We start from the raw sequence: 94,963 nt of genomic DNA on the forward strand, positions 1-94,963 counted from the left end.
GGCAATGACAAAAGGACGAAGCCGGGCTTTTTCCTCCTGTTACGAGTGGGCTATCCTCAATTAGGTTCTTTTTATCTACTTGGATACTGGCCCTTTATCTTTTTCACAAAGAGGGTGCCGCACTAATTTCTTGGTGCGGCACCCTCTTTGTTTATCGTTTAACATTACGGCGTTTGGCAGCGCCTTGTTTTTTTGAAGCAGTACTGGCTGAATTGGTTTCCTCCTTAGGTTTACGGCGGCTGCGCAGATTACTGCCGCCATGACGGAGGTTCTTTTTGTCTATGTTTTTTTTTGTCGGAGCTGCTTTGGGACGGGAACCTTCTGCAGGCGGGGGAGTTTCTTTTTTATTGGCGTTTTTAACGACTTTCTTACCACTGGCGGTGTACTTTTCCAGGGTAGAGCGGATGCCCTGCTCAATCATGCGAAGGTAGACTCGTTCCTCCGGCACAACAAACGTGATGGCCATACCGGTTTCACCAGCCCGCCCAGTGCGGCCGATCCGATGAATATAGCTTTCTACATCATGAGGAATGTCATAGTTGAAGACATGAGTAATGCCTTCGATATCAAGTCCCCTGGCAGCAATATCGGTGGCTACCAGTACTTGCAGTTTAGCGCTACTGAAACGTTTCATTACCTGGGTTCGTTTCGCCTGGGACAAATCGCCGTGCAGTTCATCAGCATTTACACCACGCTGAATAAGTGCTGCTGTTAGTTCACTGGCCCGCTGCCTGGTGTGGCAGAATACAATTGCCAGATAGGGCTGGTATTCTTCAATCATCCGGCAAAGCTTATCCAGTTTACCTTGCTCGGGAGTTTCAACAATGGTTTGTTTGATTTCATCGAGCGTCACATTCTGCGTCTGAATACGAATATCGGCCGGCTTTTCCATGTAGCGGATAGCAAGTGAGCGAACTTTTGGCGGCATAGTTGCGGAGAATAACATAGTCTGACGTTTGCTCGAGGTGTGCCTGATGATTTCTTCCACTTCATCCAAAAAGCCCATATGCAGCATTTGATCTGCCTCATCCAGTACAAGCTTGGATACTCGTGCAATGTCCAACGTTTTGCGCCGCATATGATCAAGGATACGGCCGGGCGTACCAATAACCAGCTGCGGATGCCCCTGTAGTTTCCTTAACTGCGGTTCCAGGGCTTGTCCGCCGTACACGGCGAGGACCTCGATACGCAATAGGGCTGCCAGTTTTTGAGCTTCGGACGTAATTTGTGCCGCCAGTTCTCTGGTAGGTGTAATGATAAGAGTCTGCGTATAGGAACCATGCGGTTTCATCGTTTCTAAAATAGGCAGTAAAAAAGCCAGCGTTTTCCCAGTTCCGGTTTGTGCCTGAGCTACGACGTCTTTGCCGGTGAGTAAGACCGGAATTGCTTGTATTTGTATGGGAGTAGGCTCGACAATGCCGGATTGTTTTAAGTATTCATTAATTTCGGGCCTAATGCCAAGAGAAGAAAAATTTATAGTCATGAGAGCACCTTTCTTTTCCATTTAATCGACTATCCGTCATTATACCAGTTTGTGCAAGGAATGAATAGCCTATACTGCGGAATAGACGGGATGGAGAGGATTGCTGTTATTAATCGGTACCAAAAGAGACTCCACCGGCAGGGGAGTCTCTTTTGGCGGCTAGTTTTTATTGCCGAAATCGGTCAGGCCAAAGCTTTTGCTGGGAAAAGCACAGTTTTCGTCAGCAGTCGTTACGTTATCCGTGCGGGCAAAGCCTTTACCGGCCGTACTGCAATTAACAGTGGCAGCCTGTTTTTTTGCTTCAATCTCTTCTGTTTCATGGAAATCGGTTACACCAAACCCTCGTGGTGGCAGGCCGCAGCTTTCAGAAGCAGTATGGGTGTTTGCTGTGCGGGCAAAACCTGTACCTGCTGTGCTGCAATCCGGGATAGGCTCTTCTTCATTTGCGATGAACATCCTTCTAGTCCTCCCTTGTTGTAAGCTAAGCCGCTCTGTTCGGTAGAATTTCGTTTATTTTTTTCAGAATAAGAATTATTTATTCAATGCTTCATGTTGGTAATGGCAAGGATATTAAATCGAACGTTGAGCAGGGATATCTCCGAGCAGCAAGAAATAAGAAATACCAGTATTTGTTAGGAGGGTTAAAATTATGCTGTTTACTCCTTTTTCTATACGGGATATGAAGCTGAAGAACCGCATTGTCATGCCGCCCATGTGCATGTATTCGGCAGGTGATGACGGACAGGCAACCGACTGGCATTTTGTTCATTACGTAACACGGGCGGTTGGACAGGCTGGTTTGATTATTGTTGAGGCGACAGGTGTTGAAGAGGCGGGCAGGATATCTGCTAATGATCTGGGCTTATGGAATGACAATCAGATGGAGAGTTTAAAGCGAATTGTTGCTGCAGTTCACCAAGCTGGCAGTAAAATTGCGATTCAACTCAATCATGCCGGACGCAAGTGTGAAGTACCCGGTTTGGAAATTGTAGCGCCTTCCGCTATTGCTTTCAGCAAAGACAGTCGCCAGCCAAAGGAATTATCGATTGAAGAAATTCACGGGATTGTAGAGCGATTTCGATTAGCTGCCCAGCGGGCGGTACAAGCCGGTTTTGATGCTATTGAAATTCATGGTGCGCATGGATACTTGCTTAATCAGTTTTTATCACCGTTAGCAAACCGGCGTAAGGATCAATACGGCGGTTCGCCGGGTAACCAGGCAAGAATGCTCGGGCAGGTCGTAGAGGCTGTACGCAGTGTGATGCCTGACGGGATGCCTTTGTTTGTCAGGGTATCGGCTCACGATTATGAAGCGGGTGGTAATACGCCGGAATCAGTAGCTGAAATGCTGAATTTGATCAAAAATAAAGGGATTGATATGATTCATGTTAGTTCAGGCGCTGTGACTCCGGCAATCCCCAGGGCTTATCCCGGCTATCAGATTGGATTTGCTATTACAGTTAAGGAATTAACCGGCCTGCCTGTTATCGGCGGCGGGTTGATTACGGAGCCGTTGCAGGCCGAGCGCATTGTCAAAGCCGATGTGGATATGGTGTTTCTAGCGCGGGAGCTACTGCGTAATCCCTATTGGCCTTTGCAGGCGGCAAACGAGCTTGGTGTTGCGGCTGCCTGGCCGGTGCCGTATGAACGGGCAAAATAAGTAGAAAACAAAGAAAAACGGTTGGATGCCTTGTAAAGGACATCTAACCGTTTTTCTTTGTTAAGATAATGTTCTTTCCAGGTCTTGTGCATCCAGATATAAGCCGCTTATTGTTCGTGGTGTTGTTGAGGGAGCTGCGCTGGTGACCGTGTTCTCCTCTACCGATACTGCCGATTGGGCGGAGTCAGAGGGGAGCTCATTTTTCTCAGGCATACCATTACCTCCTAGCGATCTTCTAGAACTAGTGTATCCCAGGCAAGAGCGAATCGATACCTTTTTTATGATAATAACAAGAAAATCCGCAAAGAATATAGCCGGAAAGAAAATGCAGCATACCCGGAATAAGGAGGTCTTATTAATGCCGAAATATAATGCGGTAACAGATTCAGTACGGAAAGAATTGCAAGAGATCGTGGGGGCAAAGTATGTACTAAGCGATGCAGAGCGAATGGAGCCTTACTCACATGATGAGGTCACAGACCCGAAGTATGTGAAATTGCCGGAAGTGGTGGTTTTTCCCGAGAATGCAAAGGAGATAGCGGCAATTGTTACATTAGCTAACCGGGAAATGATACCGATTGTACCCCGTGGTGCCGGAACAGGCTTAGCAAGCGGTGCTGTTCCTTTCAAGGGCGGAATTGTGGTGTCGTTGGAGCGGATGAATAAGATTTTGGAAATTGATACGGAAACGATGTTTATGGTGGTTGAACCTGGTGTAACAACCGCTGAGGTACAAAAGGCAGCGAATGAGCGGGGATTTTTATATGCAGGAGACCCGTGCAGCGGCGACAGCTCTTTTATCGGCGGCAATGTGGCAACAAATGCGGGTGGCAACAAAGCGATCCGCTATGGTACGACGCGCCAGCAGGTAAATGGTGTAGAGCTTGTCACTCCTGAAGGAGATATTGTCACATTTGGCGGTAAATGCAAGAAAGATGCTACCGGTTACAGTCTGCTGAATCTGGTGATTGGTTCGGAAGGTACCTTGGGCATTATTACGAAAGCTTATTTGAAACTGGTTGCATTGCCGGAAAATGCAATGGATTTGCTGGCTGTATTTCCTGATTTAAAGTCAGCAATTGATATTGTTCCGAAAATAAATGCGGCTGGCATTACACCTACAACCATTGAGTTTATGGATAATGAGGCCATTAAAACGGTAGAGGTCTTTTTGAGTGAGAAGCTGCCGCACAGCGATAAAGGTTATTATATTATCGTTACCGTCGAAGGAGACAATGAAGAGACGCTGGAAGACCAATGCGGCTTAATTGACGATCTCTGTACACAAAATGGTGCCTTGGAAGTTTTAGTAGCCGATCCCGTAAAAATATGGAAAGCGAGAAAGGCCTATGCTGAGGCTGATCGTGCCCGGAGTCTCATTTTCTCCATGGAGGATATCGTTGTACCTGTTAATCAAATTCCGCAAGCTGTTGAAAAAATTGCCGAGCTAGGCAAGAAGTACGGCAATATCGCTATTCATTGCGCCGGTCATGCCGGTGATGGCAATATACATGCAAATATACTAAAGGATCATATGAGCGAAGACGAATGGCATCAGAAGCTCCCGGCTCTCCAGGGAGAAATTTACCAGATGGTATATGAACTTGGCGGTAAGCTCTCCGGTGAGCATGGCATTGGTTATAAACGAGTAAAACTACTGGAAGAATATGCTGACCCAACCGAGATAAAACTGATGCGCAACATTAAAAAAGCATTTGATCCTAATCTGATAATGAATCCCGGCAAGGTGATCGAGGTTTAAGACAGGGGGAATTTTTATGGGAATGTACATGTCGGCCGTTATTGCCTTCCTCCCCCTGCTATGGCTTCTTGTCAGTTTGGGCGTGCTGAAAATGCCTGCACACAAAGCTACCGTTATCGGGCTGGCAGCTAGTGCAATTGTTGCCGTTTTGATCTGGAGCATGCCTGTCAATTTGATGCTGCAAGCTGCATTGGAAGGAATTGTTATGGCGGTTTGGCCTATTTTATGGGTTATACTGGCAGCAATTTTCACCTATAATGTTTCGGTCGAAACTGGAGCCATGGACAAAATGCGGGATCAGATTGCCTCTTTATCAGACGACCGCAGAATTCAGGCGCTGCTTATCGCGTGGGGATTCGGAGCTTTTCTTGAAGCCGCTGCAGGATTTGGAACGGCGGTGGCTATTCCGGCGGCAATTCTTATTGGACTGGGATTTGAGCCGCTGGCCGCTGCCGTACTCTGCCTGATTGCCAATACGGTTCCGGTTGCTTTTGGAGCAGTGGGAATTCCAGTTACTACCTTAGCGCAAGTTGCCGATTTGCCGGTTATGGAGCTGACGTATGCTATTGCCCTGCAGTTAACGCCTTTTGTTATCATTATCCCTGCCGGACTCATTCTCATGATGACGAGAAATGTGGCCGGGTTAAAAGGTGTAATGGGGGCAGCGCTTGTTGCCGGTATATCCTTTGCCATACCCCAGTTGTTAATTGCAAAGTTTGTTGGCCCTCAGCTGACCGCAATTGGTGCATCGATTGTATCCATGGCAGCAACGGCCTTATGGGCAAAATATTTTCCGCCTTCTACCGTCTGGCACTTTCCCCATGAAGGGACAAAAACCGTTGACAAAGCAAAGGCAGTCCTTCGGGCCGCCGATAATCAGAAGTTTTCTGACCAGGCAGCGGCCTGGGCACCTTATTTGCTGATTCTGCTGCTGATTCTGGCAACAAGTCCGCTGGTACCAGCTGTTAATAAGACTTTCGCGCACATTAAATCGTATATTCTCATTTATAACGGGCCGGGTGGTAAGCCGTTGGCGATTGACTGGCTGCTAACGCCTGGAACCCTGATTGTGATTGCTGCGATTATCGGCGGCTTTATACAAGGGGCTTCTGCAGCCGGTTTGCTGCGAATTTTTTACAAGACACTCATTAACTTAAAAAAGACTTCTGTTACCATTATATCCATCGTGGCACTGGCAAAGGTTATGTCCTACAGCGGCATGGTTGCCGCTATTGCCCTTGCTTTAGCAAAAGTAACCGGATCGGCATACCCGATACTGGCTCCGGCTCTGGGAGCTCTCGGTACCTTTGTGACAGGCAGTGATACAAGTGCTAATGTACTTTTCGGCCCCTTACAAAAACAAACCGCCTTACAGATTGGCGCTGATCCGACCTGGATTGCAGCCTCTAATACTACCGGAGCAACGGCAGGAAAAATGATTTCGCCCCAAAGCATTGCTATTGCAACCACAGCTACCGGGCAGAGCGGTAAAGAAGGGGATATACTGGCTATAACATTTAAGTATTGTCTGGGATATGTAATTGTCGCTGGTTTGCTAGTCTATTTTTGGGGATAGCAGAAGCTGGCAGAGTGGTCACTGTAGGCAGAGGGGTTGTTCCCTCTGCCTATTTTATGTATAGTCCGTTTAGGTGAAAATTTCTAAAAAAATTAAGTAGGATTTTAAATTTTTTTGTAGAAAATATCATGCCGGAGCGTTATAATATGCTATGGAAAAGTCGGTATCGAATGTTGAACTGAACTGGTAGACTAGAATGATTAAAAAAATACGACTTATATCCTTTAAGGAATAAGAGCGGAGGGGAAAAAATGGCAAGCAAAGATTCAACGCGGCAATTATTTCGGACAAGACAGCTCACGGTAGTAGGCATGCTGTCATCAATCAGTATTATCCTCGGACTTACGGGTTATGGCTTTATACCCCTGCCAATGGCCAAAGCTACGGTGATGCATATTCCTGTTGTTATTGGTGCTATCTTGGAAGGACCTGCAGTTGGGGTAATGGTAGGCTTGTTATTCGGGCTATTCAGTATGTTTCAGAATATGGTAGCTCCTAATATTTTGTCTTTTGCTTTTTTAAATCCACTTGTTTCGGTTTTGCCAAGAGTATTAATTGGATTGGTGGCTTATTACTGTTATAAAATGGTACCGGTAAAAAATGAGGCTGTTAAGATCGGTACCGGAGCAGCGCTGGGGTCACTCGTAAACACGTTGGGTGTCCTTGGTATGATTTATGTTTTGTATGCAGCAGATTTTGCTGCAGCCCGCGGTATTAATCCCGATACTGTTCTTGCGGTTGTGGGAGGAATTGCCATGACGAATGGTATTCCAGAAGCTGTTATTTCAGCGATCATCACGATTCCTGTCATTCTCATGGTCAAAAAAGCCCGCCGCATGAATTGAGGCAGCTAATAAATGAAGAGGTCTGAATCCGGTAACGGATTCAGACCTTTTTTCTTTCATGGCAAATTCCGACAAGGAAAGACGTTTATTTTATAGAATTTACTAATAACTAGGAGTACGAAGTAGTTAACAGGGTGGCGACTATTTGACAGGAAGCTGTCCGAGGATGTGAGGTGGCCGATGAGGAACGATACTAGGTTTTCCAGGTTTCGCTTTCTTTTGCTGTTGGCCGAAAGGCTGCCGCTGCGGCTGGTGTTTTCACTGCCTTTTTTACTGCAGTTTTTTCTGGCGGTAATGTTTACCGGATTGCTGCTCTTTCAGAGTGGGCAGGACTCGGTGCAGGCCGTACTAAAAGAATTGCGCCAGGAAATTCTGGAGAGGGTAGAGGAGCAGGTAAGCCGGCATATGCGTGAGCCGCTGAGGCTAAATGCGTTAAATGCCGACGCCTGGCGGGCAGAACTACTAAGCATAACGAACCCTGTGGTGCGCGACCGTTATTTTGCTAGTCATATTCGTGCCTTTCCAGATGCGGCGATGACTTTTATCGGTCTTGCAGACGGATCTTTCTATGGGGCCAGGCGGAAATCCAACGGCGAAATTCAGGTAGTACATAATAATCAGGCTACCGGAGGGGCCTCTTGGTATTTTCGCGTTTCCGATGTGGGGGATGCACTGGAGCGGCAAGAGGTTTATCCGGATTTCGATCCGCGCAAAAGACCTTGGTTTGAAGCAGCGAAGTTGGCAGGCAGACCAGTTTTTAGCGAAGTATACCGGCATTTTGTTTTTCAGGAGCCTACCGTCACGGCAGTACAGCCAATTTATGATGCAAGCGGCAAGTTAATCGGAGTGTTTGGGGTTGATTATTTGCTGTCCTGGCTGGGCACCGTGCTAAGTGATTTGCCGCTTGGTGCATCGGGCCAAGTATTTGTTACCGATAGTGAAGGGCTGCTTGTTGCTTCCTCTGTCGGCAAAAGCCCGTTTGAAGAACGCAATGGCAGGATGGAACGGATTAGGGCGGCGGACAGCAATAACGAGGTACTGCGAATGGCCGTTCATACAGTGGCTGCCACAGTGCCCGCAGTTAGTCAGGCTGGAGCTTATGAGTTCAAACTGGCAGATCAGTCTTATTTTGTTGATGTCCGTAACTATCAACAAAATGGTATTAATTGGAACATCTATGTTGTGCTGGCTGCAGATGATTTTCTCAGCGACCTTAGAAAGGTGGCAAACCATACTGCTGGCATGATATCCTTGCTTATTGTAGTCATTTTTCTGCTGGCTATATGGACGGCTGGCTGGGTTACCAAACCAATTCAAAGGCTAAATACCGCCGCGCGGGAACTAGCCGAAGGACGCCTGAAGCTACTGCCTGATACTGAACGGCGGGATGAACTCGGGCAGCTGAGCCGGTCTTTTAATACCATGGCTTGTCAGGTCACCGATCTGGTTACAAATTTAGAAACCCGTGTTGCCGAGCGGACGCAGGATTTGACTGTCAAGACGGAACAGGAAGAGCGACTGCGAAAAACGTTTTATGCCGAATTATCCAAGGCTGGAAAAGTGCAGCGTACCATGATTCCTGCCGATATCTGCGATGAGCGCCTTAAATTGCAGATCCTCTACGAACCGTGCCTGTTGGTCAGCGGCGATACCTGCGGATATCGCTGGTTGAAGGAGGATGTGCTGTTTGGTTATTTAATTGACGTTAATGGGCATGGCGCGTCAACTGCGTTGCAAACAGCAGCTATGAATGTTATCATGCAGGAAACACTGCAATCTTTCTCTACCTTGTCGGCCTGCATAGCCGACTTGAATAAACGGGTGGCCGGTTATTTCGGTGACGATATTATTATTGCCGCATTTTGTTTTGAAGTGGATTTTAGGCAGCATGAACTTCGTTATGTAGCAGCAGGAATTACGGAATTTTTTGCAGATACAGCAAAAGTCAAAGGACGGATGAAAACAGCGGGACTCTTTCTGGGGGTAAGCAATGCTGCAAACTTTGACGTACAGGCGATACCTCTGTTAGCAGGAGACCGGTTTTGCTTTTACAGTGACGGTATCGCCGATGAATTGGATAGGGGAATGCAATTAACTTCTAATGGGACTTTTATCGAGATGGTAAACAGTGTGGGCATGGTGGCTGCCGAAGGTGTAAGCCGTGATGATGTTACGGCAATATGTATTGAGCTGAGCGATAAATGGAGCGTGTAGCAATCAAAAAGGATGAACGGAAACTCTCCGGTTTCCGTTCATCCTTTTGTAGAATACTAAATTTCGTTTTCACGGCTTGTTTGTATTGCAGTCAGCTTTTCTGCAATGGGTAAGTCTGATGACCAGGCAGCTTGAAAAGCCTGGGAGTTTTTAAACGTAGCACTCCATTCGTAAGAGCCTTCGGGGGAATAACAGGCCAGAATGACGGCTTGTTTAAGTGAATCAGGGATAGCTCCGTCTTCGTCGGTGATTAGCACATAACTGCCATCGGCATCGGTTTCCTGAAAGAGGGCCGTCAAGCCATCGTCAACCTCAGCTTCTTCAAAGCCTAGCTGTTCATAGAAATCAAAAAGGGTGTCATTACTCATTCCATCATCTCCTGTTTGTTTCTGCATGTTGTTTATTGTACCCTACTTTTGACAGGTAAACAACAGGATGCTTTAGAAACACAAATAATGCAATTCCGGGTAGGATATACAGAATTTCAGGCGAAAGAGTATAATATAGTAGAAATAAGGAAGTTTTCTCTCATGAAAATAGTAGTGGATGCCGACGCCTGTCCGAAAAACGTTTTGCTCTTATGTCAAAAGCTGGCCGCCCAATATCATGTCCCTGTCTGGACGGTAGCAAGCTTTAATCATTCCATTGTTTCCGGCTATCACCTTGTAGTTGGCAGCGCATCGCAGGAAGCGGATATAAAAATTGTCAATATAACCGAACCGGGAGATCTCGTTGTAACCCAGGACTGGGGGCTCGCGGCAATGGTGCTTGGTAAACAGGCCCGTGTCGTAAGCCCGGCTGGCCGTGAATATAATCCGGATAGAATCGATTTTTTACTGGAAGAGCGGGAAACTAAGGCCAAGCTCCGCCGGGGCGGCGGCAGGACCAAAGGACCGAAAAAAAGGACTGCTGAGGATGACCAGCGTTTTGCAGAGTGTTTGCAAAAAATGCTCATTATAAAGGAAGGTGGAAAAACTATGTCATTAGCTTTACGTGTCTATTTTGATTTCTGTTGTCCGTATTGCTATTTAGCCTGGGGGTTCATGAAAAAAGTCAAGGAAACAACCGATGTTGCAGATGAGTGGATTACCTGGGAAATTCACCCTGACGTTCGAGCTGCAGGTGATTACATTCAGAGCGTTGTATCCAATGTAAATTTGGCAGAACGAAGACAGAATCTGAACAGGCTTGGCGAGCCTGTTGGGCTCACTCCCGGTGACCACACGTTTGTACCCAATACGCGTCTGGCACTGGAGGCCGTCCAGTTTGCTACGGAAGCAGGCAAAATGCATGAATGGATTGATGCTGTATACCGTGCCAACTTTGTCGAAGGAAAAAATATTGGTGATCAGACCGTACTTATTGCAATTGCCCAAAAACTGGGTCTGGATGCTGAGGGATTGACTACAGCTCTGAATACCGGACGTTATACGCAGGTCCTCTTGGATCATGACCGCGAATGCATGGAGAAAAAGCTGGAATGGGTGCCGACAATTTACGCCGGTGAACAGAGGGTGCTGGAAGGCGCTCTTACGTATTCTGTCTTTCACGACACTCTTCAGTCATTAAAATAGGAAAAGCCGGTTTTTCACAAAGAAAAGGAGGATACCGTACTGCGCTTTCAAAGAGCGGTTACGGCATCCTTTTTATGTTTATATAATGGACGACTCAGCCAGAAATTCGAGGAGCAAGCAGCCGAAGCACTACAAAAATATTGGCTTTTTCGAGAAAAAGGGTATAATGATAGCAGGCAAAAATTGCTGCACTCTAGTGAAAGCAGGCAGCGTGACAGGAGAGAACGACATGAACGGATCATTTTCTAATCTGGGGATAGATGCTGCACTGGTGCAAGCTCTGCACAAGGAAGGACTAACAGTGCCGACGGCGATTCAGGCTGAGGTGATACCTGCAGTCCTGGCAGGCAGGGATGTCATTGCCCAGTCACCAACAGGAACAGGGAAAACACTTGCCTATTTACTGCCGTTGTTTGCCAAGATTGATGTGGCAAAACGGGAAAATCAGGCGATCATTCTGGCTCCGACCCATGAATTGGCAATTCAAATTCAGCGCCAAATTGAGATGCTGGCCAAAAATGCAGAGCTGGCAGTTACCTCAGCACCGCTGATCGGAAACGCCAATATTGCCAGGCAGATAGATAAACTAAAGGATCGGCCTCATATTGTCGTCGGGTCCAGCGGCAGAATACTGGAATTAATTCAAAAGAAAAAAATAAACGCGCAGACGATCAAAACAATTATTCTTGATGAGGCTGACCGTTTATTGGATGATCATAACCAGGAAACAGTTAAGGCCGTAATCAAGACTACATTAAAGGAGCGGCAAATCCTGCTGTTTTCTGCGACTATTACACAAGTGACCCATGACCGGTCAGCAAGCTTTCTGCGGATGCCGGCAGCCATTACTGTCAAGGAACAGGCAGCAGGGACTGGCGGCACTGTTGAACATATGTATTTTATGTGCGAACGGCGTGACAAGGTCGAGATGCTGCGCAAGCTGGTGCATAGTACCGGCTTAAAACAAGCATTGGTCTTTGTTAATCGCAGTGAAGATCTTGAGCTTACTGCTGCGAAACTGAATTACCACGGCTTGAAGGCCGCTTCCCTGCACGGGACCTTTGTACAGGCGGACCGTAAAAAAGCACTTGAAGATTTTCGCAGCGGCAGGGTTCAACTGCTGGTTGCTTCCGACCTTGCTGCCCGTGGACTGGACATTGCCGGGATAGAGTATATTTTTAATCTGGATTTGCCGGAGGAACCTGCCTTATATTTACACCGGGCAGGCAGAACGGGAAGGGCCGGCAGGAGCGGGACAGTTATTTCCATTGTAGCCAAGCGGGAGACTGGCTTACTACAACACTACGAGAAGACTTTAAAAATTGCTATTAAGGCTAAACAAATTGCGTATGGAAAGATTAGTGACCTGCGCAAAGCATAGGAGCGTCTGCAGGAAATGAATGTATTGTCAATTGAGAATTTGACGAAAAGTTATGGTGAGAGGGTTCTGTTTGCTGATGTTACCTTCGGTGTTGACGAAGGGGATAAAATCGGTCTCATTGGAGTAAATGGTGCAGGAAAATCGACTTTTCTTAAACTGGTTGCCGGAGTAGAGCAAGCGGATGCCGGGAAAGTTACCAAAGGGAGCAGCGTAGAAGTGCGATATTTGCCGCAGAATCCTGAGTTTGACGAAGCTGCCACCGTACTGGAGCAGGTATTCAATGGCTACTCACCGGTTATGAAAGTAATCCGCGATTATGAACTGGCGCTAGCTGAGGCCCAGAGTCAGCCACAAAACAGGGCTGCCGAACAGCAACTGATCCGTTTGAGCCAGCAAATGGATAGTCATGATGCCTGGCAGCTGGAAAGTGAAGCAAAGGCCATTTTAATGCAGTTAGGTATTGCGGAATTCAGCGCACCAGTAGGAACTCTTTCCGGGGGACAGCGCAAACGGGTAGCGCTGGCAAGTGCCCTGATTAATCCTTGTGAGCTGCTGATTTTAGATGAGCCTACTAATCATATTGATAATGATACGGTAGCCTGGCTGGAGCAGTATTTGGCAAATCGCAAGGGAGCCTTGTTAATGATTACGCATGACCGGTATTTTCTTGACAGGGTCACAAACCGGATTATCGAAATCGACAAGGGAAAGCTGTATACTTACAGCGGTAATTACAGCAAGTTTCTCGAAGCGAAGGCCGAACGGGAAGAACAACAGGAAGCAAGCGAACGTAAGCGGCAAAATTTGCTGAGAAATGAATTGGCCTGGATGAGACGCGGGGCGAGGGCCCGCAGCACGAAGCAAAAGGCCAGGATTGAGCGTTTTGAAGAGCTTAACTCACAAAGTACTGACTTAAACGAGGCGAAACTGGAAATATCCGTTGCTTCCAGCCGGCTGGGACGAAAAATTATTGAATTGGAAAATATCAGCCATCAGTTTGCCGCGAAAACCGTAATTGCCGACTTTAACTACATTGTTTTAAAAGATGACCGAGTGGGGATTATTGGCCTCAATGGCAGCGGCAAGACTACACTGCTGAACATTATTGCGGGCAGGCTGGTACCGGACAACGGAGTAGTCACTACGGGTCAGACGGTAAAGGTTGGTTACTTTTCCCAGGAAAATGCCCAAATGGATGAGACTATGCGAGTGATCGAGTATATTCGCGAAGAGGCCAACAGCATCGCAACCGCTGACGGGGAAACAATCAGTGCTGCTCAAATGCTGGAGCGTTTTCTTTTTCCTCCCCAGCTGCAATGGATGCCGATTGCTAAATTATCAGGCGGGGAAAAACGCCGCTTGTATTTATTGCGGATCTTAATGAGTGCACCTAATGTGCTGCTTCTGGATGAACCCACGAATGATCTCGATATTCAAACCCTAACAATCCTGGAAGATTATTTAGACCACTTTGCGGGGGCCGTTATTACCGTTTCGCATGACCGCTATTTTCTTGATCGTGTTGTTGATAAATTATTTGTTTTTACAGGAAATGGCCAGATAACGCAAATCCCCGGCGGATACTCCGATTATCTGGCGGCAAAGAAGCCGGATACAGCGCCGGTAGCTGCAGTAGAGAAGAAAAAGAGTTCGTATGAGAAGCCGAAAGAACAGCTGCGCAAGTTTACCTTTAAAGAACAGCGCGAGTTCGAGCAGATCGATGAAACGATTGCCGAAGTCGAACAAGCTTTGCAGCAGGTTTCCAATGCAATTAACAGTGCCGGCAGTAATTTTGAACTTCTGGAGCAGCTTGTCAAGCAGCAGCAGGAACTGGAACGCAGCCTGGAAGAACTGTTGGACAGATGGACGTATTTAAATGAAATTGCTGAAGAAATGAAATAGACAATAAAAAATCCCCTGCCATATGGCAGGGGATTGTAGTATCCTAGTAGCGTCTGCTGTTGTTTTGGCTGTAGCAGTCTCTGCAATATACAGGACGGTCGCCGCTTGGACGGAAAGGAACTTGAGTTTGAACGCCGCAGGATGCACAGGTTGCATCATGCATTTCGCGTTGTTGGTAGCTGCCGCCACCACGGTTGAATCCGCCACCGTTTTGTTGTTTGCGAGCAGCGCGGCAGTCAGGGCAACGGCCTGGCTCGTTGGTGAAACCTTTTTGAGCGAAGAAATCTTGCTCAGAAGCAGTGAAAACGAATTGTGCGCCACAATCGCGGCAGGAAAGATTTTTGTCTTGGAACATTATATAGCCTCCTCAAATCTATTACCCAAATAGCGAATGGAGAATACTCATCGGGACTTCCCTTACCAACTACCTAATAGTTTGAGAAGGACAATGACAAATTCACTGGTACTATTTTTTCTGGGTAACTATATTGTACCTTTTAATTTAGCAAATGTAAAGCGAATTGCCCTAAGAGGACAAAAAAACTTGCAATTATTTTCTAATTATTGTGCGAATTCACAGGAGGATAGGCGGTGCGGCTATTGACAGTATGCGCTGCAGCTTGCAATACTTAAGACAGTTACTTCGTATGGGAGGAGGGGTGATTGTGGAAATACATCAGTTACAATATGTAGTTGAACTGGCCAAGCAGCGTAATTTTACTAGAGCAGCTGACGAAATTTGTGTAACCCAGTCAACCTTATCGCACCAGATCGCTAAACTGGAAGATGAATTGGATATTAAGTTATTTGACCGCAATTCACGGATTGTTTTTCCGACGGAGGCGGGCGAAGAGTTTATTCATCATGCCAGAGAGGTCTTAGCTACGCTGGAAGTTGCCCGGCAAAGCGTTTTGGCTTACCGCAAATTACTGAAAGGAACGCTGCGTATTGGCGTTATTGCCTCTTTAGGATCGATCGACTATGCTAATATGCTAGCTAAATTTCATCAAGAGCACCAGGGACTTAACTTTGAAATTGTACAGGAGGGCACCTACAGCTTATTAGAAAAGATTCGTGCCCGTGATTTAGATGTTGCTTTTGTCGCTGTGGGTCCACAGGAAGAGGATGAGGATATCGCGTTTTATCATCTTGCCTATGATGACTATGTACTGGCGGTTCCACCGGGTCATGTGTTCGCCGAGCGGGAATATATCGATCTGGTTGAAGCGGCTGAGGAAAAATTTATATTTCAGCCCACCTCGGACCGAATGCATTATACTTGTATGGAAGCATGTGCACAAGCGGGCTTTAAGCCGCAGATTGTCTGTCAGAGCAATCATGCGCCGACTTGTTTGGCACTAATTAGTGCGGGGATGGGGATTGGATTTTTTCCGCGTGAGAAAATAAGCGGACAAAAGCATGCCGTCACTATTGTGAAATTAAAACAGCCTGTGCAAAAAAATATTGTGCTAGCTGTGGGCAGGAATTTTTCTCTTTCGCCTGCTGTGGTAACTTTCAACCGGTTTGTAATGAACTGGGTTGAGGGACTTGGCTCCGGAGAAGAATAAAATAGGCGTTAAGGCTTTTTTGAAATCATGTAAGATTTCGAAAAAGCCTTTTTTATTTGGTTATCGACAGCTATTGATAAAAGCGATGGCTGGTATGCAGAAGAGGATTTGCGGTAGGTAGCGTAATGGCATAAAATTCAGATAAAGAGCGCACCGGCTTGCTGGCTGTTCAGGTAGCCGGGAGATTATGCGGTTAAAAAGAGGATTTGGAGGAGATCAAAATGGGTGAAGTGAAGGTACGGGTTATCACAGAAGAGCAAAAAGCGGAACTTGCTGCGGCAATCGAGAGAGCGAAAGCGGCATTAGCTATTATCGAGACATATGATCAGCAGCGTGTTGACCGGTTATGCCAGGCAGTAGCCTGGGCTGTTGCTAACAAGCAAACTTTTCAGAGACTGGTTGATATGGGCATAGCAGAAAGCGGACTGGGCGATCCGGTAAGCCGAATGGGTAAACGAATGAAGATCCGCGGCGTTCTTAGAGATGCCTTACGGCAGAAAAGTGTGGGCATTATTGAAGAAATGCCGGAGAAGGGAATTGTCAAATATGCCAAGCCTGTTGGCATTATTGCCGGCATTGTGCCAACGACCAATCCTGATCTGACGCCTGCCGGTATTGGTATTTATGCCATTAAGGCCCGTGATGTGGCCATCTTTTCTGCTCATCCCCGCGCTAAAAATACGACGATGGAAACAGTGCGCATTATGCGGGAGGCCTTAGAAAAAGAAGGCGCACCTGCGGATATTTTTCAGTGTCTTACCACTGCCAGCATACCGATGGCCAGCGCTTTAATGTCAGCTGCCGACTTAGTTATTGCTACCGGTGGTAAGGATATGGTCCGTTCCGCCTATAGTTCCGGCACTCCTGCCTATGGAGTCGGGGCCGGCAATGCCACCATGGTCATTGATGAAACTGCCAATATCGAAGAAGCAGCTCGTAATACTATGCTGAGCAAGACCTCCGACTATGGGTCGGGCTGTTCAGCAGATGGCAATATCATTTTGTCTGATAAAATCTATGATCAATTTATTGGCCAATTGGTAAAAGAAGGCGGCTATTTGGCGAATGAGGAAGAAAAGCAAAAGCTGAAGAGCGTAATGTGGGATGAAGAAGGACACCGCCTGTCCCATACGGTTGCCATCAAGCCGCAGAAATTGGCCGAAATAGCTGGCTTTGAGATCCCTGCAGACCGGAAATTTATTATTGTTATTGGTGACGGTATCGGCAAGCAGCATTTGTTCTCCGGTGAAAAGCTGACAACTCTGCTGGCTGTTCATCGGTATAGCGGTAATTTTGACAATGCCCTCAAAGCGGTAAAAGCAATCTATGAAGTTGGCGGTAAAGGTCATTCGGTGGGGATTTATTCCTTTAATGAAGAGCATATTCATAAGCTGGCCCTGATGGCTCCTGTTAGCCGGATTATGGTACGTCAGCCTCAATCTAAAGCTAATGCAGGTTCGTTTACTAACGGTATGCCGATGACCTCCAGTCTGGGCTGCGGTACCTGGGGAGGCAACATTGTTTCCGAAAATGTTCATTTAAAACATTATCTCAATACTACGTGGGTATCCAGTCCGATCCCGGAAGACAAACCAAGTGATGCTGAATTATTTGGTGAGTTTTATAATCCCGAGCTGGAGAAATAACGCGCATGGTACAGGAAGTGCGTCACTTGTATGATCCCGAGTGGCCCCGACGGATTCGCATTTGTGAAGTCGGTTTGCGTGATGGGCTGCAAAATGAAAAACGCTTATTCAGCCTGGAAGAAAAGTTGCTTTTGCTAAATAAAGTAGTAGACTCAGGCGTCAAGATTATTGAGATCGGTTCCTTTGTTAACCCGAAGGCTGTGCCTGCTATGGCACAGACGGAGGAACTATGCCGGCTAATGCCGAAACTGGCAGGCGTAGAGTATCGGGCTCTTGTCGCTAATCTCAAAGGTGTCGAGCGGGCTTACTCGGCAGGAATTGCCAAAGTTAAGCTGACAGTCTCGGCAAGTGAGGCGCATTGCCGCAGCAACTTAAATAAAACCCCTGCAGAGATTATTGACGGGTTTACAAGCTGTGCTGCTTATGCTGCGGAACATAATATGAATGTATCCGGTGCCATATCAACAGCATTTGGATGCCCTTTTGAAGGCAGAGTCAAGCTGGAGCAGGTAGACAGGGTAGTACGCGATTTTTTACGGTTAGGGATAACGGAACTCTCCTTATCTGATACTACCGGCATGGCCAATCCCCGGCAGGTTTATGAACTGGGGAAATATATGACAACTGCTTTTCCATCAGTTCGTTGGGTCATGCACTTTCACAATACCCGCGGTATGGCTCTGGCGAACATTATTGCCGGTATACAAGCGGGCATTACAACCTTTGACGGAGCGTTTGCCGGATTAGGCGGCTGTCCCTTTGCACCGGGCGCTTCCGGCAATGTAGCAACCGAAGATGTTGTTCATATGCTTCATGAGATGGGGATTGCCACAGGAATTGATTTAGAGGGTGCCATGTCGACTGCCCGTCTGGCACAGGAAATGGCAGGACACACAACAGACAGCTTTGTTCTAAAAGCCGGAAGATGTGAAGATCTGGCAAAATAAAAAGTAACTAAGACTTGAAGAGGCCTCCTGTAATCATTACAGCAGGTCTCTTACTTTTGGGAAGATAATTTATTCGCCGGTGGATTTGTGTTAATATAGTAATGATTACCTCAAATGGTAATAATAAGCCCAGCCGGATAATTGACTGCTAAGGGGGTTCCGTTGTGTTTAAACAAAGCGATACGCCATTACTTACGGCAATGCAGACCTATGTGAAAGACAATGTCATTCCTTTTCATACGCCTGGACATAAGCAGGGTAAGGGTATCCATCCGAGTTTGGGGAATGTTCTTGATCATAAGGCGCTTGAATTGGATTTGGCGCTGATGTCGGAGCTGGATGACCTGCATGAGCCGCATGGCTGCATAAAAGACGCGCAGGATCTGGCGGCTGAACTCTATGGCGCTGATCATAGCTTTTTTGTTATTAATGGTACAACCGGCGGGATATATGCAATGATCCTTGCAATAGCCGGACCGGGTGATAAAATAATCGTGCCCCGTAATTCTCATCGATCCATCATCGGTGGTATCATTTTAGGCGGAGCAGTACCTATCTTTATGCAGCCCGAAATTGATATGGAGCTGGGACTGGCTATGGGGGTAACACCGGAAACGGTAGAAAAAGCGATACTTCTCCATCCTGATGCCAAAGGTGTATTAATTATTAATCCCACCTATTACGGGGTTGCCACAGATTTGAAAAAGATCGTCGAGATTGTGCACAACAATAATATGTGTGTAATCGTAGATGAAGCTCATGGTCCTCATTTGAAGTTCGGTGACCGTCTGCCTATTCAGGCACTGGATGCAGGTGCCGATATCGTTGCCCAAAGTACGCATAAAATTATTGGCGCCATGACACAGTGCTCAATGGTTCACTGCCGGGAAGGCCGTATCAACGTGCCGCGCTTAAAAGCTATGCTGCAGCTGGTACAGTCAACAAGTCCAAACTATCTTTTGCTCGCGTCGTTGGATGTGGCCCGGATGCAAATGGCTACCGAAGGCCGTGAACTCATAAACCGCTCAATTGAGTTAGCCCGCTGGACACGGGCAGAGATTAATAAAATCCCTGGCCTGTATTCCTTTGGAGAGGATAAAATCGGTAATGCCGGTATATACAGCCTTGATCCCACCAAAATTACGGTTACCGTTAAAGGGTTGGGCCTGAAGGGCTCTGATGCCGAACGGATTTTACGTTATCAATATAAAATACAAGCCGAATTATCCGACATGTATAACTTGCTTTTCCTCATTACTTTGGGCGATAATGAACAGGATGTACAGAATTTGGTGAATGCCCTCCGGGCTATGGCCGGCAACCATATGAAAGATGGCTTTATTCCCGTAGCAGAAGATATCTATGCAGTGCATGGCTATCCTGCTCAGCCGGAGCAGGTTATTTCACCGCGGGAGGCCTTGTTCGGACGAACGAAGCAAGTTCCCTTTGAGGAGGCAGGCGGTAAAATCTGCGCAGAAATTGTTACCTTTTATCCCCCTGGTATTCCGATTCTGTGTCCAGGAGAGCGCATTTCAGAAGAAAATATTGAATATTGCCGTCGTTTACAGGCAGCTTCGCTGCACATATCCGGTCCTGAAGATTATACGCTGACTACAATAAAAGTTGTTGAATAAGACCGGAATGGAACATTGTTTTTGACGATTAGGAGTAGGTGGAACCAATGAAGTCAGTTGATTTTAAAGCCGTTGTTGTATGTAAGGAACTTAATTTAGGCAATATTGCCCAGCACTTTGGCATTTATCGTAAGTTTCGCTGGGAAGATTCCCTGAAGCTTACGGAAAATGAATTAAAAGGTATTATAAAAGTTCCGGAAAATAAAGTTGTGTATATCTTTCATTTTGGCAGCCTCGTTTTCATCAATTGTGAGCATCATGACATGATGGATATTCTGGAATACTTGAAGAGGCTTGAAAAAAATGTTTCAACAACTAACCTGCGTGATTACTCTGATGATTATAAACTGGAAATTAATCCTGAAGCCATTCCAGCGCTGAATAATGACTTTATGGTCGTGGCCAAGCTGAATGATCATCATATGGAAATCGTTTCAACAGTATTAGCTAAATCAGTAGCTCTCGAAAAAACAGAGATTGCGATTGATTTATTGCTGGATGAAATCGAAGATGTTATTTCATATTTGAACCTTGGTCAGCTAACAACCTCTGATTCGCAGCTGGCAAAGCTTTCAGCACGCATATTAAGTTTTAAGCTGAATACCCTTTCCTATATCATGTTGCTCGACAAGCCTGATATTACGTGGACGAACGAAGAAGCTGAGTATACCTTTACCGAATTGAGTGCTATTTTCGAATTGGAAGACCGATATGGGAAGATCCGTCAAAAATCGGATACACTGCTGGATATTACGCAGGTTTTTTCCACATTAGCTCATGCTGAACGCGGTAATCGCCTGGAATGGGCTATTATTATTCTCATTGCGATTGAGATTGTATTAACTTTATATGAAATGTTTGTGATGAAGTAGAGAAAAGGAGAGCCGCACAATGGCAGGAAAACTAATTATTATTGAAGCCGGTGACGGCTGCGGCAAGGCAACGCAAACGGCAAAACTCTATAACCGGCTGGCTGCAGAAGGCTATCCTGTACGCAAAGTGGAGTTTCCCAATTATGCTAGTCCTTCCTCTGCTTTGATTAAGATGTATCTTGGTGGAGAATTCGGTACACAGCCCGATGCGGTCAATGCTTACGCAGCATCAGCTTTTTTTGCCGTTGACCGTTTTGCGTCCTATAAGGCTTCCTGGGGAGACTGGTATCACCAGGGAGGAATCATTCTGGCCGATCGCTATACAACGTCCAATATGGTTCATCAGGCTGTCAAAATTGCTGATGGAGAGGAAAGGAACCGTTTTTTAGACTGGCTGTGGGATTTGGAATTTGTCAAATTTGCACTGCCTGTCCCCGATCAGGTGCTGTTCCTTGATGTACCACCCCAATTAAGCGGCAGACTGCTGGCGGAGCGCGCTGCCCAGGCCGAGGCTAAGCCCGATATTCATGAGCGGGATCAGGATTATCTGGTGCGCTGTTACCATAGTTACCGTATGCTGGCAGAGCGCTATCAGTGGCAGTCTATTGAATGTGTAAATGCTCATGAGTTAAAAAGTATTGAGCAAATCCATCAGGAAATTTATCAATCAGTGAAGAAGATTCTGTAAGTATGACAAGGGGGAGCACCCCCTTTTTTTATTGCTATTTTCGTATTGAGTACTAATGTACGCAGTGTGGAAATAATATTGTAAAACGGGGGAGGAGTTTTGGGGAGGCAGGAGAAGTAAGGGGAAAAGAGGATCACAAGTGACAATACTCAGGAGGTACTTATGGAACGGAAAATTCAGCAGTTAGCTGCAGAGTATCATCAATATGTTATTGCGATGCGCAGGCATTTTAGAATGCATCCCGAACTTGGCGGGGAAGAGGTCGCCACCCAGAAAAAAATTATTGCCGAACTGGAAGCGCTGGGATTACAGCCCCGGGCTGCTGCCGGCACCGGTGTTATCGTAGAAGTACAGGGCCCTTTGCCGGGAAAAACGGTGGCAATCCGGGCCGATATCGATGCCTTGCCGGTACAGGATGAGATTGCGCAGCCTTACCGCTCGCAAAACGAGGGACTATGCCATGCCTGCGGACATGATGGGCATATGGCAATGCTGCTGGGGCTGGTTAAAATATTTACCGCATTGTCTGAAGAAGTTAAGGGCACAATACGCTTTTTATTTCAGCCCAGTGAAGAAAAATTTCCCGGTGGGGCAGAAGCGATGATTGCCGATGGGGCAATGGAAGGTGTTGACGCCGTGATTGGCGCTCATTTGTGGCAGCCGCTCCAAGTAGGGACAATCGGCATTACCTATGGCCCGATGATGGCTTCGCCGGATGAATTCAGTATCTCCATTCAGGGCAAGGGCGGGCACGGCTCAATGCCCCATCAGACGATTGATCCTATCAGTGTGGGCGCTCAAATTGCGCTGGCGCTAAAAGCGATTACCGGCAACGATATCAAACGAAACGAACTGGCCGTATTATCGCTCGGCGTATTCAAAGCAGGCAGTGTATTTAATATTATTCCCGATACAGCGCTGTTGCAGGGGACGGTTCGCAGCTTCTCCCAGGAAGTGCGGGAGAATGTATTTGCCCGTATCGAGCAGATATGCGGCGGCATTTGCAGTGCCCATGGAGCGACATTCAGCTTTGAACCCGTGTATGGTTACCCGCCGGTAATCAATCATCCTGAGGTGTCCGCTATGGTAGCAGCGGCTGGCAGGGAAGTGCTGAAGGAAGAAGGGGTCATTGAATTACAACCGGCCATGGTGGGGGAAGATTTTTCGTTCTATCAGCAGCAGGCTCCGGGGGCGTTTATTTTTGTCGGTATTGGCAATCCCGAGAAGGGACTGGTGTACCCCCATCATCATCCGAAGTTTGACATGGACGAGGAAGGCTTACGAATTGGTATGGAAGTAATGGCACGTACCGCTGTAAAACTATTAAGATAGGGGGCAGATGACATGAATGCTGTAAGAGTACTGTTGACACTTATCCCGTTTATCTGGTCAATCGGCTTATTGCCTTTTGCCAATCGGGTGAAGCCTTTGGTAATGGGCTTGCCGTTTCTCGCATTTTGGCTGGTGGCCGGTATTATTATCGCATTTTTGTGTATTAAAGCCCTTTATACGCTTGATTCCAAGAACAAAGAGGCAAATGACGCTTAAGCACCAAACAATCCGAAAGGAGCTAAATAACAATGACCAATGAAAGTATGTCGTTAGCGGTTATTTTTATTTTTGTTGTCGGTGTTACAGTTGCAGGCATGCTGCCGGGACTAAAGCGAAAGATGAATTTGGAAGAATGGGCGGTAGGCGGACGGAACTTTGGCCGCTGGCTGAACTGGTTTGTTATGGCCGGGGAGATTTATACGGCTTTTGCCTTTTTGGGAGCCAGCGGCTGGGCTTACGCCCGTGGCGGTCCTACTTTTTATATTTTAGGTTATGGTGCTTTGGCTTATATGGTGGGCTATTATCTTCTGCCGGTTATGTCCGCAGTTGGCCGCAAGTACAATCTCATGACCCAGTCCGACTTGGTTGAACACATGTATGGCAGCCGTACGCTGGGTATAGTAACCGCTTGCATCGGTGTCGCCTTTTTACTTCCTTATTTGCAGCTGCAATTAACCGGGCTGGGCTTGATCATTGAAACCTGTTCATACGGGCAGATTGCCCGCGTGCCGGCAATGCTGATTGCTTTTACGATGGTGGCCGCTTTCGTGTATCTAAGCGGTCTGAAGGGAGTGGCATCAACCGCTGTAATTAAAGATATCGTGATGATGGCGGCGGTTATTTTCTTTGGCCTGTATTTACCTATCCATTATTTTGGCAGTCTGGGGGGAATGTTTGAGGCTTTGGAAACGGCAAAGCCAGGTTTTCTTGCTTTGCCAGGCGGCACGAAGAATTTGGATGTAAGCTGGGCGATGTCCACTCTGGTTGTAACAAGCTTAGGTTTTTATATGTGGCCGCATTTTGCCGCCAACAGCTTCAGTGCCAAAAATCCGGATGTATTGCGTCATAATGCTGTTTATCTGCCTTTATATCAATTCTGCCTAATTTTTCCGATGTTTATTGGCTTTACAGCGCTGCTCGTGCTTGTACCTGTGTTGAAAACACCGGACATGGCTTTTATGACTATTGTACAGCACTTGTTTCCCGGCTGGGCACTCGGCCTCGTCGGCGGGGCAGGAGCGCTGGCATGCATGATACCTGCAGCCGATTTGCTGCTTTCTACTTCGATGCTGGTTACCCGCAATATTTATGGGCGTACTGTAGGGCAAAATACTACACCGGAACAGGCAGGGCGTATTGCGCGACTGGTGGTGCTGGCATTAACGGCCGTAGCACTGGCACTGGCAATCTTCCTGCCTAACATGCTGGTCAATCTCCTGCTAACCGGCTATTCCGGCGTGACACAGTTTTTTCCTATGATCATGGCAGGCCTGTTCTGGAAAAGGGCCACTTGCTTAGCTGCTTATGCCGGACTCATTGTGGGAGAAGTAGTAGTGTTTGCCTTGATTTTAGGCAAACTTGATCCGCTGCCTTTTGCCGGGTTGAACTTAAATGCCGGATTTGTTGCTTTGGCAGCCAACCTTGCTGTTTTTATCGCTGTCAGCTTTATGACGCGCAGTGTAAGGGCTGGTGAGAGCAGCAAGGCAGCAGTGAATAAATGATGATAACAGCCTCAACTGCCGGTTTGGGTAGAACCCTTTGAGTATCCGGTCAGTTGGGGTTTTATCACTGTCATTTATTTGCTTATTTTTTGTAAAGGAATTATAATGAATAGTAATCTGTATATTATCATGGACTAACATCCAGCAGGAGGTCGGCAGTGAAGATTAATAAGATGGGCACATCGAATCCCCCTCTGCCTGTCGAGCGTGACAACAACGCTAAGACAGAAAAAAGCGGTGATCCTTTTGCGCTTAATCTGGCAAAATCCCAGGACAGCCAGATTAAGGAACGGCTTACTGAGCTTCTAGATGCCATAACCGAACAGGGAAAACGATTATCGACTGCACCGACGTTTGTGGAATTAAAAAGCTACCGTGAACTGGTGCGGGAATTTCTCGGTGAAGCAGTGGGGCGTATGTATACTCTGCAAACAAATGCCGGTTGGGATCGCCAGGGACGGAAGAAAATGTTTTCAACCATCAAGCAAATTGATGATACACTCGCCGGCTTGACTGAAGATGTACGCATCGGCCAGGAGCGGCAGCTGAAAATAATGAATAAGCTTGATGCAATACGTGGGATGTTAGTCGATCTATATATGTAATTATCTACCGGAATTCGTTATATACTGAGGGTACTATGTGGGAGACGATCATTGGACATTATTCCAATACAACTATGCTGCAAAAAATGCTGGCAGGCAAACGCCTGCCTCACGCACTGCTGTTCGTCGGGCCGCCGGGGATTGGCAAGGTGCTTGTTGCTAAAAGCTTAGCAGCCAGTTTGCTCTGCGGTGGGACAAGCCCCTGCGGGTATTGTTCATCGTGCCTGGCATTGGCTCATCAGAATCATGCTAATCTGCTAGTCATTACTCCTGATGGTGCAAGTATTAAAATTGATCAAATCCGGGCAATTCAGCATGAAATTGCCATGCGCTCCTCATCAGGGCAGGCGAGAGTGTGTATTATCGAGGATGCCGGTAAGATGACAAAAGAGGCGGCCAACAGTCTGTTAAAAATGCTGGAAGAGCCGCCCGAGCATTTTTATTTTATTTTAACGGCGGCTTCCATTCATGCAGTATTAAATACAATTTTGTCACGCTGTCTGGTGATGAAGTTTTTGCCTCTGCTTCCGGAACAGATGATAGCAGCGCTGCAGCATAAAGGCTTTTCGCAGGAACAGGCAGCAGTTGCCGCGCGGTTAAGCGGTGGGCGTTTAGGAAAAGCTCTTGAACTACTTGCTCCAGAGGGACTGCGGCTGCGAGATGAGGCAATGCGGCTGGCAGCAGTAATAACCGAGCAAAGCGGTGTATGGCTTTTTCGTGTCGTTAGCACTTTGGATAAGCGGGAGAATACAGAACTGGGGCATTTGTTAGGTTTTTTGTCGGGGATTTTTCGTGATTTAACAGTAATAAGGATTACTGGCAATTACGAATTGGTTTTTAATGCTGATAAGGTGGCGCAATTGCGGGAACTGGCAGTGAACTGGCACGAAAAAGCTTTGGTTGCGGCGGTGAAACGGATTTACTCAGCAGAACGGGCTATTGCTGCTAATGCCAATATGCGTCTTACCTGGGAAGCATTGTTGATTGAATTAGCTGACTTGGCAAAGGAGGGAAGGGAATCATGATGCATACGGTGGTGGGAATCCGGTTTAAACGTGCCGGTAAAATATATTATTTTGATCCGGGTGAACTGACGATTACGAAAGGTGATTTTGCAATCGTCGAAACTGCCCGGGGGCTGGAATTCGGTGAAGTTGTTATTGGCCCCAGACAGGTTGCAGAGGAAGAACTGGTTTCTCCGCTGAAACCGGTGCTGCGTAAGGCCACTCAGCAAGACCAGGACAAAGTAAATGACAATAAAGAAAAAGAAAAAGAAGCTTTTCGCGTTTGTGAACAGAAAATTTTGCTGCATTCGCTGCCGATGAATTTGGTGGATGTAGAGTATACCTTTGATGTTAATAAGATTATTTTTTATTTTACGGCAGAAGGGCGAATTGATTTTCGCGATTTAGTCAAGGATTTGGCGGCTGTTTTTAGGACACGCATTGAGTTGCGGCAGATCGGGGTTCGCGATGAGGCCAAAATGATGAACGGTATTGGCTGCTGCGGACGGCCTCTGTGCTGCGCAACTTTTCTCGGTGATTTTGAGCCTGTATCGATTCGGATGGCTAAAGATCAGCATTTATCATTGAATCCAACGAAGATTTCCGGCATTTGCGGCCGCTTAATGTGCTGCCTGAAATATGAAAATGACTCCTACAGTAATCTTCCTGAAACAGTGAAAAAAGTATCCGTTGCTCCGGCAATTGGCCGCGAAGTGATTACAATTGAGGGAGAAGGCCGCGTATTAACAGTTAATCACCGTAATAAGACGGCGAAGATTCAATTGGCCGAAGGCAAGAATATTGATATATCATGGGATGAAGTGGTGGAAAAGTAGGACATGACTGATGCGGTGCTTGAACCAGGAGATCGCCTTGATGATCTTATTATCAACGGCTTAAAAATTATTCAGCGGGATGATCAGTTCCGTTTTTCTCTTGACGCGATTTTATTAGCTCATTTTGCAACTGTGCGGCCTAATGCGGCTGTCGTTGATTTGGGAACAGGTACAGGTGTCATTGCAATGCTGCTTGCTGTGAGGGGCGCCGCGCAGGTGACCGGTGTGGAAATCAGCCCGGTTATGGCTGAAATGGCTGCGCGGAGCGTGAAACTTAATCAATTAGCTGGCCGTATTTCCATTCAGAATGCTGACTTGCGTAATCTGAGGGGACAATTACCGGCCGGCGTTTTTGATTTAGTTGTGTCTAACCCGCCCTACCGGCCGGTGGGAAATGGCTTTTTAAATCCGAATGATAAAGTTGCTATGGCCCGTCATGAAGTGACCGCTACTTTAGGTGATGTAGTGGCTGCGGCCCGGTATCTGGTTAAATACCGGGGCCGGTTTGCCATGGTTCATTTACCGGAGCGAATCCCCGAAATTTTGGAGGCTTTGCGATTTGCTGGCATAGAGCCCAAACGGCTTAGGCTGGTTCACTCGACAATCGGAAAAAAACCGAATATGGTCCTCGTCGAAGGGATACGGGGAGCCAGTTCCGGTTTAGAAGTATTGCCGCCTCTGATTGTATACGATAATGCGGGCAATTACTGTTCTGAAATTTTAGCATGGTATCAGGGGGATCAATCAATATGAATGCCCTACAGGGTGTACTTTATTTGTGTGCTACGCCGATCGGCAATCTGGAGGATATTACCTTCCGGGCTATCCGCGTACTGAAAGAAGCGAATTTAATTGCAGCTGAAGATACCCGTCACACCCGAAAGCTGCTAAATCACTATGAAATACATACAGCAACTGTTTCTTATCATGAACATAATAAGCTGGAACGGGGCCCGGAACTAATCAACCGCCTGCTCCAGGGCCAGACAATAGCTCTGGTTAGTGATGCCGGTATGCCGGGGATTTCCGACCCTGGCACTCATTTAACTCAGCTGGCAATAGAAGCCGGTATCACTGTTATTCCCGTACCTGGCGCGAATGCCGCATTATCTGCATTGGTTGCATCAGGACTGGACACAACCAACTTCACTTTTGTCGGGTTCTTGCCCAAAACGAAAAAGAAGCGGCGCGAATTACTGGAGCAGCTCGTAAAACAGCCCTATACGCTGCTGTTCTATGAGTCTCCTCATCGGATTAAGGAAACACTGAAAGAACTGGAAACGGCCTTTGGTGACCGCCCGGCAGCAGCCTGCCGTGAACTCACGAAAAAGTTTGAAGAATTTAACCGGTCTACGCTTTTAGGCCTGCAGCAGCATTTTGCCGCAGTAGAACCAAGAGGGGAGTTTACTCTTGTTGTACAAGGGGCAGGAGCAGGGCCGGAGCCGGATCTAGGTAGTAAAGACGAAGTTTCTTTGCCGGAAGCGGTAGCCTTGCTTATGGCCAAGGGGGCAGCAAAAAAAGATGCCCTGCGGCAGGTGGCAGTCGACCGGGGCATATCCAGACGGGATGTCTATCAGGCGGTTCTCGAGGCTGAAAAATAAAAAAACAGAGGCTGTAACCTCTGTTGAAACAAAACATTGCTTAAATTGCTTTACCTACCATGGAAGACAAGCAGTCTTTGCACACATTTTTATTTTTAAAATTAGTTACTCCGTCAGCGTTGCCGCAGAATACGCAAGCTGGCTCATATTTGCGGAGAACAATCCGGTCACTGTCAACATAAATTTCGAGAGCATCTTTTTCTTCGATATCTAGAGTGCGACGCAGTTCAATAGGAATTACTACGCGGCCCAATTCGTCAACTTTACGAACAATACCAGTAGATTTCATAATTGTAAACCCCTCTCAAATTACAATATTCGACAAAACTTGTCTAACTAAATAGTACCAAATCTTACAAAGGTTGTCAACCTAATTTTTTCCAGATAAGGTGTATTTTTTCAAAAAAGTAGACATATTACAGAAGAATATTGCTGTTTGTGTCGAATACATGTTATTTGTGTCGAGAGTGGCAGGTTTTTTACTTGTCGATGGTTGTTACTTGCAAGAGGGAAATGAACCTCTTGTCGAAATAAAGGAGGAACTCTTACTATGGATAAAAAAACATTCTATATTACAACACCGATTTACTATCCCAGCGACCGGCTGCATATTGGTCATGCTTACTGCACCACGGTTGCCGACTCAATTGCCCGCTACAAGCGGCTGGCTGATTATGAAGTGCTGTTCTTGACCGGCTCTGATGAGCATGGACAAAAAATTGAACGCAAGGCTAAAGAAAATGGGGTAACACCCATTCAGTATGTGGATAAAATTGTTGACGGCTTTAAAAATCTCTGGGAGAAACTCAATATTTCTCACGACGATTTTATTCGTACGACAGAAACCCGCCATCGTGAAGTGGTGCAAAGCATTTTTCAAAAGATTTTTGATCAAGGTGATATTTATAAGGCTGCATACGAAGGGTGGTATTGCACTCCGTGTGAAACTTTCTGGCTGGAAACGAAGCTGGAGAACGGGAATTGTCCCGACTGCGGCCGTCCGGTAGAGCTGCTCAAAGAAGAAAGCTATTTCTTTAAAATGTCCAAATATCAAGAACGCCTGTTGCAATATATTGAACAAAATCCTGACTTTATTCAACCTACGTCCCGCCGGAATGAAATGATTAATTTCATCAAAGGGGGTCTCGAAGATCTCTGCGTATCACGCACTACTTTTGATTGGGGAATTCCGGTTCCCTTTGATACCAAGCATGTGGTATATGTTTGGTTTGATGCATTGACCAACTATATTACTGCTGCCGGCTATCTTCATGACCGCGACAAATTTGCCAAATTCTGGCCTGCCGATATTCACTTGGTAGGCAAGGAGATCGTTCGGTTCCATTCCATTATCTGGCCGATCATTTTGATGGCCCTTGGCGCTGAGCTGCCTAAAATGGTATATGGTCATGGCTGGCTGGTAGTTGAAGGGGATAAAATGTCCAAGTCTAAAGGCAATGTTATTGACCCGGTAGCATTAATTGATGAATTCGGACCGGATGCTATCCGGTATTTCCTTTTGAAAGAAATAACATTAGGTCAGGATGGAAACTTTTCACGTGACGCCCTCATTAACCGCATAAACGCGGACTTAGCAAATGATTTAGGTAATTTGCTCCATCGTACGCTCAGCATGATTGGCCGTTTTAACGGCGGTGTAATTCAAGCTGCCGGTGAGAAGGAAGCAATAGATGCCGAATTAGCGCAATTAGCCCACAATACGGCAGCTAATTACGAAAAGAATATGGAGAGCATGGAAATTAATGCTGCTTTAAAAGAAATATGGGCACTTGTCAGCCGCAGCAATAAATACATTGACGAGACTGCGCCCTGGGCATTGGCTAAAGATCCGGTAAAACGGGCCCGCCTGGATACGGTTATGTATAATTTGGCGGAAGTTCTGCGCATTGTTACAATTCTGGTTTCTCCGTTTATGCCGACTACTGCTCCGAAAATCTGGGCCCAACTGGGGATTGAAACGGCCTTTGCCGATGTGCGGCTCCATGATGCGCAAAGCTGGGGCCTGCTGGCAGCGGGAACAAAAGTTGCCAAACCTGAGCCCATTTTCCCCCGTATTGAGATCAAGCCTGAAGCTGAAGTGCAAAGCGCAGCAGCGCCTGCAGCTAAAGTGCAGCCTGCTCCAGCGGCTGACAGCAGCCAGGAGGAAATAACAATTGATGATTTCGGTAAAATGGATTTGCGGGTAGCAAAAGTACTGACGTGTGAAAAAGTAAAAGGAGCGGACAAACTGCTTCAATTCACGGTTGATCTTGGAACTGAGACCCGTACCGTTATTTCCGGCATTGCCAAACACTATCAGCCGGAGGAATTAGTAGGGCGTAACGTTGTTATGGTTGCCAACTTAAAACCGGCAAAAATTCGCGGGATTGAATCACGCGGAATGTTATTATCCGCTTCCTGTGAGGATAAGCTGATTTTAGTTGATGCACCGGACATGCCGGCAGGCAGTCGGGTTAAATAATAAAATCAACAAATTAGCCTTGAAGTGCTGTCACTGTAGGGAGCGGCAGTTTTAAGGGAGGGACTTGAACATGTTATTTGATTCGCATGCTCATATTGACGACAACCGGTTCGATTCCGACCGGCTGGAGACGATTGAAAGGGCAAGAGAAAATGGCGTCACCGGTATTATTAATATTGGTGCCGATATGGCTTCTTCGGCACGGTCGGTAGCGCTTGCCCAGGCTCACGAAGGTATCTATGCGGCGGTAGGCATCCACCCCCATGATGCAAAAGCGGCTGTTAACGCTGATTATGACCGGATGGCTGAATGGGTTGAACAGGAGAAAAAAGTGGTTGCCATTGGCGAAATTGGGTTGGATTACTACTACGATTTATCGCCCCGCGAAGTTCAGCAGGAGGTTTTTATCCGTCACATTGATTTGGCGCGGCAGCTGAGAAAACCGATCATTATTCATGACCGGGATGCCCACGGCGATGTGATGAATATTGTAAAAAAAGAGGCGAAGGGAATTATTGGCGTTTTTCACTGCTATTCAGGCAGTCTGGAAATGGCTAAAGAAGTTCTTAAACTGGGATTTTACGTTTCTTTTGCCGGCCCGGTTACTTTTGCCAAATCGACGAAGTTAAAAGAAATAGCGGCAGCTGTACCCTTAGAACGCCTGCTGGTGGAAACAGATTCGCCGTATCTTACACCTCATCCCCACCGCGGACGCCGCAATGAACCGGCTCATGTGCGCCTGGTTGCTGAAGAAGTAGCCCGCTTGAGAGGTCTTTCACTTGAAGAGGTGGCCGAAGCTACAACTCAGAATGTCAAGCAGCTTTTCCATATTGTCTAATCAATAAGATCTCTCCGGCCAGTTGGCTGGAGAGATCTTTTATTTGGGTTACCGCGGCTGTCGGCATAATTTACACTTGTCATTCAAAAACTAACAGTGTTTTGGCTTGCCAATCCAGCGGAAGTGCTGTATTGGCGAGCTGGCTGGTTTGCGGGGATATTTGGCAGGTATACACAGGAGGGAGGCTGCTAATGGAGTTAGAAAAAAGAGAGTTTCAGCGAAGCTTTATCGAGATGGTCCAAGCACTACATGGAAGGGACATTGCCGACACCACCGCACGGGAACAATTTTTGGCGCTCGCCATGGTGGTGCGTGAATATACAGGCCGCAAGTGGGCTGCTGCGGTACACCCTGCCGTCAGTCAAAAACAGGTATGGTATTTTTCGATTGAATTTTTGCCTGGCCGCCTGCTAAGGGGGTATTTGTTCAACCTGGGAATCTATGAGCTTTGTGTGCAGGCATTAGCAGAATTAGGAATTGCAATTGCTGCGCTTGAAGCGGAGGAAGAGGATGCAGGAACCGGCAATGGCGGTTTGGGAAGGCTGGCGGCATGTTATCTTGACTCAATGGCTGCCTTGGGGCTAGGCGGGCATGGTTGTGGTCTCAGGTACCGCTACGGCTTGTTTGAGCAACGGGTGTGTGAAGGGTATCAACAGGAATTGCCTGATGACTGGCTAAAAGATGGCTATTATGTTTGGGAGACCCGCCGACCGGACGAAGCGGTAATTATCCGGTATGGTACAGATGAGCAAGTTCTGGCTGTTCCCTATGATATTCCGGTTACCGGATATCATAATGAAACGGTTAATACCTTACGTTTATGGAGCAGTGAAGCGGTTCCCTCCCAAGGCTGCAGCGCAACCTGCCAGGAGGCAATAGCGCAGAAACGGCGGTGCCAGTCTATTACGGACAGCCTGTATCCCGACGACTCCACCTCAGAGGGGAAAACATTGCGTTTAAAACAGCAGTATCTACTGGTGTCGGCCGGATTGCAAAGCTTAATTAAGAATCATCTGCGGCATAATTGTCTGGAGCTATTGCCCCAAAGGGTTGCTGTACACATTAATGACACTCATCCTGCCTTGGCAATTCCGGAATTAATGCGCCTGCTGCTGGATGAATACGGCTGGGGATGGCAGCAGGCCTGGGAAGTGACAACAGCAACAATATCGTATACCAATCATACTATTTTGCCCGAGGCGCTGGAAACGTGGCCGGTTGACTTATTTAGCAGTTTATTGCCGCGTATTTATGAGATTGTACATGAAATCAATGAACGCTTTTGCCGTCTGCTATGGCAGGCTTATCCGGGTGATTGGGCAAAAATAGCCCAGATGGCTGTAATAGCCGATAATCAGATTAAAATGGCACATCTTGCAATAGTCGGCTGTTACAGCATCAATGGTGTGGCAAAGCTGCATACGGATATTCTGAAGCACCAGGTCATGGCTGATTTCTATCACTATACGCCGGAAAAGTTCAATAATAAAACAAACGGAGTGACTCACCGGCGCTGGCTGATGGCGGCAAATCCCGGCTTGGCAAAATTATTGTCGGAAACGATCGGCACCGGCTGGATCGAGCGGCCTGAGCGGTTGGAAGAACTTTTGCAGTTTCGATCAGATGCTGCTTTTCAGGAGAAGCTGGCCGCTGTTAAGCAGCTGAATAAGCAGCGTCTGGCAAGCTATATTTACGGTAAGTATGGCTGGAAGATTGATGAGCATTCCCTCTTTGATATGCAGGTCAAGCGAATACATGCATACAAGCGGCAATCAATGAATGCCCTGCATATTTTGGATCTTTATAACCGACTAAGAGAAAACCCGTCCCTTGACATCCCGGCGAGAACGTATATTTTTGGCGGTAAGGCGGCTTCCGGCTATTATAAAGCCAAAAAGACAATTAAGCTGATTGATACGCTGGCACAGCTGATCAATAGGGATCAAACCATTCAGGATAAATTAAAGGTGGTATTCCTGGAAAATTATAATGTATCACTGGCAGAGCTGATTATACCGGCTGCCGATATTAGTGAGCAAATTCCCACAGCGAGCTTTGAAGCAAGCGGGACAGCAAATATGAAGTTCATGATGAACGGCGCCGTAACAATTGGAACTCAGGATGGGGCAAATATTGAAATAGGCCGCCTGGTTGGTACAGACAACATTATTACCTTCGGGCTGTCGGCAAATGACGTGCTTCAGTATTACCGGCAGGGAGGCTATAATCCGTGGTCTGTATACCAAAGCGATCACCGGGTTGCCACCGTGATGGAGCAGTTAGTAAACGGCTTTTTGCCGGTACCTCCTGATGAATTTAAAACACATTATCAGTCATTTCTGCAGGAGGGCGACTATTATTTCGTATTGAAAGATTTTGCCGCCTATGCAGATGCCCAGCAGCAGGCCGGAGAGCTGTACCGTAACCGCTGCCGCTGGTTGAGTATGTCGGCGGCCAATATTGCTCATTCTGGGTATTTTGCCAGCGACCGTACCTTTGCCGAGTATGCTGCACAAATTTGGCAGGCTGCGACTGGCCAGAACAGCGCGGAACTTTATTCAGGCAAGACAATCACACAGATGAAGGCCTGCTCTTCATCAGGAGCGGCTTATCTATGACAAAGCCGCCAGGCTGTATCAGCGCCTGGCGGCTTTTGGGTTAGCTTATTCGATAGATAAATCGAACGGGAACTCTTTTTTGAACCATTTGCGGTGCTTTTCTACAGCTTTGCGCTCTATAGAGGCATCTTCATCGGTAATGAGCCGCAAATGAGCCCGTTTATTTTGGGCGAACGCTTCAACTTGCGGGATGAGGCGCATTTGCGTTGTATCCAGACATTCAGCCAGGCCTAAAATCAAGGCCAGCTTGCGAGCCATATCCCAGTCATTTGCATCGAGGAACTCAGTGTATAAACGATTGCGGGTGAATTTTGCCGAGGGGCCATTGTGCCAGCCGGCAATAATGGCGCAGAGCATCTGCTCGCGGTGTGTCAGCCCGAAGAGGCGGGCGTTTTCGACTAAATAAGAGCTGTGGCGGGCATGGTCATAATAATTAATTGTAATGCCGATGTCATGCAGCAGCGCTGCCACCTGCAGCAGTATTTTTTCCCGTTCGCCTAAATTGTGCAGTTGCTGCCAGCCCTCAAACATGGCAACGGCAAGCTGAGTTACATGTTCGGCATGATTGATATCCCCTTTATAAAACATCAGCATATTGCGGGCACTGTGCAGCAAAATATCAGGGATAATTTCCTCCTGATGCTGTAAGTGGCGGTAATATTGAAAAAAAAGTCCTTCACGCAAACCGCAGCCGCTGGCAATAAGCTGGGTTCCTTTTGTTACGTTTAGCAGGCATTTAATAATAGTTGAGCCGGCAATAATAATGTCTGCCCGTTCGCTGGAAAGTCCGGGAATCTTGCGCCGCTGATCCGCTGTTTTTTCTACCAGCATGCGCCAGAGCTCCGAAAAAGACAACGGACCTACTTTATAATTATGAACTTTGGAAAAGGGGTAGTTTCTAACCCGTTGATCCATCTTGGCAACATTGCGCATTGTACCGCCAATGCCGATAAGCGGGATATTCAGCCTGTCCAGCCAGGGAACCTGTTCCAGCTGGCGCATTATGAAATTGTACAAGTCGGTCAGCTCTTCTTCACTGACTTTGTTTTGCGTACCGAAACGTTCGGTCATCGTAACTGCACCGAAAGGCATACTGATTGAGTGTTCGATTTTTCGGTTGCGGACGAGTGTCAGTTCTGTACTGCCGCCTCCCAGGTCAAAGATAAGTGCATCAGGAACGTCTAATGTATTGAGAACACCGATATATCCTAGGCGGGCTTCTTCCTCGCCGCTGATAACCTGTAAGGGAATCCGGGTATTGCGGTGAACCATTCGCAAGAAATCCGTTCCGTTTTCTGAAGTACGGACAGCTGCAGTCGTTACTGCGAGAATTTTGTTTACTTCGAAGAGTTCGCACATGTGAGTGAACATGCGCAGGGTTGCAATTGCTCGATTCATGGCTGCTTGCTCGAGGCGATTGGTGCCGGTCATGCCTTCACTTAACCGAATGGCTTCTTTTTGGTGATAAACCAAATTATACGAACCATTGTGATAAATATGCATAACAATTAAGCGAGCTGAGTTAGAGCCCAAATCAATAATCGCGACTCGTTCTGTCATTAGATGCACCTCAATTAATGAACTTATGGAATACTATATTTCGCTACATTTTTTAAAATCCTTTTAAATTGTTTGTTACATTTTTTACATAAACTTAACAAAACATAAAAAGAAAAACAGGGAAAATTCAATTTTTATGTCGAATTAGAATGTAAATAACAACCTATCCGGCCGGAGGTAATCACATGGGGAAAGCGACTAGTCCTGAAATATTTGGCGCTATCCATTTAGGATCAGAGCAGGCAGGCATTCAAATTGTTCAATATAAGACGCTGGCTGACGTCAAAGTAATCGATAAGGCCTTCCGGGAAGTGACGCTAGGGGAAGAGATTTTTAAAACCGGTAAAATCAGCTTTGGTACGCTGAATGAAATTTGCGATTTGCTGAAAGGCTACCGGCGCATGCTTTGTGAATACGGTGTACGGGATTACCGGTTATTTGCAACAACAGCTGTCCGTGAGGCCAGCAATCAGCGGTATATTGTTGATCAAATACGGGTCAAAACCGGTTTCGACGTGGAGGTTGTCGATATGCCGCGCGAAATCTTCTATAAATACTTTGCGCTGTTTAAAACGTTACAGGAACAGCAGCTGATCGGGCAAAAGGATGCAGTGCTTTTTGTCGACATCTCATCCGGTGGATTGGGTTTTACCTTGTATAAGGGGGGCTGTATTCACTATCAGCAGAATATTCATATTGGTGCTTTGCGCATAAAAGAAAGTTTTGACAAAAATCAACGGGAATCCGTGCAGTTTCCCCAGGCATTGGCTGAATATATATACAGCACAATTGAACCGGTAAAAACAGAACTGAGACGGCATAAGATTAAATATCTTGTGCTGGCCGGCAATGAAACAAAACTCGTCCTCAAGATATTGGGCCGCAGCGGGAATGATAAGCTGACAGTAATCGATCCGCAGGAGTTTACAGCCTGTGCGGAACAACACCGATTTTTTAATATTGCCCATCTGATGAATGCTTATGATTTCAATGAACACCGGGCAGAAATTGTTTTGCCTACTATTATTTTGTATCAGCAGATTTTGTCAGTTACAGAAGCTGGCAAAATTATTGTTCCGAATACAACATTTACTGACGGCGTTACGCTCCATCATGTAGCGGAGCAGACACATGACAGTTTTGTCGATGTAGTAGAAGAGCAGATTCTCAGTCTGGCGTACACGCTGGGGAAAAAATATAGCTTTGATGCCGATCACGCTATTATGGTAAGCAATGTAGCATTAAAAATATTTGATAGTATGGTTAAGGCCCATGGACTCGGAAAAAGGGAGCGGTTTTTACTGAAAATCGCAGGAATACTGCACGATATTGGTAAATTCGTCAGTTTGCGCCGCCATTATTTTTATTCGTACCGGCTCCTGGTATCTTCTGATATATTTGGCTTTTCTGATGAGGAAAAGCATATTATGGCCAATGTGGCATATTACCATTCAAAAGGAACGCCAAGTGATGCTGAAGACAATTTTCGGTTTTTGCCGGAAAAGCATAAGACAATTGTTTCTAAGCTTGTCGCTATGATGCGTCTGGCCGATGCGATTGACCGCAGTTACCGCCAAAAAATTACTGACTGCGTGGTGAGCCTGAAAGGGGACGAATTAATCATCTCCTACAACAGTCTAGAAGATACATCACTGGAAGAATGGACCTTTGCCGACAAGGCTGATTTCTTTGAAGAGGTTTTTGGCTTTCGAGCCCTATTGAAACGACAGGGGTAGGTGAATACGTTGTTTGATCAACACGAATTCTTTTTAAATCGTGAACTTAGCTGGCTGAAATTTAACAGCCGGGTTTTGCAGGAGGCCGATGACCCCAATAAACCGCTTTTGGATCGGCTGCGGTTTATCGCGATTGTCAGCTCCAATTTAGATGAGTTTTTTATGATCCGCGTTGCTGGTCTAAAGCACCAGAAAGAAAGCGGTATTAATAAAATGGACAATTCGGGCCTGACAGTGCTGGAGCAGTTAGAGCGGATCGCCGGTTTCAGCCATCAGCAGGTAAAGGTTCAATACAAGTACCTGCAAAAGATTTTATCCCTGCTGGAGGAACAGGATATTCACTTCTTAGACGTTCAGGATTTGACGGATAAAAACCGTGAGTGGCTGTATGATTATTTCTTAAATACTATTTACCCCGTTACTACTCCTATGGCGGTGGATGCCAGTCACCCCTTTCCCTTTTTAGCCAGCCGCGGTCTGAATCTCGCTGTTTTGCTGGAAAAGGATAAAGGCGAAGTAAAGACAGCAGTTGTGCCCGTACCGACCGTATTACCCCGCATAGTGGAGATTCCAGGTCAGGAGGGCAAGAAACACTTTGTCTTTTTAGAAAACATTATGCAGGAATATTGCCATCACTTATTTCATGGTTACCGGATCAAAGAGGTAGCTCCTTTTCGCATTACCCGCAATGCCGATTTATCCATTGCCGAGGAAGAAGCAGTCGATTTACTGGCCGAAGTGGAAAAGTCTCTGCAGCAGCGGCGTAAGGGGCAGCCGGTACGCCTTGAAATAGGGAAGAGAACCAATAAAGCCATACGAGATTTTGTTGTAGGAGCACTGAAATTAGAAGAGCAGGATATCTATGAAATTATGGGTCCTCTTGACAATGCGATATTTGCTAAGTTTGCCGATTTGCCAGGGTATGATCATTTGCGCTATCAGCCTATTAATCCGCAAATTCCGCCGAGACTCAAGAACAGCGAAGAAATATTTGCCGCCATCCGGGAAAAGGATATACTTATCCATCATCCCTATGAAGCCTTTGATCCGGTAGTCAACTTCGTCATGCAGGGAGCAACGGACCCTAAAGTATTGGCTATTAAGCAGACACTGTACCGTGTTGGCGGAAATTCGGCGATCGTCGGGGCACTGGCAGAAGCGGCGAAAAATGGCAAGCAGGTTACCGTTCTCGTAGAGTTAAAAGCCCGCTTTGATGAAGAAAACAATATCATTTGGGCTCGCCGCCTGGAAGAGGCCGGCTGTCATGTTATTTATGGATTGGTGGGACTTAAAACTCATGCCAAATGTACACTGGTGGTACGCCGCGAAAGCTATGGCATTAAGCGGTATGTCCATGTTGGTACAGGGAACTATAATGATTTCACGGCAAAAATCTATACGGATATCGGCTTGTTCACCGCTAATGATCAGATTGGAGCTGATGCATCGGCCTTTTTTAATCTATTATCCGGTTACTCCGATCCACCTATTTGGAATAAATTTATTGTTGCTCCTCTTGGTCTTAGAGAAAAATTGATTCAATTAATTGATCAAGAAATTCAAGCTGTCGACGCAGGACGGCCCGGCCGGATTATTGCGAAGATGAATTCCCTTTTAGACCGGGAGATTATCATTAAGCTGTATGAAGCGTCGGCTAAGGGTGTAAAAATTGATTTAATTGTACGCGGCATATGTGTGCTAAGGCCAGGACTTCCGGGAGTAAGTGACAATATTACGGTCCGCAGCATTGTAGGAAGATTTCTGGAGCACAGCCGGATTTTTTATTTTGCTAATGGTGGAGACAGCAGTGTTTTCCTGTCTAGCGCCGATTGGATGCCCCGCAATTTAAACGAGCGGGTGGAATTGATGGTTCCCATACAGGATAACGATCATAAAGACCGTATCAAGGAAATTTTGGAGCTGATTTTAAAAGATAATCTAAAAGCGCATGTTATGAAAAAAGACGGCTCTTACCGTAAGGTTGAGAAGCGTTCTAAAGCAATCAACAGCCAGGAAAAACTGTACGAACAGGCTGTATCGAGAAGCGAAGTGAAGGAACTGACGATTGAACAGCGGTTAAGGCCGAGTTACCGGCATTAGTGCCGCTGGCGGAAATTAACAAAAGGTAATATTCTGTAAAACGGCGAATATCCTGTTGGTATGGGGTATTTGCCGTTTTGTATATTTGGAATCATTTCTGGATATACTAGCTTTCACTAGGGATATCTTACCAAATTTGACAATCACCTGCCATTTATGGTATAATCCTAAAGCTTGAAAGGGGGAACCACATGAGTAATGACAAATCCAGGCGGCAAGGTCGCTTAAGCGTGATAATTGCCGTACTAATTGTCGTGTCTCTGGTGGCATCCGGCTTTGTTTGGGCCCACAAAAAAGTACACATTACTGCAGATGGACGCAATTTAGACATACGAACTCTACATAGTAAACCTGAAGACGTGTTGGCTCAAGCGGGAATCCAAATGGGAGACCGCGACGAATACCGGTTGTCGACTGCGAAGCTGCAAAGCGGTACCACAATTTCTGTTCACCGGGCAATTCCGGTATCAGTGATGTACCAGGGCAAGACTGAAACAGTAACAACAGCAAAGCTTACCGCCGGGGAAGTGGCGGCAGCCATGGGAATTGCCAACCCAAATGTAAAACTTATTCCTGGTGAAGATACCCCAGTAACTGCTGATATGCTTATTAAAGTGGTTGCGATTACAGAATCCCTTGTGGATAGAGAGCTCCCTGTACTTTATCCTGTAATGCGCCAGCCTGATCCGACACTGGAGAAAGGCGAGGAACGGGTTATAGAAGAGGGGCAGGACGGTCAGAAAAGAGCAAAAATCAAATTAATATTTGAAGATGGCGTGCAAACTTCAGAACAGATTGTCGAAGAGCACGTCACGGCAGAGCCGAAAGCCAAAGTTATTCAAGTGGGCACACGGGATATGGTGGAAACTTCCCGTGGTGATCTGCGCTTCCGCCGGATTGAGCGGATGGAAGCAACGGCGTATTTACCGACTGATGGCGGCGGACATGGAATTACGGCTTCCGGTGTTCCAGCCCGTAATGGAGTTGTTGCCGTTGATCCCCGGGTCATTCCACTGGGCAGCCGGTTGTTTATTCCCGGATATGGTCTAGCGTTGGCGGCTGATACAGGCGGCGATATTATCGGACACAGAATCGATCTTTGTATGGAAGACGAAAGTGCCGCTTGGCGTTTTGGTCGCAGACCAGTTAAAGTTTATGTGCTGGATTAATGTTAGAGGTTGTTGAAGGCTTGTCTTCAACAACCTTTAACTTATATTGCAAAAGCATATTGCAGTATTTTTGCAGGTGAGGGAAAAGCATGATACAAGAAGTGATAGTTGTTGAAGGAAAACAAGATATTGCCCGGGTCAAGCAGGCTGTAGAAGCGGAAATAATTGCTACCGGCGGATTTACGCTGGCTCCGTATACGCTGAAGAAAATTGAACAAGCCTATACGAAACGGGGGATTATTGTTCTTACTGATCCTGATCATGCGGGCGAACGCATCCGTAAGTATTTGAGCCAGCGCTTTCCCTTGGCTAAGCATGCTTTTGTTCCACGGGAGCAGGCTTATGCAAACGATGATATTGGGATTGAGCAGGCCTCACCTGAAGCGATCAGGGCAGCTTTAAGCAAAGTTCGCTGCCATCATTTCACACCGCAGCAGGAGTTTACGCTTGCCGATATTCTCCGGGGAAATTTAAGCGGTGCTGCCGAGGCGGCTGAACGGCGGGCGCTCTTAGGGGCATCGTTAGGGATTGGCTACGCTAATGCCAAACAGTTTTTATATCGTCTTAACCATTACGGTGTAAGGCGCGACGAATTTGAGAAAGCGCTAAGCACGCTGGAGGAGCAGTTATGATTCAGCCTACTATTGCCAATAAGGATGTAACCCTGCACATCGTTAAGACTTTTGGTATTCATATTACCAAAAAACTAGGCCAAAACTTTCTAATTCGAAAAGAGGTTGTTGATGGCATTGTTGCAGCAGGCTCGGTAAAAGAAGGGGATACGGTTCTGGAAATCGGTCCGGGTATCGGCACACTGACCCAGGGCTTGGCTGAAACCGGTGCGGATGTGGTTGCGGTCGAGGTAGACAAGCAGCTCATTAGTGTGCTGGCTAAAACCTTACAGGGATATGAAAATGTGAGAGTTGTCCATGGTGACATTTTGAAACTCGACATTTCCCGGGAAATAATGGCAGAAAAGTATAAGGTTATTGCCAATTTGCCGTATTATATTACGACGCCGATCATTATGATGCTGCTCGAACAGCGGTTTCCTGTCGAAGTATTGGTAACGATGGTTCAAAAAGAAGTTGCTGAGCGTATGGTGGCCAAACCAGGAGGCAAAGAATATGGTTCTTTGTCGGTTGCTGTCCAGTATTATACGGAAGCTGATATTATGTTCACGGTGCCTCCGGCCTCTTTTTATCCCTCTCCTGCGGTTGAGTCGGCAGTTATTCGCTGCAAAGTACGCGAGAAACCGCCAGTGGATGTTGCAGATGAAAAGGCATTTTTCCGGATAGTCAAAGCTGCTTTTTCACAGCGGCGGAAGACGTTCAGCAATACGCTGAAAGCGGCAGGCATTGAGCCCGAATTAATTGCTAGAATGCTGGATAAAGCCGGAATAGATGGCGTCAGGCGGGGAGAAACATTATCTCTGGCTGAATTTGCCGCTGTTGCCAATGCCTGGGTGGAACTCAGATAATTATTCGAAAAGATACAAAGAGTGTGTCGCAAATCGCTTTTTTGAAAAGCAAATGCGACACACTTTTTTTGCAGATAAAAAACCCTGCTCTTTTGTGAGCAGGGTTTTGTATTCAGCTTTCTTGCTTGTTTTCCATGAATGTATCCAGCAAATCGAAGCGACGATCACTGTGATAGCCTAAATGGGTTTTATTCTGATGTTGTCGTGTACGGGGCTGGGATTGGAAAACAGATATGGCTTCCAGACAGTCTCCAACAATTGTATCAATGATCCGGTTGGTATGAATTTGATTTTTAATGGAGGAACCTAACCGGTAATGAGGGATGGTAGTTGCTACATCTATTTTTAATTTGTGCATTCGCGCCAGGGCAAGCGGAACCGGCGGAATAGCCAGTTCACGGATGGGGATTGTTTCTAACAACCGGCGGGAAACGGCATGAGGCCCATGGGCGGGGGTGGCGAGGCCGATTTTTTTATCAAGCCCCAGTTCTTTGTTTAGATTATGACGCCATTGAAAGGTAGGGTTATAGCGTTCAATGTGGCGGGGAGGTGACGGATAGCAGTTAGTGAGAGCAATATCCAGGTGCTTTAACAGCACTCCGTCAACTAATTCCATTAAGTTCTCATTAAAAGTACCTACCATATCGCCATCTACGAAAGCGATAACATCGCTGCCCAGAGCCATAGCCACTTTAGCGCCAATTGCCCGTGGAACGTCGATTCCGAGACAGTCGTGAAAATAAATGATTTGAAGTTTTGGCAGCCGCATTTGCAGAACTTCCTGCATAGTCGTATCTTTGGACCCGTTGGCTACAAGAATGATGTGATCAACTGGCAGTGTGCCGAGATTTTGCAGTACTGTAGGAACGCGGCCGGCCTCATTTCTTGCTGGAACGACGACGGAGATCATTTCCATCACCTCAATAGCAATAGAGTACGGCGCTAACTATGACCTCAAGGTGGCCCTACTAGCTCAGTATAAGATATGGAGCGTCCAGGCTGTTGGTCACAAGAGAATTCAATAAAATATAAAATCCCTTCGCAAAACGGGCATTGTATCGTCTAACAGATCATTTAGCATAAACCGTTCTGCTTCGTAATTGCGAGTGAAAACGATGCAAATCCCCCTCGTATCTTTTGCCGTAAAGCTAAGATCGTTCAAATGGCATCAGATGCTAGGCGCGACGAGTACTGCAGCGGAGGCGTACTGGAAGTCCGCACCCTCATTGAAGGTGTGACTGCCAGATCACAAAACTTGTGAGAACGGGTGAGCAGCACAACGGAGGAGCAAATGCGAAGTCCTTGGCACTTTAGAGCCTTAGTACTTCGGCTTACCCTTTACGGGTACAACGCAGATGATGTCATTTCAACGGTCTCTATCATAGTATGTTGTAGTGGTTATTCGGGTGTAGAGGGAGGATGCAATTATGTCTGGTATCTCTGTGGGGGATCTCGTTGTTCGCAGGTCTCACGGCGGCGACATCGTCTTTAAAGTTACTGATATATTTCGCAATGAGGCATCACAAAAGGAACATTGTTACTTAAAGGGACTTCATCTGCGTTTGATGGCAGATGCACCTATTGATGATGTGGAAAAGATAAATGCAGAAGATTTACGCAATGAAATTGTTCGTATGGAAAGCATGCACAATGACACATTAAAACGAGTAATGCTGCGCCGCAGCATGGATCGTGAGAAAGTGGAGTTAAATCGCAGTGAGCAAAGCAAAAAATATAGTTTTTTTGATATTCCCGGACGGGTATTGCACTTAGATGGCGATGAAGAGTATTTAAGAATGTGTCTCAAAACGTATGGTCAGTTAAATATTGAAGCAGTTGGCCGGCATATTGACGAATCGAAACAGCCGGAGGCAGTGCCTGAGTTACTAAAAGAATTCCGGCCAGATATTCTTGTGGTGACAGGGCATGATGCACTAACCGGCAGCAGTAAGGATATAAAAGATCTTAACAACTATCGCAATTCTAAATATTACATTCAATCTGTAATCAATGCCCGCTTATTTGAACCGTCCCGCGATGATTTGGTGATTTTCGCCGGTGCCTGCCAGTCTTATTTCGAGGCCATTTTGGCTGCAGGTGCGAACTTTGCCAGTTCGCCGACCCGGATTTTTATTCATGCCTATGATCCGGTTTTTATTGCTGAAAAGGTAGCGTTTACCCCGATAAATAAAATCGTTGATATTAATGACGCCATCACTGCATCTGTTACTGGAATTGAAGGGGTTGGCGGGGTGGAGACCAGAGGAAAGTTCCGGCTGGGGATGCCGAAAACTGCGAATCGCTAACATAAATGGTTACAGCTGCCTAATTTGGCAGCTTTATTTTCTTGACAAATAATAATCAATAATATTAATATGTAAACGTATCTTAACTATCTCTTTATTTAATGCTGAAAACCTCAAAGAAAACATTACCAAATGCGGAAAAAGAGGATTTTTACATTAAAAGGAGAATCTTATACCGAGTGACCGAGTGTACCAGAAGTGCATATCACATTCACAATCTAGGAAGAGGAAAAACTATGCAATGCACAAAATTGAGTAAATTGGTACTTTCCGGACTGTTAAGTTTCGCAGTATTAACAACATCATTTGGAGGAGCTTTCGCTACTGCTGTTCATGCCGCTGAAGCTACTGAAGCCCAACAAGAAATACAGCAGGATGTAAAAGCTGAAGATTCCGGAAAAAGTAACAATTTGCTTGTTGGATTGGCAGCCGTTGCTGCTATTGCAATGCTGAGTAATCATCATGGCTCTTCAACAAACGAAGCTTATAAAGCTACGACTAACTCTAACTCCACATCTGGTACTGTTTCCTCAGCAAATTTAGCTGCTGAAGAAAAAGAAGCTCTCAACCAGCTGAATGCCGACCGCAAGGCCAATGGCCTGTCAGCGCTGAAGTCAAATTCCCAGCTGAACGGCTTAGCCCAGACTTATGCGCAGGACATGATTAACCGAGGTTTTTTCTCCCACTATAATCCGGAAGGCAAATCACCGTTTGACCGCATGCAGGCAGCGGGGATCAGCTATAATACTGCCGGTGAGAACCTGGCAATTAACAAAGATGTAACAGCTGCTGAAAAAGCATTTATGGCTAGCTCAGGCCATCGGGCAAATATCCTGAATACCACTTATACCGATGTAGGCATTGGCGTACGTCATGCTTCAGATGGATCTGTATATGTAGTGCAAGAATTTATTGGAAAATAAATAGATAAAGATAATGTTAAATAGAACAAGTCATGCAGAGTTAGCATCTGCATGACTTGTTTTCTATTTTACGGAGAAAAAGTAATAATATATAAATGTTTATGAAAAGCTTGTGTATTGGTTACTGGCTGTAGTGTTAATACTGGCGGCACTTCGGACACATCGGATGGCGTCCGTGATCATATTCGTGGTTGCAGCGAGGGCAGACTTTGACAACCTTATACATGCAAAGCTTATAGAGTTTATAGCTGCAGGTGAAGGTCTTGATGCATTTTTTTTCGGTTTTGCATTTCATCTTCGGCATACAACAGTCCATATCGTAGGCCGGGTAATCATAGTCATCACATTTGTCTTCGCATTTGTCGTAATATTTAGGGGGGCATTTTTCATCACATTTGTAATAATCTTTGTAGTCATAGTCGCAGTCGCAATCATCATGACACTTGCCGTACTTATAGTCCCACTTGGGATAATACATCTTTTGATAACTCATTTGCGCAATCCTCCTTATAATAAGAGACCTTCGGCATAAGCTCAACAGGCCTTTTGTTATATACTATGAAGTTGCGCAGTAAAGTGTTATGTTGACGGAAAAATATTTTGTAAAAAGGCGCTTGCTAAGGCTGTCTGACTCCGGGCAGCGTGAAGCCTCTGCCCATAACCTCGGCTGCATCGCTGACAATCATAAAGGCTTGTGGGTCTATGTCCTGAACTACCATCTTAATCTGTGAAATCTGGGTGAGGCTGACAACAACAAAAATGACCCGTTTATCCTGCCGGGTGAAAGCTCCTTCGCCATGAAGGATAGTAGCTCCACGGCCAACTTCTTTTAGAATGGAAGCGGCAATTTCATCCCATTTGTAGGAGACAATGAAAATAGTCTTCTTATGGTTGAAGCCTGCTACAACCTTATCGGTAAGGTTAGCGCTGACAAACATGGAGATAAGCGTCAGAATCGCTAGTTTGAGGCCAAACAGCATGGCAGAAACAAGCATGATCACGCAATTTACTGCAAAGCCGACAACACCGAGATTGAAGGAGTAATATTTTTTTATGATACCAGCCACGATATCGAGTCCACCGCCGCTGCCGTTGACGCGAAAGATAAGCCCTGCGCCTATGCCGGAAACAATACCGCCTGTTATGGCCGACAGCAAAGGATCATCAATCGGCGCCATTGTGGAAAGAAACTTTAAGGCATCTACGGCAAAGGAAAAAACCAGTGTCCCATAGATCGTTATAATGGTATATTCCTTGCCGAGCAGCCGATAAGCCGCATAAAGGAGCGGAATATTCATCACAAATATTTGTAAGCCAATTGGAAATTTAAAGAGGTAGTAAAAGATAATGGCTAAGCCGCTGACCCCACCGCTGAGCAGGTGATGGGGAACAAGAAATAAGTTGATTGCTGCACTGCTGAGCACGCAGCCGAGGGCAACGATAACATACTGGAATATTTTTCTCTTCATTAGTCTCCTCCTAAAATTAAGCGTCACCCAAACTAACTTTATCTTATCAGAAAGGTTAACTTTCTGATTGACGAAATAAGAACGGCATAGGCTTTTCTAATCAATATTGTAGTAAGCACTGACTATTATTAACCATTATTTCCTTCCTTTCCTGCCGGAAACAGGCGGTTTTCAAATTTTGTCGTAAAAACTTAGCGACATTTTTGGGGAACTCTTATATTTTTTGCACATCAAACAGGACTGGCGCATATATATGAGTTAGAACATCACAAAGGGGGGAATTTGTGTGGATGATAAAGATATGCGCCCGATTAAAACTCTTCCGGATTGCACGCTAGGAGCTTCAACAGGTCCACAAACGATAGTTGTTCGCCAGGTTGTGGCGGAAAAGGAAAAACAAAAATCTCTGGATATTCATGTGGTTGTTCCAGACAGTAAGCCAGCAATTGAGCAAATCGTTGACGTTTTCATTAAGGACGTAGAGATTAACAGTGTAGATGTTATCACGGATAAGGTAATTGTCCGGGGCGAGTTCGAAATTAAAGCAATTTATGTAGCTTGCCTGCCTGATCGTCCGGTTCATGCGATGGAAGTAAAGCATTACAAATGGACAGTTGATATTGATATGCCGGGCGCACGCCGGGGCATGGATGCTGAAGCAACTGTTGACATCGAGTATGTCGATTATGACTTTGACGAGCACCATCATCACCACCACCATCATCGCGCCAAGAAATATACCAACTATGACAATAGCGATAATTTCTGCGACGATGACGATGATTGCCACCACCATCACCATGACCATGACTGCGATGAAAATTGCGATGATGAAGATGATGATCGCAACCGCTGCAGAGAATTTGATGTTTCTGTTGTATTGCGGGTTAATGCGAAAGTCATGGCTGACCGCGAAGTTTTAATCAATAGCGGTACTCTTCCTACCAAACCAAAAGGGTAAGGAGAGACCCAGGGAAGAGGAGGGGAGAAAATGGGTAATATTAGGTACAAAGGCGTTGCCCGTACGATTGCCAGTACACCGCCCAAGGCACCGCGAGCTGATTTGATCGCGGAAGAGTGCGCGTGCTTTGAACCGGGGATGGAAAAAATTCAGGTTGAGGAAGTACTGGGGGCGGAAAGTGCCCAGCGCGTAATCGAAATCGATCTTACCATACCTGATAATAAACCGCCAATTGGTCAAGTAATTGATGTGTATATCAAAGAATTATGCATTAAGGATATTGATGTCATACCCAATAAGGTTATTGTTCGCGGTGAGTTTGAAGTTAAAGTCATGTATGTTGCCGACTTGCCCAATGAGCCGGTGCATGCTTATGAAAAACACCATATCCGCTGGACCCGCGACATTGAAGTCATGGGTGTTGACAAAGATATGCCTGCTACTGCCGATGTGGTAGTTGAATTTGTTGATTATGATGATTGTCATCATCATCATGACCGCCGCAAAATTCATGTGACGGTCGTGCTAAAGGTATGGACCCGTGTTACCAGCACGACGGAAATGGATGCTTACGTAATGACGCCAGTTGAAGAAGGCTATACATTAGGTGCCAGTACTACGAACAGCGCTGTTTCCGCATCGGAAGGCCTGACTGATAATGTATCAGCTTCGCAGCTGGGCGGTGGCGACATCTATGGCTATGGTGAATATAATACTTTTATTACCGGCCCTGTTGAAACGATAGCCGGAACACCGACAATTACTTCCGTAGCCGGTACGGTTAACGCAAGCAACGTTAACGTTCGTTCCGGTCCTGGCACGACTTTCCCATCGATTCAAAAGGTTGGCAAAGGGACGGCAGTAACGATCAAGGAACAGGCATTCGGCTGGTATAACGTAGTACTTCCCGACGGTTCGACAACCGGCTGGATTGCCAGCTGGCTAGTTGATACTACCGGTAATTTCTAGAATTAGACGAAAAACGCCGGGATATTCGATCTAAAACACCGCGTAGCCATTCGGTCTGCGGTGTTTCTTTATTGGCTGCTAAGAAAGAAGTAGGAGCGAACACAGTGAATAGAGAGCTTACTGCAATCGCATACCTGGGCTCCATGAAGTTAGGGGCAACTTCACCTCAGCTTTTCCGGGGCAGTGATCAACAATTGTATGTTGTTAAGCTGCTTGGCAACAGAGTTGGTCCTAAAGCGCTTGCTAACGAGTTTTTGGCAGCAGAATTGGGTGAGCAGCTAGGACTATGTTTTCCTGCCAGTGGTGTTATTTCAATCGATAAGCAGTTACTTGCGAAAAACCGCCGGTTACGGAGAGCGGGTGTGGTAGCTGGACCGCACTTTGCCTGCAAATACATCAGTAAGACCTTTTATGTGGATCGTACGTCGCTTAACCGGGTCGTCAATAAGTCTGAAATGGCCGGAGTCATGTTATTTGATCATTTGGTACATAATGTTGACCGTACGGTGAATCGCAAGAATCTTATCATCAGGCGCGAAGCAACAGGGTATCACATGTATGCAATTGACCATTCCCATCTTTTTAAGCGAGGGCGCTGGACAACAGCGCAGCTTGCTGCTCTGGAGAAGGACTTGTCCGTCAATACGCGGCGTACTTATGGCTTATTGCTTAAACATTTTCTGCAGCCGGATGATTTTAGTCCCTATGCGCAAGCAATTCGCCAGTGGTCTGATGAATACCTGACCCAAACGGTAGCTGCCATCCCTGAGCAGTGGTTAACCGATCAAGCGGAACGGCAGGCGCTGCTTAACCACTTACTCTGCCGGCGTAATCAAATTGATGAGATCATGGCCAGCCTGACCAGATTGATTCCTCAAGCCCATCATAAGACGCAACCTGAGCCAGTACTGATCGAAGTTCAGGAGCCGGACGAAACAGTAACGCAGTCCGAGGAACCATTCCTTGCCGAATAGGGCAGAGGAAAAACTCTGGCAAAGCAAGAGCTGCCGATGGAGCAGAAACTAGACTAAAAAAAACCTGTGGAAAATCCACAGGTTTTTTTTAGTCTAAGGGCTTTTTACTGTTCTCAGTAAGCTGCTGCCCACCTTGGATACGGAACAGTTAATCTCTGATGTAAATCGGTGTGCCAATACTGACTAAGCTGAAGAGTTCTTCCGCGTTGGCATTGTGCATGCGAATACAGCCATTAGAGACCATTTGGCCAATTAGCCAGGGCTTATTTGTTCCGTGTATACCATAGGCATCATAGTTTAAACCCATCCAGCGGGTTCCTAAAACACCTCCGGGATTAGGAATTTTAGTAGCGATGGCATAGTTGCCGAGCGGAGTCGGTGTCGAGGGTTTGCCGATAGCGACAGGATACTGCCGGGCCGGTGTATTGCCGTCAAAAAGGGTAAGCTGACGGCGCGATTTTGTAATTAAGATATTGGCGCGTGCCAGGCCGGTTGCGGCGCGTATTTTTGCTTTTACCGGTTCAATTGCGCGCGAGGGAGTTTCCGAAAGCCGGCAATAGGTTTTAGGGTCAAGTATACCTGTTACAGCCAGTTTTTCCGCATGTTGAAAGCAAGCGATTGCTTCCTGTGTCTCTATATCCAAGATTGTGCTGGAGGAGCCTGTGTAAAAACCGCGCTCGGTAAGTAGGTTTTGTACGATCGGTACCAGAGGACTGGACTGGCCTTCATAAACATGAGCCAAACGGTACGGGGGGTAATAGAAACGGATGTTCATGGTGTTGGCCTCCTTGGGGAATTGATTGTGTTGCATCATTATATGCAGAGGCAATATATTTGGTCAGTATTGCAATGTATAAAACAATGGGAAAAATGGCTAGAATAGTCAAGGAAGCACCAAAGCAGACTGGGACCTTTTTTGCCTAAGAGAAAGCGGAGGAAAGCGAGACGGAGGATTCATGACAACAGAGAAAACAGGAAGCCTGGTCATTATTGGCGGAAACGAAGATAAAACCAACGAGTGTACCATATTGCGCAAGTTTATCGAATTGGCAGGCGGCCGGCAGGCACGAATTGCTATTTTAACGACAGCTACGGAACTGCCGCGCGAAGTAGGCGATGAGTACCGCTCGTTATTTACTGAGCTGGGAGCGGCTTCAGCGGGCATTCTGTATATTGCCAACCGGGAAGCGGCCAATGATTTTCATCAAGTTAGTGAAATAGAACAAGCTACAGGTATTTTTTTTACCGGCGGTGATCAGCTCAGGCTGACGAGTATCCTTGGCGGATCCAGAGTGGACAAGGCTATTCGCCGGGCATACGGGAAAGGGGCTATTATTGCCGGGACCAGTGCCGGTGCGTCGGTAATGAGCGATACGATGATCGTTGGCGGTGATTCCAGTGATACGCCTAAGAAGTCAACGATCAGCATGGCGCATGGGATGGATTTGCTGGAGGATGTTGTCATTGATCAGCATTTTGCCCAGCGGGGGAGAATAAACCGGCTGCTGGGAGCAGTGGCCCAAAATCCATACGTATTGGGTGTAGGTGTGGATGAAGATACGGCTGTGATTGTTGCTCCTGACGGAAAGATGGAAGTTATTGGATCGCAAACGGTAACGGTGGTTGATGGCAAGAATATTATTCACTCCAATATTTCCGAATCCAAGCCAAATGAGTCGCTGGCTATTACGAATGTTATGCTCCATATACTCCCGGTTGGATTTGGTTTTGATATACGGCGTCGTATTCCCTATCTAATTAAGGAAGATGGAAAATGAAAACTTAGTATCAGCGAGCTCAGATTTTTAAGATAGAATCGTTTTGGCAAGGAGGGCTTTACCATGAATATTTTATCGACACGAATTATTGAAGGGCCGAATGTTCACAGTTATCATCCTATTGTTCGTGTTAAGCTGGATATCGGCAAGTATGAGGATATTCCAACGAATGAAATTGCCGGGTTTACCGAACGTATAACGGACCTGCTGCCGGGGCTGAAGGAGCACCAATGTTCCCGAGGCTATCCGGGAGGTTTTTTAGAACGTCTGATTGAAGGTACGTATTTGGCACATGTCTTTGAACACGTTGCGATCGAACTGCAATGCATGGCAGGCTATGAAGTCAGTTTCGGCAAAGCGCGGGGCAGCGGCAGTCCTGGTGTTTATGATGTGGTAATCAGCTTTCGGAATAAAGGGGCGGCTCAGCAGGCTGTTTTACAAGCCGATCAGGTACTCAAGGCTGTTTTGGATAAGCAGCCTATCGATATTAAGGCAGTAATTACGGCGATTAAGCAAGCCGGTGATCAAAATGAGCTTGGGCCGAGTACCGCAGCTATTTACCGGGCCGCCAAAGAAAAGGGCATCCCGGTTATGCGTGTTGGTGATGAGAATTTGCTGATTTTAGGCTACGGCTCCAAACAAAAGCGGATTTGGGCGACCACGACAAGCCAGACCGGGGCATTAGCCACAGATCTGGCCTGTGATAAAGGATTGACGAATAAAATATTAACAGATGGCTGTATTCCCGTCCCCTATGGCATGGTGGTCACCTCGGCGGAACAAGCAAAAGAAGCGCTGCGGGAAATAAGTAAACCGGTTGCTGTTAAACCGCTTACAGGCAATCAGGGCAAGGGCGTAACCCTGGAAATCACATCGGCAGTTCAAGCGGAACGGGCTTATCAGGTTGCCAGTGAATATGATAAAAATGTAATTGTTGAGCAGTTTATCACCGGACGTCAATACCGCTTTTGTGTGGTGAATGGCAAAGTGGAGGCAGTTGCAGAGCGAATACCTGCCTACGTTGTCGGTGACGGCAAGCGAACGGTGAAGGAACTGGTAGATATCGTGAATTCCGACCCGAACAGAGGAGTAGGCCATGAAAAACCACTGACGCGTATCACCATTGATGCGGTAGCAATTACCGTACTGGCTAAACAAGATTGCCACCCTCAATCCATTCCGGAAGCAGGGAAAGTCGTTTATATCCGGGAGAATGCAAATCTTAGCACAGGTGGCACGGCAGTGGATGTTACCGATATTGTTCATCCCGCTAACAAACAGCTGATTGAGAGGGCCACCAGGCTTATTGGACTGGATGTGGCGGGAGTTGATGTTGTAGCCGAAGATATTACACAGCCTATCCGGGAGGGAACAGGTGCGGTTATTGAAATTAATGCAGCTCCCGGTATTCGCATGCATCATTATCCTTCAGCCGGCAAGCCGCGCAATGTTGCCGGTGCAATTATTGACTCACTTTTTCCTGATGACAGCACGGGACGGATTCCGCTTGTAGCAATTACAGGTACCAACGGGAAAACAACGGTCACGCGGATGATCGGTCATATTTGGCAGACTGCAGGACGTAGAGTTGGCATGACAACAACTGACGGCATCTATATAGACGGCTGCTGTGTACGCGAAGGCGATACAACCGGCCCTGCCAGCGCACGTACTGTTTTGACCGATCCGGCAGTGGAGGTTGCTGTGCTGGAGACGGCACGCGGGGGGATTGTACGGGCGGGCTTAGCCTTTGATAAATGCGATGTAGGTATTGTGACGAATATTACGGAAGATCATCTGGGGCAAGATGGAATTGAGGATTTAGAGGGACTGGCCCGTGTAAAATCATTAATTATTGAGACTGTCCGCCCAGATGGCTTCTCTCTGCTTAATGCCGACGACCGTTATGTAACAGCTTTAGCATCAAGAGCGCGAGGGGAAATTGTTTATTTTAGCATCGAGCCTGACAATATTATTATCAGACGTCATTTGGGAGTAGGCGGCAGAGCATTCTTTGTCCGGGATAATGTAATTTATACTGCTAAAGGAAGAGAAGCGCAGGTTATTGCCGCAGTTGACGATATCCCGATCACCTTAGGCGGTATCGCCCAGCATAATTTGCAAAATGCGATGATTGCTGCAGCGGCTTGTTATTGTATGAAAGTGCCTCCTGCGTTTATTTACCGGGGTCTGTCAACTTTTGCCGAAAACCCGGGACGGCTTACTGTACTGCCTGTGCGGGATTTTAGAGTCTGCATCGATTACGGGCACAATCCCGCCGGCTATCAGGCGCTTGTTAACACAGTGAAACGAATGGGCGCATCCCGGTTAGTGGGGGTAATTGCTGCTCCCGGAGACCGTCGTGATGATGTGGTCGTCAATGTGGGGCGCATTGCCGGCCGCGGCTTTGATCATATCTACGTGAAAGAGGATGATGATTTGCGGGGTAGGAAACCGGGAGAAGTCTCGAAGTTGCTGTATAAGGGAGTTTTGGAGGCCGGTCTTGCTTCCGAGCGAATTCAAATGGTATTGCCGGAGAAAGAAGCGGTATATGCCGCTCTTGCCAATGCACATGCGGGTGATCTAATTGTTGTTTTCTATGAGAAATACGGCGATGTTTTTCAAACGATTCAGCAATTTTGCCAGCAGTGTCAGGAACAAGCTATTGAAACAATACCGGCAGCAGCGGTAGGAACAGGCGAACTGCTCGTTGGTGGCGTAAATGCTGTATAAAGCCGATTTTCCGATCAATTACGCCTTATTCTAAGAAATTGTTTTGAAGGGGATTGCAGGTAAATCCTATTGCGCGTACAATAACTATATGGAATTACCATAGCTTATCTGTGGAGGTGCAATATGGAAACTGTTCAATCCACTCAAGAACTCCAATTGGTTGTCTTCCGGCTTGCTAAAGAAGAATATGGCCTGCCGATAACCAAAGTCCAGGAAATTAATCGTCTAGTTCCTATTACCAAGCTCCCCCAAACCCCTTCTTTTATGGAAGGAATTATTAACTTACGGGGACGGATTATCCCTGTAATTGATTTGCGAAAACGTTTTTCACTTGCCGTATCGGAGCACAATGATGATACCCGTATTATTATTGTGGAAGTGAGCGGGCAAACGGTGGGAATCATTGTCGATGCCGTAACAGAGGTAGTCAGGCTGCCTGTCGCCAGCGTTGAACCGCCGCCGCCGACCTTTATTCTGGAAGCGCAATATATTTATGGTGTGGGAAAAATCGATGGCAGGCTGTTAATTCTGCTGGAGATAGACAATATCCTGACCAGTCAGGAAGAAATTGCCCTGAAGCAAATGAATGGGTAAGGACTGTAGTGCGGTGCTTAAGATTGAAGCTCATGCTAAAATTAATTTAGCGCTTGATGTGCTTGGCAAGCGTTCTGATGGTTATCATCAAGTGGAGATGATTATGCAGTCGGTTAGTTTAGCTGATACAGTGACGCTGACCGAAGTGCCCGGGGATATCAAAGTAACGGCAAGCGAAGCCCGCCTGCCCTGCAATAGTGACAATTTAGCCTATCGCGCGGCGGCGCTGCTGCGCGATACTTTGCATATTGACAAAGGTGTCGCGATTCATCTGGAGAAGCGCATTCCAATAGCAGCCGGGCTAGCCGGTGGCAGCAGTGATGCTGCGGCTGTGCTGAAGGGCTTAAACCAGCTTTGGCAGCTGGGGCTGTCAATGGACGAACTAATGCGGCTGGGCGCGAAACTGGGATCAGATGTACCTTTTTGTGTCAGTGGCGGCACAATGCGTGCTTATGGCCGGGGCGAATTGCTGGAACCACTTCCTGCTATGCCGAAGGCTTTTGTCGTATTGGCTAAGCCGTTTGTTGGCGTTTCGACTGCGTGGGTATACCGTAATTACAGGCCCGCTCAAGTCAAGCAGAGGCCCGACATACCAGCAATGATCGCCAGTCTCGGCAAAGGCGAATATGATGGTATTGCCTCACGGTTGTGTAATGTATTAGAAAGTGTTACCATACCGGCTTATCCGGCAGTGGCACAAATAAAAAAACTGATGTCTGACTACGGGGCGGCTTCGCTGATGTCTGGCAGCGGTCCTACTGTTTTTGGTCTTGTTGCCGATAGAGTGCAGGCTGAAAAAATAGCGGTTCAGCTGAAGCAGGAAGTAAAAGCTCAGGTATACGTAGCAGAAACAGTGACTAAGGTGGGGGAAGAAGATGGAGAGGCGCTTATTGCCGATTAAATTGGACAGCTATAAGCCTTTGCGTGAAGTGGTGAGTGAAACTCTGCGGGATGCTATATCTTCCGGTGTTTTGCAGCCGGGTGAGAGGCTGATGGAAATTCAGCTTGCTGAGGAACTCGGGGTTAGCCGGACACCGGTACGCGAGGCTATCCGCAAATTGGAGCTTGAAGGCTTTGTGGTCATGGTGCCACGGCGGGGTACATATGTAGCGGACTTATCGTTAAAAGATATTAATGAGGTCTTTGAAATTCGTACGGCACTTGATGTGCTGGCGGCAGGTCTTGCGGCGGAGCGAATTACTGATGAAGAATTAGAACTCTTAGAGCGTCTGCTCGTGCATATCGGTGAATATATTGATAATGGCGATATGGAAAAAATTGTTGAAGCTGACAGTCAGTTTCATGACATATTATATAAAGCAAGCCGAAACGACCGCTTGGTCGGTATCATTAACAATCTGCGGGAACAGTTTACCCGGTTTCGTACGATTTCCATTGCCTATCCAGGAAGACTGAAAGATACCTGGGAGGAGCACCGCCGTCAGGTGGAAGCTATTGCCCAGCGCAATGTGGATGTTGCCATGCAGCTGGCCCGGGAGCATATGGAAAACGCAGAGCAGACATTGCTTTTAGATATGAATGAACGCAGAGGCTATACGACCGCTAAAGATAAATAAAAGGCAAGGTAAACCTTTAGTTCGGGGGAGATTACAGCATGTATGATGCCATTATTTTGGCGGGCGGGGAAACTACCAAACATCTTAGTCCGTTTTCGGTACAGCCATTCGAGGCACTGATTGAAATCGCAGGGAAACCAATGGTTACTTTTGTTGCTGATGCTCTTGCCAAAAGCGGCCAGGTTGAGCGCATTTTTGTTGTCGGTCCTGCCCAGGCTCTACATTCCTGTCAGTTTCCCAAGAACACGGTTATTCTTGAAGGTGGCCGGACAATAATGGAAACAATCAGCCTCGGGGTGGGCGCGCTGGGACACCATAACAAAACGCTGGTGGCCACGGCAGATATACCTTTGCTGACACCTGAGTCGGTTAGTCACTTCCTGGCGCAATGCAGCCAGACAGAGGTGGACTTATATTATCCAATTGTTACGGAAGAAATAAACGAACGGGCTTATCCCGGTACAAAACGGACCTATGTGCGGTTCCGTGAGGGGACATTTACCGGCGGCAATCTGTTTCTGGTGAACCCTGCGATTGTTCCGCAATGCATGGAAGTCGCTGAGCGTATTGTGAGCAACCGGAAAAATCCATTAAAGCTATGTCATATATTAGGCTGGTCTTTTGTTCTTCGCTTTGTGATAGGTCTGTTAAGCCTGCCTCAAGTGGAAAACAGGGTTTCCCAGCTGCTTAATATACGGGGTGCAGTTATTCAATCGCCTTATGCCGAACTGGGGATTGATGTAGATAAACCCAGTGATTATCGACTAGTGCAGTCCGCTTTTTCAGCGAAGCTGTGAGTGAGTAAGAAATGAGATTGCCGCTTATTCTACAAGAATTTGGCTGTAGAATACTGCGTCTGGTGATCTCATTTTTTCATAGATTCGTTTTGGTAAAGAAGGATTTGCCTTATTTGCAGAGAATCTGAATAAAAATGTTTTTTTGAGGGAAAATGTTCGGGATTCCCAGTTTGTGCGGGAGGATTACTATGGAAAAAATTCGTCGTGTTGAGCGGGTGGTTGCACTTACAAAGTTGTTGGTGGACAGACCGTATTATTTATTCCCCTTAGGGCACTTTAGTGATTTATTTGGCATTGCCAAATCAACATTAAGTGAAGATCTTTTATCGGTGAAAAATGCCTTAAAGCAGTTTGGCCTGGGCGCACTGGAGACTGTTGCCGGAGCAGCTGGTGGAGTGCGTTTTATTCCTTTTCGTGAAGGCTTGCAGGCAAACGGCATTCTTGAAGAAATTTCAACTCGCCTGGCTACACCGGACCGGATTATTGCAGGCGGCTTTTTATATATGTCCGATATTTTGTTTGATTGGCATTTAGTAGTCCAGTTAGGTGAAATTTTTATGACCCGCTTTGCTCATGCGGAGCCGGATTATATTATGACTGTGGAAACAAAAGGAATACCGCTGGCGATGATGGTTGCCAGAGCCTTCAACAAGCCGCTGGTCATTGTGCGACGGGGCAGCAAGGTAACGGAGGGGTCGGCAGTCAGTATTAATTACGTTACGGGCTCATCCAAACGCATTCAGACCATGTCTTTGCCCAAACGGGCCATACATCCGGGATCAAAAGTACTGGTTATTGATGATTTTATGAAAGCTGGCGGAACTGCCCGCGGCATGATTGATCTAGCTAATGAAGTAGGCGGTATTGTGGTTGGGACAGGCGTACTGGTAGCAACTGCGCAGCCGCAGCCCAAATTAGTGGATGATTTTATGACATTATTAATCTTGGATGAGGTAGATGAGCATACTAAGAAAGTCACAATCCGTCCGGTGTTAGACGGCCTCCGATAAGGCCCCATCTGAGGGGCGGCCATCGATAAGGCTCCATCTGTGTTGTACCCGTAAAGGGTAAGCCGAAGTTCTAAGGCACTAAAGTGCCAAGAACTTCGCATTTGCCGGGGGCTCCGCGATCCTCACCGTACGCCCATGTACGCCTCCGGTCGCGAAGCCCCCGGTGCCTAGCATCTGGAGCCTTCTCGAAGGCCTGGGCTTGACGGCATAGGGATAACGGGGAACGAGGGCTTGTGGCAGTTTACGATGGATGGCTCCCCTGCGGGGTGCACAGCAAGACGTGGCTGGTAGTACTTCGGCTTACTTGTCATAGCGACGCGGCAATCTCATCTTTAGCCTCGTGCAATTGGGTTAGCTTAGTAGAAGCAAGAGAATAGATCTTTTGCTTCTTTTCTGTATATCGGATTATTTGCCGCAAGGCGAGGGATATTAGAATAATTGTAAACGTTTTGGAGGGCATTTTAGGTGAAAACTACTGTTACGCTGGCCGATGTAAAAGATGCGCGGGAAGCACTTAGCAAGATCGTACACAATACCCCGTTAGACCGCAGTCATACCTTTAGCGCGATGACTGGTAAGGAAGTCTATCTTAAGCTGGAGAATCTACAAAAAACAGGTTCGTTCAAAATCCGCGGAGCTTATAATAAAATTCGGTTATTGACAGCTGAGGAAAAGGCAAAGGGCGTAATCGCTGCTTCAGCGGGTAATCACGCACAGGGAGTGGCTTATGCAGCAACTGCAGCCGGCATTAAAGCCACTATTGTTATGCCTGAGGCGGCGCCGCTGGCAAAGATAATGGCTACCCGGGGTTATGGAGCGGAAGTTGCGCTGGCAGGCAGTATTTATGATGAAGCTTATCAAAGAGCTGTTCAGATTCAGGAAGACTCAGGACAAACCTTTATTCATGCGTTTAATGATTTATCCGTTATTGCCGGACAGGGAACGATAGGTCTGGAGATTCTCGAGGCTCTTCCTGATGTGTCGGCAATAGTCGTGCCGATTGGCGGCGGCGGATTAATAGCCGGGGTTGCCGCAGCCGTCAAAGAAGCTGCGCCGCATGTCAAAGTGTATGGGGTACAGGCGGCAGGTGCGCCTGCAATGTATATTTCTAAGCAGGCTCATACGGTAAAGGCTACTCCCGATGCGGTGACCATGGCCGATGGAATTGCGGTAAAAGTGCCGGGAGATTTAACATTTCCTGTTATCGATAAATATGTCGATGATATTGTTGTCGTAGATGATGAAAATACTGCCAGCACCATTCTTATGCTGCTGGAGAGAGCTAAATTGATGGTTGAGGGTGCAGGAGCGGTTAGTCTGGCAGCCGTACTCCAGAATCTTATCCCTGTTACCGGCAAGGTAGTAAGTGTCATTTCCGGTGGTAATATTGATGTTAACTTTATATCGAGGATTATCGAACGGGGCTTGGTGAAAGCAGGCCGGAGAATTAAAATCAGTACCCATGTTTTGGACCGTCCCGGCTCTCTGCAGCGCTTATTAGCCGTTATTGCTAAGCTTAACGCCAATGTAATTAATATCTACCATGACCGCATAGAACGTAATGTGCCATTGGGGCAGTCTGTAGTGGAAATCAGCCTGGAGACCCGGGATGCCTTGCATTCGGATGAGATTATTATGGGGTTGAGGCGGGAAGGATACCACGTCGACATGATTTAGAGGGACGGCCGCCGATAAGGCACCATCTGCGTTGTACCCGTAAAGGGTAAGCCGAAGTTCTAAGGCACTGAAGTGCCAAGAACTTCGCATTTGGGGGCAAGGGCGCGAGCTTGCCGTACCCCATGTACTGTCTTCGCTCGCTTCCTCGGCCTTCCTAGCAGCTGAACCTTTCTCACCAGCCTAAGCTTGTCGGCGGGGGAGACGGGGAACGCGGGCTTGTGGCAGTTAGCGATGTATGGCTCCCCTGCGGGGTGCACAGTGATTCGGTGTACTTTGTCATTGCGAGGAGCATAGCGACGCGGCAATCTCATCTTTAGCCTCGTGGCTAGAACCTATTGGACAACTTTGGTTTAAAATTGGCGTAATTCCGGCTGTTTCGACAGGATGGAAAAATTTGTAGGCAATTATTTTAAAATAAACAAAGGAAATTACTATATTATGTCGAAACAAATTGTTTTGTGTATACAAGCTTTGTTAGACAGGAGGTACAGTCATGGCAGATGTCGTTTCGCTTGTTTTGGCGGCGGGAAAAGGCACGCGCATGAAATCATCATTGCCCAAGGTGCTTCACCGTGTCGGTGGAAAGCCTATGGTGCAGCATGTGCTGGATGCGGCTGAAATTGCCGGAGCAACAAGAAATATTGTGGTAATAGGGTTTGGCGCCGAACGTGTTCGTGAAGAAGTTGGCGGTCAGGCCGATTTTGTCGTTCAGGCTGAGCAGCTTGGCACCGGACATGCTGTAATGCAGGCAAAAGAACTGTTAGCTGGTTACAGCGGTACAGTAATGGTACTGTGCGGTGACACGCCATTACTGGAAGGTTCGATGCTGGGCAAACTGATTGATGCCCACCGGGAAAAACAGGCGGTCGCCACGGTGCTTACAGCTCATATGCCTGATCCGCAGGGATACGGGCGGGTTATTCGCGATGAGCAAGGTCAAGTCGTGAAAATCGTTGAGCAAAAAGACGCTTCTGCTGAAGAACTGCTGGTAGCTGAAGTGAATACCGGCATTTATTGTTTTGAATGCCAGGACTTGTTTGCGGCATTAGCAGGAATCACCTGCACCAATGCGCAGGGTGAATATTACCTGACGGATGTTATTGGCCTCTTGGTGAAAGAAGGCTCCCCGGTCTGGGCGACTGCAGCTGCCAATTACCAGCAAACGCTGGGAATTAATTCGCGGGTGCAATTAGCAGAAGCAGAAAAAATACTGCGTCACCGTAAATTGACCGAGCTAATGGATAACGGCGTCACCATTATGGATACAGCCAGTACGTTTGTAGACCGTGATGTGGTGATCGGTGCCGATACAGTCATTTATCCGTTTACCTGGCTGGAGGGTGCTACGACTATTGGCAGCAATTGCTCAATTGGGCCCAATACACGTGTTGCCGATACGACCATTGGCGACAATGTAAACCTCCAATTTACTTATGCTCATGAATGCACGATCGCCGATGACGTTACAGTCGGACCTTATGTTCATTTGCGACCGAAAACAGTCCTTTCCCAGGGTGTTAAAGTGGGTAATTTTGTTGAAGTTAAAAACACAATTGTCGGGGAAAAGAGCAAGATTCCCCATTTAAGCTATATTGGCGACACCGATATGGGGTCGGGAGTCAATATTGGCTCAGGTACGATTACGGTCAACTATGACGGTAAAAAGAAGTACCGCACAACCATTGAGGATAATGCCTTTATTGGTTGCAATACGAATTTAGTGGCACCGGTAACGGTAGGCAAGAATGCGTATGTTGCTGCCGGTTCGACCATTACCAAGCATGTGCCGCCCGAATCGCTGGGCGTCGCCCGGGCCCGCCAGGCTAATCTTGAAGGCTGGGTCAAACGACAAAAGAAGGAATAGGGAGGCATTAACCAAATGACATTTGAAGACGGCAAGAAATTAAGAATATTTACCGGCAACGCCCATCCGGCGCTTGCTGAAGAGATAGCAGCTTATCTGGGCCTTAAAGTCGGCAACGCTTTTGTTGGCCGCTTTAATAATGGTGAAGCTCAGGTTATGATTGATGAAAGCGTTCGCGGTAAGGATGTTTTTGTCATTCAGCCAACCAGTAATCCCGTAAATGATAATATTATGGAATTGCTCATTATGGTAGATGCGCTGAAGCGCGCTTCTGCCCGTCATATAACAGCAGTTATTCCTTACTATGGATATGCCCGCCAGGACCGCAAAACCCGTGGCCGTGAACCGATTTCGGCAAAGCTGGTGGCAGATTTATTGAGTACTGCCGGAGTAACCCGGGTAGTAACAATGGATCTTCACGCCGGGCAGATTCAGGGCTTCTTTGACGTGCCTGTGGATCATCTGTTTGGTGTTCCTATCCTGGCCGAGTACATCGCCTCGAAAAAAATGGAAGATATTATTGTCGTATCCCCTGATCTGGGCGGGGTAACCCGTGCCAGACAATTAGCCGACAGGCTGGAAGCTCCGATCGCGATTATTGAGAAACGCCGTCCTCAGCCTGGTGTAGCTGAAGTCATGAATTTGATCGGCAGCGTTGAAGGCAAAACCGCTATTTTAATTGATGATATTGTTGATACGGCAGGATCACTGGTAGAGGGTGCCAAGGCTCTTGAGCGCTTCGGTGCGAAACAGGTTTTTGCGTGCTGTACGCATGCAGTGCTTAGCAATCCTGCTATAGAACGCATTGAGAAATCAAATATCGCGGAAATTATCGTTACGAATACAATTCCTGTTCCGCCTGAAAAGCGTACTCCCAAGATGAAAGTATTGTCTGTAGCGCCGCTGTTTGGCGAGGCTATTATCCGGATTTATACGGATGTATCTGTAAGCAAACTCTTCGACGATTAAGAGGGACGGCCGCCGATAAGGCACCATCTGCGTTGTACCCGTAAAGGGTAAGCCGAAGTTCTAAGGCACTAAAGTGCCAAGAACTTCGCATTTGGGGGCAAAGAGATGAGCTTGCCGTACCGTCGCTGTACTGTCTTCACTCACCTCTTTGCCCCCGCCTAGCAGCTGGAACCTTCTCGACGGCCTGAGCTTGGCGTCAGGGGTGACGGGGAACGAAACCTCTGGCGTTTGGTGTGGTAGTCTCCCCTGAGGGGTGCACAATTATTTTATGCCCTTTGCGGCTGCTGCTTAGTCCGGTAGGGCTTGGCAGCAGCTTTTTGGCATATGCTGGTGTATACTATAGGTATGTGATGCTCTTTTTTAAGGGAGGATACGCTAATGTACATTGGCCGTGCAGTGGAAGCTGATGTGAAAGCGATTGCCGCTTTGTTTACGGTATGCTTTTATGACAGTGTTATTCATCATTGCGGCAGGCTGCCCAGGCCTCAGGCGATGGAAGATGTTTTTTCACTGGTGTTCCAGGCCGAACCGGAGGCGGCTTTTGTCGCTAAAAATGCTGAAGGCACGATCATGGGGTATTGTTTTGCGCCGACGCGGCTTTCGAGACTGTGGCGGCTGGCCATTACCGGCGGGCATGTGGTTAAGTGGGCTTGGCGCTGGCTTAGCGGTCAGTATGGTTTTGGCTTTCGGCCAGTGACGGTTATTATCCTCAATAAAGCGGCTTTTTTGCATTCCAGCCTAATACCAGCCCAGGCGGCGGATGCCCGTATTTTATCGATTGCGGTTCAGCCTGACGCCCGAGGTCAGGGCGCAGCTCAGGCTTTGCTTGATCAAGCACTTGTCTATTTTCAGTCCCGCCAGGTAAAGCGGGTGCGGCTCGAGGTACGTCCTGATAACCTGCCTGCAGTTCGTATTTATGAAAAGGCGGGATTTTACCCCGGTGGAACAACAACTGATTCACAAGGAGACTGGCTTATCATGTATAGAGAAATGAGGCAATGCTGATGGGGGATCTCAGCCTGCGGCTTATTACGATGCTGGGCTTGCTGACGGCTTTGGTGATTACCGGCCTGGTTTTGGATTATCTGCATATCCTGCGGCGGCCTGTACGGATTGGTTTTTGGGGTGCCCTGGTCGGTATCGGCATAGGATCAATCCTGACTTATAATGCGCTTTTACCGGATAATCACTTTTATGGTAAGGTTTTTACCGGTATTAAAACAGATCAAAAAGTAGTTGCCCTTACTTTCGATGATGGCCCTTATCCGCCGTATACCAATCAGATTCTGGATATTTTGCGGGAATATCAAATTCCAGCGACATTTTTTCTCATCGGCCAAAATGCGGAGAAACATCCGGAACTGGTGAGGCAGATTGCAGCTGAAGGGCATCAATTAGGCAATCATACTTATCAGCATGTTGATCTGCTGACGGTCGGCCGGAAGAAAAGTGAAGAAGAGATTGACCGCACCAATCGTATCGTGGAGGATATTACCGGTATTAAAATGTCGATTATCCGCCCTCCCCACGGATTCCGCGATCCTTTGGTAATGGAAGTCATGGCAGAAAAACAGCTGGAAGTGGTTGAGTGGTCAGTTATGGCTCGTGACTGGACGAATCCGGGAGTCGATACCATTGTTAACCGGGTTGTCAGCAGGGTACAAAACGGCTCGATTATCTTACTGCACGATGGTGATGGTATTGCCTCGCAAGCATCGCGGGCTCAGACCGTGGAGGCGACCCGGCATATTATTCTGGCCCTGGCAGCTAAGGGGTATAAATTTGTTACGGTGAGCGAGATTGTCAAGAAACAGGAGGATTAAATGAAATTGATTGTCGGCCTGGGGAATCCGGGCAGAGAATATAGCGCTACCCGGCACAATGCCGGATTTCTGGTTGTAGATGAGCTGGCGCGCCGCTGGAATTGTCAGAACTGGAAAAACAAAAGCAATGCGCAGATCGTTGAATTTCGCGGCGAGGAGCAGATCTTGCTTGTTAAGCCGCAGACATACATGAATTTAAGCGGTACTTCCGTTGGCGAACTTGCCCGGTGGTACAAAGTGGACTGTGAAGATATTATTGTTGTGTTTGATGACCTTGACTTGCCGGTGGGCCGGTTGAGACTGCGTATGAAGGGTGGGTCAGGCGGGCACCGCGGCATTCAATCCCTGCTTACCCATCTAAGTAAGGATACCTTTGCCCGTGTGCGCTTAGGTATCGGCCGCCCTCCTGCCGGCTGGGAAGTGGCTGATTATGTACTTAGCCGGTTTACAGTAGAAGAAGAACCGCTTGTCGAGCAAGCAATATCGCAAGCGGCTGACGCAGTAGAAAGTATTATTAAGGTAGGCCTTACAAAAACCATGAATATGTTCAACAAGTAGGGCTATTCGGTGAGGATGTGAATGAATGTTAACAGCTTTATATGCCGATTCCCAGGGAGAGATCTATGATGCTCCCGGCTATCGGGCCATTGGTAAGGTTGGTGAAACCATTGTTTCGCTAAAGCCAGAGGACATGATTCCGCTGCCTGAAGGTGCCGAACTGATGTATTTGCCTGGACGTACGGCACTTATGGAGAAAAAGGGAAAAATGGAACCGCTGGCTTCTTCCTTGCTGGCGGTGGCGGCAATGCTGCCGGTTGGCTTCACCCGCACGCATCTTCCGGCATTTCAGCAGCAGCAGGATGCACCGCTGCTGCCGCTTTTCGGCTATACGGCAGCGGCCCTTTATAAAGATCAGATTATGGTGGCTGCTGTGCCGACCAGTGATAATGCCAAATGGCATCCCCACAGGTACAATACGCCAGGATTGGCAAAAAAAATCGAACAGGTGAAACGCGATTTAGGGGCAAATCGTCTGGTGGATCATTTGGCCAATTGTTCGCTTAACTGGCATTGCTGCACTGCCCAGAATTTGTTTTACCGGCGCTGGGAATGCGGTATCCCAACTTCACCGGCTTGTAATGCCAATTGCCTGGGCTGCATATCCCTCCAACCCGCCGAATGCTGTCCTTCCCCACAGAGCCGGATTGTTTTTACGCCGACGGCACAAGAAATAGCCGAGCTGGGGATTTACCATTTGGCCAATGCTCCTGAACCAATTATCAGCTTTGGACAAGGCTGCGAAGGAGAACCTTCCCTGGCAGCTCCGGCTATTGCAGCAGGGATCGAACAAATTAGAGCGGTCACCAATAAAGGGATTATCAATATTAATACAAATGCTGGTTATACTGAAGGCATAAGGCAAATTATCGACGCCGGTTTAAACAGCATGCGCGTAAGCATTATCAGTGCGATTCCGGAATCATATCAAGCTTACTATCGCAGCGGGTATAGCCTCGACGATGTGCGGCACTCCATTGCTTATGCAAAAAAGAAAGGCGTGTATGTATCGCTGAATATGCTGCTGTTTCCCGGCCTGAATGACCGGCCTGAGGAAGTGGCGGCCTGGACGGAGTTTATTGGCAGTACAGGCATAGATATGATTCAACTGCGCAATTTGAATCTCGATCCGGACTGGTTATTGTCAGTCATGCCGGCTGCTCAGGCTGCTCCAATTGGCGTACGTCCTTTTTTGCAGCACCTGGCAAAAACATTCCCCCAAGTTGATCTTGGCAGCTTTACGGTGTATCAAAATAGGTAAGGAAAAATAATGCGTTGCTGTTGCAAAAGCTTGTCTCCCTGTGGTATAATTACCTGGCAAAAGTTAAGTGGCAAAAAGTGAGGTGCAAGATACATGAAAGAAAAGATTCATCCAAATTACGGTGAAGCCAAAGTAACCTGCGGCTGTGGTAATAGCTTCATGACCGGTTCTGTTAAAAAAGAGCTGCGTATTGATGTTTGCTCCAAATGCCATCCGTTCTTTACTGGTCAACAGCGTGCAGCTAAAGCCCGCGGCCGGATTGAACAATTCAATAAGCGTTACGGCCAAGAAGGCTAATTGGGCAGCAGAGCAGAGATGCTCTGCTGTATTTGTATATAGTCTTGGATTGTGTTTACAAAAGGAGGAGAGAAGCCGTGGAACCCCAAAAGAAAGTGTATGTTGGCGGTCAGGCCGTCATTGAAGGCGTCATGATGCGTGGACCCGGCTATATCGCCACCGCCGTCCGTGAACCTTCAGGAAATATAACAGTAAAAAAAGAAGAGTTAAAGTCAATAGCCGATCGTTATCCAATTTTGAAAAAGCCACTGATTCGTGGGGTGGTTGCCCTTGCCGAGTCACTGGTCTATGGCATGAAGGCCTTGTCGTTTTCGGCCCAGGCGGCAGGTGAAGAGGGGGACGAACTATCAAATAAGGAAATTGCCATGACCATGCTATTTTCACTGGCGATGGCGATTGGCTTGTTTGTTATTATTCCCACCTATGCAGCTAAATTTTTGCACAGTACGACCGACGATGCCCGGATCTTAAATACGCTGGAAGGCATTTTGCGGTTAGCCATATTTTTAGCCTACATTGCCGCGATATCGATGATGAAGGATATTCAGCGCGTTTTTCAATATCATGGTGCAGAACATAAAACCATTCATGCCTATGAAGCGGGCTTGCCCTTGACTGTAGAAAATATACGCTCCATGTCTACGCTCCATCCCCGGTGCGGGACGAATTTCATGCTGATTGTTATGCTGGTCAGCATTGTTGTATTTGCCTTCTTAGGATGGCCTGATCTGTGGCTGAGAATTGTATCCCGTATTGTGTTGCTGCCGTTAATTGCCGGCGTTTCCTATGAAATTATCCGTTTTGCCGGGCGGAGTCAGCTGCGCTGGGTAGCCTGCGCTATTACACCCGGCCTGTGGCTGCAGAAAATGACCACCCGTGAGCCAAGTGATGATCAGATTGAAGTTGCCATTAAGGCATTGGAAGCTGTTAAACCTGAAAATATATAAGCATAGGCTGCGGGGAGTCCGGCATGGACCGACTTCAGCAGCCAGCATGAGGTGACTGTACGTGCTTGACAAATTGCAAGCTTTAGAAGATAAGTATTTAGAACTTGAGCAATTAATTAGTGATCCTGATGTTATCGCCAATCAGAATGAATGGCAGAAGCATACCAGGGCTCACTCGAAATTAACCGATATTGTTACGGCTTTTCGGCAATATAAGGAAGTGCGCCAGGGTATCAGCGATGCGCTGGAAATGCTGAACGATAAGCTCGATGCTGAGTTTCATGAAATGGTTCAGCTTGAGCTGAATGAGTTAAAAGCGAAAGCAGCCCAGTTGGAAGACGAACTGCATATTCTCCTGTTACCGAAAGATCCGAATGATGACAAGAATGTCATTGTGGAAATCCGGGGCGGGGCAGGCGGTGATGAAGCTGCTCTGTTTGCCGGAGACTTGTTCCGGATGTATACCCGTTATGCCGAGAATCAAGGCTGGAGAGTGGAACTGCTTGATGCGAATGCACCTGATTTGGGGGGCTTTAAAGAGGTCGTCTTCTCTATTCAGGGCGATGGCGCTTATTCAAAGCTGAAATTTGAAAGCGGGGTTCATCGCGTGCAGCGTGTCCCGGCAACGGAAGCGAGCGGGCGGATTCATACTTCCACTGTGACGGTTGCTGTGCTGCCGGAAGCGGAAGAAGTAGATGTTGAAGTTAATAATAATGATCTGCGCATTGATACGTATTGTGCCAGCGGTGCCGGAGGTCAGCACGTTAACAAAACGGAATCAGCCGTGCGGATTACGCATATTCCCAGTGGGATCGTAGTACAATGCCAGGATGAAAAGTCGCAGCTGAAAAACCGCGATAAGGCGATGCGTGTGCTGCGGGCGAAGCTGTTGGAGGCTGCTGAGCAAAAACAGCACGCTGAAATGGCTCAGAACCGCAAGAGCCAGGTGGGAACCGGTGACCGGAGCGAACGTATCCGGACTTACAACTTCCCGCAGGGGCGGGTAACGGACCATCGTATTGGCCTGACATTGCATAAACTCGATTTTGTTATCAATGGTGACCTGGATGAATTAATCAATGGTCTTGTTACTGCCGCACAAAGTGAGCGTCTAAAGGAAGCTGAGTCTGAATAACCATGAATGAAAAAAAAGAGCAATGGACAGTCGGCAGTATTTTAAAATGGACGAGGCAGTATTTCTGTGAGAAAGGCGTGGCAAGTCCCCGCCTTGATGCAGAAGTGCTGCTTTCCCATATACTGGGGAAAGACCGGCTTTATTTATATGTTCATTTTGACCGCCCGCTTGATGAGCAGGAATTGACAGAGTACCGCAGGCTTGTCAAGCAGCGAGCTCTGCGTACCCCGGTGGCTTATCTTGTAGGTTATAAAGAATTTATGGGACTACCCTTTGCGGTTACGCCGGATGTATTGATTCCCCGCCCGGATACGGAAGTGCTCGTCGAAGCCGTACTGGAAAGGGTGACGGAAAAAGACCAGACCAGTATTTTGGATATTGGCACAGGCAGCGGGGCCATTATTATCAGTTTGCTAACCAAATTACCGCAAGCTCGTGGCCTGGCGGTTGATTTATCTGCAGCCGCTTTGGCGGTGGCCGGGCAGAATGCGGTTAACCAGCAGGTCGGCGACCGGCTGCAGCTAGTGGCAGGCGATATATTTGAACCGGTATTGAATCAACGCTTTGATGTTATTGTTTCCAATCCTCCTTATATTCCCGATAAGGATATTGCCGGCTTGGAGCCTGAAGTCCGGCAGGAACCGCACGGAGCGCTGGCCGGTGGGCAGGATGGCCTGGACTTTTACCGCCGCATTATCAGTCAGGCTCCAGGGTATGTTAATCCCGGTGGCTTTTTGGCGCTGGAAGTAGGCATTCATCAGGCAGAAGCAGTGGCGGCCCTGGCAGAAGCCGGAGGCATTCTTACTGTTGAAGCTATTTGTCAAGATTATGGCGGTGTTGAGCGTGTGCTAATACTCAGAGCGCCTTGAATCTGATGAGGAGGCAGCTAGTTTGATACAAACACAGTATTTTCAAGTAGATCACCAGCAGCCGGACAAAGCAGTTCTGGCTCAGGCAGCCCATATCCTGGCCAATGGCGGTTTAGTGGCATTTCCGACGGAAACCGTTTATGGCCTTGGTGCTAATGGGCTGGATGCTCAGGCTGTTGCCGGTATTTTTCAGGCGAAAGGGCGGCCGTCTGACAATCCTCTCATTCTGCACATTGCTGATGACAGTGATGTTTTACGGCTGGTTGCAAAAGTACCGGCTAATGCAAAAGCATTAATGGACCGGTATTGGCCAGGGCCGCTGACACTGGTAATGGAAAGAAAACCGGTTGTCCCCGATCGCGTCACAGGAGGACTGGATACAGTAGCAGTACGCCTGCCCGATTCAGTCATTGCCCGTGAGCTGATTCGTCTGGCACAAGTACCGGTTGCCGCTCCCAGTGCCAATCTTTCCGGGCGGCCAAGCCCTACGACGGCAGAAGCGGTAATGGCGGATATGACAGGCAGAATTCAAGCCATCATTGATGGGGGACCATGCACGATTGGTGTAGAATCAACTGTGGTTGACTGCACTACACCAGTTCCCACCTTGCTGCGGCCCGGAGGAATAACTCTCGAAATGCTTGAGGAAACACTGGGTGAAATCGAAATTGATCCTGCTCTCGGTCAGGCGGATCTTATCCCCCGGGCACCGGGAATGAAATACAAACACTATGCCCCGTCAGCTCCAATGATTCTCATTGACGGAGCAGAAGACCGGATTGCGGCTGCACTGGCGGAAAAAATACGGCAGGCTGTCCGGGAGGGAAAAAAAGTTGGTGCCGTAGTATCGGCAGAAACTGCTTTACTATTACCGGCTCAGGCATTGTGCGCAGTTTACGGACCGCGCGGCGATGCCGGACAAATTGCCGGAAATTTGTATACTGCATTGTTGTCGTTTGACCAGACTCCTGTTGATGTCATTTATGCGGAAGGTATCAGCGAGTGCGGCCTGGGTCTTGCGGTAATGAACCGGCTCCGCAAAGCGGCAGGCTACCAAATTTTACAGGTGTAAGTTTCTCTTTTGATTTAGCAATAATTCATACTACCGTCTCTCATCTTTTCATATACATTACCGAGACGGAGGTGGTGGATATTGAGTACTTTGGAACTGTTTGTACTTAGCGCAGCCTTGGGAACGGATTTATTTTCCGTAGCAGTGCCAATTGGCATGAATCCCGTGCGCTTACGGATTATTCTGCGGTCAGCTATTGTTTTTGCCTTGTTTCATATTGTCATGATCCTTGCCGGCTATCATGCGGGACACTGGCTGGGCCACATGGTAGAGCATGTTGGTACTTATCATATCGACTGGCAGGTCGCTGCAGTCCAGGACTGGGCAAGCGCACTGGGTGCACTGGTGCTGGCAGGGCTTGGTGTGCACATGGTGAAAGAGAACTTGACCTGTAGGGAAACAGATACCGCTGGCGGCCATCCTTTAAAAGGAATGACTCTTGTTATGCTGGCCGCCAGTGTAAGTATTGACGCCTTAGCAGCCGGTTTCAGCCTGGGCATGCTTGATGTAGACCTGCTTAAATTAAGCATCATTTTAGGTGCGGTTATTTTTGTCATTGCGATTGCCGGCTTAATTGTCGGCCGGCGGGTCAGTCGTTGTTTTGGGTCGCGGGCCGAGCTGCTCGGCGGGCTGGTGTTACTGGGATTAGGAGCTCATCTGCTCTGGACAGCTCTTTTTTAATCTGCCTGTATGAGCGTCAGGATCTTTGCAGAAGGGTAGGCTGGCTCCCCATGATCCATAGCTGACCCTTCTTTGGGCTGGGCAGGCTGCTGCAAAGCAATCGTTATTTTTGTTAGCCTAATTCGGACATACTAAAAGGAGGATGATAATCATGCTGCGCATACTTGTTGTCTGCACTGGTAATACATGCCGCAGCCCGATGGCGGAAGCACTGCTTGCGGCAAAAGTGAAAAAGGCCGGGAAAACCGATCAAATCAAAATATTGTCGGCAGGATTAGCCGGTGCTGGTGCTTATCCTGCCTCTTATGGTGCAATGACGGCAATGTCTCTGAAAGATATTGACATTACCGCTCATTCCTCGCGCCAGCTGCTGCCTGAATATATAGAAGCAGCCGACCTGATTTTGACGATGACCGGTACTCACAAGCAGGCTGTTCTAAGACTGCTGCCAAGTGCAGCAGGCCGGGTTTATACGTTGGCCGAGTTCGCTGGCTGTGCCGGCGATGTGGACGACCCTTTCGGCGGGGACACGGAAATTTATCGCCAATGTGCCCAGCAGTTGGAAAGCTTAATTGATATGGCCTGGGAAAAAATCCTCCTTTTAGCAGGAGATAGCTGATAAAAGTCGAAACCAATGTCGAATATGCAAAGGAGGGTTCTTTGTGACAATCGCTATCGGAAGTGATCATGGCGGCTTTCGCCTTAAGCAGGAAATTATTGCTTTTTTTAAGGAACAAAGTATTGCTTTTCATGATTTTGGCACGTACTCTACGGATTCTGTTGACTATCCTTGTATTTCCCAAGCTGTAGCTAATGCTGTAGCAGCCGGAGATTGTGAGAGAGGAATTATTATATGTGGGACAGGTATTGGGGTCAGCATTGCCGCTAATAAAGTAAAAGGGATTCGGGCAGCCTTATGCCATGATGTTTTTTCCGCACAAATGTCCCGTGAGCATAATGATGCCAATATTTTAACCATGGGAGAGCGGGTGATTGGCCCAGGTCTGGCTCTGGCTATTGTCCAAAAGTGGTTGACCAGTGAATTTGCCGGCGGCAGACATGCCAACCGGGTCAAGCTGATCAGCGAAATGGAATAAGATAACGTATTGCTAAGTAGGTGATGATATGAATACCCTTGATTTAACCCAAATAGGCAGCCAGACGCGGGAGGCCGTAACCGAACTTGTCGCTGCAGCGCAGCTCAAGCCAGGGCAAATTTTGGTAGTCGGCTGCAGTACCAGTGAGGTACGGGGCGCAAAAATCGGCTCAGGCGGTTCTGAAGCGGTAGCTGGAGTATTATTTGATGTTTTAAGAGAGGTATGTTCAGCTCACGAAGTCCGTTTGGCAATTCAATGCTGTGAGCATTTGAACCGGGCGCTGGTGGTAGAACGTCAGACGAGCCTGGAATACCGTTTGGAACCAGTCACGGTAACACCTGTGCCAAAAGCAGGCGGAGCTTTAGCTGCCCGGGCGATGCAGCAATTTGCTGATCCTGTGGTTGTTGAGGAAATAGCCGCTCATGCCGGACTGGATATCGGCAGCACCTTAATTGGCATGCACTTGAAAAAAGTCGCTGTTCCCTTACGCTTGCAGCAAACCTGCATTGGGCAGGCCTGTTTAACTGCCGCCCGTACCCGTCCGAAATTAATCGGCGGCAATCGTGCTGTGTATGAATGATGGTAGGGTTTACATGAGATAGGTTTTACATAAGGAAGGAGAGAAAAACGTGAGCATAATAGCCGCATTTGATCCGGAAGTAGCACAGGCCATTGCATTGGAAAAAGGTCGTCAGCAAAATAAACTCGAACTGATTGCCTCAGAGAATTTTGTCAGCAAAGCCGTTATGGAAGCACAAGGGTCGGTCTTAACCAATAAATACGCGGAAGGGTATCCTGGCAACCGCTATTATGGCGGCTGCGAATACGTTGATATTGTAGAACGCCTGGCTATTGAACGAGCCAAGACGATCTTTGGGGCCGACCATGCCAATGTACAGCCTCACTCGGGTGCCCAGGCCAACACTGCCGTATATTTTGCTTTGCTGCAGCCTGGTGATACGATTATGGGCATGAACCTTTCTCATGGCGGTCATTTAACCCACGGCAGTCCTGTCAATATCTCTGGTAAATACTTCAACATCATTGCGTATGGTGTTGATGAAAAAAATCAGCGTATTGATTATGATGAAGTCAGATCAATGGCGCTGGAAAAGCGGCCTAAGATGCTCGTTGCCGGTGCCAGTGCCTATCCAAGGATCATCGACTTTGAAAAAATGGCAGCTATTGCTCATGAAGCGGGCGCACTGTTTATGGTCGATATGGCTCATATTGCCGGGCTGGTTGCTGCCGGTCTTCATCCGAGTCCCGTTCCTTATGCCGATGTGGTAACGACCACCACTCATAAAACCCTGCGCGGTCCCCGCGGCGGCCTGATCTTATGCAAGGCTGAATATGCAAAAGCAATTGACAAGGCGATTTTTCCCGGTATTCAGGGCGGGCCGCTGATGCATATTATTGCCGCTAAGGCAGTAGCGCTGAAGGAAGCCATGAGTGAAGAATTCAAACTGTATCAGGAGCAGATTATCAAGAATGCCAAAACACTTGCCGGCAAATTGCTTGGTGAAGAGTTTACGCTTGTCTCTGGCGGTACGGATAATCATCTGCTGCTGATCGATGTACGCGGGCAGCACCTGACAGGTAAAGAAGCCGAAAAGATATTGGATGAAGTTGGTGTTACCGTCAATAAAAATACCATCCCCTTCGATACGGCCAGTCCTTTTGTTACGAGCGGCATCCGTATTGGTACGCCGGCCGTCACCTCGCGGGGCATGAAAGAAGCCGAAATGCTCATCATTGGTGAAATCATTTCGATTGTTCTTAAGAATCCGCATGATGCTGAAGCCAAGGCTAAGGCAATTGCGCTTGTTGAAGAACTAAGTCAGCGGTTTCCTCTATACGCGGACTAGTACGAGGTACTAGGATACTTATTTAAAATATGGGAGTGGAGCAGCATGCAAGTAAAAGTAATTAATCATCCTCTGATCCAACATAAATTAACACTGATTCGCGATAAAAATACCGGACCGAAAGAATTCCGCGAACTGCTTGAAGAAGTAGCGATGCTGATGGGCTATGAGCTGACTCGTGACCTGCCATTGGAAGAAATTGAAATTGAAACTCCTGTCACTAAATGCACCTGCAAGACATTGTCCGGCAAGAAAATCGGTATTGTGCCTATTTTGCGGGCAGGACTTGGCATGGTAAGCGGCTTCCTGCGGCTTATTCCTGCTGCGAAAGTAGGTCATGTAGGCGTATACCGTGATCCGCAGACCTTAAAACCGGTTGAATATTACTGCAAGCTTCCCACCGATGTGGCAGAACGGGATTTTGTCGTAATTGATCCAATGCTTGCTACCGGCGGATCTTCAGTAGCAGCCATTTCGCTGCTGAAACAAAAAGGTGCGAAAAACATTAAGCTCATGTGCCTGGTAGCTGCACCGGAAGGCATTCATCTCGTTAATGAGCAGCATCCGGATGTTGAGGTATATACTGCTTCGGTTGATGAGCGCCTGAACGACCATGGCTATATTGTACCGGGGTTGGGGGATGCGGGCGACCGGATCTTCGGCACCAAGTAAGAGGGACGGCCGCCGATAAGGCACCATCTGCGTTGTTGTCGGGGAATCCGCGATCCTCACCGTACGCCCATGTACGCCTCCGGTCGCGAATCCCCCGACGCCTAGCAGCTGGAACCTTCTCGACGGCCTAAGCTTGTCGGCAAGGGAAGACGAGAGAACGGGTCCCTTCACCGTCGGATGTGATAAGCTCCCCTGTGGGGGTGCACAATAGAATAGTAGAAAAGCCTGTCGCTTTGGCGACAGGCTTTTCTTTGGATACGGGGGGACGGTTCTCGTGTATCATTGCACAGCAGCTTTATGATAAGCGGGGAGGTCTTGCATCGCCTTGCTTGCAAACGGAGAATGATACAGGGGGACGGTTCTTGTGTATCATTTGCACAGCAGATTTATGATGAGCTAGGGAGGGCTTGCATCGCTTTGCTTGCAAGTGAAGAGTTACTGGAAGACACAATGGCATAAAAATAGCCTGCGCCTTGATGGCAACAGGCTATTCTTTATTTGAGCAGGAACTTGGCGGCGATGGCTTGGTAGCCTATAGCGGCTCCGATTAGCTGGGCAATTTCAATATTCTCATCTACTACATGGGCACCGTCTTCACGACCGGGGCCGAAGCCGATGGTGGGGATGTGATGCACGCCAGCGGAGGTGCTGCCATTGGTGCAGAAGCTGTATTTGGTGAGGGACGGATCAAGGCCGGTCTGGCGCAGGGCCTGCAGTGCACCAGCTACCAGTGGGTGTGCTTCGTCCAATACCCAGGCAGGGAAGAAGCGGCTGCCGCTGAGGACGGCACCGGTATAGCATTCCTGACTGGCAGTTACAATTTCCGCTTCAGCTGAGAAAGAGGGATCTTCGGCGGCTAGCTCGGCAATTGCCTGCTGGATAGGAGCAAGAACAGCAGCTTCTGATTCACCGACTAATGTGCGGCGGTCAAAGGTAATGCGGCAGCGATGCGGTACGACAGAAGCGCCTGGATAAGGGGTGGAGATAATATCGGTCAGTTCCAGAATACCGTCGCCCAAAAAGCTGTCATGAGAAACAGGAAGACTCCGTATTTTTTCAATTAGCGACATCATCATATAAACCGCGTTTTTACCAATCGAGGGGTTGGAGGAATGAGCCGCTTTGCCTAACGTTGTTACCGCAATTTCTGCTCGGCCCCGCTGGCCTCTTTTTAAGCTTAAGCCTGATGCTTCGCCAATCACCACACAATCGGGCTTTACTGCTTCAATGACTTTGCCTAAGGCGATGCCTTCAAAGGTTTCTTCACAAACAGTACCGGAGATAAACACAGAACCGGCTAAGTTGTTTTTTAGCGCAACCAGGGGAGCCAGGCCATAAACCATGGCCCCGATAGAGCATTTCATGTCAGTGGCACCCCGTCCAAAGAGATGACCTTCCCGCATTTCTCCGGCAAAAGGCGCTACTGACCATTTATCCTGGTCACTTACTTCTACCGTATCAATATGTCCGTCGAATAAAATACTGGGACCCGGCAATGCGCCTTTGATTTGCCCGATAACATTGCCAACATCATCAATCCAAACACGGTCAAAGCCCAGGGCAAGCATAGTAGTTTGCAGCAGCTGGGCAACTTCTTTTTCCTGACCTGTATAGCCGGGCGTCTGAATGAGTTGCTGGCAAAGGTTGATAAGAGCTTGTTCATCAACAGCTGCTACAGGTGCTTTTAGGCAGTTATTTGTCATTCGATGTGTCCTCCACTTTATGTAGTAATAATCATTGTTACTGACCTTTACGCAATACCCGTCCGGATAAAACTCCTGTTTCTACACCATTGGCCAGCGCGGCGGTACCGTTAACCCATACATAAGAGAAACCTTCCGGATGCCGGCAAGAATCGGTATACGTTGCCATATCCTGGACTGTTTCCGCATCAAATAAGACCAGGTCTGCTTTCATGCCCGGACGGATGATACCGCGGTCATAAATGCCCAATTGAGCGGCAGGCCTTGAGGTCATGCGGGCGATTGCCTGTTCCAGGCTGATGACACCATCTTCCCGTACGTACTTCTGCAGGATACGGGCAGTGGACCCATAGGCACGGGGATGGGGCTTGCCACCCAATAATCCGTCTGTGCCTAACATGCCCAGGGAGTGCTGAAGTATAGTAACAACGTCCGCTTCATACAAGCTGAAATTCACCATTGATACTTGCAGTTCCTCTTCCAATAGTAAATCAAAGATAACATCCTGAGGAGAAAGGTCCTTTTGACAGGCAATATCAAAAATCGTTTTTCCTTCCCATTGCTTATTGGGGCCGTCATTTACACCGGTAATCAGAATACGGTCCCAGCCGGCGGCAGTATTAATGTTTTCCCAGCCCGGCAGACCGGTAACCATTTGTTCAGCCAGCAGGGCACGCATCTGTTTATCCTTTAACCGTTCCAGAAAGCTTTCCGGACCACCGGCGTGAGCATGGGCCGGCACTAAAATACTGAGCATTGTGCTGCCCGCAGGATAGGGGTACTGGTCAAAACCAACATCAAGTCCGTTGTTTCTGGCTTCATCAAAGAGCGCCAGGATTTCGCCCGCCGTCCCCCAGTTTTCCTTCCCAATTACTTTCAGGTGGGAAATGTGCGGTTTTACTCCTGTTTTATAGCCAAGATCAAATATTTCCTGAATGGATTCTTTGATTAATCCCCGTTCATTGCGGACATGGACAACAAACAGACCGCCAGCTGCGGCTGTAGCTTCACCCAGAATGTGAAGCTCATCGTCAGCGGCAAAAACGCAGGGAGGATAAATCAGGCCTGTTGATAAGCCAAAGGCTCCTTCCGCAAAAGATTGCCGGGCAAGCTCGGCCATATGGGATAGTTCCTGCGCCGTAGCATGCCGTTCTTCCAGGCCAACAGCGACAACGCGCAATGGGCCGTGGCTGAGAAGGGAAGCTACATTAGTCGCTGTACCGATTGTTTCCATGCGGGTCAAATAATCGGCAAACGAACGCCAGGTCCATTCGATGGCCGGATCACCTTGCAGACCGGATAAATACTTGCGATACTCGTTAATGTGCTCAGGTACCATAGGCGCCACGCCCAGGCCATCCTGGCTAATCAGTTCGGTTGTGATGCCTTGTCTGATTTTGGCTGCTGCTGCTGGATGGACAAGTAGGGATAAATCCGAGTGAGAATGCATGTCAAAAAAACCAGGTGCTAGGGTAAGTCCTTCGGCCTCGATAACTTCATCATAACTGCCATCGTCACTTAGCCGGCCGATTTCGCTGATTGTATCGCCAGTAACGGCGACATCGGCAATATACCAGGGATTTCCTGTTCCGTCTACGACACGAGCGTTGCGGATTAGAAGATTAGCCATGATGCACCTCCTGCAGACCGCTGGCTGGCATGCGTAAGGCATTAAAGCGGCAGCGGCTGACGCATAGGCTGCAGCCAAAGCATCTATTCCTGTCGATGCGCAACTGTCCTGCTCTAGTAATTGCGCCATATACACAGCTTACTTCACAGGCACCGCACATTTTACATTTTTGCTGCTCAATCTCAGGAACGGCGGAGGTATAATTGGCTTGCCGTTCTTTCATTTTCCGAATGGTGAGCCCCTTAATGTCTTCGATAGAAGTATAGCCGCGCTCATCAAGGAACTGTGCTAGTTCGCTGACAATTTTGCCGTATACGGCGGGCCCTCGTAAAATTCCTTCGGTGCAAACCTGAACGGCCGAAGCTCCGGCCATCAGCATTTCGGCAGCATCACGGCCGTTCGTTACACCGCCAACGCCGAAGATGGGAATGTTGACGACGCTGGCTGCATCGTAAATGCACCGTATGGCTAATGGCTTGATGGCAGCGCCGGAAAGCCAGCCGTAACCGCTCTGGCTGCCCATCAAGGGAAGTCCGCTGTCCAAGTCAATACTCATGCAGGGGCCAAAAGAATTAATCATGACAAGCCCGTCGGCGCCAGCAGCCTCCATGGCCAGTGCAATTTCCTGAATATTGGGATGAGGACTCATTTTCATAAAAACCGGAACGTCAACAGCTTTTTTGGCTGCATGCAAAGCATTAATGATAGGGGAGAGATCATTGCCAATATAATGAGTAGATAATTCAAGGGCAGTGGCATAGGGCTTGACCAGTGGTGCCAGTTCGGCAATCTGCTCGGCTGTATAGCCTAAGCCGATAATCAGGGGTAATCCCGTTTCCTGAGCCAGCTTATACTCCGTTTCCAGCCATTGTTCCTTGGATAATTCCGACCAGAGCTCAGTATTTAAAAAACCGCCTTTAACCTCAGCCATGCAAGGTCTGGGGACATCGGCCGGTTTTACAGATATCGTTTTGGTTACGATTGCTCCTGCTCCACCAGCCGCAGCCGCCTGGCACATTGCTCCGTCTTTAGCGGTTGGTCCAGCGGCAGGCATAACCGGATTGGAAAAGGGGATGCCACAAATTGTAGTGCTTACATTTGCCATAATACAATTCTCCTATTCCTGCTAATAAAATACGCTCTAAAGTGAACAACCGTTCACTTTAGAGCGCCTTTGCTCAGTACGTTACAGACACCATCAGGTGCAGTACAATAGTCAAATTATAGCTGATTTGCCGGTACTTGTCTAGGGCGTATCTGAAACCTAGCGGGCTGGCCAATGGCACAAAAAGCGCCGTCAGTGGTAGTCAGATAGTTTTCAGATACGCCCTGGAAGTGTCGAATGCCCTAACTTGCCTTAATCCTGCTGCCAGTAGCCCTCATGGACGGCAATGATTTCTTCTTCCAGCTCCGGGAATGGGCCGGTGACGATAATGTTTTTTTGCCCTTTACTGAATACATCCCGGCAAGGCAGATTAAATGTCGGGTTTTGCTCGTCATCCCCGGTTAAGGTCAGTAATTTTTTCTCGCTGATACCGTAGACAACATTGCCCACATTCCCCCAGTAGATGGCACCGGCGCACATCGCACAGGGCTCGGCAGTCGTATACAGCGTGCATTGCCAGAGAAATGATTTCGTATAACGTCCGGAGGCAGCAGCCATTAACGTGGTTTCCGCATGGCCGGTGCAATTGGACTGCGTAATTTCGATATTTTCCTGCTCTAACAGGATGGTTCCTTCGGGATCGACTAAAATAGCACCAAATGGTGTATTGCCATGTTCTCGTGCTTTCTGTGATACGGCAATTGCTTGCCGCAGGTAATAAACGGCAGATTGTTGAGGCATGCATGGTCTCCTTTCAAGCATGGCTTTTCTAATTTCTTAAAGCATTCTAACAAGCTGCGGATAATTCCTGCGTATAGTTTACATATAACTACTTTGGCTTATAAAAAAGATCTCCGCCCTCTAGACAAATGTTTAATAATGAAATACAATGAAATTACAAAATTATAAAATGAGCAATGGCGCTCTGCATTCACATGGTGAAGCAGAGCGTTTCTATCTTATTTAGAAAGTTACACTTTCTAAATTGCGAAATAAGAACGACATAAGCTTCTGCCTGCGTCCTAAGACTTGGCACAAGCTAAGTCTTTTCTAATTTTCCTGGGAAGATGAAATCACAGGCTCTTGTTAAAGGAGAATGGGGACATGAATTTAGAAACGCAAAAATCCTGGCTGCTGCAAGCGTTTGTTCTGATAGCTGCGCTTGTGGGCGCTTTACTGGCTGGCGCTGCTTTCATTTTACTCGCTAACGCCAATCCGCTGGAAGGCTACGGCGTCATGCTTAGCGGACCTTTCTCCAGCAGTTTTGGGTTCTCGGAAACCCTGGTCCGGACTACTCCGTTGCTCTTAGTTGGTTTGGGCATTATTATTTCGTTTCGCAGCGGCATTTTAAACATTGGCGGCGAAGGGCAGATTCTCATGGGAGCTGTTACGGCTGCAGCAATCGCTTTGGCATGTCCCGAGCTTCCTGCTGTTTTGCTATTACCGGTTGTGTTGCTGGGCGGAGCGGCGGCAGGCGGCTTGTGGGGCGGTCTGGCAGGGTGGCTGAAAGCACGGCTGGCTGTAAATGAGATTTTAAGTACGGTAATGCTCAATCAGATTGCTGCGCAAATGTATTTGTTTTTAATCCGGCTTTTCTTGCTTGATCCCCAGGAGGTTGCTTTTGGCACAGGGGTACCGCAGACGGCGCTGGTCACAAATGCAATTTGGCTGGAGCGACTCATACCGGGAACCCGCCTGCATACCGGCTTTGTGCTGGCTGTCATCCTGGCTGTACTGGTATATATCTTCTTGTGGCGGACGACAGTCGGTTTTCGGATGCGTGCCGTAGGAATGGGACCGGATGCTGCCCGGTATGCCGGCATAAAAGTGGAAAAATACCTCGTTCTGGCAATGACACTGGGTGGTGCTTTTGCCGGTCTGGCGGGTGCAGTGGAAGTAGTGGGTGTTCATCACAGAGCTCTTGAGGATATTTCTGCCGGTTACGGTTTCACCGGTATTGTAGCGGCATTGTTTGGCCGCCTGCACCCACTTGGGATTGTGCCTGCTTCCGTCCTGTTCGGTGCACTGATCTTAGGTGCCGATATGATGCAGCGGGCTGTGAATGTGCCTTCCTCCATCGTGCTCGTTATTCAGGGGCTGGTTATTTTGTTTGTTGTTTCAGCCGATTTAATTCTTCGCAAACCACAATTGCTGGGGAAATTTTCATTCTTGTCATCCAAAGTGAGTGCCGGGGAGGAGAAATGCCATGGATAATTTAGCAGGTCAAAGTATTATACTGGGGATTATTGCAACCGGTATCCGCCTGGCTACTCCTTATCTGCTGGCGGCTTTGGGCGAAATGTTTACCCAGCGGTCCGGGATCTATAACCTGGGGCTGGAAGGCGTCATGCTGATGGGCGCTTTTTCAGGCTTCTATGTTAGCCTTACCACCGGAAATCCGTATCTTGGCTTAGCTGCAGGTGTTGCAATAGGGGCACTGATGGGCGTTATCATGGGCATCGTCAGCATCACCTTAAAAGCGGAGCAAGGAATCAGCGGTATTGGATTATATATGTTTGGCTGGGGGCTGTCGGGATTATTTTTCCGGCTGTACGTGGGCGGCATCACTACCATTGAGGGTCTGAAAGCGGTCAGAATTCCGCTGCTTGCCGATATTCCCTTGCTTGGCAGTATCCTGTTTGAGCATAATGTGGTCGTTTATCTGGCTTTTATACTTGTCCCTATTTGCTGGTTTGTTTTATACAGGACAACCTGGGGCTTAAAAGTGCGGGCTGTCGGTACTACTCCGCAGGCGGCAGACACGCTGGGCGTCGGTGTTGACCGGGTTCGTTATCAATGTCTGATCCTGGGAAGCATGATGGGCGGTCTGGCAGGTGCGGCTTTAACCATCGGCAATACTCACATCTTCGCCGATAATATTATTGCCGGCAGGGGGTTTATTGCTGTTGCTCTGGTATATTTCGGGCGCTGGAGCCCTTGGGGGATTTTAGCAGGATCACTGCTGTTCAGTATGGCTGATTCGGTACAACTGTGGGTACAGGTTATCGGTATCGCGTTTCCTTATGAATTAGCGGTTATACTGCCGTATGTGGTTACTATTATCGCACTGGCTATGACCTTTGGACGTATCTGGGCCCCTGCCGCACTTGGCAGGCCCTTTGAAAGAGGCGCCCGGGGATAGTATATAGGTTGATAAAGAAGAGGGGGAAGAGGAATGGAACGTATGATGAGGTTAACAAAACTGTTATTGGTTTTTCTCGTGGCACTGTCCTTATTCGTAACTGGCTGTGGCTCCAAGCCAAGTGCACCTGCTGCTGAGGCACCAAAGGCGAAAAAATTAAAAGTAGCCCTGGTCATTCCCAGCACGGTAGATGATCTGGCCTGGTCTCAGTCTATGTATGAAGTGTTAAAGAAAAATGACAAAATTGAGCTGGCTGTTAGTGAACGGATGGGAAAACCCGTTGATGCAAGTGCTGCGGTGCGGCAATATGCCACGCAGGGGTATGATATTATCTTTGCTCATGGCGCTCAATACTATGGTGTTTTAAAAGAAATTGCCCCTGAGTTCCCTAAAATTACCTTTGCTTACGGTACAGGAGCACAAACAGGTCCTAATATTATAGCTTATGATCCGCAAGCCCAGGAAGGCGCTTATTTATTAGGCTTACTCGCAGGCAAAATGACTAAATCCAAAACCGTTGGAATTGTCGGTCCCGTAGAAGCAGGCGATGCCATCAAATATAACCGGGGCTTCCAGCAAGGTGTCGCTGCTGCGAATGCTGACGTTAAGCTGCGCATTGCTTATACCGGTTCATTTGGTGATCTGGTGAAAGCCGGGGAAATTGCCAAAACTCATATTGATGCCGGTGCTGACGTTCTGACCGGTTCTTCCCAGCAAGTGCCTGGCGCAATTAAGGCTGCTGCTGATAAGCCTGGTACGTACTGGCTGTCTACTGATATGGATCAAAGCAGCATTGCGCCGGATACTGTACTTGCCGCACAAGTATACAACTGGGATAAAATTATCAGCAAGATGATTGAGCTGCGCAACCAAGGCACGGTTGGTGGTCAGCATTTAACATTATCCTTTGCAGATGGGACACTGGATCTGAAATACAATCCCAAATTAGCGGATAAAATACCGCAGGATGTTAAAGATGCTGTTGAAAAAGCGAAAAAAGACATAGCCAGCGGCGCGCTGAAAATTGATGTATCGAAATAAATGATGATGTACCGGGGAGAGGTGAATACAGTGACTCAACAAATCGAATATTTGGAAATGAGGGGTATCACCAAGCGATTTCCCGGTGTACTCAGTAATGATAATGTCAGTATTCAAATTAAATCAGGGGAAATTTTGGCACTGCTTGGTGAAAACGGAGCCGGCAAAACAACCTTAATGAATACGCTGTACGGTCTGTATCAGCCGGATGGCGGTGAAATACGCATTAATGGTCAGGCGGTGCAGATCGAATCACCCCGGCGAGCGATCGAACTGGGAATTGGTATGGTTCATCAGCATTTTATGCTGGTGCCTACTTTAACGGTCAGTGAGAATATAGCGCTTGGCCTGCCCTCGGGGAAAGGTCCGTTTTTAGACTTGAAGGCTGTTGCGGCTAAAATACGGGAGATCTCGGCCACCTACGGACTCAGCGTCAATCCTGAGGCGTATGTCTGGCAGTTAAGTGTTGGCGAGCAGCAGCGGGTCGAAATTGTCAAGGCTTTGTACCGCGGTGCCCGGCTGCTCATCCTGGATGAGCCAACTGCTGTGTTGACACCGCAGGAAGCGGCTGAATTAGTGGCACTGCTCCGGAATATGGCTGCCCAGGGCCGGGCAGTAATTATTATCAGCCACAAGCTTAGCGAAGTAATGGCGATCAGCGATTCTGTCACGGTCCTGCGCGACGGGAAATTGGTGGCAACCGTAGAGACCGGCTCCACCAATCCGAAAGAACTTGCTCAAATGATGGTAGGCCGTGAGATGAAACCATTGCAGCGAGAAGCATTAGCGGGTTGTGGCGATACGCTGCTGCGCGTTGCTGACCTGGAAGTAGCCGGTGACAAAGGCACGCCTGCGTTAAAGGGGATCTCCTTTACGGTAGCAGCCGGTGAAATTCTGGGTGTTGCCGGGGTTTCCGGCAACGGGCAGAAAGAATTGGCCGAGGCGGTCAGCGGCTTGCGCAAGGTGGAAAAAGGAAATGCAGTCCTGTGTGGCAGGGATATTACTAATCTGGCACCAGATGCAATAATAAAACATGGTTTGGGCTATATTCCGGAAGACCGGCTGCATGTAGGTACGATTGGCGCTTTTTCCATTTGGGAAAATATGATTCTGAAAGATCACCATTGCCTGCCGTATTCCCGTTGCGGTTTTCTTCAGAATAAAACAATCCAAAAACGCAGCATTGAGCTGGTGAAGGCCTATGGTGTAAAAACACCGCATTTAAATACGCCGACAGGCCGCTTATCAGGCGGCAATATACAGCGGCTGATTCTGGCGAGGGAGATCACCCGGGCGCCCAAAGTGTTGATTGCCGCTTATCCAACACGCGGGCTGGATATCGGCGCTACCGAATATGTTCATTCAATGCTGCTGAAAGCGCGAGAGCAAGGAATGGGTGTTGTGGTTATTTCGGAAGACCTGGAAGAAATACAAAAGCTGAGCGATCGCATAGCGGTCTTTTACGATGGTCAAATTATGGATATTCTGCCTGCTGATGAAGCTGATGAGCAAAAGCTGGGCATGCTGATGGCGGGCATGAACGAACAGGCCGGGTAAAGTAAGCAAACTGAGGGAACGAAAGAGAACTTCTTGAAAAAGAGGTTCTCTTTTTTTTGTGCCTTCATTTGCGAGCATTTACGCTCAGACTCAAAAAGTGTGTCAGTGAAACCGTCCGTGCGTCATGTGAAGAAGGGGGGATGTCCCCCTTTGGGGCCAGGGAAACTACCGGCGCTGAACAGCTTGTTTTGTTGAAAAATAGTTTGTTTTGGTTTTGCTTTTTAATTAAATCTAAATAATCATTTGCGAAACTAACTATAACCAGCTAAATCACCTTTTAGGGGGAGTACAAATGAGTATTAATTCAAGTGCTTTATTATCAACTACAAGTTCAACGAGTTCCAGTACCTCCAGCAGTTCTACCACCGGCAGCACCAGTCTGGATTTTGAGTCCTTTCTGGAACTTCTGGCAGCGGAGCTCAAGTATCAGGATCCTACCGATCCAGTTAGTGCTACCGAATATGTTACGCAAATGACGCAAATCAGCTCATTATCCCAGTTGTCGAGTATTTACAGCACCGTCAATAACGTTAGCGCCTACAGCATGATTGGCAAAGAGGCTGCTTATACAACAACTGATTCCTCAGGCAATAGTTATTCCGGTTCCGGTATTGTCCAATCGGTAACAGTATCGGGCAGCAATACGTATGTCAATGTTGGCGGAACAACCGTGTTGCTTAGCTCGATTACGCAGGTTAGCAGCGCCGACGATACGGCTAACGCTTAAAAACATTCCCGGCCGGACCCCATCGGGGAGGCTGAACTATTTCTAAACGACTGATGAAATAGCAAACCATAAATAACGAGTGAGAGGGTGCTTCTCTATGATGACCGCATTTTTTTCCGGTGTTTCCGGTCTTAAGGCTCAGCAGACAAGCCTGGATGTAATCGGTAATAATATTTCGAATGTCAGTACGACTGGCTACAAATCACAGCGCGTCAGTTTCAGTGATTTACTCAGTCAGACAATTAGCGGTGCTTCTTCCTCAACCGCCACCAAAGGGGGAACTAACGCCAAGCAGATTGGTCTCGGTGTCAGCGTTGGCAGCATTGATACACTGATGACGGTAGGCAGCACACAATCTACCGGGGTTGCCACTGACGTATCCATTAGTGGCGACGGATTTTTTATTGTCTCCGGCGGCTCCAGCGGGGAATATCAATTTACCAGAGCAGGTAATTTTGATGTCGATGAGGATGGCAATCTGACAGTCGGCGGCTATAAGGTTTGCGGCTGGCAAGAGTATACCATAGATGCAGACGGCAACTATGTGTTCAACAGCGACAAGGCTGTAGAGCCAATTAACTTATATTCTGATTCTTATAATGGCAATAAAAAAATTCTTGCTGCTGAGGCCACTACAGCTGCCACATTTGCCGGTAATCTTGATCCGTCTAAAAGTGTAGTGGAAGGTGCCACGCTTTACAATATAGGCGATACATCCAATCTTACCTTTGATCAGACATCTACCATCACGGTTTATGATGAACAAGGCAATAACTACGATATAGCGGTTAACTGGAAAAAATGTGCGATTGATTCTTCTACGAATCAAACCAGCTGGTACTGGGAAGCAAGCTCGACTGACGGCATGTCAATCAGCCCTGCCAGCGGTTATATTGTATTAAATGCCGATGGTACAGTTGCAGAAAACAATTCTACTGCTATTGGGACCAATACAATACCGGCAGCTTCAACAATTGATACTACTGCAACGAATACTACTGGCTATGCCAATAGTAATATTGCGGCAAGCACTGGATTAACAGCAGGTGCTTATACCATTACGGTAGCGGCTGCAGCCAGCGGCACTGCCGGCAGCTATGATATAAAGCTGACCGATGCAGACGGTACTACCTATACGGTGACCGATTCGACTGATGGCGCAGCAACTTTTACCACTGCAGCGGGAACGGTTACACTGTCCGCACCTGCAACTCTTACCGAGGGTTCAACTACTTTCAATTATACTGCTGAGTCGACAAACTCCTATACGAAGGATACTACTCCGACTCTGACGCTGACGCCAACCAATGGAAGCGTAGCTGCCTTTGATGTGAACATGGACTTCTCTGACCTCCTTTCCTATACCAGCAGTACTACCAGTAAAGTAACCGGTACTCCCAATGGTTATGAATCAGGAGAATTACAAAGCGTCAGCATTTCTTCCGACGGAACGATTGTCGGCACATACAGTAATGGGCAGTCTCAGGCCCTAGCTAAAATTGCCCTTGCAACTTTTACGAATCCGGAAGGTCTCGAAAAAGTCGGCAGCAACCTATATGCAGTTAGCGCCAATTCCGGTAATTATACGACAGTTGTTGCCGGCAGCGGCGGATCGGGGACACTCAGCGCAGGTACGCTGGAAATGTCCAACGTGGATCTGGCAGAACAGTTCAGCAACATGATGATCAGCCAACGGGCGTATCAGGCTAACAGCAAGGTTATTTCCACCGCTGATGAGATGCTGCAGTCGCTCATTAACATGGTAGGCTGATTATGGGATCGACTTTTAGTACGTACAATATAGCCTATTCAGGCATGTATACCAGTCAGGCATCTTTGGCGGCAACCAGCAACAACCTGAGCAATGTTAGTACGACCGGTGCCTCCCGGACACGGGTGGCTGCAGCAGAACAGAATATTGTCAACGGCCAAACCTCTACCGGAACAGGAGTCAATGTACAATCGATTACCCGGGCGAGGGACCAATTGCTGGATAATACGTACCGAACGCAAAATGCCGATGCGAATTATTGGGCTGTAAAGAGCGGCAATCTTGAATATATGCAGGAAATACTGAGTGAATTTGAGACCGATGACGGAACAACAATCAACACCGGGTTGCAGCAGACGATTGAGGATTTTTTTAACTCCTGGGAGGAATTATCGAAAGATCCCAGCTCTCAGAGCAACCGGCAGGCGGTAACGGAGGCTGCCAGTTCACTCCTTAGTGCATTATCCACTATTGACAGTCAGCTCCAGCAATTACAGGCAGATGCCGTAGCGGGCGTACGGGATGGAATAGACAGTCTGAATTCCATGGCAGGGCAGGTGGCGGAACTTAATAGGCAAATTACTGTGGCTGAGGCAGGTGGCGGCGAGGCGAGCTATCTAAGAGATCAGCGTGATAACTTGCTTGATCAGATGTCTGCTCTCGCCGGAATCAGCACTATAGAATCAAATGGTGTTTTACAGGTAACGCTGGGAGGGGTGACACTGGTCAACGGCACCACGGCTCACACCCTGACAGTACAAGGAGATGGCTCTGCAGAGCATCCCTTATCTATTGAATGGGATAATAGCTTTGATTGCACCAGTTCAATTACCAGCGGCAGCATTAAAGCGTATTTGGAAGACGCTGATCAGACGGGCTACTCGGCAATTGATGCATCAGGAGACTACAATTTTACCACTACGGCCGCTAGCTCAATCAGTAGTCTGCGCCAGGGCTTGAACGACCTGATTACCAGCATTGCTGCCGAGATTAATGCTTTGCATAGTTCAGGGGCAGATCTTAATGGTGATCAGGGACTTGATTTTTTTACGGTAATTGATGCGACTAAGCCGTTGAGTATTACGAATATCCAGGTCAACCCGGAATTGGACGATCCTGACAAGCTTGTTACAGCGGCGAGTGGTTCCAGTGGCGATAATAGCATTGCTCAGGCGATAAGTGATTTGAGTACGAAGCAGCTTTATCAGTTTGATGGCTTGTCTTTGGATATTACTAATTTTTATGCTGCTTTGACCTCCTGGATAGGGACAGCTGGTGACAATGCCGCCAGCAGTTACGCAACACAGGCTGCACTGGTAACCCAGGTAGATACGCAGCGGCAGGCGATTTCCGGGATATCCACCGACGAGGAGATGTCTAACCTAATTATGTATCAGAATGCTTATGCTGCCAGTGCGCGTGTTCTTAGCACCATAGACGGACTCATTGCCGGCCTGATTGAAGATTTAGGATAATAAGAGGAGGGATGCGGCATGGCCTCAACTTTTATGGGAATTAGCATTGCCAATCGCGGTCTGGCTGCCAGCCAGGCTGGCCTGGCAGTGACGACTACTAATATGAGCAATGTAAATACTACCGGTTACTCGCGGCAGGTAGTTGCGCAGACTGCTGTGGGCCCTGCAGCCGTCTATAGCAGCAGCTATGTTGGCTCGGGTGTATCGGTTGACTCAATTGACCGGGTGCGAAGCTTCCGCCTGGATCAAAAATATTGGCAGGAAAATAGCTCTTTAGGTGGCTGGGAAGTTAAGTCTAATTACCTCCAGGAAGTAGAAACTGTTATAAACGGTACGGATGCTGACGGTTTTAGTGCAACAATGGAAGATTTCTATGCAGCTTTAGAGGATTTGTCTGCAGATCCCAGCAGTACTTCTGCCCGGTCCGTCGTCCTGGAAACGGGCAACTCCATCTGTGCCTATCTCAATGATACTGCCGAACGGTTGAATCAGCTGAGAACTGATCTTAACAGTGATGTCAAAACGGCTGTAGAGCAAATTAATTCGTATTCAAAGCAGATTGCGGATTTAAATCAGCAAATTACCGTTGCTGCCTCTTCCGGTGCATCTACCAATGAATTGGAAGATGCTCGGGATGCACTGCTTGATAAACTATCCGCGCTGGTGGATGTGGAAGTCACCCAGAAAAATGTTGGTACAAGTGCTGATGGTAAAACTCTTACAACTCTTACTGTTACTGTGAACGGAGAAACTTTAGTTAACGGCAACAAAGCCAAACAGCTCGAATGCTACACAATTACAGACGGCAGTTCAGATAATGGATTATATGGCATTCGCTGGGCCGACACAGGTAAAGAGTTTAATCCTGGTGATACCGGTCAAGTCAAAGCTTATTTGGATTTACGGGATGGAACGGGTACTGGCTCAGAATATAAGGGTATTCCTTACTATGCCAGCCAGCTGGATGAGTTTGCCCGGACTTTTGCAAAAGCCTTTAATGAAGGCGTCTACAAAGACGGTACTGCCAGCGAGTACAGCGGACATGCCAGTGGAGTGGGGCTGGATAATTCCACTGGTATCCGGTTTTTTTCCTATGACGGCCTTTCCACAGAAGAACTTATGGCCAGCGGCGCTACTACCGAGGCAGTGTATGAGAATATAACAGCATCGAATATTTCGCTGTCAAAGGATGTAGCGGCTGATGTGAATAAAATAGCAGCATCTTCTGCCAGCGGAGAAGCGGGGAATAATGAAGGTATCAGTGATCTGATCAGTATTTGTCAGGATACAAAAATGTTCAGCAGTGGTTCACCGGAGGATTTTTACAATTCGGTTGTCTCTACTCTTGGGACGGCCAGCTCTTATGCACAGCGCCAATATAAACTGCAGACCTCAATTACCGATTATATTGAAAACAGCCGCTCGTCCGTATCCGGTGTTTCCTCTGACGAAGAGACTGTTAATCTGACGAAGTATCAATCGGCTTATGAAGCATCGGCCCAGGTCATCTCCGTATGGGACGATATTTATAAAACCACCATAAATATGGTGTCATCTGATTAGCAAGGAGGCTTTCTGATGCGAATTACCAATAATATGATGGCAGCAAGTACCATCAAAAATATTAATAATGCCGCTAAAAGACTGAATGAAGCCAATGAGCGGATGTCTTCCCAGCAAAAGATTCAATTAGCATCCGATGATCCGGTTATAGCAACAAGAGCGATCAAGTACCGTAATTATGTAGCGACGGTTGAACAATATAAAAAGAATGTAGATGACGTTACTTCCTGGCAGGGGATAACGAACTCTGCTTTAAGTGATTTAGACGAGGTTATTCAGCAGGCACGGGAATTGACGGTAAAAGCGTCAAACGGAACCCTGTCGGACTCTGATTTGGCCAATATCAAAACAGAAATGGAAGAACTGCAGAAGCAGGCTGTACAGATCATGAATTCAACCTATGCCGGCCGCTATGTTTTTGGCGGTTTCGATACCGATGCGGCGCCCTATAGGCTGGAGTCTACCGATATCGGCGATATAGTGACTTACAAGGGGCAATATACCGGCACCGTTGTGGCGTCTGATACGGATGATGCCGATATTGCCAGCTTTTATGCAGACAACTCCGATAATTTCTATGAAGATACGTCGGATCAATCTATTCAATATAATATTGGGTTCAATGCCAAGGTTACGGTAAACGTAGAAGGGCAGGATGTTGTTGGTGCTACTACAGGCAATAATCTGTTTGATACCTTTGCCAAACTGCTGACTGCATTGGATGGTCAATCGAGCTATAAGACGATTGATCCTTCCAGTGGAACAGTAACTACGACTACGCTCAGCAATATCAATGATCTGCTGGATGATTTGGATGAGAATCACAATCAAATATTGACTGCCCAGGCCGCACTGGGAGCTAAAATGAATTATGTAACCAGGGTTGCTGACCGCCTGAGCACCGACTACTCCACGTACACTACACTGATGAGTAACAATGAGGACATCGATACAGCTGAGGCCAGTACTGAAGTTTCAACAGCCGAATATGTTTATCAAGCCTCGTTATCGGTAGGTGCAAAAGTTATCACTAAGTCTCTGATTGATTATATCGCTTGAGAGAAGAATTAAAAGGAGGGATGCGATATGTCTACCAGCAGCAGCGTAACATCAACGACTGTTAACGGAACAACAAGAATTACCGGACTGGCCTCGGGATTGGATGTAGACTCTATTGTTACACAATTAATGAGTGCCGAAAAGACAAAACTCAATAAACTGCAGCAAAAGCAGCAGCTTGCCGAATGGCGCCAGGAGTCATACCGGACAATTATTACGGCTGCCCAGGAGTTTACCAGCAAATATTTCAACACTACTTCGTCGAGCAGCTTATTGAGTGCAAATACATTCATCAAATATTCCGTAACGAGCAGCAGCAGTGCGATATCAGCATCTGCCAGCAGTTCAGCTTCAGCGGGGAATCATACGGTACAAGTAAGCCGGCTTGCCACAGCAGCTACGCTGACCAGCAGCAGCAGCATATCCAAGGACGTACAGGGCTCGGCAGCTGCTGATTACAGCAGCCTTAGCGGCAAAAGTATTACTCTGGCGGTGGATGGGACCACCAGAACAGTATCTCTCAGTAACGTTACGGACGCCGACTCTTTGCAGACTGCTATTGATGAAGCAGTTGGCACAGGAAAGCTGACAGTCGGTACCACCACTGATGGATATCTTAGTATTACAGCCGCTGCTAACAGCGGTGTGCAAAAAATAACCATCAGCGCCCCCAGCTCAGGAACCAGCGGATTGACCAGCCTGGGATTTGGCAGCGGTGCAACTCTTTCCAACCGGGTGACGACAACAAGCACACTGGAAACAATCTTTGGCGATGATGCTTTCAATAGTGACGGACAGATTGAACTTACCATTAACGGCACATCGTTTACTTTTGATAAAAGTGATACACTCAGTGCTATGATGAGTGAAATTAACAGCAGCAGTAATGCCGGAGCAACGATGAAATACGATGAGCTTAGCGGCAAACTGACGCTCACGGCCAATGAGGCGGGGGCCGGTAATACGCTGGTTGTTACAGAAGGCGACGGCAGCAGTTTCCTCAGCAGCTTTTTGAATACTGCAACTGCCGGTGTAGATGCCCAGGTTACTATTGACGGGCAGGTATTGACCCGCAGTTCCAATAAAGTTACGGTGGACGGCGTAACCTATACCTTTAGTCAAACTACTGATATAGCTGCCACGGTAAGCTTAACCCAGGATACGGATGCTATTTACGATACCATCAGCAGCTTTGTGGAAGATTATAATGCGATTATCAGTTCGATCCATTCTGCCTTGGATGAGAACTATGATTCGGATTATCCGCCGCTGACTGACGATCAAAAAGAAGATATGACAGATGAAGAAATCGAGAAATGGGAAAAGAAAGCAAAAGTCGGCCTCTTGGCAAATGATTCAACCTTGAAGACTATGTTGAGCGGCTTGCGAAGTTCTTTAATCGACTCCGTTCCCGGCCAATCAGTGACAATTTTTACTATTGGTATTTCAACAGGTACCTATGATGAGCAGGGCAAACTGTATATTGATGAAACCAAGCTTAAGGCAGCGATTGAAAGTGACCCGGAAGGAATCAGCAACCTCTTTACGCAGCAATCTAGCAGTTATGCCGGTACTACTTCTGTTCGTTCACTCAATAACAGCCAGCTGAGCACGCGTTATAAGGAAGAAGGGCTTGCGTATCGTTTCTATGATATCTTGCAAACCAACATATCTACCATCCGTGATAATAACGGGAATAAAGGCTTGCTGCTAGAGAAAGCAGGTACCGAGAATGATGCCTCTGAAACCAGCAATACATTAACCACGCTGATCGATAAATATCAAGAAGAAATTGATAAAGAACAAGACCGGCTGGATGCCAAGCAAGACAGCCTATATACAAAATACAGTGCATTAGAGACGTATATTAATAAAATGAATACGCAATTGTCAGCCTTATCTTCCTATCTGTCAGACAGTACCAGCTAAGACTGAATACCATCACCTCAGGGAGTGACGAAGAGTGGAGAATAAAGAGACAATTGATGACTGGCTGTTAAAAAAAATGATGCTTCTCGGCAGAATAGCCGCTAATACTAATACGCAGAGCCGCTTTATCCAACGAAGAGAAATGAAGGGGCTCTGCCGGGTAGCAGGTGAATGGGAAGCTCTGATCAAAGAACTCAAATATATCGATCAGCAATTGGCGGGGAAGATTGCCGGGGAAAGATACGCTCATTTATTACCGGCATTTCAGGTTATTGCTGAAAAACAAAAAAAGATACTGAATCATGGTTATCAGGTTTTGCAGGAAGCAATGATCGAGCGTTCCCGGATTGCAGCTGAGCTGGCGGCCAGCAAGCAAATGAAGCAACTGCGTAAAGGTTATGTTGATCACTGGAGCACAGCACCTCAGGGAAGCCGCTTTAATGAAAAAGGCTAATAAAAAAGGGGCTGTCGCACTAAGATAGTTCTGAAAACAAAAAAATGGCACCGGCAGTAGCCGGGAGCCATTTTTTTGTTGTAAAATCAAGT

General features: G+C 47.5%; 86 protein-coding genes. 71 read left to right on the plus strand and 15 right to left on the minus strand.

Annotated features, from left to right (window positions below):
• Nucleotides 1–151: 151 nt before the first annotated feature.
• On the minus strand, nt 152–1,483 hold the full coding sequence (locus EV210_RS19850) for a DEAD/DEAH box helicase (protein ID WP_132083105.1): 1,332 nt from the start codon (nt 1,481–1,483) through the stop codon (nt 152–154).
• 159 nt (nt 1,484–1,642) lie between these two features.
• Nucleotides 1,643–1,939, minus strand: coding sequence for a hypothetical protein (locus EV210_RS19855; RefSeq protein WP_132083106.1), 297 nt, complete (start codon nt 1,937–1,939; stop codon nt 1,643–1,645).
• Between the two features lie 193 nt (nt 1,940–2,132).
• On the opposite strand from EV210_RS19855, the gene namA reads away from it, so the two are divergent.
• Complete coding sequence (namA, locus tag EV210_RS19860; protein WP_132083107.1) at nt 2,133–3,143, plus strand: NADPH dehydrogenase NamA; 1,011 nt, start codon at nt 2,133–2,135, stop codon at nt 3,141–3,143.
• Between the two features lie 60 nt (nt 3,144–3,203).
• Here namA and EV210_RS22780 read toward each other — a convergent pair whose 3' ends face one another.
• Nucleotides 3,204–3,356: a hypothetical protein gene (locus EV210_RS22780; protein ID WP_165898979.1), complete on the minus strand. Its 153-nt coding sequence runs from the start codon at nt 3,354–3,356 to the stop codon at nt 3,204–3,206.
• A gap of 145 nt (nt 3,357–3,501) precedes the next feature.
• On the opposite strand from EV210_RS22780, the gene EV210_RS19865 reads away from it, so the two are divergent.
• From EV210_RS19865 to EV210_RS19880, 4 genes are all read left to right on the plus strand, one after another.
• Nucleotides 3,502–4,905, plus strand: coding sequence for an FAD-binding oxidoreductase (locus EV210_RS19865; protein ID WP_132083108.1), 1,404 nt, complete (start codon nt 3,502–3,504; stop codon nt 4,903–4,905).
• A 16-nt stretch (nt 4,906–4,921) separates the two neighbouring features.
• Entirely contained in the window at nt 4,922–6,481 is a 1,560-nt protein-coding gene (locus EV210_RS19870) for an L-lactate permease (RefSeq protein WP_132083109.1), read from the plus strand.
• Nucleotides 6,482–6,732: 251 nt separating this feature from the next.
• Entirely contained in the window at nt 6,733–7,326 is a 594-nt protein-coding gene (locus EV210_RS19875) for an ECF transporter S component (RefSeq protein ID WP_132083110.1), read from the plus strand.
• 180 nt (nt 7,327–7,506) lie between these two features.
• Nucleotides 7,507–9,540, plus strand: coding sequence for a cache domain-containing protein (locus EV210_RS19880; RefSeq protein WP_132083111.1), 2,034 nt, complete (start codon nt 7,507–7,509; stop codon nt 9,538–9,540).
• A gap of 56 nt (nt 9,541–9,596) precedes the next feature.
• Here the strand turns inward: EV210_RS19880 and EV210_RS19885 are convergent, their stop codons facing one another.
• On the minus strand, nt 9,597–9,908 hold the full coding sequence (locus tag EV210_RS19885) for a hypothetical protein (protein ID WP_132083112.1): 312 nt from the start codon (nt 9,906–9,908) through the stop codon (nt 9,597–9,599).
• 162 nt (nt 9,909–10,070) lie between these two features.
• Between EV210_RS19885 and EV210_RS23160 the strand changes: the two genes are divergently transcribed.
• The 3 genes from EV210_RS23160 to EV210_RS19905 all read left to right on the plus strand — a co-directional run bounded on the left by EV210_RS23160 (nt 10,071) and on the right by EV210_RS19905 (nt 14,397).
• Entirely contained in the window at nt 10,071–11,114 is a 1,044-nt protein-coding gene (locus tag EV210_RS23160) for a DUF188 domain-containing protein (RefSeq protein WP_243650648.1), read from the plus strand.
• A 229-nt stretch (nt 11,115–11,343) separates the two neighbouring features.
• Entirely contained in the window at nt 11,344–12,495 is a 1,152-nt protein-coding gene (locus EV210_RS19900; RefSeq protein ID WP_132083113.1) for a DEAD/DEAH box helicase, read from the plus strand.
• A gap of 15 nt (nt 12,496–12,510) precedes the next feature.
• Complete coding sequence (locus tag EV210_RS19905; RefSeq protein WP_132083114.1) at nt 12,511–14,397, plus strand: ABC-F family ATP-binding cassette domain-containing protein; 1,887 nt, start codon at nt 12,511–12,513, stop codon at nt 14,395–14,397.
• Between the two features lie 43 nt (nt 14,398–14,440).
• On the opposite strand, the gene EV210_RS19910 is transcribed toward EV210_RS19905, so the two are convergent.
• Nucleotides 14,441–14,752: a zinc-ribbon domain containing protein gene (locus EV210_RS19910; RefSeq protein ID WP_132083115.1), complete on the minus strand. Its 312-nt coding sequence runs from the start codon at nt 14,750–14,752 to the stop codon at nt 14,441–14,443.
• A gap of 310 nt (nt 14,753–15,062) precedes the next feature.
• Between EV210_RS19910 and EV210_RS19915 the strand changes: the two genes are divergently transcribed.
• The 14 genes from EV210_RS19915 to rsmI all read left to right on the plus strand — a co-directional run bounded on the left by EV210_RS19915 (nt 15,063) and on the right by rsmI (nt 28,851).
• Complete coding sequence (locus EV210_RS19915) at nt 15,063–15,965, plus strand: LysR family transcriptional regulator (protein ID WP_165898980.1); 903 nt, start codon at nt 15,063–15,065, stop codon at nt 15,963–15,965.
• Between the two features lie 221 nt (nt 15,966–16,186).
• Nucleotides 16,187–17,611 (plus strand): aldehyde dehydrogenase family protein, encoded by a 1,425-nt coding sequence (locus EV210_RS19920; protein ID WP_132083117.1) that lies wholly within the window; start codon nt 16,187–16,189, stop codon nt 17,609–17,611.
• Between the two features lie 5 nt (nt 17,612–17,616).
• Entirely contained in the window at nt 17,617–18,558 is a 942-nt protein-coding gene (locus tag EV210_RS19925; protein WP_132083118.1) for a hydroxymethylglutaryl-CoA lyase, read from the plus strand.
• Nucleotides 18,559–18,758: 200 nt separating this feature from the next.
• A complete protein-coding gene (locus EV210_RS19930; RefSeq protein ID WP_132083184.1) occupies nt 18,759–20,192 on the plus strand; it encodes an aminotransferase class I/II-fold pyridoxal phosphate-dependent enzyme in 1,434 nt (477 codons plus the stop codon).
• A gap of 47 nt (nt 20,193–20,239) precedes the next feature.
• Nucleotides 20,240–21,064: an RMD1 family protein gene (locus EV210_RS19935; protein ID WP_132083119.1), complete on the plus strand. Its 825-nt coding sequence runs from the start codon at nt 20,240–20,242 to the stop codon at nt 21,062–21,064.
• A gap of 19 nt (nt 21,065–21,083) precedes the next feature.
• Nucleotides 21,084–21,752 carry a dTMP kinase gene (locus EV210_RS19940; RefSeq protein ID WP_132083120.1) on the plus strand — a complete coding sequence of 223 codons (669 nt, stop codon included), beginning with the start codon at nt 21,084–21,086 and terminating at the stop codon, nt 21,750–21,752.
• 162 nt (nt 21,753–21,914) lie between these two features.
• On the plus strand, nt 21,915–23,084 hold the full coding sequence (locus EV210_RS19945) for a M20 metallopeptidase family protein (protein WP_132083121.1): 1,170 nt from the start codon (nt 21,915–21,917) through the stop codon (nt 23,082–23,084).
• A gap of 12 nt (nt 23,085–23,096) precedes the next feature.
• Complete coding sequence (locus tag EV210_RS19950) at nt 23,097–23,300, plus strand: DUF3311 domain-containing protein (RefSeq protein WP_132083122.1); 204 nt, start codon at nt 23,097–23,099, stop codon at nt 23,298–23,300.
• Between the two features lie 32 nt (nt 23,301–23,332).
• On the plus strand, nt 23,333–24,805 hold the full coding sequence (locus EV210_RS19955) for a sodium:solute symporter family protein (protein WP_132083123.1): 1,473 nt from the start codon (nt 23,333–23,335) through the stop codon (nt 24,803–24,805).
• 158 nt (nt 24,806–24,963) lie between these two features.
• Nucleotides 24,964–25,410 carry a YaaR family protein gene (locus tag EV210_RS19960; protein WP_132083124.1) on the plus strand — a complete coding sequence of 149 codons (447 nt, stop codon included), beginning with the start codon at nt 24,964–24,966 and terminating at the stop codon, nt 25,408–25,410.
• 35 nt (nt 25,411–25,445) lie between these two features.
• Nucleotides 25,446–26,435 (plus strand): DNA polymerase III subunit delta', encoded by a 990-nt coding sequence (gene holB, locus EV210_RS19965; RefSeq protein ID WP_132083125.1) that lies wholly within the window; start codon nt 25,446–25,448, stop codon nt 26,433–26,435.
• Nucleotides 26,435–27,250 carry a PSP1 domain-containing protein gene (locus EV210_RS19970; RefSeq protein ID WP_132083185.1) on the plus strand — a complete coding sequence of 272 codons (816 nt, stop codon included), beginning with the start codon at nt 26,435–26,437 and terminating at the stop codon, nt 27,248–27,250. The genes holB and EV210_RS19970 overlap by 1 nt, the downstream gene beginning before the upstream one ends.
• A gap of 3 nt (nt 27,251–27,253) precedes the next feature.
• Nucleotides 27,254–28,003, plus strand: coding sequence for a tRNA1(Val) (adenine(37)-N6)-methyltransferase (locus EV210_RS19975; protein WP_132083126.1), 750 nt, complete (start codon nt 27,254–27,256; stop codon nt 28,001–28,003).
• Entirely contained in the window at nt 28,000–28,851 is an 852-nt protein-coding gene (gene rsmI / locus EV210_RS19980; RefSeq protein ID WP_132083127.1) for a 16S rRNA (cytidine(1402)-2'-O)-methyltransferase, read from the plus strand. Before EV210_RS19975 ends, rsmI begins: the two co-directional genes overlap by 4 nt.
• Before the next feature lie 40 nt (nt 28,852–28,891).
• Here the strand turns inward: rsmI and EV210_RS19985 are convergent, their stop codons facing one another.
• On the minus strand, nt 28,892–29,140 hold the full coding sequence (locus EV210_RS19985) for an AbrB/MazE/SpoVT family DNA-binding domain-containing protein (RefSeq protein WP_132083128.1): 249 nt from the start codon (nt 29,138–29,140) through the stop codon (nt 28,892–28,894).
• A 261-nt stretch (nt 29,141–29,401) separates the two neighbouring features.
• Here EV210_RS19985 and metG point away from each other — a divergent pair, with 261 nt between their 5' ends.
• From metG to EV210_RS20000, 3 genes are all read left to right on the plus strand, one after another.
• Nucleotides 29,402–31,333: a methionine--tRNA ligase gene (gene metG, locus EV210_RS19990; protein ID WP_132083129.1), complete on the plus strand. Its 1,932-nt coding sequence runs from the start codon at nt 29,402–29,404 to the stop codon at nt 31,331–31,333.
• Between the two features lie 70 nt (nt 31,334–31,403).
• Nucleotides 31,404–32,171 carry a TatD family hydrolase gene (locus tag EV210_RS19995; RefSeq protein ID WP_132083130.1) on the plus strand — a complete coding sequence of 256 codons (768 nt, stop codon included), beginning with the start codon at nt 31,404–31,406 and terminating at the stop codon, nt 32,169–32,171.
• A gap of 191 nt (nt 32,172–32,362) precedes the next feature.
• Entirely contained in the window at nt 32,363–34,789 is a 2,427-nt protein-coding gene (locus tag EV210_RS20000; protein WP_132083131.1) for a glycogen/starch/alpha-glucan phosphorylase, read from the plus strand.
• A 45-nt stretch (nt 34,790–34,834) separates the two neighbouring features.
• Here EV210_RS20000 and EV210_RS20005 read toward each other — a convergent pair whose 3' ends face one another.
• Nucleotides 34,835–36,349 carry a Ppx/GppA phosphatase family protein gene (locus EV210_RS20005; protein ID WP_132083132.1) on the minus strand — a complete coding sequence of 505 codons (1,515 nt, stop codon included), beginning with the start codon at nt 36,347–36,349 and terminating at the stop codon, nt 34,835–34,837.
• Between the two features lie 185 nt (nt 36,350–36,534).
• Here EV210_RS20005 and EV210_RS20010 point away from each other — a divergent pair, with 185 nt between their 5' ends.
• The 5 genes from EV210_RS20010 (at nt 36,535) to rsmA (ending at nt 42,834) form a co-directional block, all read left to right on the plus strand.
• Nucleotides 36,535–38,085 carry a Ppx/GppA phosphatase family protein gene (locus EV210_RS20010; RefSeq protein WP_132083133.1) on the plus strand — a complete coding sequence of 517 codons (1,551 nt, stop codon included), beginning with the start codon at nt 36,535–36,537 and terminating at the stop codon, nt 38,083–38,085.
• Complete coding sequence (locus EV210_RS20015) at nt 38,086–40,185, plus strand: RNA degradosome polyphosphate kinase (protein ID WP_424218274.1); 2,100 nt, start codon at nt 38,086–38,088, stop codon at nt 40,183–40,185.
• 191 nt (nt 40,186–40,376) lie between these two features.
• Entirely contained in the window at nt 40,377–41,354 is a 978-nt protein-coding gene (locus EV210_RS20020; RefSeq protein ID WP_132083135.1) for a G5 domain-containing protein, read from the plus strand.
• Nucleotides 41,355–41,443: 89 nt separating this feature from the next.
• A complete protein-coding gene (gene rnmV, locus EV210_RS20025; RefSeq protein WP_132083136.1) occupies nt 41,444–41,986 on the plus strand; it encodes a ribonuclease M5 in 543 nt (180 codons plus the stop codon).
• On the plus strand, nt 41,983–42,834 hold the full coding sequence (gene rsmA / locus EV210_RS20030; RefSeq protein ID WP_132083137.1) for a 16S rRNA (adenine(1518)-N(6)/adenine(1519)-N(6))-dimethyltransferase RsmA: 852 nt from the start codon (nt 41,983–41,985) through the stop codon (nt 42,832–42,834). The genes rnmV and rsmA overlap by 4 nt, the downstream gene beginning before the upstream one ends.
• A 112-nt stretch (nt 42,835–42,946) precedes the next feature.
• Here the strand turns inward: rsmA and EV210_RS20035 are convergent, their stop codons facing one another.
• Nucleotides 42,947–43,744: a glycosyltransferase family 2 protein gene (locus tag EV210_RS20035; protein WP_132083138.1), complete on the minus strand. Its 798-nt coding sequence runs from the start codon at nt 43,742–43,744 to the stop codon at nt 42,947–42,949.
• Between the two features lie 517 nt (nt 43,745–44,261).
• Here EV210_RS20035 and yabG point away from each other — a divergent pair.
• Both yabG and EV210_RS20045 read left to right on the plus strand, forming a co-directional pair.
• Nucleotides 44,262–45,140 carry a sporulation peptidase YabG gene (yabG, locus tag EV210_RS20040; protein ID WP_132083139.1) on the plus strand — a complete coding sequence of 293 codons (879 nt, stop codon included), beginning with the start codon at nt 44,262–44,264 and terminating at the stop codon, nt 45,138–45,140.
• Between the two features lie 236 nt (nt 45,141–45,376).
• The gene (locus EV210_RS20045; protein WP_132083140.1) at nt 45,377–46,063 is read left to right on the plus strand and encodes a CAP domain-containing protein; all 687 of its coding nucleotides are present in this window, start codon (nt 45,377–45,379) and stop codon (nt 46,061–46,063) included.
• A 136-nt stretch (nt 46,064–46,199) separates the two neighbouring features.
• Here EV210_RS20045 and EV210_RS20050 read toward each other — a convergent pair whose 3' ends face one another.
• Together EV210_RS20050 and EV210_RS20055 are read right to left on the minus strand one after the other, a co-directional pair.
• Nucleotides 46,200–46,556 (minus strand): hypothetical protein, encoded by a 357-nt coding sequence (locus EV210_RS20050; RefSeq protein WP_207900792.1) that lies wholly within the window; start codon nt 46,554–46,556, stop codon nt 46,200–46,202.
• 124 nt (nt 46,557–46,680) lie between these two features.
• Complete coding sequence (locus tag EV210_RS20055; RefSeq protein ID WP_132083141.1) at nt 46,681–47,532, minus strand: YitT family protein; 852 nt, start codon at nt 47,530–47,532, stop codon at nt 46,681–46,683.
• Between the two features lie 286 nt (nt 47,533–47,818).
• Here EV210_RS20055 and EV210_RS20060 point away from each other — a divergent pair, with 286 nt between their 5' ends.
• The 3 genes from EV210_RS20060 (at nt 47,819) to EV210_RS20070 (ending at nt 50,436) form a co-directional block, all read left to right on the plus strand.
• Nucleotides 47,819–48,493 (plus strand): DUF3794 domain-containing protein, encoded by a 675-nt coding sequence (locus tag EV210_RS20060; protein ID WP_132083142.1) that lies wholly within the window; start codon nt 47,819–47,821, stop codon nt 48,491–48,493.
• Nucleotides 48,494–48,523: 30 nt separating this feature from the next.
• Nucleotides 48,524–49,462: an SPOCS domain-containing protein gene (locus EV210_RS20065; protein WP_132083143.1), complete on the plus strand. Its 939-nt coding sequence runs from the start codon at nt 48,524–48,526 to the stop codon at nt 49,460–49,462.
• Between the two features lie 104 nt (nt 49,463–49,566).
• A complete protein-coding gene (locus EV210_RS20070) occupies nt 49,567–50,436 on the plus strand; it encodes a HipA family kinase (RefSeq protein ID WP_207900793.1) in 870 nt (289 codons plus the stop codon).
• 148 nt (nt 50,437–50,584) lie between these two features.
• Here EV210_RS20070 and EV210_RS20075 read toward each other — a convergent pair whose 3' ends face one another.
• On the minus strand, nt 50,585–51,211 hold the full coding sequence (locus EV210_RS20075) for a L,D-transpeptidase family protein (protein WP_132083144.1): 627 nt from the start codon (nt 51,209–51,211) through the stop codon (nt 50,585–50,587).
• A 181-nt stretch (nt 51,212–51,392) separates the two neighbouring features.
• Here EV210_RS20075 and EV210_RS20080 point away from each other — a divergent pair, with 181 nt between their 5' ends.
• The 25 genes from EV210_RS20080 (at nt 51,393) to upp (ending at nt 75,715) form a co-directional block, all read left to right on the plus strand.
• The gene (locus EV210_RS20080) at nt 51,393–52,214 is read left to right on the plus strand and encodes a cyanophycinase (RefSeq protein ID WP_132083145.1); all 822 of its coding nucleotides are present in this window, start codon (nt 51,393–51,395) and stop codon (nt 52,212–52,214) included.
• Between the two features lie 63 nt (nt 52,215–52,277).
• On the plus strand, nt 52,278–54,947 hold the full coding sequence (gene cphA / locus EV210_RS20085) for a cyanophycin synthetase (protein WP_132083146.1): 2,670 nt from the start codon (nt 52,278–52,280) through the stop codon (nt 54,945–54,947).
• Between the two features lie 123 nt (nt 54,948–55,070).
• The gene (locus EV210_RS20090; RefSeq protein WP_132083147.1) at nt 55,071–55,541 is read left to right on the plus strand and encodes a chemotaxis protein CheW; all 471 of its coding nucleotides are present in this window, start codon (nt 55,071–55,073) and stop codon (nt 55,539–55,541) included.
• 13 nt (nt 55,542–55,554) lie between these two features.
• Nucleotides 55,555–56,442 (plus strand): 4-(cytidine 5'-diphospho)-2-C-methyl-D-erythritol kinase, encoded by an 888-nt coding sequence (gene ispE, locus EV210_RS20095; protein WP_132083148.1) that lies wholly within the window; start codon nt 55,555–55,557, stop codon nt 56,440–56,442.
• Nucleotides 56,417–57,118: a GntR family transcriptional regulator gene (locus EV210_RS20100; protein ID WP_132083149.1), complete on the plus strand. Its 702-nt coding sequence runs from the start codon at nt 56,417–56,419 to the stop codon at nt 57,116–57,118. The genes ispE and EV210_RS20100 overlap by 26 nt, the downstream gene beginning before the upstream one ends.
• A 38-nt stretch (nt 57,119–57,156) precedes the next feature.
• Nucleotides 57,157–57,915: a nucleotidyltransferase family protein gene (locus EV210_RS20105; protein ID WP_132083150.1), complete on the plus strand. Its 759-nt coding sequence runs from the start codon at nt 57,157–57,159 to the stop codon at nt 57,913–57,915.
• Between the two features lie 188 nt (nt 57,916–58,103).
• A complete protein-coding gene (gene purR, locus EV210_RS20110; protein WP_132083151.1) occupies nt 58,104–58,925 on the plus strand; it encodes a pur operon repressor in 822 nt (273 codons plus the stop codon).
• A 465-nt stretch (nt 58,926–59,390) separates the two neighbouring features.
• The gene (gene ilvA, locus EV210_RS20115) at nt 59,391–60,602 is read left to right on the plus strand and encodes a threonine ammonia-lyase (protein ID WP_132083152.1); all 1,212 of its coding nucleotides are present in this window, start codon (nt 59,391–59,393) and stop codon (nt 60,600–60,602) included.
• Nucleotides 60,603–61,095: 493 nt separating this feature from the next.
• Nucleotides 61,096–62,466, plus strand: coding sequence for a bifunctional UDP-N-acetylglucosamine diphosphorylase/glucosamine-1-phosphate N-acetyltransferase GlmU (gene glmU, locus EV210_RS20120; RefSeq protein ID WP_132083153.1), 1,371 nt, complete (start codon nt 61,096–61,098; stop codon nt 62,464–62,466).
• Nucleotides 62,467–62,481: 15 nt separating this feature from the next.
• Nucleotides 62,482–63,435: a ribose-phosphate diphosphokinase gene (locus EV210_RS20125; RefSeq protein WP_132083154.1), complete on the plus strand. Its 954-nt coding sequence runs from the start codon at nt 62,482–62,484 to the stop codon at nt 63,433–63,435.
• Nucleotides 63,436–63,813: 378 nt separating this feature from the next.
• Complete coding sequence (locus EV210_RS20130) at nt 63,814–64,440, plus strand: GNAT family N-acetyltransferase (protein ID WP_132083155.1); 627 nt, start codon at nt 63,814–63,816, stop codon at nt 64,438–64,440.
• Nucleotides 64,440–65,258, plus strand: coding sequence for a polysaccharide deacetylase family protein (locus EV210_RS20135; protein ID WP_132083156.1), 819 nt, complete (start codon nt 64,440–64,442; stop codon nt 65,256–65,258). Before EV210_RS20130 ends, EV210_RS20135 begins: the two co-directional genes overlap by 1 nt.
• Nucleotides 65,259–65,816, plus strand: a complete 558-nt coding sequence (pth, locus tag EV210_RS20140) for an aminoacyl-tRNA hydrolase (RefSeq protein ID WP_132083157.1) — start codon at nt 65,259–65,261, stop codon at nt 65,814–65,816.
• Between the two features lie 25 nt (nt 65,817–65,841).
• Nucleotides 65,842–67,077 (plus strand): radical SAM family protein, encoded by a 1,236-nt coding sequence (locus EV210_RS20145; RefSeq protein ID WP_132083158.1) that lies wholly within the window; start codon nt 65,842–65,844, stop codon nt 67,075–67,077.
• Nucleotides 67,078–67,170: 93 nt separating this feature from the next.
• Complete coding sequence (gene rpmE / locus EV210_RS20150; RefSeq protein WP_132083159.1) at nt 67,171–67,374, plus strand: 50S ribosomal protein L31; 204 nt, start codon at nt 67,171–67,173, stop codon at nt 67,372–67,374.
• A 131-nt stretch (nt 67,375–67,505) separates the two neighbouring features.
• On the plus strand, nt 67,506–68,321 hold the full coding sequence (locus tag EV210_RS20155) for a DUF1385 domain-containing protein (RefSeq protein ID WP_132083186.1): 816 nt from the start codon (nt 67,506–67,508) through the stop codon (nt 68,319–68,321).
• Nucleotides 68,322–68,382: 61 nt separating this feature from the next.
• A complete protein-coding gene (prfA, locus tag EV210_RS20160; RefSeq protein WP_132083160.1) occupies nt 68,383–69,456 on the plus strand; it encodes a peptide chain release factor 1 in 1,074 nt (357 codons plus the stop codon).
• Nucleotides 69,457–69,458: 2 nt separating this feature from the next.
• Entirely contained in the window at nt 69,459–70,325 is an 867-nt protein-coding gene (prmC, locus tag EV210_RS20165; RefSeq protein ID WP_132083161.1) for a peptide chain release factor N(5)-glutamine methyltransferase, read from the plus strand.
• Between the two features lie 25 nt (nt 70,326–70,350).
• Entirely contained in the window at nt 70,351–71,397 is a 1,047-nt protein-coding gene (locus EV210_RS20170) for an L-threonylcarbamoyladenylate synthase (protein WP_132083187.1), read from the plus strand.
• A gap of 81 nt (nt 71,398–71,478) precedes the next feature.
• A complete protein-coding gene (locus EV210_RS20175; RefSeq protein ID WP_132083162.1) occupies nt 71,479–72,078 on the plus strand; it encodes a manganese efflux pump MntP in 600 nt (199 codons plus the stop codon).
• A gap of 151 nt (nt 72,079–72,229) precedes the next feature.
• Nucleotides 72,230–72,697 (plus strand): low molecular weight protein arginine phosphatase, encoded by a 468-nt coding sequence (locus tag EV210_RS20180; protein ID WP_132083163.1) that lies wholly within the window; start codon nt 72,230–72,232, stop codon nt 72,695–72,697.
• 43 nt (nt 72,698–72,740) lie between these two features.
• Nucleotides 72,741–73,175 (plus strand): ribose 5-phosphate isomerase B, encoded by a 435-nt coding sequence (gene rpiB, locus EV210_RS20185; protein WP_132083164.1) that lies wholly within the window; start codon nt 72,741–72,743, stop codon nt 73,173–73,175.
• Between the two features lie 28 nt (nt 73,176–73,203).
• Nucleotides 73,204–73,755: a TIGR01440 family protein gene (locus tag EV210_RS20190; RefSeq protein WP_132083165.1), complete on the plus strand. Its 552-nt coding sequence runs from the start codon at nt 73,204–73,206 to the stop codon at nt 73,753–73,755.
• A gap of 49 nt (nt 73,756–73,804) precedes the next feature.
• Nucleotides 73,805–75,043, plus strand: coding sequence for a serine hydroxymethyltransferase (locus EV210_RS20195; RefSeq protein ID WP_132083166.1), 1,239 nt, complete (start codon nt 73,805–73,807; stop codon nt 75,041–75,043).
• A gap of 45 nt (nt 75,044–75,088) precedes the next feature.
• The gene (gene upp, locus EV210_RS20200; protein ID WP_132083167.1) at nt 75,089–75,715 is read left to right on the plus strand and encodes a uracil phosphoribosyltransferase; all 627 of its coding nucleotides are present in this window, start codon (nt 75,089–75,091) and stop codon (nt 75,713–75,715) included.
• 494 nt (nt 75,716–76,209) lie between these two features.
• Here upp and EV210_RS20205 read toward each other — a convergent pair whose 3' ends face one another.
• From EV210_RS20205 to EV210_RS20220, 4 genes are all read right to left on the minus strand, one after another.
• On the minus strand, nt 76,210–77,418 hold the full coding sequence (locus EV210_RS20205) for a YgeY family selenium metabolism-linked hydrolase (protein ID WP_132083168.1): 1,209 nt from the start codon (nt 77,416–77,418) through the stop codon (nt 76,210–76,212).
• Between the two features lie 37 nt (nt 77,419–77,455).
• Nucleotides 77,456–79,048, minus strand: coding sequence for an N-acyl-D-amino-acid deacylase family protein (locus EV210_RS20210; RefSeq protein WP_165898982.1), 1,593 nt, complete (start codon nt 79,046–79,048; stop codon nt 77,456–77,458).
• Complete coding sequence (locus EV210_RS20215) at nt 79,041–80,153, minus strand: 4Fe-4S binding protein (protein WP_132083170.1); 1,113 nt, start codon at nt 80,151–80,153, stop codon at nt 79,041–79,043. The genes EV210_RS20210 and EV210_RS20215 overlap by 8 nt, the downstream gene beginning before the upstream one ends.
• Nucleotides 80,154–80,405: 252 nt before the next feature.
• On the minus strand, nt 80,406–80,894 hold the full coding sequence (locus EV210_RS20220) for a nucleoside deaminase (RefSeq protein ID WP_132083171.1): 489 nt from the start codon (nt 80,892–80,894) through the stop codon (nt 80,406–80,408).
• A gap of 363 nt (nt 80,895–81,257) precedes the next feature.
• On the opposite strand from EV210_RS20220, the gene EV210_RS20225 reads away from it, so the two are divergent.
• The 11 genes from EV210_RS20225 to EV210_RS20275 all read left to right on the plus strand — a co-directional run bounded on the left by EV210_RS20225 (nt 81,258) and on the right by EV210_RS20275 (nt 94,871).
• Complete coding sequence (locus EV210_RS20225) at nt 81,258–82,367, plus strand: ABC transporter permease (protein ID WP_132083172.1); 1,110 nt, start codon at nt 81,258–81,260, stop codon at nt 82,365–82,367.
• The gene (locus tag EV210_RS20230) at nt 82,360–83,295 is read left to right on the plus strand and encodes an ABC transporter permease (RefSeq protein WP_132083173.1); all 936 of its coding nucleotides are present in this window, start codon (nt 82,360–82,362) and stop codon (nt 83,293–83,295) included. The genes EV210_RS20225 and EV210_RS20230 overlap by 8 nt, the downstream gene beginning before the upstream one ends.
• A 33-nt stretch (nt 83,296–83,328) precedes the next feature.
• Nucleotides 83,329–84,336, plus strand: coding sequence for a BMP family lipoprotein (locus EV210_RS20235; RefSeq protein ID WP_132083174.1), 1,008 nt, complete (start codon nt 83,329–83,331; stop codon nt 84,334–84,336).
• A gap of 30 nt (nt 84,337–84,366) precedes the next feature.
• Nucleotides 84,367–85,893: an ABC transporter ATP-binding protein gene (locus tag EV210_RS20240; RefSeq protein ID WP_132083175.1), complete on the plus strand. Its 1,527-nt coding sequence runs from the start codon at nt 84,367–84,369 to the stop codon at nt 85,891–85,893.
• Nucleotides 85,894–86,185: 292 nt separating this feature from the next.
• Nucleotides 86,186–86,620, plus strand: coding sequence for a flagellar hook capping FlgD N-terminal domain-containing protein (locus EV210_RS20245; RefSeq protein WP_132083176.1), 435 nt, complete (start codon nt 86,186–86,188; stop codon nt 86,618–86,620).
• Nucleotides 86,621–86,717: 97 nt separating this feature from the next.
• The gene (locus EV210_RS20250; RefSeq protein ID WP_132083177.1) at nt 86,718–88,391 is read left to right on the plus strand and encodes a flagellar hook protein FlgE; all 1,674 of its coding nucleotides are present in this window, start codon (nt 86,718–86,720) and stop codon (nt 88,389–88,391) included.
• Nucleotides 88,392–88,393: 2 nt separating this feature from the next.
• Nucleotides 88,394–89,866: a flagellar hook-associated protein FlgK gene (gene flgK, locus EV210_RS20255; RefSeq protein WP_132083178.1), complete on the plus strand. Its 1,473-nt coding sequence runs from the start codon at nt 88,394–88,396 to the stop codon at nt 89,864–89,866.
• Nucleotides 89,867–89,884: 18 nt separating this feature from the next.
• Nucleotides 89,885–91,429, plus strand: a complete 1,545-nt coding sequence (flgK, locus tag EV210_RS20260) for a flagellar hook-associated protein FlgK (RefSeq protein WP_132083179.1) — start codon at nt 89,885–89,887, stop codon at nt 91,427–91,429.
• A gap of 15 nt (nt 91,430–91,444) precedes the next feature.
• Nucleotides 91,445–92,488 (plus strand): flagellar hook-associated protein FlgL, encoded by a 1,044-nt coding sequence (gene flgL, locus EV210_RS20265; RefSeq protein ID WP_132083180.1) that lies wholly within the window; start codon nt 91,445–91,447, stop codon nt 92,486–92,488.
• Nucleotides 92,489–92,515: 27 nt separating this feature from the next.
• On the plus strand, nt 92,516–94,417 hold the full coding sequence (fliD, locus tag EV210_RS20270; protein WP_132083181.1) for a flagellar filament capping protein FliD: 1,902 nt from the start codon (nt 92,516–92,518) through the stop codon (nt 94,415–94,417).
• A 34-nt stretch (nt 94,418–94,451) separates the two neighbouring features.
• Nucleotides 94,452–94,871 carry a type 1 periplasmic-binding domain-containing protein gene (locus EV210_RS20275; RefSeq protein ID WP_132083182.1) on the plus strand — a complete coding sequence of 140 codons (420 nt, stop codon included), beginning with the start codon at nt 94,452–94,454 and terminating at the stop codon, nt 94,869–94,871.
• The last annotated feature ends 92 nt before the right edge of the window (nt 94,872–94,963 follow it).

The organism is Anaerospora hongkongensis (assembly GCF_004339805.1).
In the GTDB taxonomy this organism is placed as follows: Bacteria; Bacillota; Negativicutes; order Sporomusales; family DSM-15969; genus Anaerospora; species Anaerospora hongkongensis.

Bases quoted from the DNA above. Each gene is read 5' to 3' on its own strand.
- EV210_RS19850 (WP_132083105.1), bottom strand. From the start codon at position 1,483: ATGACTATAAATTTTTCTTCTCTTGGCATTAGGCCCGAAATTAATGAA.
- EV210_RS19855 (WP_132083106.1), bottom strand. From the start codon at position 1,939: ATGTTCATCGCAAATGAAGAAGAGCCTATCCCGGATTGCAGCACAGCA.
- namA (WP_132083107.1), top strand. From the start codon at position 2,133: ATGCTGTTTACTCCTTTTTCTATACGGGATATGAAGCTGAAGAACCGC.
- EV210_RS22780 (WP_165898979.1), bottom strand. From the start codon at position 3,356: ATGCCTGAGAAAAATGAGCTCCCCTCTGACTCCGCCCAATCGGCAGTA.
- EV210_RS19865 (WP_132083108.1), top strand. From the start codon at position 3,502: ATGCCGAAATATAATGCGGTAACAGATTCAGTACGGAAAGAATTGCAA.
- EV210_RS19870 (WP_132083109.1), top strand. From the start codon at position 4,922: ATGGGAATGTACATGTCGGCCGTTATTGCCTTCCTCCCCCTGCTATGG.
- EV210_RS19875 (WP_132083110.1), top strand. From the start codon at position 6,733: ATGGCAAGCAAAGATTCAACGCGGCAATTATTTCGGACAAGACAGCTC.
- EV210_RS19880 (WP_132083111.1), top strand. From the start codon at position 7,507: ATGAGGAACGATACTAGGTTTTCCAGGTTTCGCTTTCTTTTGCTGTTG.
- EV210_RS19885 (WP_132083112.1), bottom strand. From the start codon at position 9,908: ATGAGTAATGACACCCTTTTTGATTTCTATGAACAGCTAGGCTTTGAA.
- EV210_RS23160 (WP_243650648.1), top strand. From the start codon at position 10,071: ATGAAAATAGTAGTGGATGCCGACGCCTGTCCGAAAAACGTTTTGCTC.
- EV210_RS19900 (WP_132083113.1), top strand. From the start codon at position 11,344: ATGAACGGATCATTTTCTAATCTGGGGATAGATGCTGCACTGGTGCAA.
- EV210_RS19905 (WP_132083114.1), top strand. From the start codon at position 12,511: ATGAATGTATTGTCAATTGAGAATTTGACGAAAAGTTATGGTGAGAGG.
- EV210_RS19910 (WP_132083115.1), bottom strand. From the start codon at position 14,752: ATGTTCCAAGACAAAAATCTTTCCTGCCGCGATTGTGGCGCACAATTC.
- EV210_RS19920 (WP_132083117.1), top strand. From the start codon at position 16,187: ATGGGTGAAGTGAAGGTACGGGTTATCACAGAAGAGCAAAAAGCGGAA.
- EV210_RS19925 (WP_132083118.1), top strand. From the start codon at position 17,617: ATGGTACAGGAAGTGCGTCACTTGTATGATCCCGAGTGGCCCCGACGG.
- EV210_RS19930 (WP_132083184.1), top strand. From the start codon at position 18,759: ATGCAGACCTATGTGAAAGACAATGTCATTCCTTTTCATACGCCTGGA.
- EV210_RS19935 (WP_132083119.1), top strand. From the start codon at position 20,240: ATGAAGTCAGTTGATTTTAAAGCCGTTGTTGTATGTAAGGAACTTAAT.
- EV210_RS19940 (WP_132083120.1), top strand. From the start codon at position 21,084: ATGGCAGGAAAACTAATTATTATTGAAGCCGGTGACGGCTGCGGCAAG.
- EV210_RS19945 (WP_132083121.1), top strand. From the start codon at position 21,915: ATGGAACGGAAAATTCAGCAGTTAGCTGCAGAGTATCATCAATATGTT.
- EV210_RS19950 (WP_132083122.1), top strand. From the start codon at position 23,097: ATGAATGCTGTAAGAGTACTGTTGACACTTATCCCGTTTATCTGGTCA.
- EV210_RS19955 (WP_132083123.1), top strand. From the start codon at position 23,333: ATGACCAATGAAAGTATGTCGTTAGCGGTTATTTTTATTTTTGTTGTC.
- holB (WP_132083125.1), top strand. From the start codon at position 25,446: ATGTGGGAGACGATCATTGGACATTATTCCAATACAACTATGCTGCAA.
- EV210_RS19970 (WP_132083185.1), top strand. From the start codon at position 26,435: ATGCATACGGTGGTGGGAATCCGGTTTAAACGTGCCGGTAAAATATAT.
- EV210_RS19975 (WP_132083126.1), top strand. From the start codon at position 27,254: ATGACTGATGCGGTGCTTGAACCAGGAGATCGCCTTGATGATCTTATT.
- rsmI (WP_132083127.1), top strand. From the start codon at position 28,000: ATGAATGCCCTACAGGGTGTACTTTATTTGTGTGCTACGCCGATCGGC.
- EV210_RS19985 (WP_132083128.1), bottom strand. From the start codon at position 29,140: ATGAAATCTACTGGTATTGTTCGTAAAGTTGACGAATTGGGCCGCGTA.
- metG (WP_132083129.1), top strand. From the start codon at position 29,402: ATGGATAAAAAAACATTCTATATTACAACACCGATTTACTATCCCAGC.
- EV210_RS19995 (WP_132083130.1), top strand. From the start codon at position 31,404: ATGTTATTTGATTCGCATGCTCATATTGACGACAACCGGTTCGATTCC.
- EV210_RS20000 (WP_132083131.1), top strand. From the start codon at position 32,363: ATGGAGTTAGAAAAAAGAGAGTTTCAGCGAAGCTTTATCGAGATGGTC.
- EV210_RS20005 (WP_132083132.1), bottom strand. From the start codon at position 36,349: ATGACAGAACGAGTCGCGATTATTGATTTGGGCTCTAACTCAGCTCGC.
- EV210_RS20010 (WP_132083133.1), top strand. From the start codon at position 36,535: ATGGGGAAAGCGACTAGTCCTGAAATATTTGGCGCTATCCATTTAGGA.
- EV210_RS20020 (WP_132083135.1), top strand. From the start codon at position 40,377: ATGAGTAATGACAAATCCAGGCGGCAAGGTCGCTTAAGCGTGATAATT.
- rnmV (WP_132083136.1), top strand. From the start codon at position 41,444: ATGATACAAGAAGTGATAGTTGTTGAAGGAAAACAAGATATTGCCCGG.
- rsmA (WP_132083137.1), top strand. From the start codon at position 41,983: ATGATTCAGCCTACTATTGCCAATAAGGATGTAACCCTGCACATCGTT.
- EV210_RS20035 (WP_132083138.1), bottom strand. From the start codon at position 43,744: ATGATCTCCGTCGTCGTTCCAGCAAGAAATGAGGCCGGCCGCGTTCCT.
- yabG (WP_132083139.1), top strand. From the start codon at position 44,262: ATGTCTGGTATCTCTGTGGGGGATCTCGTTGTTCGCAGGTCTCACGGC.
- EV210_RS20045 (WP_132083140.1), top strand. From the start codon at position 45,377: ATGCAATGCACAAAATTGAGTAAATTGGTACTTTCCGGACTGTTAAGT.
- EV210_RS20050 (WP_207900792.1), bottom strand. From the start codon at position 46,556: ATGAGTTATCAAAAGATGTATTATCCCAAGTGGGACTATAAGTACGGC.
- EV210_RS20055 (WP_132083141.1), bottom strand. From the start codon at position 47,532: ATGAAGAGAAAAATATTCCAGTATGTTATCGTTGCCCTCGGCTGCGTG.
- EV210_RS20065 (WP_132083143.1), top strand. From the start codon at position 48,524: ATGGGTAATATTAGGTACAAAGGCGTTGCCCGTACGATTGCCAGTACA.
- EV210_RS20075 (WP_132083144.1), bottom strand. From the start codon at position 51,211: ATGAACATCCGTTTCTATTACCCCCCGTACCGTTTGGCTCATGTTTAT.
- EV210_RS20080 (WP_132083145.1), top strand. From the start codon at position 51,393: ATGACAACAGAGAAAACAGGAAGCCTGGTCATTATTGGCGGAAACGAA.
- cphA (WP_132083146.1), top strand. From the start codon at position 52,278: ATGAATATTTTATCGACACGAATTATTGAAGGGCCGAATGTTCACAGT.
- EV210_RS20090 (WP_132083147.1), top strand. From the start codon at position 55,071: ATGGAAACTGTTCAATCCACTCAAGAACTCCAATTGGTTGTCTTCCGG.
- EV210_RS20100 (WP_132083149.1), top strand. From the start codon at position 56,417: ATGGAGAGGCGCTTATTGCCGATTAAATTGGACAGCTATAAGCCTTTG.
- EV210_RS20105 (WP_132083150.1), top strand. From the start codon at position 57,157: ATGTATGATGCCATTATTTTGGCGGGCGGGGAAACTACCAAACATCTT.
- purR (WP_132083151.1), top strand. From the start codon at position 58,104: ATGGAAAAAATTCGTCGTGTTGAGCGGGTGGTTGCACTTACAAAGTTG.
- glmU (WP_132083153.1), top strand. From the start codon at position 61,096: ATGGCAGATGTCGTTTCGCTTGTTTTGGCGGCGGGAAAAGGCACGCGC.
- EV210_RS20125 (WP_132083154.1), top strand. From the start codon at position 62,482: ATGACATTTGAAGACGGCAAGAAATTAAGAATATTTACCGGCAACGCC.
- EV210_RS20130 (WP_132083155.1), top strand. From the start codon at position 63,814: ATGTACATTGGCCGTGCAGTGGAAGCTGATGTGAAAGCGATTGCCGCT.
- EV210_RS20135 (WP_132083156.1), top strand. From the start codon at position 64,440: ATGGGGGATCTCAGCCTGCGGCTTATTACGATGCTGGGCTTGCTGACG.
- pth (WP_132083157.1), top strand. From the start codon at position 65,259: ATGAAATTGATTGTCGGCCTGGGGAATCCGGGCAGAGAATATAGCGCT.
- EV210_RS20145 (WP_132083158.1), top strand. From the start codon at position 65,842: ATGTTAACAGCTTTATATGCCGATTCCCAGGGAGAGATCTATGATGCT.
- rpmE (WP_132083159.1), top strand. From the start codon at position 67,171: ATGAAAGAAAAGATTCATCCAAATTACGGTGAAGCCAAAGTAACCTGC.
- EV210_RS20155 (WP_132083186.1), top strand. From the start codon at position 67,506: ATGATGCGTGGACCCGGCTATATCGCCACCGCCGTCCGTGAACCTTCA.
- prmC (WP_132083161.1), top strand. From the start codon at position 69,459: ATGAATGAAAAAAAAGAGCAATGGACAGTCGGCAGTATTTTAAAATGG.
- EV210_RS20180 (WP_132083163.1), top strand. From the start codon at position 72,230: ATGCTGCGCATACTTGTTGTCTGCACTGGTAATACATGCCGCAGCCCG.
- EV210_RS20190 (WP_132083165.1), top strand. From the start codon at position 73,204: ATGAATACCCTTGATTTAACCCAAATAGGCAGCCAGACGCGGGAGGCC.
- upp (WP_132083167.1), top strand. From the start codon at position 75,089: ATGCAAGTAAAAGTAATTAATCATCCTCTGATCCAACATAAATTAACA.
- EV210_RS20205 (WP_132083168.1), bottom strand. From the start codon at position 77,418: ATGACAAATAACTGCCTAAAAGCACCTGTAGCAGCTGTTGATGAACAA.
- EV210_RS20210 (WP_165898982.1), bottom strand. From the start codon at position 79,048: ATGGCTAATCTTCTAATCCGCAACGCTCGTGTCGTAGACGGAACAGGA.
- EV210_RS20215 (WP_132083170.1), bottom strand. From the start codon at position 80,153: ATGGCAAATGTAAGCACTACAATTTGTGGCATCCCCTTTTCCAATCCG.
- EV210_RS20220 (WP_132083171.1), bottom strand. From the start codon at position 80,894: ATGCCTCAACAATCTGCCGTTTATTACCTGCGGCAAGCAATTGCCGTA.
- EV210_RS20225 (WP_132083172.1), top strand. From the start codon at position 81,258: ATGAATTTAGAAACGCAAAAATCCTGGCTGCTGCAAGCGTTTGTTCTG.
- EV210_RS20230 (WP_132083173.1), top strand. From the start codon at position 82,360: ATGGATAATTTAGCAGGTCAAAGTATTATACTGGGGATTATTGCAACC.
- EV210_RS20235 (WP_132083174.1), top strand. From the start codon at position 83,329: ATGGAACGTATGATGAGGTTAACAAAACTGTTATTGGTTTTTCTCGTG.
- EV210_RS20245 (WP_132083176.1), top strand. From the start codon at position 86,186: ATGAGTATTAATTCAAGTGCTTTATTATCAACTACAAGTTCAACGAGT.
- EV210_RS20250 (WP_132083177.1), top strand. From the start codon at position 86,718: ATGATGACCGCATTTTTTTCCGGTGTTTCCGGTCTTAAGGCTCAGCAG.
- flgK (WP_132083178.1), top strand. From the start codon at position 88,394: ATGGGATCGACTTTTAGTACGTACAATATAGCCTATTCAGGCATGTAT.
- flgK (WP_132083179.1), top strand. From the start codon at position 89,885: ATGGCCTCAACTTTTATGGGAATTAGCATTGCCAATCGCGGTCTGGCT.
- flgL (WP_132083180.1), top strand. From the start codon at position 91,445: ATGCGAATTACCAATAATATGATGGCAGCAAGTACCATCAAAAATATT.
- fliD (WP_132083181.1), top strand. From the start codon at position 92,516: ATGTCTACCAGCAGCAGCGTAACATCAACGACTGTTAACGGAACAACA.